Source organism: Silvanigrella aquatica, assembly GCF_001907975.1.
GTDB lineage: Bacteria > Bdellovibrionota_B > Oligoflexia > Silvanigrellales > Silvanigrellaceae > Silvanigrella > Silvanigrella aquatica.
Window position 1 is genome coordinate 3,157,480 of sequence record NZ_CP017834.1, and the last position, 115,343, is coordinate 3,272,822.

General features: G+C 32.4%; 98 protein-coding genes and 1 rRNA gene (1 of these 99 running past the window's edge). 41 read left to right on the forward strand and 58 right to left on the reverse strand.

The features are described from left to right. Window positions 1-73 precede the first annotated feature (73 nt). Window positions 74-1,604: ribosomal RNA gene (locus AXG55_RS13495) — 16S ribosomal RNA — on the reverse strand. Window positions 1,605-2,243: 639 nt separating this feature from the next. On the opposite strand from AXG55_RS13495, the gene guaB reads away from it, so the two are divergent. The 5 genes from guaB to ahcY all read left to right on the forward strand — a co-directional run bounded on the left by guaB (window position 2,244) and on the right by ahcY (window position 8,818). Further along, complete coding sequence (gene guaB / locus AXG55_RS13500; RefSeq protein WP_148698623.1) at window positions 2,244-3,779, forward strand: IMP dehydrogenase; 1,536 nt, start codon at window positions 2,244-2,246, stop codon at window positions 3,777-3,779. Window positions 3,780-3,843: 64 nt separating this feature from the next. Then, complete coding sequence (guaA, locus tag AXG55_RS13505) at window positions 3,844-5,409, forward strand: glutamine-hydrolyzing GMP synthase (RefSeq protein WP_148698624.1); 1,566 nt, start codon at window positions 3,844-3,846, stop codon at window positions 5,407-5,409. Then, window positions 5,400-6,269 (forward strand): glycosyltransferase family 2 protein, encoded by an 870-nt coding sequence (locus AXG55_RS13510; protein WP_148698625.1) that lies wholly within the window; start codon window positions 5,400-5,402, stop codon window positions 6,267-6,269. The genes guaA and AXG55_RS13510 overlap by 10 nt, the downstream gene beginning before the upstream one ends. 20 nt (window positions 6,270-6,289) lie before the next feature. Beyond that, on the forward strand, window positions 6,290-7,333 hold the full coding sequence (locus AXG55_RS13515; protein ID WP_148698626.1) for a glycosyltransferase family 9 protein: 1,044 nt from the start codon (window positions 6,290-6,292) through the stop codon (window positions 7,331-7,333). Window positions 7,334-7,525: 192 nt separating this feature from the next. Then, window positions 7,526-8,818: an adenosylhomocysteinase gene (gene ahcY, locus AXG55_RS13520; RefSeq protein ID WP_148698627.1), complete on the forward strand. Its 1,293-nt coding sequence runs from the start codon at window positions 7,526-7,528 to the stop codon at window positions 8,816-8,818. 39 nt (window positions 8,819-8,857) lie between these two features. Here ahcY and AXG55_RS13525 read toward each other — a convergent pair whose 3' ends face one another. The 4 genes from AXG55_RS13525 to AXG55_RS13540 form a co-directional block, all read right to left on the reverse strand. Continuing rightward, window positions 8,858-9,736, reverse strand: a complete 879-nt coding sequence (locus AXG55_RS13525; RefSeq protein ID WP_148698628.1) for a hypothetical protein — start codon at window positions 9,734-9,736, stop codon at window positions 8,858-8,860. Window positions 9,737-9,830: 94 nt separating this feature from the next. Then, on the reverse strand, window positions 9,831-10,733 hold the full coding sequence (locus AXG55_RS13530; protein WP_148698629.1) for a DMT family transporter: 903 nt from the start codon (window positions 10,731-10,733) through the stop codon (window positions 9,831-9,833). Between the two features lie 9 nt (window positions 10,734-10,742). Next, the gene (gene sfsA, locus AXG55_RS13535; RefSeq protein ID WP_148698630.1) at window positions 10,743-11,516 is read right to left on the reverse strand and encodes a DNA/RNA nuclease SfsA; all 774 of its coding nucleotides are present in this window, start codon (window positions 11,514-11,516) and stop codon (window positions 10,743-10,745) included. Window position 11,517: 1 nt separating this feature from the next. Beyond that, window positions 11,518-12,417 carry an Hsp33 family molecular chaperone HslO gene (locus AXG55_RS13540; RefSeq protein WP_148698631.1) on the reverse strand — a complete coding sequence of 300 codons (900 nt, stop codon included), beginning with the start codon at window positions 12,415-12,417 and terminating at the stop codon, window positions 11,518-11,520. 182 nt (window positions 12,418-12,599) lie between these two features. Here AXG55_RS13540 and galE point away from each other — a divergent pair, with 182 nt between their 5' ends. Beyond that, a complete protein-coding gene (galE, locus tag AXG55_RS13545) occupies window positions 12,600-13,601 on the forward strand; it encodes a UDP-glucose 4-epimerase GalE (RefSeq protein WP_148698632.1) in 1,002 nt (333 codons plus the stop codon). Between the two features lie 134 nt (window positions 13,602-13,735). Further along, window positions 13,736-14,818: a leucine-rich repeat domain-containing protein gene (locus AXG55_RS13550; RefSeq protein WP_148698633.1), complete on the forward strand. Its 1,083-nt coding sequence runs from the start codon at window positions 13,736-13,738 to the stop codon at window positions 14,816-14,818. A gap of 53 nt (window positions 14,819-14,871) precedes the next feature. Here the strand turns inward: AXG55_RS13550 and AXG55_RS13555 are convergent, their stop codons facing one another. After that, the gene (locus AXG55_RS13555; protein ID WP_148698634.1) at window positions 14,872-15,402 is read right to left on the reverse strand and encodes an ATP-binding cassette domain-containing protein; all 531 of its coding nucleotides are present in this window, start codon (window positions 15,400-15,402) and stop codon (window positions 14,872-14,874) included. A gap of 540 nt (window positions 15,403-15,942) precedes the next feature. Then, window positions 15,943-16,650, reverse strand: coding sequence for an Eco47II family restriction endonuclease (locus tag AXG55_RS13560; RefSeq protein WP_148698635.1), 708 nt, complete (start codon window positions 16,648-16,650; stop codon window positions 15,943-15,945). Between the two features lie 142 nt (window positions 16,651-16,792). Here AXG55_RS13560 and dcm point away from each other — a divergent pair, with 142 nt between their 5' ends. Continuing rightward, window positions 16,793-18,091, forward strand: a complete 1,299-nt coding sequence (gene dcm, locus AXG55_RS13565; RefSeq protein WP_148698636.1) for a DNA (cytosine-5-)-methyltransferase — start codon at window positions 16,793-16,795, stop codon at window positions 18,089-18,091. A 32-nt stretch (window positions 18,092-18,123) separates the two neighbouring features. On the opposite strand, the gene AXG55_RS13570 is transcribed toward dcm, so the two are convergent. Continuing rightward, complete coding sequence (locus AXG55_RS13570; protein ID WP_148698637.1) at window positions 18,124-18,519, reverse strand: acyl-CoA thioesterase; 396 nt, start codon at window positions 18,517-18,519, stop codon at window positions 18,124-18,126. Window positions 18,520-18,737: 218 nt separating this feature from the next. On the opposite strand from AXG55_RS13570, the gene menD reads away from it, so the two are divergent. After that, window positions 18,738-20,342: a 2-succinyl-5-enolpyruvyl-6-hydroxy-3-cyclohexene-1-carboxylic-acid synthase gene (menD, locus tag AXG55_RS13575; RefSeq protein ID WP_148698638.1), complete on the forward strand. Its 1,605-nt coding sequence runs from the start codon at window positions 18,738-18,740 to the stop codon at window positions 20,340-20,342. A gap of 37 nt (window positions 20,343-20,379) precedes the next feature. Here menD and AXG55_RS13580 read toward each other — a convergent pair whose 3' ends face one another. The 5 genes from AXG55_RS13580 to AXG55_RS13595 form a co-directional block, all read right to left on the reverse strand. After that, a complete protein-coding gene (locus AXG55_RS13580; protein WP_148698639.1) occupies window positions 20,380-21,291 on the reverse strand; it encodes a DMT family transporter in 912 nt (303 codons plus the stop codon). A 65-nt stretch (window positions 21,292-21,356) separates the two neighbouring features. After that, window positions 21,357-26,891 (reverse strand): non-ribosomal peptide synthetase, encoded by a 5,535-nt coding sequence (locus tag AXG55_RS13585; RefSeq protein ID WP_237244017.1) that lies wholly within the window; start codon window positions 26,889-26,891, stop codon window positions 21,357-21,359. Continuing rightward, window positions 26,873-27,031, reverse strand: coding sequence for a hypothetical protein (locus tag AXG55_RS14905; protein ID WP_233231236.1), 159 nt, complete (start codon window positions 27,029-27,031; stop codon window positions 26,873-26,875). Before AXG55_RS14905 ends, AXG55_RS13585 begins: the two co-directional genes overlap by 19 nt. Window positions 27,032-27,453: 422 nt before the next feature. After that, window positions 27,454-28,893: a hypothetical protein gene (locus AXG55_RS13590; RefSeq protein ID WP_233231237.1), complete on the reverse strand. Its 1,440-nt coding sequence runs from the start codon at window positions 28,891-28,893 to the stop codon at window positions 27,454-27,456. Beyond that, complete coding sequence (locus AXG55_RS13595) at window positions 28,817-29,455, reverse strand: nucleotide exchange factor GrpE (protein WP_148698642.1); 639 nt, start codon at window positions 29,453-29,455, stop codon at window positions 28,817-28,819. Before AXG55_RS13595 ends, AXG55_RS13590 begins: the two co-directional genes overlap by 77 nt. Window positions 29,456-29,635: 180 nt before the next feature. Here AXG55_RS13595 and serS point away from each other — a divergent pair, with 180 nt between their 5' ends. From serS to AXG55_RS13615, 4 genes are all read left to right on the forward strand, one after another. Continuing rightward, window positions 29,636-30,904: a serine--tRNA ligase gene (gene serS / locus AXG55_RS13600; RefSeq protein WP_148698643.1), complete on the forward strand. Its 1,269-nt coding sequence runs from the start codon at window positions 29,636-29,638 to the stop codon at window positions 30,902-30,904. A gap of 34 nt (window positions 30,905-30,938) precedes the next feature. Next, window positions 30,939-31,193: a hypothetical protein gene (locus AXG55_RS13605; protein ID WP_148698644.1), complete on the forward strand. Its 255-nt coding sequence runs from the start codon at window positions 30,939-30,941 to the stop codon at window positions 31,191-31,193. 116 nt (window positions 31,194-31,309) lie between these two features. Next, the gene (locus tag AXG55_RS13610; protein WP_148698645.1) at window positions 31,310-32,317 is read left to right on the forward strand and encodes an ABC transporter substrate-binding protein; all 1,008 of its coding nucleotides are present in this window, start codon (window positions 31,310-31,312) and stop codon (window positions 32,315-32,317) included. A gap of 155 nt (window positions 32,318-32,472) precedes the next feature. Further along, window positions 32,473-33,024 carry a hypothetical protein gene (locus AXG55_RS13615; protein ID WP_148698646.1) on the forward strand — a complete coding sequence of 184 codons (552 nt, stop codon included), beginning with the start codon at window positions 32,473-32,475 and terminating at the stop codon, window positions 33,022-33,024. Here AXG55_RS13615 and AXG55_RS13620 read toward each other — a convergent pair. The 3 genes from AXG55_RS13620 to AXG55_RS13630 form a co-directional block, all read right to left on the reverse strand. Next, window positions 33,021-33,845 carry a 4'-phosphopantetheinyl transferase family protein gene (locus tag AXG55_RS13620; RefSeq protein ID WP_233231238.1) on the reverse strand — a complete coding sequence of 275 codons (825 nt, stop codon included), beginning with the start codon at window positions 33,843-33,845 and terminating at the stop codon, window positions 33,021-33,023. The two genes, AXG55_RS13615 and AXG55_RS13620, sit on opposite strands and share 4 nt — an antisense overlap. Before the next feature lie 38 nt (window positions 33,846-33,883). Next, window positions 33,884-35,404, reverse strand: coding sequence for a histidine ammonia-lyase (hutH, locus tag AXG55_RS13625; protein WP_148698648.1), 1,521 nt, complete (start codon window positions 35,402-35,404; stop codon window positions 33,884-33,886). A gap of 156 nt (window positions 35,405-35,560) precedes the next feature. Next, the gene (locus AXG55_RS13630; protein ID WP_148698649.1) at window positions 35,561-37,912 is read right to left on the reverse strand and encodes an aminotransferase class V-fold PLP-dependent enzyme; all 2,352 of its coding nucleotides are present in this window, start codon (window positions 37,910-37,912) and stop codon (window positions 35,561-35,563) included. A gap of 345 nt (window positions 37,913-38,257) precedes the next feature. Between AXG55_RS13630 and msrB the strand changes: the two genes are divergently transcribed. Both msrB and AXG55_RS13640 read left to right on the forward strand, forming a co-directional pair. Next, window positions 38,258-38,734 (forward strand): peptide-methionine (R)-S-oxide reductase MsrB, encoded by a 477-nt coding sequence (gene msrB / locus AXG55_RS13635; protein ID WP_233231239.1) that lies wholly within the window; start codon window positions 38,258-38,260, stop codon window positions 38,732-38,734. 224 nt (window positions 38,735-38,958) lie between these two features. Continuing rightward, on the forward strand, window positions 38,959-40,122 hold the full coding sequence (locus AXG55_RS13640) for an RNA-guided endonuclease InsQ/TnpB family protein (protein ID WP_148698650.1): 1,164 nt from the start codon (window positions 38,959-38,961) through the stop codon (window positions 40,120-40,122). A gap of 127 nt (window positions 40,123-40,249) precedes the next feature. On the opposite strand, the gene groL is transcribed toward AXG55_RS13640, so the two are convergent. The 8 genes from groL to trmB form a co-directional block, all read right to left on the reverse strand. Continuing rightward, window positions 40,250-41,887 carry a chaperonin GroEL gene (gene groL / locus AXG55_RS13645; protein ID WP_148698651.1) on the reverse strand — a complete coding sequence of 546 codons (1,638 nt, stop codon included), beginning with the start codon at window positions 41,885-41,887 and terminating at the stop codon, window positions 40,250-40,252. Between the two features lie 43 nt (window positions 41,888-41,930). Then, window positions 41,931-42,218, reverse strand: coding sequence for a co-chaperone GroES (gene groES, locus AXG55_RS13650; RefSeq protein WP_148698652.1), 288 nt, complete (start codon window positions 42,216-42,218; stop codon window positions 41,931-41,933). Between the two features lie 582 nt (window positions 42,219-42,800). After that, window positions 42,801-43,298, reverse strand: a complete 498-nt coding sequence (locus AXG55_RS13655; protein ID WP_148698653.1) for a deoxycytidylate deaminase — start codon at window positions 43,296-43,298, stop codon at window positions 42,801-42,803. Further along, the gene (locus AXG55_RS13660; protein WP_148698654.1) at window positions 43,295-44,911 is read right to left on the reverse strand and encodes an acyl-CoA mutase large subunit family protein; all 1,617 of its coding nucleotides are present in this window, start codon (window positions 44,909-44,911) and stop codon (window positions 43,295-43,297) included. The genes AXG55_RS13655 and AXG55_RS13660 overlap by 4 nt, the downstream gene beginning before the upstream one ends. 41 nt (window positions 44,912-44,952) lie before the next feature. Then, window positions 44,953-45,735, reverse strand: coding sequence for a hypothetical protein (locus AXG55_RS13665; RefSeq protein ID WP_148698655.1), 783 nt, complete (start codon window positions 45,733-45,735; stop codon window positions 44,953-44,955). A gap of 92 nt (window positions 45,736-45,827) precedes the next feature. Beyond that, window positions 45,828-46,955: a tRNA epoxyqueuosine(34) reductase QueG gene (gene queG, locus AXG55_RS13670; protein WP_148698656.1), complete on the reverse strand. Its 1,128-nt coding sequence runs from the start codon at window positions 46,953-46,955 to the stop codon at window positions 45,828-45,830. Then, entirely contained in the window at window positions 46,952-47,872 is a 921-nt protein-coding gene (locus tag AXG55_RS13675; protein ID WP_148698657.1) for a cation diffusion facilitator family transporter, read from the reverse strand. The genes queG and AXG55_RS13675 overlap by 4 nt, the downstream gene beginning before the upstream one ends. Window positions 47,873-47,886: 14 nt before the next feature. Next, the gene (gene trmB / locus AXG55_RS13680) at window positions 47,887-48,588 is read right to left on the reverse strand and encodes a tRNA (guanosine(46)-N7)-methyltransferase TrmB (protein WP_148698658.1); all 702 of its coding nucleotides are present in this window, start codon (window positions 48,586-48,588) and stop codon (window positions 47,887-47,889) included. Between the two features lie 182 nt (window positions 48,589-48,770). On the opposite strand from trmB, the gene AXG55_RS13685 reads away from it, so the two are divergent. Next, the gene (locus AXG55_RS13685) at window positions 48,771-49,643 is read left to right on the forward strand and encodes an OmpA family protein (protein ID WP_237244019.1); all 873 of its coding nucleotides are present in this window, start codon (window positions 48,771-48,773) and stop codon (window positions 49,641-49,643) included. 13 nt (window positions 49,644-49,656) lie between these two features. On the opposite strand, the gene AXG55_RS13690 is transcribed toward AXG55_RS13685, so the two are convergent. Then, window positions 49,657-50,547, reverse strand: a complete 891-nt coding sequence (locus AXG55_RS13690; RefSeq protein WP_148698660.1) for a hypothetical protein — start codon at window positions 50,545-50,547, stop codon at window positions 49,657-49,659. A gap of 135 nt (window positions 50,548-50,682) precedes the next feature. Here AXG55_RS13690 and AXG55_RS13695 point away from each other — a divergent pair, with 135 nt between their 5' ends. From AXG55_RS13695 to AXG55_RS13715, 5 genes are all read left to right on the forward strand, one after another. After that, window positions 50,683-51,444 (forward strand): ABC transporter ATP-binding protein, encoded by a 762-nt coding sequence (locus tag AXG55_RS13695; RefSeq protein ID WP_148698661.1) that lies wholly within the window; start codon window positions 50,683-50,685, stop codon window positions 51,442-51,444. 54 nt (window positions 51,445-51,498) lie between these two features. Beyond that, entirely contained in the window at window positions 51,499-54,303 is a 2,805-nt protein-coding gene (locus tag AXG55_RS13700; RefSeq protein WP_148698662.1) for an excinuclease ABC subunit UvrA, read from the forward strand. A 63-nt stretch (window positions 54,304-54,366) separates the two neighbouring features. Continuing rightward, on the forward strand, window positions 54,367-55,308 hold the full coding sequence (gene asd, locus AXG55_RS13705) for an archaetidylserine decarboxylase (RefSeq protein ID WP_233231241.1): 942 nt from the start codon (window positions 54,367-54,369) through the stop codon (window positions 55,306-55,308). Then, a complete protein-coding gene (locus tag AXG55_RS13710) occupies window positions 55,301-56,296 on the forward strand; it encodes a GNAT family N-acetyltransferase (protein ID WP_148698664.1) in 996 nt (331 codons plus the stop codon). Before asd ends, AXG55_RS13710 begins: the two co-directional genes overlap by 8 nt. Before the next feature lie 47 nt (window positions 56,297-56,343). Beyond that, window positions 56,344-56,811 carry an acyl-CoA thioesterase gene (locus AXG55_RS13715; RefSeq protein ID WP_148698665.1) on the forward strand — a complete coding sequence of 156 codons (468 nt, stop codon included), beginning with the start codon at window positions 56,344-56,346 and terminating at the stop codon, window positions 56,809-56,811. A gap of 4 nt (window positions 56,812-56,815) precedes the next feature. Here AXG55_RS13715 and AXG55_RS13720 read toward each other — a convergent pair whose 3' ends face one another. The 6 genes from AXG55_RS13720 to AXG55_RS13745 all read right to left on the reverse strand — a co-directional run bounded on the left by AXG55_RS13720 (window position 56,816) and on the right by AXG55_RS13745 (window position 64,579). Then, window positions 56,816-57,904 (reverse strand): hypothetical protein, encoded by a 1,089-nt coding sequence (locus AXG55_RS13720; RefSeq protein ID WP_148698666.1) that lies wholly within the window; start codon window positions 57,902-57,904, stop codon window positions 56,816-56,818. A 282-nt stretch (window positions 57,905-58,186) separates the two neighbouring features. Next, entirely contained in the window at window positions 58,187-58,783 is a 597-nt protein-coding gene (locus AXG55_RS13725) for a hypothetical protein (RefSeq protein ID WP_148698667.1), read from the reverse strand. 36 nt (window positions 58,784-58,819) lie between these two features. Further along, entirely contained in the window at window positions 58,820-60,754 is a 1,935-nt protein-coding gene (locus tag AXG55_RS13730) for a S8 family serine peptidase (RefSeq protein WP_148698668.1), read from the reverse strand. Between the two features lie 106 nt (window positions 60,755-60,860). Next, a complete protein-coding gene (locus AXG55_RS13735) occupies window positions 60,861-61,616 on the reverse strand; it encodes a hypothetical protein (RefSeq protein WP_148698669.1) in 756 nt (251 codons plus the stop codon). A 17-nt stretch (window positions 61,617-61,633) separates the two neighbouring features. Further along, the gene (locus AXG55_RS13740) at window positions 61,634-63,625 is read right to left on the reverse strand and encodes a S8 family serine peptidase (RefSeq protein WP_148698670.1); all 1,992 of its coding nucleotides are present in this window, start codon (window positions 63,623-63,625) and stop codon (window positions 61,634-61,636) included. Window positions 63,626-63,958: 333 nt separating this feature from the next. Next, complete coding sequence (locus tag AXG55_RS13745) at window positions 63,959-64,579, reverse strand: 5-formyltetrahydrofolate cyclo-ligase (protein WP_148698671.1); 621 nt, start codon at window positions 64,577-64,579, stop codon at window positions 63,959-63,961. Between the two features lie 73 nt (window positions 64,580-64,652). Here AXG55_RS13745 and AXG55_RS13750 point away from each other — a divergent pair, with 73 nt between their 5' ends. The 8 genes from AXG55_RS13750 (at window position 64,653) to AXG55_RS13785 (ending at window position 71,940) form a co-directional block, all read left to right on the forward strand. Then, window positions 64,653-64,913 (forward strand): hypothetical protein, encoded by a 261-nt coding sequence (locus tag AXG55_RS13750; protein WP_148698672.1) that lies wholly within the window; start codon window positions 64,653-64,655, stop codon window positions 64,911-64,913. Window positions 64,914-64,921: 8 nt separating this feature from the next. Beyond that, on the forward strand, window positions 64,922-66,187 hold the full coding sequence (locus tag AXG55_RS13755) for a DNA methyltransferase (RefSeq protein ID WP_148698673.1): 1,266 nt from the start codon (window positions 64,922-64,924) through the stop codon (window positions 66,185-66,187). 76 nt (window positions 66,188-66,263) lie between these two features. After that, the gene (locus AXG55_RS13760) at window positions 66,264-66,608 is read left to right on the forward strand and encodes a hypothetical protein (RefSeq protein ID WP_148698674.1); all 345 of its coding nucleotides are present in this window, start codon (window positions 66,264-66,266) and stop codon (window positions 66,606-66,608) included. 9 nt (window positions 66,609-66,617) lie between these two features. Continuing rightward, window positions 66,618-67,433 carry a MotA/TolQ/ExbB proton channel family protein gene (locus AXG55_RS13765; protein WP_148698675.1) on the forward strand — a complete coding sequence of 272 codons (816 nt, stop codon included), beginning with the start codon at window positions 66,618-66,620 and terminating at the stop codon, window positions 67,431-67,433. Continuing rightward, the gene (locus tag AXG55_RS13770; RefSeq protein WP_148698676.1) at window positions 67,375-67,953 is read left to right on the forward strand and encodes a hypothetical protein; all 579 of its coding nucleotides are present in this window, start codon (window positions 67,375-67,377) and stop codon (window positions 67,951-67,953) included. The genes AXG55_RS13765 and AXG55_RS13770 overlap by 59 nt, the downstream gene beginning before the upstream one ends. An 8-nt stretch (window positions 67,954-67,961) precedes the next feature. Beyond that, on the forward strand, window positions 67,962-68,504 hold the full coding sequence (locus tag AXG55_RS13775; RefSeq protein ID WP_148698677.1) for a hypothetical protein: 543 nt from the start codon (window positions 67,962-67,964) through the stop codon (window positions 68,502-68,504). Between the two features lie 5 nt (window positions 68,505-68,509). Next, window positions 68,510-70,273: an AgmX/PglI C-terminal domain-containing protein gene (locus AXG55_RS13780; RefSeq protein ID WP_233231242.1), complete on the forward strand. Its 1,764-nt coding sequence runs from the start codon at window positions 68,510-68,512 to the stop codon at window positions 70,271-70,273. A gap of 11 nt (window positions 70,274-70,284) precedes the next feature. Continuing rightward, the gene (locus AXG55_RS13785) at window positions 70,285-71,940 is read left to right on the forward strand and encodes a ribonuclease J (protein ID WP_148698679.1); all 1,656 of its coding nucleotides are present in this window, start codon (window positions 70,285-70,287) and stop codon (window positions 71,938-71,940) included. A 56-nt stretch (window positions 71,941-71,996) separates the two neighbouring features. On the opposite strand, the gene AXG55_RS13790 is transcribed toward AXG55_RS13785, so the two are convergent. After that, entirely contained in the window at window positions 71,997-73,343 is a 1,347-nt protein-coding gene (locus AXG55_RS13790; protein WP_148698680.1) for an anaerobic C4-dicarboxylate transporter, read from the reverse strand. Between the two features lie 310 nt (window positions 73,344-73,653). Here AXG55_RS13790 and AXG55_RS13795 point away from each other — a divergent pair, with 310 nt between their 5' ends. Then, a complete protein-coding gene (locus tag AXG55_RS13795) occupies window positions 73,654-74,331 on the forward strand; it encodes a hypothetical protein (RefSeq protein WP_148698681.1) in 678 nt (225 codons plus the stop codon). A 133-nt stretch (window positions 74,332-74,464) separates the two neighbouring features. On the opposite strand, the gene AXG55_RS13800 is transcribed toward AXG55_RS13795, so the two are convergent. Then, a complete protein-coding gene (locus AXG55_RS13800; protein ID WP_148698682.1) occupies window positions 74,465-75,499 on the reverse strand; it encodes a 3-oxoacyl-ACP synthase III family protein in 1,035 nt (344 codons plus the stop codon). A 183-nt stretch (window positions 75,500-75,682) separates the two neighbouring features. Between AXG55_RS13800 and AXG55_RS13805 the strand changes: the two genes are divergently transcribed. Further along, complete coding sequence (locus AXG55_RS13805) at window positions 75,683-77,473, forward strand: DNA repair protein RecN (protein ID WP_148698683.1); 1,791 nt, start codon at window positions 75,683-75,685, stop codon at window positions 77,471-77,473. A gap of 5 nt (window positions 77,474-77,478) precedes the next feature. On the opposite strand, the gene AXG55_RS13810 is transcribed toward AXG55_RS13805, so the two are convergent. The 6 genes from AXG55_RS13810 to menB are packed head-to-tail and all read right to left on the reverse strand — an operon-like array spanning window position 77,479 to window position 83,534. Further along, window positions 77,479-78,723, reverse strand: coding sequence for an MFS transporter (locus AXG55_RS13810; RefSeq protein WP_148698684.1), 1,245 nt, complete (start codon window positions 78,721-78,723; stop codon window positions 77,479-77,481). A gap of 14 nt (window positions 78,724-78,737) precedes the next feature. Continuing rightward, window positions 78,738-79,928 carry an AMP-binding protein gene (locus AXG55_RS13815; protein ID WP_148698685.1) on the reverse strand — a complete coding sequence of 397 codons (1,191 nt, stop codon included), beginning with the start codon at window positions 79,926-79,928 and terminating at the stop codon, window positions 78,738-78,740. Beyond that, window positions 79,925-80,965: an enolase-like domain-containing protein gene (locus AXG55_RS13820; RefSeq protein ID WP_148698686.1), complete on the reverse strand. Its 1,041-nt coding sequence runs from the start codon at window positions 80,963-80,965 to the stop codon at window positions 79,925-79,927. Before AXG55_RS13820 ends, AXG55_RS13815 begins: the two co-directional genes overlap by 4 nt. Then, a complete protein-coding gene (locus AXG55_RS13825) occupies window positions 80,952-81,779 on the reverse strand; it encodes an NRDE family protein (protein ID WP_272866905.1) in 828 nt (275 codons plus the stop codon). The genes AXG55_RS13820 and AXG55_RS13825 overlap by 14 nt, the downstream gene beginning before the upstream one ends. Window positions 81,780-81,785: 6 nt before the next feature. Beyond that, window positions 81,786-82,679 carry a 1,4-dihydroxy-2-naphthoate polyprenyltransferase gene (locus tag AXG55_RS13830; RefSeq protein ID WP_233231243.1) on the reverse strand — a complete coding sequence of 298 codons (894 nt, stop codon included), beginning with the start codon at window positions 82,677-82,679 and terminating at the stop codon, window positions 81,786-81,788. A 30-nt stretch (window positions 82,680-82,709) separates the two neighbouring features. Continuing rightward, window positions 82,710-83,534 carry a 1,4-dihydroxy-2-naphthoyl-CoA synthase gene (gene menB, locus AXG55_RS13835; protein WP_148698689.1) on the reverse strand — a complete coding sequence of 275 codons (825 nt, stop codon included), beginning with the start codon at window positions 83,532-83,534 and terminating at the stop codon, window positions 82,710-82,712. Between the two features lie 471 nt (window positions 83,535-84,005). Here menB and AXG55_RS13840 point away from each other — a divergent pair, with 471 nt between their 5' ends. After that, window positions 84,006-84,581 carry a hypothetical protein gene (locus tag AXG55_RS13840; protein ID WP_148698690.1) on the forward strand — a complete coding sequence of 192 codons (576 nt, stop codon included), beginning with the start codon at window positions 84,006-84,008 and terminating at the stop codon, window positions 84,579-84,581. Window positions 84,582-84,821: 240 nt separating this feature from the next. On the opposite strand, the gene gcvPB is transcribed toward AXG55_RS13840, so the two are convergent. From gcvPB to AXG55_RS13865, 5 genes are all read right to left on the reverse strand, one after another. After that, window positions 84,822-86,297, reverse strand: coding sequence for an aminomethyl-transferring glycine dehydrogenase subunit GcvPB (gene gcvPB / locus AXG55_RS13845; protein WP_148698691.1), 1,476 nt, complete (start codon window positions 86,295-86,297; stop codon window positions 84,822-84,824). Window positions 86,298-86,308: 11 nt separating this feature from the next. Next, entirely contained in the window at window positions 86,309-87,670 is a 1,362-nt protein-coding gene (gcvPA, locus tag AXG55_RS13850; protein ID WP_148698692.1) for an aminomethyl-transferring glycine dehydrogenase subunit GcvPA, read from the reverse strand. 64 nt (window positions 87,671-87,734) lie between these two features. Continuing rightward, window positions 87,735-88,115, reverse strand: coding sequence for a glycine cleavage system protein GcvH (gene gcvH / locus AXG55_RS13855; RefSeq protein WP_148698693.1), 381 nt, complete (start codon window positions 88,113-88,115; stop codon window positions 87,735-87,737). A gap of 32 nt (window positions 88,116-88,147) precedes the next feature. Beyond that, a complete protein-coding gene (gcvT, locus tag AXG55_RS13860; RefSeq protein ID WP_148698694.1) occupies window positions 88,148-89,272 on the reverse strand; it encodes a glycine cleavage system aminomethyltransferase GcvT in 1,125 nt (374 codons plus the stop codon). A gap of 149 nt (window positions 89,273-89,421) precedes the next feature. Beyond that, window positions 89,422-89,985, reverse strand: a complete 564-nt coding sequence (locus AXG55_RS13865) for an inorganic diphosphatase (protein WP_148698695.1) — start codon at window positions 89,983-89,985, stop codon at window positions 89,422-89,424. 158 nt (window positions 89,986-90,143) lie between these two features. On the opposite strand from AXG55_RS13865, the gene AXG55_RS13870 reads away from it, so the two are divergent. The 4 genes from AXG55_RS13870 (at window position 90,144) to AXG55_RS13885 (ending at window position 94,076) form a co-directional block, all read left to right on the forward strand. Then, on the forward strand, window positions 90,144-90,527 hold the full coding sequence (locus AXG55_RS13870) for a translation initiation factor (protein ID WP_148698696.1): 384 nt from the start codon (window positions 90,144-90,146) through the stop codon (window positions 90,525-90,527). Window positions 90,528-91,052: 525 nt separating this feature from the next. Further along, complete coding sequence (locus tag AXG55_RS13875; protein ID WP_148698697.1) at window positions 91,053-92,042, forward strand: ribonuclease domain-containing protein; 990 nt, start codon at window positions 91,053-91,055, stop codon at window positions 92,040-92,042. A 193-nt stretch (window positions 92,043-92,235) separates the two neighbouring features. Beyond that, window positions 92,236-92,895: a hypothetical protein gene (locus AXG55_RS13880; RefSeq protein ID WP_148698698.1), complete on the forward strand. Its 660-nt coding sequence runs from the start codon at window positions 92,236-92,238 to the stop codon at window positions 92,893-92,895. Window positions 92,896-93,113: 218 nt separating this feature from the next. Next, window positions 93,114-94,076, forward strand: a complete 963-nt coding sequence (locus tag AXG55_RS13885; protein ID WP_233231244.1) for an alpha/beta fold hydrolase — start codon at window positions 93,114-93,116, stop codon at window positions 94,074-94,076. 23 nt (window positions 94,077-94,099) lie between these two features. On the opposite strand, the gene AXG55_RS15205 is transcribed toward AXG55_RS13885, so the two are convergent. Continuing rightward, a complete protein-coding gene (locus tag AXG55_RS15205) occupies window positions 94,100-94,447 on the reverse strand; it encodes a transposase (protein WP_233231245.1) in 348 nt (115 codons plus the stop codon). After that, window positions 94,435-94,728: a helix-turn-helix domain-containing protein gene (locus AXG55_RS13895; protein ID WP_233231246.1), complete on the reverse strand. Its 294-nt coding sequence runs from the start codon at window positions 94,726-94,728 to the stop codon at window positions 94,435-94,437. The genes AXG55_RS15205 and AXG55_RS13895 overlap by 13 nt, the downstream gene beginning before the upstream one ends. Window positions 94,729-95,067: 339 nt before the next feature. On the opposite strand from AXG55_RS13895, the gene AXG55_RS13900 reads away from it, so the two are divergent. From AXG55_RS13900 to AXG55_RS13920, 5 genes are all read left to right on the forward strand, one after another. Beyond that, window positions 95,068-96,606, forward strand: a complete 1,539-nt coding sequence (locus tag AXG55_RS13900) for a class I SAM-dependent DNA methyltransferase (protein ID WP_148698701.1) — start codon at window positions 95,068-95,070, stop codon at window positions 96,604-96,606. Continuing rightward, the gene (locus AXG55_RS13905; protein ID WP_148698702.1) at window positions 96,603-97,847 is read left to right on the forward strand and encodes a restriction endonuclease subunit S; all 1,245 of its coding nucleotides are present in this window, start codon (window positions 96,603-96,605) and stop codon (window positions 97,845-97,847) included. The genes AXG55_RS13900 and AXG55_RS13905 overlap by 4 nt, the downstream gene beginning before the upstream one ends. Further along, a complete protein-coding gene (locus AXG55_RS13910; protein WP_148698703.1) occupies window positions 97,844-101,224 on the forward strand; it encodes a DEAD/DEAH box helicase family protein in 3,381 nt (1,126 codons plus the stop codon). The genes AXG55_RS13905 and AXG55_RS13910 overlap by 4 nt, the downstream gene beginning before the upstream one ends. A gap of 13 nt (window positions 101,225-101,237) precedes the next feature. Beyond that, window positions 101,238-102,194 carry a COG2958 family protein gene (locus AXG55_RS13915; protein WP_148698704.1) on the forward strand — a complete coding sequence of 319 codons (957 nt, stop codon included), beginning with the start codon at window positions 101,238-101,240 and terminating at the stop codon, window positions 102,192-102,194. A gap of 997 nt (window positions 102,195-103,191) precedes the next feature. Continuing rightward, entirely contained in the window at window positions 103,192-103,605 is a 414-nt protein-coding gene (locus AXG55_RS13920) for a DUF4442 domain-containing protein (RefSeq protein WP_148698873.1), read from the forward strand. A gap of 50 nt (window positions 103,606-103,655) precedes the next feature. On the opposite strand, the gene sucD is transcribed toward AXG55_RS13920, so the two are convergent. The 12 genes from sucD to AXG55_RS13980 all read right to left on the reverse strand — a co-directional run. After that, a complete protein-coding gene (gene sucD / locus AXG55_RS13925) occupies window positions 103,656-104,537 on the reverse strand; it encodes a succinate--CoA ligase subunit alpha (RefSeq protein ID WP_148698705.1) in 882 nt (293 codons plus the stop codon). A gap of 24 nt (window positions 104,538-104,561) precedes the next feature. Next, on the reverse strand, window positions 104,562-105,740 hold the full coding sequence (gene sucC, locus AXG55_RS13930; protein WP_148698706.1) for an ADP-forming succinate--CoA ligase subunit beta: 1,179 nt from the start codon (window positions 105,738-105,740) through the stop codon (window positions 104,562-104,564). A 159-nt stretch (window positions 105,741-105,899) separates the two neighbouring features. Next, window positions 105,900-106,205, reverse strand: a complete 306-nt coding sequence (locus tag AXG55_RS13935) for a DUF3135 domain-containing protein (protein WP_233231248.1) — start codon at window positions 106,203-106,205, stop codon at window positions 105,900-105,902. A 216-nt stretch (window positions 106,206-106,421) separates the two neighbouring features. Continuing rightward, window positions 106,422-107,492, reverse strand: a complete 1,071-nt coding sequence (locus AXG55_RS13940) for a chorismate-binding protein (protein WP_148698708.1) — start codon at window positions 107,490-107,492, stop codon at window positions 106,422-106,424. Window positions 107,493-107,507: 15 nt separating this feature from the next. Next, window positions 107,508-108,488, reverse strand: coding sequence for an RluA family pseudouridine synthase (locus tag AXG55_RS13945; RefSeq protein ID WP_148698709.1), 981 nt, complete (start codon window positions 108,486-108,488; stop codon window positions 107,508-107,510). Between the two features lie 30 nt (window positions 108,489-108,518). Then, on the reverse strand, window positions 108,519-109,268 hold the full coding sequence (locus AXG55_RS13950) for a helix-turn-helix domain-containing protein (protein ID WP_148698710.1): 750 nt from the start codon (window positions 109,266-109,268) through the stop codon (window positions 108,519-108,521). Window positions 109,269-109,272: 4 nt separating this feature from the next. Then, window positions 109,273-110,460, reverse strand: coding sequence for a nucleotide-binding protein (locus AXG55_RS13955; RefSeq protein WP_148698711.1), 1,188 nt, complete (start codon window positions 110,458-110,460; stop codon window positions 109,273-109,275). Between the two features lie 165 nt (window positions 110,461-110,625). Then, on the reverse strand, window positions 110,626-111,087 hold the full coding sequence (locus tag AXG55_RS13960; protein WP_148698712.1) for a cytochrome C oxidase subunit IV family protein: 462 nt from the start codon (window positions 111,085-111,087) through the stop codon (window positions 110,626-110,628). Between the two features lie 17 nt (window positions 111,088-111,104). Then, window positions 111,105-111,770, reverse strand: a complete 666-nt coding sequence (locus AXG55_RS13965) for a cytochrome c oxidase subunit 3 family protein (RefSeq protein ID WP_148698713.1) — start codon at window positions 111,768-111,770, stop codon at window positions 111,105-111,107. Window positions 111,771-111,772: 2 nt separating this feature from the next. Then, entirely contained in the window at window positions 111,773-113,425 is a 1,653-nt protein-coding gene (locus AXG55_RS13970) for a cytochrome c oxidase subunit I (RefSeq protein ID WP_148698874.1), read from the reverse strand. Between the two features lie 71 nt (window positions 113,426-113,496). Continuing rightward, on the reverse strand, window positions 113,497-114,486 hold the full coding sequence (coxB, locus tag AXG55_RS13975; protein WP_148698714.1) for a cytochrome c oxidase subunit II: 990 nt from the start codon (window positions 114,484-114,486) through the stop codon (window positions 113,497-113,499). Between the two features lie 12 nt (window positions 114,487-114,498). After that, window positions 114,499-115,343 carry the 3' portion of an SCO family protein gene (locus tag AXG55_RS13980; protein WP_148698715.1) on the reverse strand. 16 nt of this gene lie beyond the right edge of the window, so the window shows 845 of its 861 coding nt (coding positions 17-861); the start codon falls outside the window, past its right edge — the gene reads right to left on this strand; its stop codon occupies window positions 114,499-114,501.

A 115,343-nucleotide genomic window follows, 5' to 3' on the forward strand; every position in this document is an offset into this window, starting at 1 on the left:
AAGATTACAAAAACAGAGTGCGGTTCCCTTGACCTAGAATAGAGTCTCTTTACAGAGAACTCGAAATTCCTAGAAAGGAGGTGATCCAGCCGCAGGTTCCCCTACGGCTACCTTGTTACGACTTAACCCCAATCATCGCACAAGCCTTGGCAGGCTGCCCCCTTACGGTTAGCCCACCTGCTTCTGGCTTATGCAACTTTCGTGGTTTGACGGGCGGTGTGTACAAGGCCCGGGAACGTATTCACCGCAGCCTGATGATCTGCGATTACTAGAGATTCCAACTTCATGTGGTCGAGTTGCAGACCACAATCCGAACTGAGACCATGTTTTTGCGTTTGGCTCCACCTCTCGGCTTTGCTTCGCTTTGTCTTGGCCATTGTAGTACGTGTGTAGCCCTGGATGTAAGGGCCATGAGGACTTGACGTCATCCCCACCTTCCTCCGGTTTATCACCGGCAGTACCCCTATAGTTGCCAACTTAATGATGCCAAATAAGGGAAAGGGTTGCGCTCGTTGCGGGACTTAACCCAACATCTCACGACACGAGCTGACGACAGCCATGCAGCACCTGTATCCGTGTGTATTGCTACTATTACGCATCTCTGCGCTTTTCACGGTATGTCAAACCCAGGTAAGGTTCTTCGCGTTGCTTCGAATTAAACCACATACTCCACCTCTTGTGCGGGCCCCCGTCAATTCCTTTGAGTTTTAGTCTTGCGACCGTACTCCCCAGGCGGATAACTTAGCGCGTGGGCTACGGTACTGGAGGGGTCAACTCCCCCAACACCTAGTTATCATCGTTTACGGCGTGGACTACCAGGGTATCTAATCCTGTTTGCTCCCCACGCTTTCGTTCCTCAGCGTCAGTATTCGGCCAGGTGGTCGCCTTCGCCTCCGGTGTTCCTGCTGATCTCTACGGATGTCACTCCTACACCAGCAATTCCACCACCCTCTCCGAAACTCAAGAAACACAGTCTCAAATGCACGTCCCAGGTTAAGCCTGGGGATTTCACACTTGACTTGCATTCCCGCCTACGAACCCTTTACGCCCAGTAATTCCGAACAACGCTCGCACCCTTCGTATTACCGCGGCTGCTGGCACGAAGTTTGCCGGTGCTTCTTCTTTTGGTACCATCAAAGAACTGCTTTATTAAAACAACTCCCCTTCTTCCCAACCGAAAGAGCTTTACAACCCGAAGGCCTTCATCACTCACGCGGCGTTGCTGCGTCAGGGTTTCCCCCATTGCGCAATATTCCCCACTGCTGCCTCCCGTAGGAGTCTGGGCCGTGTCTCAGTCCCAGTGTGGCTGATCGTCCTCTCAGACCAGCTATCCATCTTCGCCTTGGTGGGCTGTTACCCCGCCAACTAGCTAATGGAACATGGGCTCATCTTTCGGCTGCCGGCCCGAAGGTCCCGGCATTTCCAGCATCGCTGCTGCTTACGCGGTCTTAGCTACAGTTTCCCGTAGTTATCCCCCTCCAAAAGGCAGATTCCCATGCATTACTCACCCGTGCGCCACTAAGGTATTGCTACCTCCGTTCGACTTGCATGTGTTAGGCACGCCGCCAGCGTTCGTTCTGAGCCAGGATCAAACTCTTAGCTCTAATTTACTTACGTTGAACTATTTCTAGTCCCACGATTTTTTTACTATCTTGACGGTTCTTTTACGGAACCTTAACAACCTCTTCTTAAAAACTTTTACATTCCTAATCCAACGTTGCTCGGGAACCGCACTCTGTTTTTGCTTTCTTCTCTTGTCAAATTACTTCTCTTTGCTGGGCTCTTCACTCACTCTTTCGAGTGGGAGTTTGCTAGCAGCGAGAACATCTAGCTACACAACGCCGTTTGACTTGTCAAATCTTTCTTAGAAAAAATTTTCAAAACTTCTTTTATTTCTGTAAATATTTGTTTTTATTGAACTTAAATTTGAGCTATTCCCTTGGAACTTCATTTCCCTCTCTCATTTCTCTTTTTCACTTGAGACGATCATTTTTTTCTGTATTTTTAAATCTTTGCCAACATCACTTATCTGAACCTCAAAATAAGATATTGATAATATAAAGTAAAATTCTTATTTGAAAACTTCACCAGATCAGCATCCCAAAATTTTTCCAACTTCTGACCAGGAAAACAATTTTTTTGAACAGCATTTTATTTACTAGATTCACATAATTTTATTTGATAAAGCATCGGCACTAGTTTTGATACCCGTTTGAACTATCAAAAAAATAATGGAGTACAAGATGGCCAATGAAATCAACAAGAGAAACTCTCTATTTTCTCGAAAGGTCGTCTCTGACGCCTTAACCTTTGATGACGTACTATTACTGCCGAGCTATTCTGAAACTTTGCCACACGAAGTTAATGTAAGCTCATATCTCTCAAAGAATTTAAAACTCAACAGTCCTATTATATCTGCCGCGATGGATACTGTAACGGAACACGAGCTTGCCGCTTGCATGGCAAGACTGGGTGGCTTGGGAATTATTCACAAGAATCTTGTTCCTGAGGCTCAAGCTGAAGAAGTGAAATTGGTAAAACGCTCCGAAAGTGGTGTTGTTGCAAATCCTATTACAATTTCTCCCGCAGACACCATTAAGCACGCAAAAATGGTCATGGAAAAACACAAAATATCAGGATTGCCTGTTGTCTCTAACGAAAAACTCGTGGGACTTGTAACAGGGCGCGACATTCGCTTTGAATCTATTGATTCAAAACAAATTAAAGAAATCATGACAGAAAGAAGCAAGCTTATTGTCATGACCAAAAAGAGCAAAGATACCCCTTTTGACACAGAACTCTTTGAAAATGTTAAAGGTTTATTACAAAAGCACCGCATAAAAAAACTACCCGTGGTTGATACTCATGATCACCTCGTTGGCTTAATTACAAGAAGAGACATTGAGAATGCAATTAAACACCCTTTTGCAAGCAAAGACGCTTCGGGAAGACTTCTTGTAGGAGCTGCTGTAGGAGTTACACCATTTGATATAGAACATCGTATCCCTACATTAGTGGAAGCAGGCATTGACGTATTGGTAATCGATACAGCTCACGGCCACAGCAAGGGTGTTATCTCAACTGTAGCTGCCGTAAAAAAACAATACGGTAATAAAGTTACAATTGTAGCAGGGAATATTGCTACAGGAGCGGCCGCAAAAGCTCTTGCCAATGCGGGCGCTGATTGCGTTAAAGTTGGAATTGGTCCCGGTTCCATATGCACAACACGTATTGTAGCTGGTATAGGGGTTCCACAAATAAGCGCAATTATGAGCGTGGCCGAAGCACTTGCAGGAACAAATGTAAAAATCATTGCTGATGGCGGAATTAAATACAGTGGCGACATTGTTAAAGCGCTCGCCGCAGGCGCTCATACCGTAATGCTCGGTGGACTTTTTGCAGGGACAGAAGAATCTCCAGGAGAAAGAATCAGTTTCCAAGGAAAAGTTTATAAACGCTACAGAGGAATGGGTTCCCTAGGAGCAATGAAGCAGGGTTCAAAAGATCGTTATTTCCAAGGCACGCAAAGCGACAACAATAAGTTGGTACCCGAAGGAATTGAGGGGCAAGTTCCCTACAGAGGTCCTTTAAGCGAAGTTGTGCACCAACTCGTAGGAGGTATTCGAGCAGGAATGGGATACACAGGTGCAAAGGATGTTCAGGAGCTGCACGAAAATGCAGAGTTTGTAAAAATTACTTCTGCAGGCTTAAGAGAAAGCCACGTTCATGATGTGAATATTACGGAAGAAGCGCCTAACTACAGTTTAAATCGAGGATAAATCCTACAAAATAGCTTGTTATAAAAAACAAGCTATTTTTAAATCCAAAATTCAAGGAAACACCATGATACTTGTCATAGATTTCGGATCACAATTTACGCAACTGGTTGCAAGAAGAGTTAGAGAGTTATCCATTTATTCAGAAATTGTTCCTTTTAAAAATGCAACAGAAAGAATAGAAGAGCTTAAAAGACAAAATATTTTATCTGGAATTGTTTTTTCTGGTGGCCCCCATAGTGTTTATGAAAATAATTCACCTAAAATCGATCTTGACTTGGAAAAAATTGGAGTTCCTGTTTTAGGCGTATGTTATGGTTTACAGTTAATAAATTATATGCTTGGTGGAAAAGTAGCACCATCAAAAAATAGAGAATATGGATTTGAAAAAATAATTGTAGAAAAAAATATATCCTCTTTAAATCCATTATTTAAAATAAAAGACATTGAAGAAAATATAGTTTGGATGAGTCATGGTGATGAAATTCAAGAATTATCATCTAAGTTAACAGTTGATTCTGTAACTAGAAATAATGTGATTTCTTCATTTCATCATAAAGAACTTCCTATTTTTGGCGTGCAATTTCATCCCGAAGTAGAGCACTCAAAATATGGAAGAGAAATCATAAAACAATTTGTTGAAGAGATTTGCCAAGACAAAAAAGAATGGGATAGCTCTCTTCAAATAGAAAGAGCAGTTGAATTAATTAAAAATCAAGTAGAAAAAGAAGGCAAAGACACGCAGGTGATTTGTGCTTTGAGCGGTGGTGTTGATTCCTGCGTGGCCGCCGTGCTCACTCAAAAAGCAGTTGGCGATAAATTACTCTGTTTATTTATTAATAACGGATTGCTTCGTAAAAATGAATATGAAGATGTTCTTGCTAGATTTAAGAAAGATTTGAATTTAAATGTCAAAGGCGTAGACGCATCTGAGTTATTTTTATCTCGATTAAAAGGCGTTAGCGATCCTGAAACAAAAAGAAAAATTATCGGAAATACATTTATTGACGTGTTTGAGTCAGAAACAAAAGATTTACCAAATGCTAAATTTTTGGTTCAAGGAACTCTTTATCCTGACGTCATAGAATCTATTTCTATTCACGGAACCAGCGTTACCATTAAGACACACCACAATGTAGGTGGCTTGCCTGAAAAAATGAAATTCAAATTAATAGAGCCTCTAAGAGAGCTCTTTAAAGATGAAGTCAGAAGACTGGGAGCTGAAATGGGCATACCTCAAGACATGCTTGCCAGACATCCTTTTCCAGGACCAGGTCTTGGTATTCGCGTTTTAGGTGAAGTTACGAAAGAACGTTTACAAATTGCCCGTGAAGCAGATGCTATCTTCATCGAAGAATTAAAAAAACAAAATCTCTACAATACGACTTGGCAAGCTTTCGTGGTACTCTTACCCGTAAGTTCTGTGGGTGTTATGGGAGACGGGCGCACATATGAAAGCGTGGCTGCCATTCGCTGCGTCAGCGCAACAGACGGCATGACGGCAGACTGGAGTAAACTTCCTTACGAATTTTTGGCACATGTTTCTTCAAGAATTATTAACGAAGTTAAAGGTATTAACAGAGTTGTTTATGATATAAGCACAAAACCACCAGCGACTATCGAATGGGAATAACAGAAATATACAACGAATATCAAAAAATGAGAAGTTATCACATTTCAAATTTTGTTCCAGATATTGAACAACTTACTGCTGTCATATTAACAAAAAATGAAGAGAAAAACATAGCAAATTGCCTCTCTTCATTATCTTTTGTTGAAGAAATTATTATTGTAGATTCGGGAAGTACCGATAAAACTCTCGAAATCGCACGCAAATTTAAAAACGTAGAAATCATTGAGACAGAATGGTATGGCTTTGTAGAAAATAAAAAAATCGGAATCAATCGAGCGGCGCACGATTGGATTTTATGGATTGATGCCGATGAAGTTGTGCCTGAAGGACTCGCTAATGAATGGAAAACACGCATTCATCAGGGTACTTTTCATGAAACAGGAGCCATCGATTTTCCCAGAAAAACATTTTTTTTGGGACATTGGGTAAAGCACTCAGGTTGGTATCCAGGAAGAATAATAAGATTTTTCCATAAAAAAAGAGCCGATCTCAATAATAATATTTTGCATGAAGGTGTGGTTCCTAGAAGAGGTTATGTTGTAGAGCATTTTCATACCGATTTATTACACTACTCTTATACATCTTTATATCAATATTTTGATAAAATGAATAAATACGGCCTTGCTGGCGCAAAAGAAATTGAGAGAAAAAGAAAATTTGCCTTCTTTCCTCAAATTATTTTCCAACCCATTTGGACTTTTTTTAAATTCTATATTTTAAAAAAGGGCTTTCTAGACGGACGTATTGGCCTCATCGTTTGCATGGGTGCTGCCTTTTCTAATTTCATCAAATATGCAAACTATTTTTTCTTAAAAAAATATGGTTATACCGATTTAAATGAAAAAAATAAAATCTCCTGATCCTTTAGGAAATTCATTTCATGGAAGAATTAACATTCAAAAAAATTCTAATTAGTAGAACAGACAATATTGGAGATGTTATTTTAACATTGCCAATGGCGGGAGTTCTAAAAAACAAATATCCAAATTCAAAAATATTTTTTTTGGGTAAAAAATATACTAAATCTGTTATTGAAGCATGCTCTCATATTGATAAGTTTTATGATTGGGATGAAATAAAAAATTCTGAAAATAAAACACAAATTTTCACAGATATGGGTTGCGATGTTATAATACATGTCTTTCCAAATAAAGAAATTGCTACAGCAGCAAAACGAGCTAAAATAAAAATTAGAATTGGAACAAACCGCAGATTATTTCATTGGATTTATTGTAACAACAATGTAAATTTAACTCGAAAAAATTCTTCCTTACATGAATCTCAACTTAATTTAAAGCTTTTAAACCGTTTAAATATTCGCGATGATTTTAAATTATCAGAAATTTATCAATTCTATGGATTTCATAATCTTCCTAAATTACCAGAAAAATTTATTAGCTTAATTGACCCCGATAAATTTAATATTATTTTACATCCTAAATCTAAAGGCAGTGCGCGCGAATGGGGAATTGAAAATTTTGTTACATTAGCAAATTCACTGCCAAAAGAAAAATTCAAAGTGTTTTTTTCTGGTGGACAAGAAGAGTCTCAATATATTAAAGAAAAAATTATTCCAAAATGCCCTGACTGCCATGACATTTCAGGATTATTTTCATTAAATGAATTTATATTGTTTATAAACTCTTGTGATGGATTTATCGCAAACAGCACAGGCCCCTTGCATATTGCTTCCGCATTAGGCAAGCATACCATTGGACTCTATCCTCCTCTCCCTTCCATGTCACCACATCGCTGGGCACCTATAGGAAAAAATGTCCAATTTTTCCTTGGTAAAAACACAAATTCAAATAAATACTGCAGCTCCCCATGTAATATAAATGAAAGATGTTCTTGTATGGAAAATATAAATCCAAATACACTCTTGGAATGTATTGAAAAATGGAATAAAAATTCAGACGGTTGAAAATCTCATTTTAATTTCGTATTCTTTGAATGTAAAAATCTTTGGCATAAAAACCAAAGCTGTGGTTAATAATTTAATTTATTAAAAAATAAATCCGAGTAAATATTATAGTTAATATTCACTCAATTCATTTTAAATGTAGATTAGTATTTGTTTTAAATTCATTTCTATTATAAATAACGGAGACTTTTTATGGATTACAAAATAAAAGACATATCACTTGCAGATTTAGGCAGAAAGCAAATTGAACTTGCAGAAAAAGAAATGCCCGGCCTAATGACCCTACGCGCAAGATATGGAAACACAAAACCATTGAAAGGATCCCGTATTGCCGGCAGTTTGCATATGACAGTAGAAACAGCTGTGCTTATTGAAACATTAATTGAACTCGGCGCCGATGTACGTTGGTCAAGTTGCAATATATTTTCAACTGTAGATGCTGCAGCCGCTGCTATGGCTACAAAAGGCATTCCTGTATTTGCATGGAAAGGCGAAACAGAAGAGGAATATATTTGGTGCATTGAGCAAACGCTTAAATTCCCAAATGGACAAGGTCCAAATATGCTTCTCGATGATGGTGGTGATTTAACTTCATTAGTGCATAAAAAATTCTCACATTTATTAAAAGATATTAAAGGTGTTTCAGAAGAAACAACAACAGGCGTTCACCATTTACATCAAATGCTTAAAAAAGGTGAATTAAAAATGCCTGCTATAAATGTAAACGACAGCGTCACAAAAAGTAAATTTGATAATTTATATGGCTGCCGTGAATCCCTTCCTGATGGAATCAAAAGAGCGACAGACATTATGATTGCCGGCAAAACAGTTGTCGTTGCAGGATATGGCGATGTTGGAAAAGGCTGTGCACACTCAATGAAATTCCACGGAGCGCGTGTCCTTATTACAGAAATAGATCCCATTAATGCACTCCAAGCAGCAATGGAAGGTTATCAAGTTGTTTCCATGGATGATGCTGTTAAAACAGGTCATATATTTGTTACAACAACGGGCTGCTGCGATATCATAACGGCAGACCATATGTCTCAAATGAGAGATCAAGCTATTGTTTGCAACATTGGACATTTTGATGTTGAAATTGATGTTGCAGGATTAAAATCCATTAAAGGAATGAAACATATTAATATCAAACCTCAGGTTGATAAATACCGTTTTCCAGATGGTCATGAAATTATTTTATTAGCAGAAGGTCGGCTTGTAAATTTAGGTTGTGCTACAGGGCATCCCGCATTTGTTATGAGCACAAGTTTTACAAATCAAGTTTTAGCCCAAATTGAACTCTGGCAAAATAACAGTCAATATAAAATCGGCGTCTATACATTACCTAAAAAACTTGATGAAGAAGTTGCTCGTTTGCACTTAGAAAAACTTGGTGTAAAATTAACTAAGTTAACAAATAAACAAGCTGAATATTTAAATATTAATGTTGATGGTCCTTATAAACCAGAAAACTACAGGTACTAATTCCTGTAGTTTTTAAATAATTCAATTCATTACCTTAAATTAATCTTTACTCAATGAATCAAAAGTATAACCTAAACTTAAAATCAATTCAGTCATCCATAGAGTTTGCTGCGCCGTTCCCATATAAACTGGGACATTATATAAACGAGCATAAGCTTCTTTTACAGCAAATTCTAAATAAATAGGATTCCAAACAATATAGCGCAATCCCCCTTCAACACCAACAGTCCATCCATTTAACTGCCACCAGCCACTCTTTGTACCAATATAGTTTCCAAGTTTTTTAGTTCCTACATTATTATCATTCCCCATAATTCTATTTTCGGCATGAGGTAACATGATACCTGCGCCCACTTTAATCAATCCAGCCATACTAAAAGTTTGGTTTAATTCTCCAAATAGAGGCAATCTTTTTACAATATTTATCATAATATGATTGGCGCCATTATGTAAATTATAATGAAAATAATCATTGCTTAAAGTTTGATAAGAGTCGACATAGCTCCCATTTATGATTCCTGTAACTCTGGCACTTTGATCCAAATTGGATGAATATTTTGTATGATCATAATTCAATTCTAAGGCAATCGATCTCTCTTTATCAATAAAATGACCTAGACGAATGCTATACTCAGGATCGGTAAGATCTTTATTGAAAAGCCCCGTATTCCACATAGGAAAATCTTCTGCTACAACATTATGAATCGTAAAATCGTTACCTAAAGCGGGTTGCGAAACGTGAATATCGCTAGGTTTCCAATAATCTTTATTATATCCCCATGAAATATACCATTCACCCTCCCAAAATCCGTGTTCTTGTTTTGAATTCAGAAGAGTATTATTTTTGCTACTTTCATTATTTTCAGCATAAAGTAACAGAGGATTTAGTAAAATGATTAGGAATATCCAAATTTTCATAATAAAATATCCACAAAAAATGTTTAATAACTTTTTTTCATTATTTTAATTATAAAGGGAATTACATTTTTTTGAAATAAGTGAGTTCTATTTTTTAAGGATCGCTAGATTTCTTAGCTGAAACGAGAAAAATAGCAATTAATATAAAAATAATGGAAATACACTCCGTGAGCTTAATATGTTCACCAAATATGACATAGCCCCAAAACAATCCTGCCAAGGCAACAATACATCCTACTAGGCTATAAAATACGGGGCCTGCCACTCTAAGAAGCTCAAAGAACAGAATATATCCCATACTGGATAAAATTATTTCGATTATAATAAAAAGATCAGGAGTGCTCAAAGGGAAGGTAATGGGATGAAAATTATTTGTTAAAAATATAAAAGGAGCTGTTATAATTGAAGCGGCAATAAGCATGCCACTCGACAATGCAATAGAGGATGTTCCTTGGGGTCTCAATTTTACCATAAAAACAGTACATGAAGCTAATAATATAGGAGTTAACAAAGCAAATAACATCCACTGATATTCACTAAATTGAGAAAGCTTTGGTAAAAACAAAATAAATAATCCCAAAAAACCTAAAATAATTCCTGCGCACCTTGTCCAAGCAAATTTTTCAATTAGAAAAATAATAGTTAAAGCATATGTAATAATAGGAGATGTATTGACTATTAATCCTAGTATTCCTGATGGAATATGAGTTGCCGAAAAATACATAGTTAAATTTGGAAGGGCAATTCCTAATAATCCACAGATAAAATAAAAAAAGAGATGCTTTTTATTAAAAGGGGGAATTGATTTCGTCTGAATGTAAGTTAACAGAAATACCAAAACAGCAGGGCCAAAACTTTGCCAAAATGAATAACCCAAAGGAGTTATTCCACTTTCCATAGCAAACTTTGCAATTGAAAAACTCGTGCCCCATGTAAAACCTAAAGACAATAATAAAATAACAGGATAAAATGCTTTTTTTTGAAATAAAGAAATCATTTTGAGTCCTTAATTTAATATATAAAATTTCCTCAAAGAAAATCCTTGCAATGTTATACTCGGAATGATCAGAGCTATCCGAACACCTTCCTTTTTAGCTCTTTCAAAAAGAGCATGGTATTCCGCATCAATTTCGTTTGCAATACGAAAACTATCTTTTAATAGTTTTTCAGAAACTTCACTTCCACGCATTAAAACAAAAAAGAGCCAAGCATCATCACCCTTATTTTTTGCATTTATAAGCTCAATTAAATGCTTTTGACCTCTTTCTGTTACGGCGTCTGGAAAAGCCCAAGTATTATGATTTATTTTCATGCTGACACTTTTAACTTCAACCCAACATTTTTTATTATTATCAATGGCGCTTAAGCAAAAATCAAAACGAGTTTCTTTTGTAAAAACAGCTTCTCTCTTAATAAAATTCCAAGGAGAAAATTGTTGATAAGGAAATTCAGCATTTATAAAAAATTCACTCTCTTTTTTACCAATAGTTTGTAAAAAAAGTTGTTCAATAAATTGGTTTGCTCTAGAAGTATTTAAACAGGCTAAGCCATCTTCAAGCTCAAGAAGCTCAAGTGAAAATCTGAGTTTTCTTTCTGGATTTTGAGAATCTAAAATATACGCGGGCGCATCAGGTAAAATACAGCTTTTCATACTACCACTATTTGCACAGTGTACAGTTAATATATTTTCACTTTGAATTTTAACATCAACAAAGAAACGCTTATATCTTTTTATAAAATAAGATTTCAACAATTCAATATTATATTTTAATAAAAGCATACTAATTCATTTCAGAAGAATTGGCATTGGTATGATTTCGACTTGCATAAATTTGAGTTATTTTATTCATAGGAATAATATAACTGGTATTGCAATAATGGCACTTCATTTCTAAATCTTCTGATTTATTAATAATATCTGTTAATTCATCAATAGGTAAAGAAACCAAAACACTTTCGACTCGCTCTTGTGAACAAGTACAAACAAATTTTGGATTGATACTTTTTACTCCTTTTGTTTCATCAGGAATAAGTTTTTTTGCCAAAATATCAGCATCATTATTTTGTAAATAAAGATCTTTCATAGAAGGTAAAGCAGCAATGTGATCTTTTAATCTTTCAGAAATCTCCTCAGGAATTTCAGGTAATTCTTGATAAATAACTCCAAATGCATTTAATTTGCCATCACTTTCATTAACCCAACTGCTTAACTTTAAAAAAGTATTCATTTGATAACTTGATAACAAATGTTCATTTAAAGCTTCTTCAATAGACCCGGTTTTTGCAACTGAATGCCCTTCAAAGAGTGAGCTTTTATTTCTTTGTGAACGCATTGAACGGATATGAAGCTCTGGAATTAAAATTTTCCCAGAATCAATATCTTTCACAAGAGTCGAACTTTCATTACACTCAATATATCCTCGCGTTTCTGCCTGAAAGGAAGTTTCGGTTCCAATAGTAAAATCGCTGCCACAGTGAATGCGCAAATTGATTCTTTCTTCATAGTCTAGAATGGAAGATAACAAGACACTGCCTAGGAGGGCATCAGAAAGAAGCAAGGCTCTATTTGTATTTAACTTATGAAGATTTTTAGCTTCTTCAACAAGATTGCTCAAATGTAACATACGGTAACAATAGTATACTTTTGTATCTACCCCAAAAAATAAATAGTCCTGAAACATTCAAATATCCCTCCATAAATCCAATAAAAGCGCTACAATACTCTTTTATTATGAACTTCCTTATAACACTTTATAGAAGATTTCGAGAAAATATTGAAAAACGAGGCATTTTCACTAAAATCTGTTTTAGCGACTTCCCTCAATCAGGGAATTACTAAATTAATATAAATATTGGGGAAAATATGAAAGTTCTGGTAACGGGCGGCGCAGGTTATATTGGAAGCACAGTCTGCTCTGCTCTAGAAGATGTGGGGTATACCCCTATCATTTTAGATTCTTTAGTTACAGGAAAAAAAGAATTTGTACAGGGAAAAAGATTTTATCAGGCTGATATTGCAGATAAAGTCGTATTAAAAGAAATATTTAAAGAGCATCCCGAAATTCAACATGCAATCCATTGTGCCGCACTTATTATAGTTCCAGAAAGTGTTGAAAAACCTTATGAGTATTACAAAGAAAATGTAGCTAAATCGAATGAACTCTTTAAAAATCTATTGGAATTAGGCTGTAAAAATATTGTGTTTAGCAGCTCTGCTGCTATTTACGATAAAACAGATGACTTTATTGTAACAGAAAAATCCTCTCTAAAACCAAATAGTCCCTATTCTAAAACAAAACTCATGATGGAAATGATACTTGAGGATTATTGCCATGCTTATTCAGGAATGAAAGCGATATCTTTAAGATATTTTAATCCCATTGGAGCCGACCCCAAAATGCGCTCAGGAAGTCATGCTCAAAATGCAACACATGTGGTAGCTAAACTTGTTGAGACGGCTCTGGGAAAAAATTCCGAATTTTGTATTACAGGAGTGAATTGGCCAACGCGGGATGGCAGTGGCATTCGTGACTACATTCACGTCTGGGATTTAGCCCAAGCTCACGTCAAAGCAATTGAAAATTTTAATCATGTTTTTGAGCAACAAAGTAGCTCTTATAGCGTTTTAAACATTGGGACAGGAACGGGAGTCACAGTAAAAGAACTGCTAGCTGCGTTCGAATCCGTTTATGGTAAAATATTACCCAAAAAAGAATCAGATCCAAGACCTGGCGATGTGGCAGGAGCTTATGCCAACGCAGATTCCGCTTTAAAATTAATAAATTGGAAAGCAAATCTCACAATTGAAAATGCCATTTATGATGCTTTAAAGTGGGCAGAAATTCAAAAAAATCTTTTTAAATAATTTTTCATTTTATTTATTTTAACTATTTTTAAAAACAAAATAATTTGATATTTAATGAAAGCTAAGTTATTTTAACTATTATTGTAATAATTAAAATAAATAGCTATTCATATCTAGAAAAAAAGGAATTTTTCATGATAAAATTTAATATCAAACATTTGTATTTCATTTCTCTTTCATTACTCGGCGTTGAAAATATTTACGCTCATCCCCAAGAAGAAATTTCGAAAAATACTAGTACGTTAAAAGCTGTGCAAGCTATAATAGATCTTCCGAATGGGGGTTTAGTTTATTTACTTCCTGGACAAGAATCCGCCTTTGTTCCCAAGATAGAATATAATGATTCCTATTCTGGAGTTTATACAGGCGAAATTGAGAAATTTGATAAATTCTATCTTACTTTATTGGATGATTATGGTAATGCAATAGATGACGAAAGAGTTTTAAATGAAGTAAGACTTATTAATTTAAATACTTGGATAAATGGCTCTGAATTGGGTCAAACTGAAACTTGCAGAAATATTAAACTAGAAGTTGAAAATAACAAATTAAAAATTATTAATTTACCAAATATTCTTGTAAGTTTAACAACATGTGACTTTCTAATTTCTACGAAAAATCCTCGTGTTCTAAATATCAATAAGAACTCTAAAAGGACAAAATTAAAATTTAATTATCCATTTAAAATTTGGGCAAATAATGATAATAATAATAATAATGCTGCAGTAAAAATGGCAAAAAAATTAGATGCATTAAATTTAGATCTTCCTGAAATAGAATTATTTGGATCTTATCTTTACGATGAAGTTGATTTTTCATCTATATACAATATAAATTTATTTCCAAAACTTGAAAATATTACCATAAAAGGATTTAGATTTAGGGACAAATCTCTTCAATTTTCAATGCTACCAAATAGCTCAATGTTGAAAAAAATTGTTTTTACAGAAAATATTATTACTAAATTACCTTCTTTTGCGTTTGAAAATTTTAGCACGATTGAAAATCTATCTATGTATAAAAACAAAATTGAAGTTATTCAAGATGATGCTTTTTTGGGTTTAAAAAACCTGTCTGAATTAGATTTGGCTAACAATCAATTAACCCAAATTAATTCGAGAACTTTTCTACACTTAAAATCATTAAAAAAATTAGATTTGACTAACAATCAAATTCAGGATATTCCAAAAACAACTGCTGAAGTTATTTTAAATTAAATTTCAAATTTTAAACATCACTAGAATTTATTAAAAAAATTTTAATGAGTTTTTTATACTGAAAATTTATGACGAATTTCTATCACAACATTTTCCATTGAAATATTACTAATAATACTATCCAATTTTTCAGTGTTTTTTTGATTTAAATTGGCATCCCATTCATCAAGAAGAAAAATTTTAGAATTTTGAGATAAGGCGTACATAAATTGACTTAGCTTCTGCTCGCCTGTAGATCCCAATTTATGGCTCTCAATAAAACAAGAATCTGGTAATATGAGAATGCAATCATCATAACTTCCTTTTAAAAACTTCAATAAGGAAGTTTTACCGGATCCATTTTCACCTGTTATTAAATAACTCCCTTTTTTAAAATTATGAAACTCTAACATAAATGAATTTATAGAAACTAGATTTTTGTGATTTTCTTCAATCTTATAAATAGTTATTTTATCCTTATTTATAGATTTTATTAAATTTAATTCATATAAGTTTTCAACAAAATTTTCTAAATTTATGAGCTTTCCTTTCATTAATGATAATTTATTATGATGAACTGCTGCGTCATGTATATTCTGCAACATTTGCAACGCTCTTGGAAGAGTTGCTATTGAAGCTCCCATGGCCACTAAATTATTTAAAATAGAATAAACATGAAAAATAAATTTATAAAATGAATAACAGGAGTTAATTCTCCTTGCATGGCATGAATGCCGGCTTGTGCAATGGAATATGTGGATAAAGCGACTAGAACTTGCTGAGTTATAATAAAAAAAATAGAAAATAATTTTAAAATATAACTATTGATGAAATAAAAAAATGTCTTAATTTCATTGAGAATATGTCATAAAATTTTATATCTTATTTTCCAGTTCGATTTTTTTAAACTCTTAAACTAAGGTTGCAATAAATTTCTCATATAGAATCTTTAATTATTGATATGATCTTAATTACATACAAAAAAAATTTTGAAAAGACAAGACTCTCGATAAAATAAATAAATTTATCTTCATAAACAAAATTATAAAATCCATTCAAAATAAATCTCACGCAATTCGGAATTTCCATTTTTGTTTTTTTAATGTTGCCTTTATTTTCAAATAAATTTAATTAATTAGAATATTTTAATTACTATTAAAAGAGTATGCACTATTAAAAATATGATTAAGTTGATTTCGAGTGTTAATTGATATATTTTTGCCTAAAATTTCGGAAATTTTAGGAATTGCTTCGTATAATTTTTTAAGTGCATAAGGATCACCAGTAACAAGTTCATAAAATCTTTGTCCACTGATTTTTCTTATTTTAGGATTACCCATTTTTCTTACACTTAAAATATTGTCTGAGGGTACAAATTCTTCATCGTAGCCATCTTTTTTATTTGGAATAATTTCAACATAATATGCAGTATAGCCAATATATTTAGTATTAAGAAGCTTTTCAAAATTTTCATAGAGACTCTTTTTTTGATCCCCTTTAGTGGTATTATGCTTATTTTTAACCTCAGCAATTATTTTTCTTTCTCTGCATTCAAGATCAATGACTTTGCCATTTTTTAAATTTTCCCATCCTGGAATACTACCCAAAACGTTTTGATGAAATTCACCAACCATATTCTGCATTGTCTTTTGAATTTGTCTTGTTTTTTCTTTTCTAACCCACTCATCAAAATCAAAATTGAATGTAAGGCATTCAAAAATAGCACTAAAAGGATCCAATACATTTTTTTTCATATTTTCATCAATTTCTCTTTTCTTTTTAATAGAATTTTGAGTAATTTCATTGATTAAAAATAGAAGCTGATCATTTGATATATAATTGAGCAAATCCATATGCCACTCCAAAAGTATTCATAATATTAAAAACCAAAGCTATCCTACCTAAATAAATTATAGATCAATCAAATTCTTGCATATCAGTTTGAAATAAAATACCATTGATCAATGTTGTGTAATGTTTATTTAGGAGTATTTCTTGAAAGAATTCTTCAAAATCTCTGAAGTAGCTAATATTCTATCTGTTTCAAAAGCAACTTTAAGAAGATGGGATAGTAAGGGAAAATTAATTTCCAGAAGACATCCTATTAATAACTATCGAATTTATCATAGAAATGACTTAAAAAAATTAGAAAATTTCGGATTTATTTTTGAATCTCATAAGGAAACCAATGTGGCTCTTGTTAAACCTTTAAAAATATATACATCCATTGAATTATTTGCAGGAGCAGGAGGACTTGCTCTAGGATTGGAAAAATCAGGACTCCATTGTGTTTTATTAAACGAAATTGATAAATGGGCTTGCAAAACTCTAAAGTCAAATAGACCCCACTGGAATGTCATAGAAAAAGATATTAAGGAATTAGATTTTACAAGTTTTAAAGGCAAAGTTGATATCGTAACAGGTGGATTTCCTTGTCAAGCTTTTAGCTATGCGGGCAAACAACTTGGCTTTGAGGATGCCCGTGGTACTTTGTTTTTTGAATTTGCGCGTTGCGTTAAAGAAACAAAGCCTGCCATTTGTGTTGGAGAAAACGTCCGAGGATTAGTACAACATGATGGAGGAAAAACTTTAAAAGGTATGATATCCGTATTAGAAGATATTGGTTATAAAGTATTACCACCACAGATTTTAAAAGCAATTCATCACCGTGTTCCTCAAAAAAGAGAGAGACTTCTCATAGTTGGAATTCGTAAAGATTTAGATATCCCATTTGAATTTCCTACTCCTCAAAAAGAAATTTACACGCTTAAAGATGCCTTAAAAAAAGGGCGTTTATATCCCTGCCCTGTTCCCTCATCTAGAGGTCAAATATATCCAAAACGGAAAAAAGAAATATTACAACTTGTTCCACCAGGAGGTTATTGGCGCGACTTGCCAGTTAAAATTCAAAAAGAATATATGCAAGGAAGTTTTTACTTAGGAGGTGGAAAAACAGGAATGGCAAGACGAATTAGCTGGGATGAACCTTGCCTAACATTAACATGTTCACCCGCTCAAAAACAAACAGAACGCTGCCATCCTGACGAAACCCGACCTTTTACTGTTCGAGAATATGCCCGCATTCAAACATTTCCTGATGATTGGCAATTCGAAGGATCAATAAGTCAACAATACAAACAAATTGGCAATGCCGTTCCTGTACATTTAGCTGAAGAAATTGGCTTATCCTTGGTAAAGGCATTAAATAATTTTTATAATCCGAAAATTTTTAATTTATTTGGTGAAGAAATAATTCAAAAAATAAATAATAAAAATTACCATGCCTCATTATAAAAATGATCTCTAATTTATTTTTAAAAAATATTCTAATTTTTCATTTCCAACAAACTTAATAGCTCTTTAGGAATACGACAAACTCTATTTTTTTCGGCATCAAATGTAACCATTTTGACTTTTGCTTCGGCATGAATATCATCGTTTATTGATGATTTAAAAATATATTTTAATTCAAAACTAGCTGCTTCCTTATTTTCAATATATTGCTCTAATATAATTGAATTTGGGTAACGATATTGTTTTTTGAATAGAATATTGCATTCATGCAATATCAATTGAATAGGACTTTCTAAAGCAAATTCCCAAAAATATTTTGCGCGCGCTTCGGTCATAAAATCAAAAAATTTTGAATTGTTCAGATGATTATAGGCATCCAAATCCGTCCATTTGATATCTATCACAATTTTATTTAGCAAATTATTCATAGATCCTCCCTTTTTATAAATTAATATTTAACGTAAAAAAAAGTAAAAGTCAATCTCAGCAAAAAAATTGATCATGAATTAAAAAATCAAATTAAGCATACTCATAACAAACTATATTATTCAAAAATCTTATATTTTAATATGTACAATCCAGCAAAAATTTATTAGAGTGTCCTTTTTCTTAAGGACTTGTTTAGACCTCGTTTTAAGGACTCCATATGAACAGAGAATATTCACTCAAAATTATAACAGAACTCTTAAAATATGGTGTTCAAGAATTTTATGTCTGCGCTGGAGCACGAGATATTCCATTAATAGAAACCGTTCACAATATTCAAAGCAAAAAACAGATCGTTTTTTCACATTTTGAAGAGCGATCGGCCGCATTTTATGCCCTGGGCCGCATCAAATCCTTAAACAAACCTGTCGCCGTCATTACAACATCGGGAACGGCTGTGGCCGAACTTTTACCCGCAGCGATGGAAGCTTATTACTCAGGTTTACCTTTAATTCTTATCACGGCAGACAGGCCTAAATCATACAGAGGGACAGGTGCCCCTCAAGCAGCAGAGCAAAATCAAATTTTTGGTGTTTATGTTGAGAAATGTTTTGATTTAGATGCTGGCGATGAATTTCATTTGCAAAATATTTCTTTTAAAAAACCCATTCATGTTAATGTATGTTTTGATATTCCTTTACAAAGTGGATTATTACAGCAAATTAATTTAAATAACTTCGAATTTGAAAATGTATCTTTAAATGAAAATCATAAAGACCACTCTTATGAGTTAAATACTTTAAAAAAATTCATTGATAACAGCAAAAATTTAATTACCCTTGTCTCTCAATTAGATTTAAATAACAATAAATCTCTCATCTCTTTTTTAAATAAATTAAATGTACCTGTTTATTTAGAATCCCTGTCTAATATTCGTGAAAATGAAGATTTAAACCACTTAAAAATCAAATGCCCTGATAAACTTTGGGAGAACGCTAAAAAAAGTAATTTTCAAATTGACTCTATTTTAAAAATTGGTGGAACTCCTACTCATCGCATTTGGAGAGAACTAGACGAATCATTTAAAAATATTAATGTATTGTCCATTAATGTCAACGGATTTTCAGGTATACCTCACGCAAAGAATATAAAATTATCTTCCGATTTCATTCTTGAAAATTTTAATTTTGATTTTGCAAAAAATCGTAGCCAGAATTGTAGTGATTTTTTAAAATCAGACCATGTATGCTATGAAAAATTATTAGAATTAATTCATAAATACCACCTTGCAGAGCAGTCTATTCATTTTCATTTATCAAATTTAATCAAAGAAAATTCTCATGTCTATTTAGGCAACAGCTTACCTATTCGCTATTGGGATTTAGCAGCAAACTACAATTCTAAAAATTTAAAAATGAATGCATCACGAGGAGTAAATGGCATTGATGGCCAAATTTCAACATTTTTAGGTTTTGCAAATGAACTTTCTACTGAAAACTGGGGCATTTTTGGCGATTTAACAGCTTTATATGACATGGTTGGATATTGGATGCTAAAACAAAGAACAAATTTAAATGCCAATATTGTTATTATTAATAACGGTGGTGGCAAAATTTTTAACACTGTTTTAAAAGATGATATTGCCTTATTATGCCAAAATAATCATAATTTAAAATTTGAGCACTTAGCAAAATTCTGGAACATGGAATATGAACTATATTTTGATGCCCGAAATATAAAAAATACACCTGGCATTAAAATCATTGAAATTATTCCAGATCAAAATCAGACTGAATCTTTTTTAAAAGAATTTCATTTAATATAGAGTTTGATTATGCTTCATTACAAATTGTAAAATATAGTCAGTTTTTTTTATAATAAAATAAATTCTTTACTAGTTTATTATTGGATAGCCTAGCAAAGTTTTCAGAAATCAAAAATATACTTAAAATAATAAATGACATTCCTAAAAATGTATAAAATGAAATTTCATGTTTAAAAAATATCAAATCAAAAACCGCAGTAACCGGAGGAACACAATATAACAAACTGGTGACATGAGAAGCTTTTCCTAATTTCAGAAGTGCAAAAAATAAGAAAAAAGCGCCTATAGACATTACAACGGAAACCCAAAAAAGAGCAGTCATAAATGAATAAGTCCATGTGACATGGTAATCTTCAAGAAATAAGCAACATATGAGTATTAATATTGCGCTGGCAGCATAGTGAATAAACATTTTAGTATCAAGCGGAATATTATTACAATATTTTTTTTGAAGTACAGTTCCATAAGTGATACCAATCAAGGACATAATTGCACAAATAATTCCATATATATTAATATTTCCAATAAAAATTATGTTAAAAACAGTTAAAAATAAACCTATAAATCCCAGAAATAATCCTATTTTATGTTTTATATCAATTCCTTCACGCATTAAAAGAGGGGTCAAAAGAGGCTGTATACCTAATATAATTGCTAATATTCCAGGAGATACTTTTTGATCTAAAGCTATAAAGAAAAATCCTAGATAAACACCTTGAATTAAAATTCCAGTAATAGTTATCTGTAGTAGCTCAATTTTTGATAATATTATTTTTTTTCCTTTGAATAATAATACCCCCCCCATAATTGCACTTGCAATAAAAAAGCGCATTGTTAAAAAAAGCATTGGAGAACAATTTTGTAAACCCGTTTCGACAAAAATATAGCCACTGCTCCATAAAAGAACAAAGAATACAGGTATAAATAAAGTAAATAATAATTTTTTCATAATTTTCTTTCTATTTTATTTAAAATAATTAATAAAAATATGATTTTAAAATTTATAATTTCAAATTACAATTCATTAATTATTTTAAAAATATTTTTACATATTTTATCAATGTTTGGATATTGAATAATAGTGCTATGATTTGCATCCATAGTATACGTGCGGACTTTACCTGAAGAATATAAACCCCAGCCCCAGTCATTCTTGAGGCAATATTGATGATTCCTCATTTGTTCACTTACGATTTGCTTAGCTTTAAATTGCACTATATCAATTTCACATTTCATAGGTTTATACCGAGAAAGCATTAAAATATTACTCTTAAAAAGATTAAATAGCATTTTTTTCATATTATCTTCTAATAAAACATAATTTTCACCATAATCATCCTTAAACCAATTATATAATATTTCATCAGTAGGTAATTTATTTATTATAGGTGATGGTGAATCAATCATAATTACAGGTCTGATTTTTATTCCCTTTTCAAGTAACTGTTTTGACATTTCAAAACTCACAACACCACCAAATGACCATCCACCTAACCATAAATTGCCATTAGGATATTTTTCTAAAATAATTTCTGTATAATATTTAGCTAATGATTCTAATTTTTCGAATGACATTAAATTTTCATTCATATAATTCGGATGCTGGATCCCATAAAAGCGACGATCTTTATCAAGGTATTTTATCAGCTCTGTATAGCATAAAATACCTCCTCCAGAGGGATGTATAAAAATAATGGGGGATTTTACCCCTTCATTCTGCAAAAGAAGGAGAGGAGATATGAATCCGTTCATTGATTTTAATATTTCATCTGCTATTTCACAAATAGAACCTCTTTGAAAAATAGTTGATAAAGATAAATTAAATCTAAATTCCTTTTTAATCTGATGAATTAATTGAAATGATAGAAATGAATTTCCACCAATTTCAAAAAAGTTATCATTACAACTGATTTCATTTAAGTTTAATAATTTTTTCCAAATTAAAAGTAATTTCTCTTCAATTATATTTTTTGGACTAATAAATTTATTGACATTATTATGATTTAGTATCAAGTTATTTAACATCTCATTTGTATTTACCTTTCCATTAGATGTTAATGGAAAAAGATCAATCTGATAAATTTGATTTGGAATCATGTATAATGGAAGTTTTTTTAGCAAATATGATTTAATTTTTTCATGATCAATTTTTATTCCTGAAGTAAAAAATGAAATAATTTTCTTGTTTTCAATTTTTTCTCCAATAACAGTTATAAAAACCTGATTGATATCTTCAATTTCCTTGAAAGCAGCTTCAATATCTCCTAACTCAATACGATATCCCTGGATTTTAACTTGTAAATCATTTCGTCCTAAAAATTCAATATTTCCATCGGGATAAAGCCTTCCTAAATCGCCAGTACAATATAAAGTTTTATTTAATTTAGAATGATAAATAAAACTTTCAGTAGTTTTTTTCTCATCATTAAAATATCCTTGAGCCAAACCTAATCCGCCAATATAGATTTTTCCAGTTGCATAAATAGGTCGAAAATCTAAATTTTCATCTAATATGTACATATTTTGGTTGGAAAGAGGTTTACCATAAGGAATACTTGTCCATGAAGGATTAACTGTATCAATTTCATAATAATTTGACCAAATTGATGCTTCTGTAGCACCACCCAGACTTGTCACATTAGCATTGAAATATTTTTTAATTTGAGCTGGTAATGATAAAGGAATCCAATCTCCACTTAAAAGAACATGTCTTAATTTTGAATTTGGATTATATCCTCTTATGGAAACTTCTTCTATAAATATTTGCATTACTGCTGGAGCAGAGTTCCACAATGTTATATTTTGATTATATATAATATTTACCCATTGACTCGGATTATTTAATTCCGTTTCTCCTGGTATATATATTGAACCGCCGGCATTTAGCAAACCAAAGACATCATAAATAGATAAGTCAAATGAAAAGGATGAGATGGCAAAAATAATATCATTTTCTGAAATATTATATTTTCTATTTATATCATTTATTGTATTCATAGCTGCTTTATGACTAATTTGTACTCCCTTAGGAATTCCAGTAGAACCAGATGTAAAAATAATATAAGCAAGATCAGACGATAAATTTATTTGATTACTATAATTAATATTTTCGAAGTTACAAATTTCACTGACAACAATTTGAGGAATATTTAAGTCAAAATTCAAAATCTTATTAACTAGTACAGATTTACATTGACACATTTCTAATATTTGCTTTATTCTTTTTTCAGGTAATTTAACATCTAATGGAATAAATGTGGCGCCTAGTCCAAGCACAGAGAGTGAAGCAACAATTTGCTCCCACCCTTTCTCCATTATTATGCATATGAAATCATTTTTACAAACCTGATATTTATTTAATTTAGACTTTAGCATTTCTGCAGTCGCAAATACTTGATTATACGTCAACGAAATTTTTTGAGTTATGATTGCTATTTTATTTGGATTTTTTATAGCATTCTTAATAGCGCCTAAATGCAATAGCTCTTCTTTTTGATGAAAGTAATTATTATCATTTATTTTTCTAATTATTTCTAAATCATCTTTAGGAATAATTTCAAATTCTATTATCTCATCATTACATATATTTTTTAAAAGATTTTCATAACTTGTAAACATTTTATTAATTATACTATCTTGAAAACATCCGTCTCTTGAATCCCATATGCAGCATAAACTTCCATCCACATCTTCATAAACTTGATGATCTAACATAACCTGTGGTGTTTCTAAGTGACTATGGCTAACATTTTTTCCATACCAACTAAATATATTTTTTTTATTTTTAAATTCATTTTGTATTAAATTTAATCCGCAGGCAAAAACTACAGGCATAGAAGCAGAACTTAATGTTCCTTTATAACGATTTATTTCATTTAACATTTTTATACCGTTAAACTCATGATACTCTAAATCTCTTAATAATTGTTTTTGTATTTTTATTGCATTTTCAGATAAATTTATTGAATTAGAGTATTCAATTTCTAAAAGAATAGTATTGCTAAAATTTCCTACAATTTTATTTATATCATCATGTATTTGTGGTCTATTAAAAAACATTAAATTCAATGCAAAATGGTTTGCATTACTCCATGTTTTTAAAATCTTAGCATACGAAGCAATGAGCATAGATGCAGGTGTAACACCACTCTGTGCTGCAATATTTCGAAATTTCTCCCATTCACAGGGCGATAAAAAAAATTGTCTTCGCATAAAAACAGACTCGTTTCTATGCACTAAATTTTTCAATGGTAATTTTGGAGCTTCAGGAAAATTTTCTATTCTATTTAGCCAATATTTTTTAGCTAACTCATATGAAGAACTTGGTTTAGAAAGTGCAACTAAAGCATCACGATAGGAAATTTCAGGCAATTTTAATGAAAAATTATCGTGCAAATAATAATCAGAAAGTTCATTAAAGATAATTTCTAATCCAGCTCCATCGGCAATAATTAAATCAAATAAAAAGTGTACAATATATTTATTGTTAAAAATTTTTGTAACACTTACATCAAAAAGAATATCTTTATTTTTCTTAAAAAATGAGATCTTATCTTTTCTAATATTTTCAATTTCACCAGAATTTATTATAATTTTATAGAAATTACTATTTTCTAAATATTGTTGAGTTCCATCATCATTTAGTACTATTCTCAAATTATTATGCCTATTTATTACACTATTAATTGCATTTTCAAATTTAATTATATTTAAATTATCAATCTCATTCTCGATATAAAGATGAGCTCTTATTCCACCCAACTCAAAATCATTTCCTCTTCCAATTAAATATGCTTTTTGCATTTCTGTCAAATTAAATGGCATATAATGCTTATTTTTATTCGATATTATTTCATTCAATAAATCATTTAAAATAGGTCTATCTTTAATTAATTTAGATTGTAATTCAACCGTATTATATTCATATATTTCTGCTAAATTTATTTCACGTCTTATTTTTTGCCTTATATTTTGAACCAAGGCCATTGCCTGAAGAGAATGACCACCCAATAAAAAAAAGGAAATATTTATTCCTAATTCTTTTTGATTTAATATTTCACACCAAATTTTGTATATTTGATTTTCTAGCTCATTTCTAGGATATTGAAGATTATGATTATTTTGAGACGCCTCTAATAGTGGTTTAGGAAAACTTTTAATATCTAATTTTCCATTAGGACTTAAAGGAAATTCATTTAAAAATACAAAAAAGCTAGGCACCATATAATCTGGTAAAGTTAAACTCAATGAATTTTTTATATTAAGAATAAGTTCATTTGATTTTACATCAGATATTAGATAAGCAACTAAATATTTTTGATTGATAAAATCTTCCCTTGCTATTACTGCTACATTTTTTATTTCTTTACATTTTAAAATTTCACTTTCAATCTCTCCAATTTCAATTCTAAATCCACGCAGTTTAATTTGATTATCAATTCTTCCAATATATTCAATAGCACCATCACTTAAAAATCTGCATAAATCTCCAGTTCGATAAATTTTCTCACTATGTAAAAATGGATTAGAAATAAATTTTTCTTGGGTTAATTCTATTTTATGGAGGTATCCTCTTGCGAGACAGATTCCACCAATAAACAACTCCCCAATTTCATTAATATCTACTGGTTGTAGTTTCTCATTCAAAATATATAGGTAAATATTTGCGATTGGATAGCCAATGGGAACAATATTTCTTTCATCATTTTTTTTACAATCCCAATATGTAACATCAATTGCTGCTTCTGTAGGACCATATAGATTATAAAGCATACAATTATCAAATTGTTCAAAAAATTTGTTTTGTAAATGGTAACTTAAGGCTTCTCCACTTGTAAAAACTCTTTTAAGAGAAGAACATTTTGATGCTATCTTTGCATCTAAAAATAAATTCAACATAGATGGAACAAAATGAATTGTTGTAACCTTTTCTTTTTCTATTAAATTAGCTAGTTCATACGTATCTTTATGAATTTCTGGATAAGCCATAATTAATGTTGCACCCGTGAATAGTGGCCAAAAGAACTCCCAAACAGAGACATCAAAACCAAAGGGAGTCTTTTGAATAACGAGATCATCTTCTGTTAAATTATAATAGCTTTGCATCCATAATATTCTATTAACAATGCCTTTATGAGTATTACATACACCCTTAGGATTTCCAGTTGTACCCGAAGTATAAATGACATAGCAAAGACTGTTGAATTGATTAATAATAGGAAGATTATTTTTACTATAAGGATCCAATAGATTATGATCTGAAATAAATATTTTATTTACTAAGACATCTAAAAAATTGTTATTTAATTCTTTTTCAGTAATTAATAACTCTGCTTTTGAATCATTTATAATATATTTTATTCTTTCAATAGGATAGTTTGGATCTATAGGAACATATGCACCTCCTGATTTTAATATTGCCAAGATTCCAATAACAAGTTCTATTGAACGATTCATAGAAATTGCGACTAGTTTATCTTCTTTAATTCCAAGATTTTTTAAATATGATGCTAATTGATTTGCCTTTTGATTTAGCTGAGAGTAAGTAATTTTTTTTTTTCACCAAATTTGACGGCAATTTTATTTGGATTTTTAAGACATTGCTCTTCAAATATTTCATGCATTCTTTTATGATTTGAAATATATAAAATTTCTTTATTAATATTAGATACAAAATTTAATTTTTCCATTAATTTCTCCAAGTTTATTTTAATTTATATTATGAATATACTAAAAACAAATAGTATCTCAAATTAATATATAACTAAATTTTAGCATCACCTCAAGTATGTGATATATATTTTCAAATAATAATTAGATAAATGATTACCATAATTTTAAAATTTGCGGATATTTTTTACTATAAATAACTCTAAATAAATACATTTTATCACATAAATAATATTATTATATTATAATAAATTTTACTATTTAAATATAAAATAAAATACTTAGAATATATTACCAAATAATTAATTTTTCTTATTATAGCAGACCATAATATCAACTAAAAAATATTGGATATCTATTAATTTGTATTGATTAAGATATTTAGGGGAAGAGATAATAAAAAGATACAAAAGTATAGCAGCAAATTAAATTCATTTAATTTTTATCTTAACCCACCAAATCCTTCATAAATGGAAACACCATCAATTTTCCAATTTCCTTCACGAATGATTTTTTCTAATTGAGCACTTTGTGAGCCATTGGCAAGATACTGCATATTTCTTAATAAAATAAAAATATCAAATACCTTAGATTCAAGACCCAATTGATTTAATTTTCCCTCTAAAATATTTTCGAATAAATTTTTAAATTTTCCATTATTAGAAATAAATTTTAAGGAATCCATGGATTTTAAATCTTTACTATAAGAAATTTTTTCCGAATTTTGATTTAAAAAAAACACCGGTATTGAAAAAATTTTCGCTAAATACGTCAGATCATTTTGATATTTAAACCCTTCCATAACAAGAATAGTATGAACATGTTTTTCAAAAATGAGTTTTTCGGCAGCCTGAGATAAACTTCCTTCATTTGTATTGGCTTCCATAATATCAATGAAATAAGACACTCCTTGCGCTGCCGGAGATGATAAAAATGCAGAGATTGAACGTAAAACATTTTGATTGTATTTTTGTCTATCAGGTTTATTTGCTAAAATGAGACCCACTCTCATTTCTTTAGGATCATCATGATTTAATTTAATGAGCCTCGATCTAAGCTGCGAATTAACAATAAATAAACCTGAATTTAATATGATGCTATCCTCATTTTTAAGTAGGTTTTTTTCTAAAATGTCGAGAGCTTGCTGATTATCACCTTCTTTCATTTTTAATAAAAATACATTTTCCACATAATTTTCTGGAAAACCTGAATTCACATTGCTTTCAAAATTTAAAATAGAGAGTCTTTCCTCAATATCAGAAATCGTTATATTTTTATTAGCATATTTATTAATTTCAACTTCCTGCATATTTTCTTTTTTCATTATACTCAATAAATTAGTAATCTCAGAGCGCTCAAATTCTTTGTTAAAAGAATAACGTGCAGCTTCAGCAGAAAGAGCGTAAAATCTGGCTAAATAAACAGGTTGTAAATGAGGAGAGGTTAAACTTTTGGATAAAGAAACAGCTTTACCATAATTTTTTGTAATAGCATATATTTGTAATAATCCATAAGTACAAATAGAATGAACTGATGAAGGTAAAACATTTTCAGCTAAGGAATCTTCTAAATAATGTTGTGATAAATTGATTTCATTCAGATTATTATTTAAAAGTGCGAGACGGCATTTTGAAAAAGATATTTCTTTTTTTGAGGAATATTCATTTTCAATCACGTTTTTATATAGACTTATTGCTTTGTCGTATTGTTTTTCATAAAAAAAACCCTCTGCTTTTTCAAATACAGAGAGTTGCGCATGAGCATAAATTGTCAATAATGTACTGCAAAATAATAAACCCGCAATTTTAGTCAGGCGCGCCGACGCGCACCATAGCTGTTCTAAGAATGCGATCCCCAATTTTGTAGCCCGCCATAAACTCATCAATAACAGTTTCTTGAGTATAAGAAGCATCGACCACTTTTGCGATAGCATTGTGATAAGACGGGTTAAAAGGCGCGTCTTTACCTGGTAATCTTTCAATTCCATGTTTTTTAACAGTATCTTGGAATACTTTTGAAACAAGTTGAACACCCTCGACAATTCCAGCAACTTTTTTACCTTCTTCAGTTTCAAAGTTTATCTGTGAATTTTCAATAGCAAGCATTGCCTTATCGAAGGCATCGATGACAGGAAGGAGATCTTTGGCAAACTCTTGAATGGCATAAATGCGTGTATCTGCTTTTTCCTTTTCCATTCTTTTGCGTGTATTTTCAAAGTCGGCAGCAATACGAAGCATACGATCGTGAGTTTCTAACAATTTAGCTTGCGCGGTTGCACATTCCGCTTCCAACGCCACTATTTTTGCACCCTCTTCACTCAAAGAAGAAGCCCCTTGCACTTCAGAACTCTCTTTATTTTGATTAGAAGAATTATCTTGCTTTTCAGATGAAGACGCACTTGTGGTGCCTTCTGTTGAATATTTCGCTTTATTGTTCAAAAACATATTATAAACCCTCGCGTTTCAGTTCGATCACAATCTCGATCCGTATGAATGTAAGCATTGAAAGCGGGTGGTCAACAATAAATTTTTTGATTATGTGCATTTGGTACTTGAAAAGTCTTCTCCTCTTTATAAGAATGACGTGCGTTTAAGCTCTTGATCCAGGAAAGGCGTAAATATCCCATGCTTGATCCCAAATTTATCCGAGATAACCTAGAAGCCATTGCAATTGCTGCAAAAAACAAACGTTTTGAGTTCGATCCTAAGCTATTTGCGGATCTTTATGAAAAACGTTCCAAATGTATAAAAGAAACAGAAGAGCTTAGAAATAAGCGCAACGAGGGCTCTGACGCGGTTAAGAAGGCAAAATCTAAAGAAGAGCGTGAGCTTCTCGTCTCGCAAATGAGACAAATGGGGCCCCTTCTTGAGGAAGCGGAAAAAAATCTGCGCGAAGTGGAAAAAGAATTTGAAAAACTTTTGCTGACAGTGCCGAGCATTGCTTCTGCGGACACCCCCCTGGGCGCGTCCGATGCAGACAATGTTGAAATAAAAAAAGTTGGAGAATTGCCCCGTTTTGAGTTTGTTCCAAAAGATCACATTGAGCTCTCCAAAAATCTTGGCATCATAGATTTTGAACGTGGCGCCGCCATTGCGGGAAGCCGTAGCTATTTCCTCATGGGTGCTGGAGCGGAATTGGAAAGAGCGATTCACTCACTTGCCCTCGATTTACTAAAGTCGAGAGGTTATAAGCAAATGAGTGTTCCTGTTTTGGTTCGTACCAGCGCTATGGAGGGAACCGGTTATTTGCCAGGCGGTGCTGACCAGGCTTATTACGTTGAAAAAGATGACATGTGGCTTGTGGGAACCTCAGAAGTTCCTTTAGCAAGTTATTACCAAAATGAAATTTTAGACACAGCACAATTGCCAGCAAAAGTATGCGCTTGGTCAACATGCTTCAGACGTGAAGCGGGAGCTGCCGGAAAAGACACGAAGGGGTTATACCGCGTCCATCAATTTCAAAAAATTGAGCAGGTTGTAATATGTGAACCTAATGTTGAAAAGAGCGACATTCTTCATGCTGAATTACTAAAAAATGCAGAAGATCTCTTACAACTTTTAGAATTACCTTATCGCGTTGTTCAAGTTTGTACCGGTGACTTGGGACAAGGCCAGGTCAAAAAGAACGATATTGAAGCATGGATGCCAAGCCGTAATAGCTACGGAGAAACTCACAGTTGCTCTAGTTTTTATGATTATCAAGCGAGAAGATTAAAAATTAGAACTCGTGATGAAAATGGCAAAATGCAATTTTGTTATACATTAAATAATACGGCCGTTGCCACACCGCGTGTTTTAATACCATTAATTGAAAACCACCAAACAAAAGACGGACGCATTCGCATTCCAAAAGCATTGCAAAAATATATGGGCGGTGCAGAGTATATTGGTTAAATATACTCTATATATTTAACCAAAAGGATTTTATATGATTGCATGTGTCTGGGATTATTATGGATCCGATGCTTCAGGAACTGCTTTACATTTCGAAAAACATTTAAAAGAATTTATTCAAGTTAAACATATTCAAAATTTAAAAACGGGTACCCAAATAAACGGAAACACACAATCCTTTGTTTGGTGCGCTGGCAAAAAAGAAGAACTCACTGTTGTTATTGAGGTACTCAAACCAAAGCATTATATTCCTGAAAATAATTTTAAAGAATTTGGAATTACTCTTTAAAGTTAAATACAATAAGCAATTTTTTGACTCTTCAAACTTATCAGTTGATTATTACATTTTATTTACAATATAATATTTTTATTAGGTTCATTTACTTTATTACTTTTGAGGTTAACATGATTAAAAAATATTATATACCCTTTTTTAAATTAATATTATTAATATTCGGATTAATTTCAATAAACTCATTTGCTGGCAATAAAGACATTATTATTGTTGAAAGCTATAGCAAGGAATATAAATGGGATGCAGATTATGCTAAAGAAATAAGAAATGCCTTTGGAAGAAAGTATAATCTCACTTTTTTTGAGATGGATACTAAAAGGCTTCCAAAAGATCAGCACGAAAAAATGGGTTTAAAGGCTTGGGATTTAATTCAAAAAGTTAAACCAACAATGGTTTTTATAGGTGATGATGCGGCATTAAAATATGTTGGCCCAAAACTAGAACAAAATAAAATTCGCACTGTATATTTGGGAATTAATAATAATCCACGAGTTTATTTTGATAAAGAGCCTAAATATATCACAGGAGTTCTTGAAAGGCCGCTCATTAGACGATCTGCAATTTTTATTAAAGATATAATTCCTCAATCGAAAAAAATATTAGTATTATTTGATAGTGATATTACCTCAAAAATTGTGCATGAAGATTTCTTTTCTGGTAAACCATCTATAAATTTTTCTGGAATTAATTATGACATTTATTTATTTGACAAATTTGCTGACTGGCAAAGAAAAATTATAGATGCTCCTCATAAAGGATATGAGGCAATTATAGTAGGACTTTATGCAAATATGGTCGATGAGAATAAGAAAAATGTGGATTCGGTAAAAGTTGTACAATGGTCTGCAGCCAATTCAAAATTACCCATATTCTCATTTTGGGATTTTACAGTTGGCAAAGGAAAAGCATTGGGAGGTTTAGTCATGACGGGAGCAAGCCAAGGAAAAGCTTTAGTTGAAATGGCGCAAAAACTTCTTAATAATCCAACAATGAATCCAAGTTCCTTATATCCAATTTATTTGCAAGAAGGAAAATTTGTTTTTAGTAAGTACGAAATGAAACGTCATAAAATCAAACTTCCAGCAGACATTGAAAAAGAAGCTATTTATACAGAATAAAAATAACTTCAAAATATTTAGAAATAGACTCCCATAATTTAAAATATATTAACATAATAATTTGTAATATAAAATTTGACAAATTAGATTTTATATTTTATCCCATACAAATAATATTTATTATAAATCCACAGCAAAAAAAATAATAGGTCTGTATGAAAAAAATCTTCTCCATGGCAGTCATTATATTCATAATTTTTACAGTGACTCATTATATACTTAATTATACGTGCTCTGGTTTTACAGGAAGCTTGATACTTGATAATTCAATAAAAAAATGCGTTACACATTATGGCTTAGTAAAACTAAAAAACGTGAAAATTAACAAAAACACTTATGTTTCAGGAAAAATAATTGCTGAAAACGTGATGCTCAATGATATTCATATTAATGGAGATATTTATTTATCACATAATAGTATTGTTATCGGAAACACAAATATCAATGGTTCACTTATCACTTCATCTTCAAAATTTGAAAATCCCATTTATATCACTACTGATAAAATTGAGCTTAACGAAGGAAGCACAACTAAAGATATTTACATTAGAAAACATTCTTTCATAAAAAGAGAGGAATTTGTTTATATTGATAGTTCTACTGTTAATGGAAATATTACATTTGAAGGAAATCTAGGAAGGGTTATTCTTATAAACGGAAGTATAATAACAGGGAAAATATTTGGAGGTGAAATTATAACAAATTAACATATACTCACATTATTCCAATCCCACTCGTAAAATAATGATTTAAAATTCTTTTTTCGAATAGCAAAAATGGAGGAATAATCATTTTGAATGTAAAACCTTCGGATACTCCAAGAATCAGGATGATTTTCATATTTGCAATCTTTTAAACTTATAATTTTAGGGTTTTCATTTGGATTGATACCAACAGTGATATTATTTGGTAAATATGATAATCCAATTCCAATACCTTTTAAAATAGCCTCTTTACAAGACCACACATGATAAAATGAGGAATTTTTTTCATTTTCTGATAAGCTATTCCAGCTTGTAAATTCACAATCTGAAAAAATGTAACTACCAAGAGAATTTTTATCTAATGAATTATCATATTTTTCAATATCAATTCCTACTAAATCTTCACATGAAAAAGCAAGTACAATATATTCACCAGCATGTGAAACATTAAAATTTAGAGATATATTATTTATTTCATGCGATAAAAACGGCTTAAAGTATTTATTATATTTAAAATGAATATTATGTGGAGGTAATTTTAAATATAGTGATATTAATTTTTTAAGTACAAAACGAGTTGATAGAGATCTTATTTTATCTGATATTTTAAAATACTTCAAAGATTTATTTATTTCATCTAAAGTTAATACTTTCTTAAAATTACCATTAAAGAAATCGTTACTTAATAAATAATTAGAAATATTTTTATTTTCTAAATATTTAAACATGTCATATGGAATTTTTATCTTCCAAATATGAACCTCATCTTTTTGAATTTCATTATTTTTTTCAAAATTTTTCCACTCAGTCACTTCTTTCATCATAATCATTATCTTCTTCACTAGATTAAAAATCTATATAATTATAAAATATTAAAAGAATTTTTTAGTAAATATTGTTTTACTAATTCAATGTCATCTGCAAAATAGCGATCTTTTTCATAAAAAGGAACTCTATTTCGAATATCTGTATACACACTTTTTAATTGATTTGGAATATTTTTATGTGGCTGTAAGTCAAATGCTTGCGCTGCAGCTAACATTTCAATAGCAATTACATAAGCTGAATTTTCTGCCATTTCATTTAAACGAAAAGCGGCATGAGTTGCCATACTCACATGATCTTCCTGATTTGCCGATGTGGGAATACTATCTACAGAGCAAGGAAATGAACGCGATTTATTTTCACTAACTAAAGCTGCTGCGGTGACTTGCGCAATCATAAATCCAGAATTCAAACCACTATTATTTACTAAAAATGAAGGCAAGCCGCTTGAATTTGAATCAACCATTAGAGAAATTCTTCTCTCTGATAAGGAAGATATTTCTGTACAAACCATTGCTAAAATATCTGCAGCAAAGGCAACAGGTTCTGCATGAAAATTTCCCCCAGAAAGAAACTCTCCTGTTTCTGAAATAGCAATAGGATTATTCGTAACAGCATTGGCTTCAGTCTCTAAAGTTTTTGCAACATGATTTATCTGATCAAGACACGCACCCATCACTTGGGGTTGGCATCTTAAGGAATAAGGATCTTGCACTTTTGAGTTAGAACTCTTTTCTTTTTTACTGTAATTGTCACTCAATAATCCTCTTATTTTCTCAGCAACAATCATTTGTCCTTTATGTCCTCTCAATTCATGAATACGAGGATCAAAAGGTTCGTAATTACCATTTAAAGCTTCTAATGCTAAAGTACCAGACACCAAAGCAGACTCAAAAACACTTTGAATTTTAAACAATCCTTTTAAAGCAAGAGCAGTAGAAACCTGAGTGCCATTTAATAAAGACAAACCTTCTAAAGGTAAAAGATCAAAACTTTCAATGTGACACTCTTTTAATGCTTCCTGTGCCTGAATTTTATTTCCTTTATATTGCACATAACCCACACCAATTAAAGGCGCTACAAGATGGGCTAATGGTGCTAAATCCCCAGAGGCTCCCACAGATCCTTTTATAGGAACGCATGGAAAATAACCATTATTAATCAATTTCAATAAGGCATCTAACAATTCATATCTAACACCTGAATATCCCATAGATAAACTAGCAATTTTAATAACTGAAATTAAAGAAACAGTTCTTTCGTCTAAAAAATCGCCAACTCCTGTACAATGTGATTTCACTAAATTATGTTGGAGTGTTGATAAATCTTTTTCATTAATGCGCGTACTAGCTAATTTTCCAAATCCTGTATTAACGCCATAGACTGCTCTAGGATTTTTTTCAGTAATTAAATTATTTACATTTTTAACAGAATTATCTAAATTAATTTTTGCTTCTTCTGATAAAAATAATTTATTATATTGACCATCATATATCATCTTCAATTGATTTAATGTAAGATGACCTGGTTTGATAAAAAAATCATTATTATGTTGCATAATAATACCTCATTAATTGTATGGGTGTAAATATTAAATTAAATATCAATTACCTATTCATAATAACATAATATAATTTAATTTAAAATCAATCTATGTTTAATATTTTTTTATAGTTAATAATAAAATAATGGGTATCTATAATATATTTATTTTTTAATATGTATTTTCAAAATTTTTTAATGATGAAAAAGCAACTCCACCATCAATACTTAATACAGATGAAAACCCTAATCTCCTGAAATTTTTTGCAATGATTAATGATCTTCTACCAGTCGAACATAATAATATTATTTTCTTTGAGGAATATTTTTCATTTCCTTGTAATAATTCACACATCAAATTTGTTATTTTAGACATGGGGATATTTATAGGCTGCTGATTTAAATTCAAGCTTGCCCAATCTTTAAATGCGAGAGATTCAGCCCTTTCTCTAATATCAATAACAATATATTCCTTATCATTTATTTTATCTGGATTTAGCAGAGGAAGAGAGTCGGATTTTTCATTATAATTCACAGAAATCAATCCGCAGACAATATTATCTGTCTTATCATCTAAAGATAAATTTGAATCTATTTTTTTCTTTTCATTATTAAAATAATTAAATGTCATTTTATCATCTGATATCAATGATGATTTTAATAAACAATTATTATTTTTTTCAACACCCCAACTTGTTGCTAAATTATTGTTATAATCATGCGCAGAACAAAGCATGGTTTGGGGAGATAAATTTTTATTCAACAAATGCAGTGAGTGAAAAAATTGTTCAATGCAACTCATTTCAAAATCGGTGCGACCTAAGCCACCAGGCAATATAGTATCCCCAACAAAAGCAAAGAGAGGATACTTAAGTTTATTTTTATCGAATACTAAATAACAAACACTATCTAAAGTATGACCTGGTGTATTTAATTTCTTAATTTCCCATTGATTTGAATTAAATTTTAATATATTTCCGTTTTCAGGCCAGCCAAGGACATCCAATCCATTATCATTTAAATTCAGTTTTGTAAATAGAATTTTTCTTACTGAGTCATGATCTGCATGCGAATGAGTATCTAAAATAGCTTGTACATACAAATTTTTGCAATGAATTAAATTCAATATTCTATCTAAATTTTTTTCTGTAGGATCAATCACAATACAGGATTTTGTAAAACAATCTATTAGTATCCAGGTGTTTGCAAATTCTGAGTTTAACTGAATTATACCATGAAGATCATCTTGTGTCATAAAGTTTTCATCTAAATTATTTTCAATGCTGCAAGATAAATTTAGACATGAATTTTTAAAAGCTTTTCCTGCATTTAATATAGCTTGAGATCCTTTTATAATTTCTTCTTTCGATGTGGCAAAACTAAAAGATAAACGCACTCCTGATGCCAATCGCCATTCTGGAAAATTCATCGCCTCTAAAACATGACTATAATTTACAGACTTTGAATTACATGCAGAACCACCACTCATGCTTATTCCGGCGCAGTCAAAAACATTCATCAATTCTTTTGAAGTTAGACCATATACAGAAAAATTAATTGTTGTCGGAACAGAATGGTTTAAATCTGTATTAAAAACTATGCTGGGAAATGCTAATTGCAGAGCATCAAGTAAAATATTTCGAAATTCTAATAATTCATTATGATTTCTAATCGATTCAACTTTATTTCCCCTTTTTCGATCTTTCAGAAGCTCTAAAATAACTCCGATAGCTGCAATACCAGGAAGATTTTCAGTGCCAGAACGCACCCCCTTTTCTTGACCTCCACCTACAATTAAAGGGCACTGCGGTGCTTTTTCTCTTAAATATAAAAAACCAATTCCTTTAGGAGCATGAATTTTATGGCCACTAAATACAGCATAATCGACACTTAAATTATCAAAATTAAGATCAATTTTTCCTAGCGCTTGTACGCAATCAACCAACCAATAAATATGATGTTGTTGAGAACGAATTAGATTTTCAATAGCATTTAATTTTGTAATAACACCCGTTTCATTATTAACAGCCATAGTGCATAAAAAAATAGTATCTTTTACATGCATTTCAATTTCATTTAAAAGAATATGTCCTTTTTCATCTACTCCAATTGGAATAATTTCAATGTCTAAATCAAGCACAAAGCACCAATGTGAAATAGCGTTAGGAATTGCTTTATGCTCTGTTGCTGAAATTAATATCTTCCTTTCTTTTATATTAATACCTTGTTTTTTTTGTTCTGAAATCCATTTTAAAACAGAAAGTACAGATATTTGTATTGCCTCAGTAGCACCACTGGTAAAATATATTTCAGAAGGATGAGCATGAATTACTTCGCTCGCCGAAACACGTGATCTTTCCAAAATAATTTTAGCCTGCGCCCCCACCATATGAGTGCTGCTCGGATTTCCATAAACTTTTTCCATTGTTCTTAAGACGGCCTGACTTGCTTCTTTTAAAATAGGAGTTGTTGCATTACAATCAAAATAAATGCGATTATTTGTTTCATTTGATGCAAATATCATTTTAAAGCCTCAAGGTTTATATTTCATATAAGTTCATTTAGTCTAAACAAAGTACCAGATACAATTTTAATTATCCATATAAATTATAAAATATATTTATTTAATTATTTTTTTTTATTCTGAATTCATAAAAACCAATCATATAATATTTAAAATTTACATTATATTAAAAATTATGTTATTTTTTATTTATTAAGAAAGTTTGTCAATTTTTTGATATTATTTTTTTAAATTAAATCATGATAAAATATAAGATTGCAACTACTGGGAGGTTAATATACTGTGATAGATTATAAAAGGATTTTCCTTTCCCTCGCTGCATTTTTTATAATGGTAGGTTATGCTATGGCGGATAAAACTGATGATAAGTATGAAAAAATTAACAAAGATGAAAAATTAAAAAAATTAACCCCTCTGCAGTATAATGTTACACAAAAAGAAGGGACTGAGCCCCCCTTCCAAAACGCTTTTTGGAATAATAAGGAAGAAGGTATTTACGTTGACATTGTCTCAGGCGAACCCCTTTTTAGCTCTACCGATAAATTTGATTCGGGCACCGGATGGCCTAGCTTTACAAAACCTATCGATAATAAATATTTAAAAGAATCAAAAGATAACAAACTTGCTTTCGAAGAACGTACCGAAGTCCATTCGAATTACGCCCATACCCATTTAGGACATCTCTTTGATGATGGTCCTGCACCCACACATAAGAGATATTGCATTAACTCAGCTGCACTTCGCTTTATCCCCGCTACTGATTTGGAAAAAGAAGGTTATGGACAATATTCCTATTTATTTAAAAAGAATGATAAAAAGTAGGATTTCGAAATGAAACTCTTTATTCACACCGAGCGTAAGACCTCGTTCTTCAGAGCGAGGATATAAGCGAGCTGAAAAGACCGCAGCACCAAACGGTGCAAGATTTAAGTGAAAGCCTGACGAGGCATGCAAAAAGACGATAGGAATTTTTGTTTGTAGTAAGATGGCTTTACTTGTAACTTTGTTTCATTTATAATTCTTTTTTAAGCTTAAGGAGTTTAAGCTTGCTGATAACAATATATCACTACAGAATTAAAGATTCAGGGAAGGCAAATAGAGTGCTTTCTAAGATGTCTCGTTCTGTAAATATGGTATGGAATTTTTGCAAACAAACTCAACAAGAAGCTCTTAAAAATAAATCCGTTAAGTTAATTGAAGATAAAAAATCTGGTGAAAAAGCTTCTATCCCTTATTTTTTAACCAAATTTGAGATGAATAATCTAGTAAGTGGAAGCTCAAAAGAGCTAGAGTTGCATTCACAAACAGTGCAATTTGTATCTGAAGAATACATCACACGTAGAAAACAATTTAAAACACTATTGCGTTGGCGTGGCAAAAAATCTTTAGGATGGGTGCCATTTAAATCATCTGCAATTAAAATTCATAATGGAAAAATATCCTATAATAAGAATGAATTTTCTTTTTGGAATTCAAGAGAACTACCTGAAGATGCAAAAATAAAAACAGGCTCATTTTGCCAAGATAAAAGTGGGCATTGGTATTTAAATGTTGCTTTTGAAAGTCAGCAAATAGGAATTAAAAGAGAAGATCATAAAAAAATTGGTATCGATATTGGAATTAAAACTCTAGCCACTTGTTCAAATGGTGAAAAGATTGAAAGGCCAAATTTAAGAAAAAATGCTTTAGCAAAAATGCGGTATTTAAAAAGATGCCAAAAGTTTGCACAAAGAAAACAATCCAAAAGTAAAAAATATCATTCTCTTCCAAAAGCAAAACAAGAAAGAAAACTGCATGTAAAAGTAGCCAATATAAGACAAGACTATTTGCATAAAGAATCTACAAAAATTGTTAAAAAATGTTCTCTTATTGTTGTAGGTGATGTTCCTTGTAAATTCATGAATCGTAATAAAAAGCTATCAGGAATATCACTCGATTCAGGAATAGGGATGTTTAAAAATATGTTGAAGTACAAAGCCGTTAGAGCTGCTTCAATATACAAAGAAATTTCAGAAAGAGATTCAACTCGGACGTGCTCAAAGTGCAGTGAAATACTACCACGGATCGGTCTTGGAGTAAGGACATGGACTTGTGAAAAGTGCAATACGATCCATGATCGTGATGTAAATGCGAGTATAAACATACTCAACGCATACAAGAACATGTTCCCTATCGGACATGATAGGCCGACTCGTACGAAGAAAAATTAGTTTTTCTTTTGTATCTAGGGAATCCCCTTCATTCATGGGAAGGGAGGATGTCAATCATAAAAAAACACTCTCTCACAAAGAAAAACTCTGTGAAAGAGTATTTTTAAATATAATTTCTCAAAAGAAATTACATCATTCCGGGGTATCCGCCGCCTGCAGGAGCTGCCGAAGCTTTATCGTCTTTTGGACGTTCTGCAATCATGCATTCTGTCGTTAAGAGTAAAGAAGCAACTGATGCTGCGTTTTGCAATGCCGAACGAGTTACTTTAGTTGGGTCGATAATACCAACGGCAACCATGTCTTCATAGCGCTCTTCTTTCGCATTAAAGCCAAAGTTTGCTGTTGAATTTTCGCGAACTTTATTAAGAACAACAGAAGGTTCTTGGCCGCCATTCGCAACAATTTGACGTAGAGGTTCTTCGGTAGCGCGATAGATGATATCAACACCAAAGCGCTCGTCATTTGTAGACTTCGCACGAAGAGCTTCAAGAACTTTTTGTGCACGGATAAGAGCAACACCGCCCCCTGGCACAATACCTTCTTCAACTGCCGCGCGTGTCGCATGAAGTGCATCTTCAACGCGCGCTTTCTTTTCTTTCATTTCGGATTCTGTTGCTGCGCCTACACGGATAACGGCAACGCCACCAGAAATTTTAGCAAGGCGTTCTTGGAGTTTCTCGCGATCGTAATCAGAAGTTGTGTCTTCCATTTGTTTATTGATTTGTTTAATACGAGCTTCGATATCTGCTTTTTGGCCGTGACCATCAATAATTGTTGTATTGTCTTTGTCACAACGGATGCGTTTTGCAACGCCGAGTTGCTCAAGAGTTGTGGACTCAAGTTTCAAACCTAATTCTTCGGAAATAACTGTCGCACCCGTTAAAATAGCGATGTCTTCAAGCATCGCTTTACGGCGATCGCCGAAGCCAGGAGCTTTTACAGCAACAATCTTGAGGTTTGCGCGAAGACGGTTGAGAACAAGGGCAGCGAGAGCTTCCCCTTCAACATCTTCTGCAATTATGAGAAGTGGTTTGCTTGAACGAACAACTTTCTCAAGAATAGGAACAAGATCTTTCAATGAAGAAAGTTTCTTATCAAAGATGAGAACATAAGCATCTTCGTAATTTACTTCCATTCTTTCCGCTTCATTTACGAAATAGTTGGATAGGTAACCACGATCAAATTGCATACCTTTAACAACGTCGAGGGTTGTTTCCATACCCTTCGCTTCTTCAATTTGAATAACGCCTTGTTTGCCCACTTCTTTCATTGCTTCTGCAATGATATTACCAATTGTCGTATCGGAGTTTGCAGAAATTGTACCCACTTGCGCAATTTCATTGTGACTTCCAATAGGTTTGCTAATTTTTTTGAGTTCCGCTGTAATTTCAGTCACAGCTTTATCAATACCGCGCTTTAAATCCATTGGGTTGTGTCCAGCCGCAACCAACTTCACGCCTTCGCGGTAAATTGCTTGAGCAAGTACAGTTGCCGTTGTAGTTCCGTCTCCGGCAACGTCAGAGGTTTTAGAAGCAACTTCCTTAACCATTTGCGCGCCCATATTTTCAAATTTATCTTCAAGTTCAATTTCTTTAGCTACGGTCACACCGTCTTTAGTTACGCTGGGAGAACCGAATGATTTGTCGATAGCAACATTACGGCCTCTCGGTCCCATAGTGACTTTGACAGCGTCTGCCAGAGTATTCACACCAACAAGAATTTTTTTACGAGCATCTTCACCAAAATTAATCATTTTAGCTGACATAGGGATCTCCTCAATTTCATTTGCTTAAAAAAGTAGATATCAATTAACCAATTACGCCAAGAATGTCATCTTCACGCAAAATAAGGTGCTCTTCGCCATCAACCTTGATTTCAGTCCCGCTATACTTGCTAAAAAGAACGCGCTCACCAACTTTAATATCGATAGCGCGAACTTGGCCATCAGCAAGAACCTTGCCATTGCCTACAGCAACGACAGTTGCTTCCACGGGTTTCTCTTTGGCATTGTCTGGAATAAGAATGCCGCCAGCAGTTTTAGTTTCTTCTGCTACACGCTTAACCAAAATACGATCTGAAAGTGGACGAATCTTCATAATGAACCTCCAAAAAGAGTGGAAATACCCACAAATAAAAAGCTAATATTTCAGGGACAAAAGACTGCCCCGGCACCTAAGGAAAGTAACCGTGCATTGAAAGCTGTCAAGGAATTTTTTTTTCTCGATGGGAAGAATTTGAAATATTATAAAAATTTATATCTTTTTTGGAGTTACTGTAATATTCTTTAATAAGATTATCTTATTAAAATCATTTAGGGTTCCTGAGAAGCTAATGCGCTTGCAACACCAATCGTCCGAATAGCAAAATCACTGGGACTTACTTTTGAGACGGAATAGACAAAACCACTGTCATTGATAACAATGGCGGTTAATACATCTTTTTTATTTATATAAGCTGCAATAAGACGCCCGTTGGCAACTGAATTTTTAAAAGGGAGAATGGCTTTATCGGAAGAGCTTACATAATACCCATAAACAGTTTGTCTGTAATAAATATGAAAATATAGTTAAATACAGCAATTGTTTAACCATAAATAAATTCGCCAAATTTCATATTATACCTCCAAACTCATCCCTTCTTACATCAAAGAAATAATATTGGCAATATTTAAATTAAAATCAGCTTGATTGGTGAACATCTATACCACATGAACGCATAAAGTTAATAACAAATTCATAATCTTCATTTTTATAAGCTGTTTTAAATACCACCTTTTTTACACCGGCTGTGATAATCGCTTTAGCGCAATCACGACAGGGGCTATAAGTACAATATAATGCCGAATTTCTGAGATCTTGCCTCGATGCCGCAATGGCATTTATTTCCGCATGCACCATAAATGGATATTTATCTGGTCTTAAATTAGGTAACGTCGTATCATCACAACCAGGAGGAAATCCATTGTATCCTGTTGCTAATATTCTCTTATTTTCATCAATAATAACAACACCAACTTGAGTTTCTCCATCGTGTGATCTTTTTGCAACAGCTTCTGCTATTCCAATAAAATATTTATCCCACGGAGGTCTTTCAATTATTTTCCTATTATTATAATTTACATTAATTACTTTAAAAGATTTTCTATCTTCTTTTAAATTAGAAACATGTTCATTCATAAAATAATATTTTCCTTATACTCTCCAAATACATCTCGCATGGCGTTACAAATTTCACCAATACTCGCACAAGATTTCACAGCGCGAATAATATATGGCATTAAATTATCTGTTCCTTGTGCCGCTATTTTCAATTGCTGCAAGCTTTCATCAACTGCTTTTTGAGCTCTTGTTTCTTTAATTTTTTTTAATCTTTTTATTTGATTTTTTTCAACTAAAGCATCAATTTTTGTAAGTTCAGAGTGATCTTTTTCATCGACTGTAAACTTATTTACTCCTACAATAATTCGATTTTGATTTTCAATATCTTGTTGATATTTATAAGCTGATTTTTGAATGGAAGCCTGAACAAATCCTTCTTCGATCGCTTTTACCATTCCCCCAATAGAGTCTATTTTTGAAATAATATCGAGTGCTTCTTTTTCAATGCGATCGGTTAGTGCTTCTACATAATAGCTCCCTGCAAGAGGATCTACAGTTTCAGCAACACCGCTTTCATAAGCAATAACTTGTTGTGTACGAATGGCAATGCGTGCCGATTCTTCTGTAGGCAATGCAAGTGCTTCATCTTTGCTATTTGTATGTAAACTTTGTGTTCCACCAAAAACGGCGGCTAATGCCTGAATCGTAACACGAATAATATTATTATCGGGCTGTTGCGCTGTTAAAGTAGAACCTGCAGTCTGCGTATGAAAACGTAACATAAGACTTTTTGGATTTTTAGCACCAAATCTTTCTTTCATAATTTTTGCCCACATCCGTCTTGCCGCTCTAAACTTTCCCACTTCTTCTAAAAGATCGGTAAAACTATTGAAAAAGAAGGATAAGCGAGGAGCAAATTCATCCACGTCTAAACCCGTTTGTATTGCTGCTTCAACATAAGCAATGCCATTGGCAAGAGTAAATCCAACTTCTTCAGAAGCGGTACTTCCTGCTTCACGAATGTGATAACCGCTTATAGAAATCGTATTCCATAAAGGAACAGATTCTTTGCAATAAGAAAAAATGTCTGTAATTATGCGCATCGATTGCTTAGGTGGATAAATATAAGTACCACGCGCAATATATTCTTTTAAAATATCATTTTGAATCGTACCACGTAATTTATCGCTGGATATTCCTTGTTTTTCTGCAACACAAATATAGAGAGCCAATAAGACGGCTGAGGAAGCATTAATCGTCATAGAAGTGGAAATTTTATCTAAAGGAATTCCTTCTAATAAAACCTCCATATCGGCAAGGGTATCGATAGCAACACCCACTTTTCCCACTTCTCCTTCGGCTTCAGGGCTATCGGAATCATAACCAATTTGCGTTGGCAAATCGAAAGCCACGCTTAACCCTGTTTGCCCTTGACTCAACAAATATTTATAGCGTTTGTTACTTTCTTCTGCTGTAGCAAATCCAGCATACTGCCGCATTGTCCAAAGACTACTGCGATACATTTTTGCGTGAACACCACGGGTATAAGGAAACTCACCTGGAAATCCAATATTTTTTAAATAATGCTGATTGTCTCTCGCATTTTCAGGATAATAAATTTCTTCAATTAAGGAATTAGATGCTGTGGTAAATTCAGATTTGCGTTGAGGATCTTTTTTAAGAGTTGTCATTGAAAAACCTCATCGAGTATTATATTTATTTATCGAACTCGTTATGTTTTCTTTTGATTTACAATTCTACCTGGAAATTTATCCCAAAATTGTTCGTTAAAAATACTATTAATTAAATCATCCCAACTAGGATAATATTTTTTTTCCTTTGGATTTTGTAATGAGGCGTAACCATCTCTTCCCCAAATTAATTTTCCGTTGTTTGTATCTACAAGTAAAACAGAAAAACCACCATTTATACTATAAATATCAACGTCAAGATTGGATTCAATATCATTAATAACAACAATTAAGGCGGTATCTGCATTTAATACTTTAGCTGCTAGAGTATTTAAATTTTCGATCCATAATTTATCAGGAGAAACGCAATGAATATAAAATTCCAGGAAATTTTTTCTTGCTAAACAAGAAGATGTAATAAGTGTGCGCGTCGAAGTTTCATTAGATTTAAATCGATTAGCAATAATTTTCATACTTTCATTTAAATTATCTAAAAGAGAGGGCTTTGTATTTCCAATTATATTTGATACAGCTGCAAATGAATGCCCATTAATATTAGGTTGTTTATTAAATGATTGAATGACTTTCTCTTGAATTTTAGAAATAATTTGATGGGTATTTACAATAGCCGGATCGATGGATGAAGACTTCGAAGGATCAGGCAACATAAAAACAGGAATGGCTATGACAGATGCCGGATTTACGGCTTCATAACCTTCTTGAATGCCTGAAGGTGTCCATTTTGCTGTTTGGCAGGATGAAAATAAGAATACAGACATTATACTGCAAAGAATATTAAAATTTATAAGGCGCCTAATCCGCATTTTATTTTTCCTTTTAATTTACTCTTTATATTAAAACTCAACATAAAGAGCAACTATCAAATATCTATTTAAGCTTAATTAAATTTAAACGCTCACGCTTTTTGCAGAACTCTCAGTTGCATAACCGTTTTCAAAATAAGTTCATACTCTGAGGCGCATAATTTGTCCAAGATCGCTGGCAATGAAGAATCAGAAACCGAATGCAAATGGTATAAGGCATTGCGAACCAGTCCTTGATATTTAGCCCTAGTTGCTGCCGTTCCACCAAACCATTTTTCATATTGATCTGTATCCATGAGTGCCATGTCTTTAGCGGTGATGATTTGAAAAGGATTATGATAATTCGAAAATTCTTTTAATATTTTAAAATCACTTGTCACAAGATTATAAGGACACACCTCTTGGCAAATGTCACAACCATAAATTGTATTTGCAAAGTGGGGAATAAATTCATTGTCTACAATATCTCTATGCTCAATGGAAAGGTAAGAAAGGCATCGATTGGCATCTAAAAAATAAGGTTTTTTAAAAGCTTGGGTAGGGCAAGCATCAAGACATTTTGTGCAGTCACCGCAATCTAGATTAAGTATGGCGTTCTTATTTTCTAAATTTAAATCGCAAATATCCTGAATTGAAGCATCTGTGAGGAGAGTCGCAATAAAAAAAAAGCTCCCCATACCCGGACGAATTAGCATGGTATTTTTACCAATAAAACCTAATGCGGCTTCGCGTGCGTAGGCTCTATCAAAAAAGGGAATGGAATCGACAACAGCACGAAATTGAAACGGATTGCCAATTTGCTTTTGAAGTTTTGTCGCAATTAAATTTAACTGTTTCTTTAATACTTTATGATAATCTTTGCCATATACATATTTTGAAATTAACTTTTTAGCTAGTATCGATTCTGAATTATGATTTAATTGAATATTATTATGCGCATTTTCTTTTTTTTTATTTCGAACTCTATGACCAGCTGCGTAAGGAAACAAGAAGATAAGAGCATTTTTAACATTCGGTAAAATAAGGGAAGGATCTTTTCTAGCTTCTATATTATTTTCTAAAAATGTCATCTTCGCATGAGCATTTTCAGAAAGCCATTTTTGAAATGCAGGTATATCTTTTTCTAAAATAAGGGAATGATTTTTTTCAAAAGAAAACACTCCTGCGGACAAAATACCATTTTGATTTAATAAATCTAAAATTTCTTTTTTTAATTTCATAATTTTAATCTTACACTACTGGGATCAGCGTGTACAATGACATCTCCTTCAAACTCTAGGGCGAGAGCTTCTTCTATTTTTTCAATAATAACATGAACTTCTTGAAAAGATAAATCGTCTGGCAAAGTAACATGAAAATCAAAGAAGTATTTATGTCCACTTTTACGACCTCGAAAACGATGAATATCTTGAATTCGATTGTCCGTGTTTTTTACTTTTAACTGAGCCTGCAATTTTATTTCTTCTGAAATATCATGATCCATAAGTTCATTAATACTTGTTTTAATGAGTCCAAAAGATCCATAAATAATATATAAAGAAAATCCAAAAGCGATAATAGGATCGAGAATGGGATCTCCCAGTAAAATCACTATTAAAATAGCAATTCCACTTGCAATATTAGTAGTTAAATCAACTTTGTAATGCTCTGAATCAGCTAACAACGCCGGACTTTTTAATAATGTTCCCTTAGATTTTAACATTTTTGTAACTAAAAAACTGACAAATGCTGCGAATATAAAAAAAACAACTTGTCGCCAATCGGAATGATAATCTAATTCTATTTTACCTTTATAACTATCGTATATTTGTCGCACACTAGAAACGATAATACCTATGGCGCCACCAATAATTAAACATCCCTGACCTAAAGCAGCAATGCTTTCAACCCGGCCATGTCCGTAGGGATGGTTGTTGTCGGGATCGAGTCTGGAAAATTTGACAATCTTGCGATTTACAAGGCTGACAATCATATCCATGGTGCTATCCCACGCCGAAAGAGCTACAACTAAGGAACCGGTGAATAAAAAAAGAGAAAGCTTTCCAATAGCTAATCCCGCAGCACAGAGAGCGGCGATCAAGGCCGCTCTCTGTGCCATTTTGGAATTTACAGAATCACTTTCTAAGATTTTCTGCATGGCATCACAACTTTCTATTTTTTAAGATAGACCCGCTGATAAAAAGGAACTCCCTTTTCTGTAAACAGCTTTTGAAAAGCCGTTTCATAAGGCCCTCCTAGAAAATTCCGAGGTTGAGTCAAAGGCTCACCTTCTTGCACATCATCTGCTTTAAAACCGCAATCTAACACAATTTTATTGGTTTCTAAATAATAGGGCTCATGATCTGTTTTGAACCAAAAAAAGCCATTGGGAGCCAGCTTTTGATAAAGTCCTTCAATAAATTCTTTTTTAAGCAACCGATTTTTTTCATGACGATCTTTTGGCCAAGGGTCAGGAAAGAAAACACAAACGCCGTGTAAAGCATTTTCAGGAAGAATATCATTGATAAGAGCTTTTCCGTCACATATGGCGATTTTTCCATTATCGACAGCTAGTCTTTTAAGCTTACGTGCCGCTTTGACAACTCGTTTGTATGTAATGTCGATACCTAAAATATTGAATTGTGGATTTTGCAAAGCGAATTCAATTACATTTTTGCCCATATAGCACCCTATTTCAAGAACAATAGGTTTCTCTTTATTCTTAAAAAGATTTAAATAGTTTGCTTTTAATTCTTCTTGGGTAAGTAGATACTCTGAAAGAGAAAGGGCTTCTTTGAGATAGGGGTTTTCATGTCTATCAGGAGCCTTCTCGCCTTTTCGTAAATTATCAATAATAGTTCCAACTTTTCTCATTTATAAAATTCTTTCCCATCATTACTCTAATTTGACAAATCAAATTCTTGCCCAGCGCACCCTCCGCAGGTTGCCGAAAAGGCAAGAAGGAATCAAGTTATATTTTAAGTTATAGGATATACATGAAACTTAACATTCTTAAAAAAAGAATAATAAGGAGACATTTATTCTCTTTGGCACTAATGTTAATTTTAAATTATTCAAAACCAATTTATAGTTATAAATTTCCTGACACATTACCCTATTCACCCTATCCTTATTCCATATTAAGTTATTATTTTCACAAATCCTTTCCCGAACAGGAATGCACTCCAAATGGTATGCAAACACAGACTTTAAAAATTGATTATTCGCAAAAAACGCAAACTAAAAATGAATTTAGAGTAGGGTGGCATTTTAATTCAGAAATGGAAATCCCATCTCATTTAATGCCCTCCGTAGGAGGAGAAGTTCAAATTGCAAGGTGTTTACCTCCAGGAAGATGGGTTTTCTTAGGAAAAGGTAATGTTGAAAGAATGAATGGAAATATGATTGAAGCCCTCATTACAGGAATGGAATACAAAGGAACATCACCTGGAAAAATTCCACAAGATGTTGTCGAAACAGGAAATATGTACTGGCGTCCTATGGCGGGAGATAGCATTTTTCCTTTGCAAAAATATGTTAATAAAAAAATATCGATCACTCCAAAATTTGAAATTTCTTCACAAGAATTATTTGTCAGTCAAGATTTAAATCAATTTTCATATGAAATTTCTAAACAAGGGGAAGATCTCTTAAAAGAAAAATTTGACTATTTTAAACATAAAAATGGCAGATTACTTGTTGAAGGATTTATTTTAGCAGCAGGAAACAGTGATGATTTACGTATTGAAAGTTTAATGAGAGCGCAAACAATTGCAAAATATCTTTCTAATACTTTTAACATTGACTCAAATCAAATTATTGCAATTGGATATGGAAATGACTGGCTTGAAAAAGGCATGCAGCCCGTAAAAAACTGGCCTAATAAAAATATTACAAATGGAATTATTTTAAAAATTCTACCAGATTAGATTTCACTTTAAATTAACGCATTTTTGCTAAAACATCATCGCTTTTTATTTTACCTACCTGGGGTATTCCAATAGCTTGTTTGATATTGAGCTCTTTAACACCACCAAGCATATCTGCTTTTTTTTGAATGGTAATATTGAAATCATCAATTTTATAGAGTTTGCAATTCTCTAAAAAGAAAAAACTAGCATGAAATGCTACTACTTTTCTTTCTAAATTAGCACATAAATTCTTTAGAGGTGGTAAATTTTCTTTTATGTAGGTTTCAGAAACTTTCATACTTGTTTCCTGATCATTTTTATTGACAACCATTTCTTGACCTGTAGGAAATATGCTTAATTCACGAGGTTTAATAGAAAATACAGGTTTACTTTTGGTTTTAAAAAAAGAAATATCGCTATATTTTTTAAATAATCTTTTTTTGCAAGCGTCAATATAATAAAAACTATAAGCATCTGCAGTAACAATATTTTTATTAAACTTCATGCATAAATCTTTTAAATTTTCAATTTCATCAGCATTATAATCTGTATAATATTCATCGAAAGTATAATTTTTGCCCATTTCCATCATAGAGTAAACTTTATCTGAGAGAGATATAAGTGATTTTTTTTGTATTTGAATTAAACTATTTGTAATTTCAGGATCCTTGATTGGCATTAATTTACACTTTTTCACATAAAAAACAAGATCGATATAAGTTACAACTTTGTTTTTTAATAAATCGCAAGCCTGTGTCCGATTTTCTATTTGATTCATAAGGTATTCATTATTATTTAAATGAACCAAAGATTTTTTTTCTTGATTTTCATCTGCATAAACTTTTGTATCAATAAAAAAAATAAAAAACATTATTACAACATTAAAAACTATAAATAAAAATTTATTAAACATATTTTTCACAATTTTCTCATAAAAATTCATCAAAACAAGATATCTCTCATCTAAAAACACTCTACCAAATTTAAAACAAAAATATTGCAATATTTTTTATTTTAACTTAAAATATCACTTTGCGTGCGAATAACAGGAGGTTAAGTGCAAGCTTCAAATATCGTTTCATTGCATGACATCCAAGTCGCCTTTATAAAAAACAAACCCGTTCTCCAAAACTTAAATTTGGAAATAGAAAAAGGAACTTCTTTAACCATTCTTGGGCCAGGCGGATCTGGTAAAAGCACACTTCTTAAGGTTATATTAGGAATCATCAAACCGCAATCAGGTTCAGTGAACGTTCTGAACAAAGAAGTCAATCGATTAAAAGACGCTCAACGCGCAGACCTCTTTAAAAAAATGGGGATGGCTTTCCAGCAAGGAGCCCTTTTTGACTTTATGACCGTAAGAGAAAATTTACTTTTTGCAATGGAAAATATGACTGCATTTTCTAAGGAAGACAGAGAAAAAAAAGTTCTGTCCTTTTTAGATCAAGTTTTACTTTCACATTCTCTAGACAAAATCCCAAGTGAATTATCAGGCGGCATGAGAAGAAGAGTGGGCTTTATTCGTGCTCTTATTACCAACCCCGAACTCGCTCTTCTTGATGAACCTACAGCAGGACTAGATCCTGTGACTACAACAATTGTCATTGATATGATTCATAAAATTGGCGAAAGTGTGGGAACCACCATGGTGAGTGTGACATCAAATATCGATGTGGCATTTCGTTTTTCAAAAAATGTTGCCATATTAAAAGATGGAAAAATAATAGGCAAAGGCACAAAAGAAGATTTGCTAAATTTAAATGACCCTTGGATTACAAAATTTTTAACAATTAGACATAATAGTTTTGAAGATGTTTAATAAAATGTTTTATTAAACATCTTCAAAAAATAAAATAAAAAAAAAGAAAGTAACATGAATACCGATTCAGAATATCTTACATGTACTGGCGTCCGTACTCATAATCTTAAAAATATAAATACTAAAATTCCTTTAAAAAAATGGATTACAATTACAGGAGTGTCTGGTAGTGGTAAAAGCAGTTTTGCTTTTGACACCATTTATTCTGAATCCCAAAGACGGTTTTTAGAAACCCTTGGCACTTATGAACGCCAATTTTTACAAGGATTACCACAAGGTGATTTTGAAAGTATTGAGAATATTCCAGCAGCTATTGCATTAAAACAATCAAATCGTACGGGAGATCCGCGAAGCGTGATTGCAACATCCTCCGATGTTGCTGAACCTCTGAGGACTTTATTTATATCACTTATGGAACCTTCTTGCACAGCCTGCGGTTCGCCTGTAACAATGAATTTAGCGCAGGAGTTAATTGATTTTTTAAACGCACCTGACAAAAAAACATTAACAGAAACTTATCTTGTTTCTGTTCCGTATTTTATCCAAAATAAAAAGTTTGCAGAAGATCTCATTGTTGAAGGATATTCAAGAATTGCAATAGAAAATAACATTTTAAATATTGAAGAATTAATAAAAAAATATAATGACAAATCTTATCCCCATCAAGTTGAAATTGTTCTCGACAGAATAAATTGTTCCATGGAAAAATCAGAAATTGAGAATCGTGTAGAAACCATTTGGTCTCAAGTTAAGTTTTCACCTAAATTTTCATTTATTAATATTAGCAAACTTGAAAATTCAAATAGTATTTCATTAGATAAACAAAAATTTCACGTACAAGCCTATTGCCAAAAATGCGAACAACAAACCCATATTATTCAAGCAAATGATTTAGATTGGCAATCCGTATTAGGAGCATGTAGAAAATGTAATGGTCTAGGCAATATCCCCGTTCTCGATGAAAATAAAATTATTCCTAATCCTAAATTATCATTAGCTGAAGGCGCTATTAAACCATGGACATCGGAAACATTTTCTTGGATGAGCGAAGAACTTATTCGTTCCTGCAAAAAGAAACATTATTCTATTAACGAGCCTTATCATAAATTAAACAAAGAAACCATTGATTTTATTTGGAATGGTAATCAAGAAAATAATAAAAAATCAAAAAATGATTACGTTACATTAAATGAATTTTTTAATATTCTTGAACAAGAAAAGTATAAAAGCACTTCAAGAATCATGCTTGCAAAATATAGAAAATATGTTCTATGTCCAGAATGTCAAGGAGCTCGCATAGGAAAATCCGGTCAAAATGCAATATGTTTCGATAAAACGTATTCACAATTATTTGAATCTGAAATTTCATCAACATTAAATTGGCTCGAAAGCCTAAGAAATGAAAAAAAATTTCAAAAAAAACTCTCCGCTATTTCGGAAATATATAACGAAGCTCATAAAAAAATTTCTCTTTTAAACCAGCTTGGCCTCGGATCTGCTCATTTGTTTAGAAGATGTAAAACGTTATCAGGGGGAGAGTATCAAAGAGTTTTATTAACCCGGGTAATTGGCAATGGCCTTACCGATGCTCTTTATGTACTTGATGAACCTAGTGTGGGCTTAGGAAAAAATGAAATTTCAACTTTAATTCAATGTATTAAAGAATTAAGAGATTTAGGTAACACAATAATTATGGTTGAGCATGATAAAGATCTTATCATGGCATCGGATGAAATATTAGAATTAGGCCCTGGTGGAGGCGAAGAAGGGGGACATTTATTACCAATTAAAAATAATATTCCCAATTCTTTAATCACAAAATTTAATCAAGATAATTTACAATTTAAAAAGCAAATTATAATATCTCAAGAGCAACTTAAAAATGAAAAAATAATTTCAATTCAAAAATTTTCAGCACTCAATTGTAAAAATTTAAATTTCGAAGTTTTATTAAACAGAATTAATGTGATTACAGGATCAAGTGGCGCAGGAAAGACAACACTAATCCGTTTTGGTCTAGAGGCGGCACTTGATAAATTAAAAGATTACAATTTGACAAAAAATGGCGATGCTGATTTCGATGCAAGTATTGGAACCTGGGAAAAAATTACGGTTCCCAAAGATTTTTTTGAAACATCGCACATTGTCAGTGTGGAACAAAAAGCACTTCACAGAACAGCAACAAGCGTCCCCGCAACCATCCTAGGATTAATGGATATATTAAGGAAAAATTTTGCCGCCACAAAAGAAGCTAAATTTGCTGGTTTTAATTTATCTGACTTTTCCTTTAATGGAGCGGGAAGCTGTGAAAATTGCAATGGTCGGGGAATCATACAAGAGGATCTTTTTTTCCTAGGCGAAGTGGAAAAAATATGTCCCGATTGTAAGGGAACTCGTTATCGTAACGAAATTCTAGATATTAAATGGAATGGTAAAAATATTCATGAGTGGCTTTCAACAAGTTTACAAGATTGCAAAGTGAGACTTGGAAGAGAAGCGGGCTTTGGTAAGGTGATTTCACTCTGCTGTCAACTTGGTTTAGGGCATATTCCTCTGGGCATGATGACAACATCTATGTCGGGAGGAGAAGCACAAAGACTAAGAATATGTGCTGCACTTGCAAAATCTGATAAAAAATTATTTTGTATTCTTGATGAACCGACACGCGGCTTATCTGAAAAAGATGTGGGTAATCTTTTTGAAACATTGCTCAATCTAAGTTACGAAGGACATACTTTTGTCATTGTAGAACATCATGAACTTTTCCAACAGCATGCTCATTATTTAATCCATCTTGGGCCAGGAAGCGGTTCTCAAGGTGGAAAAATTGTCGAAAAAATATTAACAGTTGCCAAATGACAATGACAGTGACTATGATACACACTGTCATTTATGAGATCATCACTCAGGGATAAATTAAAAATGTTGAGATCAATTTTAGGAAATACAACAAAACAAATTGAAGTTATAAAAAGAATGAGTGGCGAAAAATTCATCGAAAAAATTTATGGTGAAGACGCTATGAAAATTTTTTATGGCAGTGCTGCTGGTGCTGCATTTACAGAAAAATTCCTCACAAATAAATGGATAAGTAACATTTATGGTGCTTACAATGATTCAGGAGCAAGCAAACATAAAATTGAAGAATTTGTAAAATCAATGGGAATAAATGTTTCTGAATCTGAAAAAGATATATCTGAATATCATTCTTTTAACGATTTTTTTGCTAGAAAATTACACCCTCGTGCTCGTCCGGTAAATAGATTAGCTCCCGGAATAAACTCTCCCGGCGACGGCCGTTTACTCGTTTTTCCTAATATTAATGACTCTATTATTACCTATTTAAAGTGGGCGCCCATTAAACTTACAGATCTTTTTAATGGCAACGAAAGCTTAGCGGAGCGTTATAAAAATGGATCATGTGGAATTTTAAGACTGTGCCCATCGGATTATCACCGTTTTCATTTTCCCGTTTCCGGAAAAGCAGGAATAACCAAATCTGTTCCAGGGCTTCTTCACTCTGTAAATCCTTACGCTCTAGAACAAAAAATTCCTGTTTATTGCTTAAATAAAAGAACTCTTTGTGAACTTGATTCGGACAATTTTGGCAAAGTTTTATTAATGGAAGTAGGCGCATTATTTGTTGGTACCATTGTGCAAACTTATCGCCCCGCCATGCAAGTCGAAAAAGGGGACGAAAAAGGTTACTTTAAATTTGGCGGTAGTACTTGTATTTTCTTTTTTGAGCGTGGAATAATGAAGTTCGATGAAGATCTCATCAAAGCATCTGAAGAAGGTTTTGAGACATTAGTACAAGTGGGCGAAAAAATTGGTACCTTAATTGAAGGAAAAGTTGATGCATGATGCCGAAGTGCAACAGCAAATCATCCGTGATAAAGACTTTTCGTTCGCTGATCTTGAAATTCTAACCAATCTTTGTTTCCAAACAAATCAATATTTAAAAAATTTTCCGCAAGTTTTTCAGGAAGAAAATCGAGAGCATCTTTTTTTACTACGTTTGAAAAATAAAATAGCATCGTTTTGCTCTATTTATCCTTTTTCATTCCATGTCAATGGGACACGTTTGAGCGCCTATTGCATTGGCAGTGTCTGCACTCATCCTAAATATCGTAATTTAGGTCTTGCTCAAAAAGCAGTGACCATGGCAGAAATGAAGGCAATTGAAAATGCTGCAGACTTTATTTTTTTATTTGCTGATAAAAATAAACTTTATGCAAACTTAAATTTTATTCCTACAGGAAAAACATTTTTAGCACAAATAGGGACAAATATATCAAATCAAATAGCACTTAATAATTGCAAATCTATCATGGAACAACTCGAAAAATTTAAAAGTATTTTTGATAACAATCCTATTCAAATTTTGTTTAAAAAAAATTTACTTGAATTAACCGATTTTGAAAAAACTAGAATTTGGCAATTTATTATTTTAAATAGACCACCCTGTGAATCTGTATTATCTTATCTTGATTTTTGTAATATACTAGCAATAAAAAATATGAATATATTTTATGCTACAAATAACAATCAAATTTTTTCATTATGCTTTTATAATAAGGGAGATGATTTCCAAAACGTCATCCACTCATCTTATTATACCAATAGAAATTATTTATTTATATTAATTAAAGAAATTCTTTCTATAAATAAAGGCAAAGATATTATTTTTTTTCCTGGCGCACTCTCGCATGAGTTTGAAGATGTTTTTGATTTTATTTCAATCCCTTCCATGTCAATAAAAACTCTTAATGAAAAAAAAATTCCTATCCAAATACTACAAAATTTCTGTATCAAAAATTTAATATTCGTCAATAGTTTGCAAGGCACATAAAATGTTATGATTAAGTAAATAAAAGTTACTTAACAAAGGAAGTTGTTATGCAAAATACTGCGGATAGCGAGCATTCTATCGAAATGACCGTTCTGATGACGCCTGATATGGCCAATTTTTCAGGAAAAGTTCATGGGGGACATATTTTAAAAGTGCTCGATCAAGTCGCCTACGTTTGCGCCTCGCGCTATTCAGGCCATTATGTCGTTACTTTATCTGTTGATCAGGTTTTTTTTAGACATCCCATTCACGTAGGTGAAATCGTTACATTTTCAGCAACAATCAATCATACAGGGCGATCATCCATGGAAGTGGGAATCCGCGTTGTCGCTGAAGACACACGTACGCGTGTCACAAACCACGTTCTTTCTAGTTACTTCACCATGGTGGCATTAGACGAAAATTCGAAATCTGTAACTATTCCACACCTGCAAATTGTTTCTGATAAACAAAAAGAAAGAAGCGAAGCTGCCTTAAAGCGCAAAGAGCTTCGCGATCAGATTTGGAAAAAATAAAACATTAATTTGATTTTTTCTTTTCATCTTTCATTTCAATTGTGATTGTATAAATTTGATAGCTACTTAAATTTAAATCTGAATTTTCGTTTTGAAATATAACATAAGCTTTTGTCACTTGCTTTGATTCTAATTTATGAGGTAGTTTTGCAAGTTTTTGCAATTGCGCTCCTGAAATAGCAATGCTGTCCACAGTATTAAATACATTATCAGTATTTTTAAATAAGGCATGAACTTTTTGATATGAAATAGGACTCTCTAAATCTTCATTTGGTGCAATAACATATTTGTTTCCTAGAGTTTTATTTTTCGTAAATAAAATTTTTCCAGAATATAAAACAACACGACTGGAAACATCGTATATTATTTTCAGTTTCTCTGAAGGATTTATGCTATAATCAGGAGCAGGAATTTGTTTCAAATTTAGCTTTATTTCATTTTCAGAATAAATTTCATGTTTATCAATTTTTACAAGATCTAATCCAGCTATTTCATTTGAGTCAAATATTTTCATTTCAGATAAGACAATTGTAATTGTAGGATCTCGACTAAAATCAACAGGATCTATTTTAGCATCTGCATATATAAATTCATTTAAGTTTTTATCTTTTTTCTGTAAATCAGTGAATACTCCCTCTATTTTAAAGGAAGATTTAATGCTATCTAGATCAGAAAAATTTTCTACTAATAAATGGCCTTTAATTTCCTTATTATTCTCATTAATATATTTATATTCAAAGGTATTTCCATTTTCTTCAAAACTAAATCCTGTTATTGATAATTTACAATCTTTATTATCTATATTATCTTTATCAACTTTCATTAATATCAAACTAGATGTATCTTTCGAATGAAACCATTCCTCACCTTCTAATTTACCAGCACAATTCGAATAGATTCCCATTAATTTAAATTTATTAGTTGGGAGTTGAAAATCTTTCGTAGGAAGTACAGACACATTTGCTTTTAAAAAGGTATTACTTCTTTCAGTATGTTTATTTGGAGGAGATGAAGAATTTCCTCCACAACTCGTTATAATAGGCAAAGCTAATAAAGATAAAAATGACAAACTAACAACATAAGAGTATTTCATTTAAAGCCTCAATGAATTTAAATTTTAATATAGAGTTTTTATTTTTAAGTTTTCTCTTTTGCGCAAAAAAACCGGCTTTGTCTGCCGCTGCCTTCATAGATCAAAAAAAACACAGTATCAAGAAAAATTTAGATAATCTGTATTTAATTTATTTATAATTGTTATTTTATAAAATATTAAAATATATTAAATAATTTCATATAATTAAAAAGTTATACAGATATCTTCTGTTATATTAACTTTCCAAAAAAATCTATACCTGTTTTAGTTAAAGCAAATCAATCAAAGAGGCTCTTTAAAGTTTTCAATAACTTCAACAGTAGTATCTTCTACATTATTATTTTTTTGAATTTTATTTAGAGTGTCTTGAATTTTAAAGCCATTCGGAATCTTAATAAGGTAATAACCTAACTTTGGATAGCTCTTCACAATCTCAAAGGAAGAGTCATTAAATAAAGAATTATTTTTCATCTTGACAATTATGATTCCACTAAGGATCCCAAAGCTTTCGGAGTTTTCATTTAGTACGATTTGATTTCCTTTTGAAGGAGATTCCTTCTTTCCATGCCCATCTGCATTATAAATTGTAAATGATTTGTTACTCATGACAATATTTGATTTATTACCTTGGCTTGGTACTTCTTTTTCATTTTTTTTATTAAATTCTGCTTTTAATTCGGGATAAACAGTATATGTCACTCCACCCTGAATAAAACTTTCTCCACGAGAAAAATTCTTGGCTACATCTTTTTCATTAAATTGCTTTGAATTTGTTTCTTCAGAGATTTTTGTAAGTTTTTCTGAAGCCTGCACCTTCAAAGAAATTAAACCTATAAAAACAATAATTGATAAAGATAAAATCACATTTTTTAAATTCATATCGACTCCTAAATAATTTCAAATTTATATTTATATTTACTTATGTCCAGATATTTTTAATTTCCAACCTTTGAAAGTCGCATCTTCTTTATGTAAACCCGTATTTATAACTTTTAATTTCCATTCTCCAGCACTATTTTCTCCATAAAATGCGTTTGATTGCATTGGCATATCAACTATATTTCCATTTCCTGAAAAAGCATTTCCCGCATGCCAAATAATACTTTTTGTTCCACTGGGGGAGGTCAATTCAAGCGCGACATCTCCTACATATTTGCTTTCAATTGTGACTTTAATTTGAACTGATTCTATAGATAATGATTCTGACTTAGGAATGCGAACTGAGTTTACCAATCCCTTAATATCGCCTGATTTTACAACTAAATTCATAGCACTAAAGTATTTTGGAAACCAGTATTGATCCACATAATTTCCTAAATCCACATCGTAATTTTTAGCTAAAGAAACAGCTTCTCCTACATTAACCAAACCAAAACCATACCAGTTTGAAAAATGAAAACCAGCAGCATTATCCAACCAACCTTGTTCTGCTTGGTAAGATTCACCATTGGGCAGTTGCATATAGACTCCAGCGAAATCGGGATCTATTTTTGTTGCTGTTTTAGCAAGAATATATTTCACATCTCTCCATGTTAAATCTGGATTTGCTTCTAATATAAGAGCAATACTTCCTGAAGTAATAGGAGTTGCTGAAGATGTTCCATTCATAGAGTTTGTATAGTTACCATCTTTATTTTCTTCTATATCACAAGCATTGAATTCATTACGAATCCCTAAAATTTCTTTTTTGTCTAAAAGCTTTGAATATTTACTAACACCATAACGCGTTCCGCTCACATCAGTAGTCACAATGGCGGGCTCACCGATGGTTGCTCTGTAGTCATTCCAATCAATTACATCACCCAACTTGTTGACATGATGTTCTACCCAACTTTTATCAACACCGTATTCCCCACCAGGAGCGCTAATCCACAGAGATGCACCTGTTGTCGAATAACTCGATTTGACACCGTGGGCATTCACAGCACCTACAGTAATGACTTCAGGAAGCGAGTTTTCCAAATTCATATTTGAATTTTGACAGGATACATTGAATTGAATTGCAGATTGGCAAGCCCAGCCACTAAACATGCCGAGACGACTAAATCCATTTCCAGCTGCTTTAACATAAAGAGCGCCTTTTCCATTGCGCAATTGTCTCGTTCCCATTTTAAAGGCGGCAAGAGAAGCACGAACAGAAGCATTATCATCTGGAATTTGTTTCATATTACTAAAACCATAGCTCATGCTAAAAATATCATTTCCATTCGAAGCATCTGATCCCCCTAATGAATCTAAGAAATTTTGGAACGTTTGTGATCCTTGACTAATCACATTATAGGCAGCGAGCTGGGCACGGGGAGCTACCCCCGATCCTCCAAAACCTAAATTACTTCTCATAGCAATAATTCCTGAAACCATAGTACCGTGATCACTGTCATCTTCAGGAATAGGTGAAGGATCGAAAGGACTTAGCAAATTCTTACGAAAATTTAAGGACCAGGTTGAAGACTCATTGGGGCGATTGTCGATATTGGGCTGTAAAGAAGGATGAGCCAATTCCATTCCTGAATCAACGACAGCAACGTGAACTCCTTTTCCACTCAAACAGTTGTCTTTTAATACACGACTGACATTAATGTCGACACCAGGTCTTCCAGGGGTTGTCGCAAATGAAAGTTGACCTAAATTTTTAAGGTGCCATTGATATTTTCCCAGTGGATTATTTTGTTCATCATTTAAATCAGTGCAGTAGGAATCAGAAAGTTCCTCATCCTCTTGTATAGAAACTGTCATCAATTGATTTTCAGATAAATGCTGCTGTGAGATTGTATTTGATTTTCCACAGGATGCTACAAAAGAAACAACAAGAATAGAAACAGAAAATAAAACATTTTTATTTTGAGCCATGTCTGTCTAAAACTCCTTTATTTAAATAACAAAATATGAGCCCTATAGCCTTTAAATAAAAGTCAGGGCGATGCAAAATTAATTTCGAAAATAAACTGAATTTAAATCACATTGCTGATTTAAAGTTTTCTATGACTTCAACTTTTAAAGAGGATGCGTTAGGATCATTGGCATCACTTGTGAGATTTTCAACCATGGGATTTGCTTCTTTTAATTTTGCTAATGACTCATTGATTTTTAAATCGCTTGGAACTTTAATAATATAAAGACCCATATTTTTGTAAGCTCTAACTATAGAAAATGTGTTATCAGGAATTTGCACTGTGCTTTCAGGATTTATTTTTAAAACAGCATTGCCAGTTAATATACCAAACTTTTTTGTCTTATTATTAAAAGCAACTTTATATTCTTTTTTAGCTTTTAAGCTACTTGAGTTTTTTGACGATGAATTATTTATACTCCTTTTTGAAATATTTTTATCTAAATAAATCTCATAAGATCCCTTATCAATAAAAACTTTTTTATCATTGGTATTTATATCGATATAATTTAAATTTTGTTCACTCTTATTATTTGATAATGATTTCTTATCAACTTTTTTATTTTTAAAGTTTATACTCAAATTATCATATACTGTGTATTCTGTTTCATTTTGAGAAAAACTTTGATCTACAGAAAGTATCGCTTTATTTTCTTTAACTTTTTTCTCATCTTCACTTATATTTGTATCATTTAAAGATACAATCGCATAAGCGCTTTGAGCACTAAAAGCCATAACAGAGTATGTACTTATAAGCATTAATGTATTTTTTAATTTCATGGCATTTCCTTCAAAATTTAAAATTTTAAAATCATTTAGCATAGTAAAAATCCATTAATTTATAATGGATTTTTACTTCCCGAAAACTGCAGTCTTAAACCTTTAACTGTCACATTCTTCGCATTTAAACCGCTATTGATTATTTTAAAAGTCCAAACACCGGCACTGTCTTCGCCGTAAAATGCGTTACTTTGTATTGGCATGCGAACTAAGTTACCATTTTTTGAAAAGGCATTGCCTATATTCCAAATAATACTCTTAGTCCCGCTTGGAGAAGTAAGCTCAATTCCAACATCACCTATAAAATCACTATCTATTGAAACTTCAGCGCGAACAGATTCTATGGCCATATTTAATGTTTTTGGAATTGATTTTAAGCTATATTTGTAGCCATTGGCTCCTGGTGCTACTGTAAATTTTGTTGCATATCCATTTTGTGGATACCAAGGTGCTTCACTATAATCGCCTAACTCAACATCATAATTTTTAGCTAACTTAACAGCTTCTGCTAAATTTATTCTACCAAAACCGTACCAGTTTGAAAAATGATATCCTGCGGCATTGGTAATCCAACCATCTTCGGCTTGATAATCTTCATTATTGGCAACTTTAACTTTGACTCCTGTAAAGTCAGGATCTACTTTAGTCGCCGTTTTTGCTAAAATATATTTTACATCGCGCCATGTTAAATCAGGATTTGCTTCTAGAATAATAGCAACACTTCCCGTCGTTACCGGAGTCGCGGAAGAGGTTCCATTCATTGTATTGGTATAATTAAAATCAGCATTTAAATCATTGCCATCTTCATCCGTAGCTGTGCCAGCATTAAATGAATTTCGAATATTAAAAACATCTTGTAAACCTGCTTCATTATCATAGTCAGTTAATTTGCTCATTCCATAACGGGAACCCGTGACATCGGTTGTCACAATAGCCGGTTCACCCAGAGTCGGGCGTAGGGATGTCCAATCAAATGTTTTTCCAAAACGTTGGTACTGTGAATTTACCCACTCTTTATCAAAACCAAATTCCCCCCCTGGGGCGCTTATCCAAAGCGAAGAACCCGTTGTGGAATAACTTGTTTTTTTACCTTTCGCACTTAAGGCTCCGACAGTAATTACTTCTGCTAAAGTATTATCCGTATTCATATTTGAATTCTGGCAAGTGACACCTAATTTAATTGCCATTTCACAAGCTTTTTTAGTCGCAGGATCGTTACCTAATTTATTAAAACCATTTCCAGCTGCTTTAACATAAAGCGCACCTTTACCATCACGCAATTGTCTTGCACCATATCGATATGCCGTTGTTGAGCCTAAGGTAATCGGGTCATCTGCAGGAATTTGGGAAATATTATTATCGCCATAACTCATGTTAAAAACATCGTTCCCTTTTGAAGCATCAGAGCCGCCAAGAGAGTCAACAAAGTTTTGAAATTGTTGAACGCCCGCTTCATCTTGTATAATATTATATCCTGCTAATTTCGCCCGTGGAGCAATACCCGATCCACCAAATCCTAAATTACTTCGCATAGCTATAATGCCACCCACCATTGTTCCATGATCTTCATCATCTTCAGGAATGGGTGAGGGGTCATTTGCTCTCATTAAATTATCTCTAAAATTTAGAGATTGTGCGCGATCATTCTTTTCAATATTGGGTCGTAATGAAGGGTGGATTATTTGGAGACCAGAATCGACAACACCAACGTAAACACCGTTGCCACTCAAGCAATCTTTTTTCAAAACGGAGTCAGCATTGATATCTTCGCCAGCAACTCCCGCATCAGTTGCAAAAGCATTTTGACCCGTGTTTTTCAGGTGCCATTGATACTTACCAAGAGGGTTTCTCTTTGTATCCGATAAGTCTGTGCAAAACTTTTTGCTATTTATGTCTGATTTAGTGCTCACAGATTCAGAAAATACTTCTTTATTTAAGTAAACAGATTCTTTCATTAAACTCGATTTTTCATTTTTCCCACAAGATGATAAAAAAGATACAACAAAAATAGACGCAGAAATAAGCGCCACATAACCATGATTTGTCCCCATAAAAACACTCCGTTTTCTTGAGTAATTAAACAATTTTTCATTCTTGATTGACTGAACAGCCAAAGTACAAAAAAGTTTTTTTCTTGTCAAATAAATTATGGGTATGTTTTAAAATAAAATTATATAAAATTTTGGTAATCTTTTAAATAAAAAATGATATTATAATTAATTCCTTTATTATGAACGAATACAGGTAATTTAAAAACATAATTAATTCTTTTTAAATTACAGGAAACATTTAAAAAATTCTTTTGAATGATAAAATTTAAAAATAAGAAATTTATTTTATAAAAAAATTTATATAAATTATAAATAAGTATATTTTTTAAAATTTTACCACACAACCAGATCGACTTTGTGATCATTTTTATCAAAAGGAATATTATCAAAAATAAAATCTTCAGAAGGCAAACAAAATACAGAAGTTATCTGCTTATTCATTTTATTAAAAAATCTATCATAGTAACCGCCTCCATACCCAAGACGATACCCCTCTTTGGAAGCCGCAAGACCCGGCACAAAACAAATCATAGGAGGCATATCATAAGTATACTCAAAACAATTTTCATCATGTCTTTCTAAAATATCGTATTTATTTTTAAATAATCCTTCTTTGCCATCGCCATATTCAAACCATAATAAATTACCGTTTTGAGATATTTTAGGAAAAAGCCATTTTTCACCGGCAAAACAAGCGATATCTAATTCATTTTTAATTGGAAAATAACATGATATTAAAATTTTTTTTTGATCTTGCTTCATTTTTAAATGAGAAACCGTCACATTAAGTAATTCAAGAGCTCTAAAAAATTGACGCGCTCCCCAATCTTGAGGTTTGGCGAGTTGCGAGATTTTATTTCTTTCTTCAATCAGAAATTTCCTTAAGATCTTCTTTTGTTCTGCAATTGGCATGTTTAATTGATTTTCCATAAGGACATGGTTTAATTTTCTCATTTCTACCTTGTCGCCTCCTTTTAATTAGAATAACCTATATTTCGTTTGTTAACCTCTTTTAAGGAGAAATGCCATGGCATTGTCAGAAACCCTTGTAAAAATGTCACCTGTGAAAGGTGAATATTACCTTGTAGAACGTGAAAAAATTGATTACCTCTACCGCAATGCTGGGCACAGTGATGAAGACGAAGTTCCTAATTTTATCACTATTGATGGCAAAGAATGCCTTTTTACCGAAAATTTCATTGAAAAAGATGGAAAAGAATATGAAATTGTTATGGTAGCAAATGGATTTTCTTGGGAAGACATCATTATTTATGATGAAGATGAATAACTTAAAAGATGGTGGCTACTCTTTCTTTTAATGGCAAAGAACTTGCAGCAAGCCTGGCATATTCTTCTCCCCGATTCCATTATTTTGAAGCGGGGGCAAATATTCTTTTGTCTTCTGAAATCCTTAAAAAGGAAAATGTTTTAATCAGAGATGACAATCTTGAAGCATTAAAATATATATCACAATTAAATTTTAAATTTAATATCATATATATCGACCCTCCTTATAATACAGGTTCAAAATTCACTTATAACGATCTATTTAAAAATTTTGATGGAATTTCTTCGGTAGACTCATGGCTTTGTATGATGTGGCCACGCCTCATTTTAGCCCACAAAATTCTCAAAGATGATGGCGTGATGTTTATTTCTATTGATGATCGCGAAAATTCAAATCTTACTGTCATGATGCGCGAAATTTTTGGAAAAGAAAATCATATTGGTACTTTAAAATGGAGAAAAAAAAATAAACCCTCTTTTTTAGATAAGCATATTGGTTCTGTTATTGAATATGTATTGATATTTTCAAAAAATAATAATAAACTCTTAAAACTTATTGCCGAAAAAACAACTGAATTAAGCAGACCTGTTTTAAATGCTTCAAATGCAATTTCAAAACGCGTTTTGAAATCGAATACACAAGCAAAATGCTGTGATGGAATTTATAAAAAGGGTATTTATAAAAATAGAACTCTAGAATTTGAAATTGAAAATGATGCGATTATTAAAAATGGTCTACTTTTGAACAATGTTATTGTAAATGGAAAGTTTCGTGTCTCTCAATCCATACTTGATGAAACCGTTTTTATCACAAAATCTTTCGGCCTACGAAGAAGTGTAAAAGATGATGAACAAAAATTTCGTCATGCTACTGATGATGCCACTGTAGATTTTGAAAGCAACGAGGACGCAGAAACTCAGCTTAAAAAAATTTTTAATGGTGAAAAAATCTTTGATTTTCCCAAACCTGTAGGACTTCTGAAAAAAATTCTACAAATGTACCAGCAAAGAAATAATGGAAATATACATTGTCTTGATTTTTTTGCTGGCAGTGCAACCTTTGCCCAAGCAATTTATGAACTGAATTTAGAAAGAAATTTAAACTACACATTTTGCTGCATTCAAAGCGAAGAAAAAATAAATAAAAAATCAATTTATAATAAAATTGAAAGCATTGCAGATATTGCCCAACAAAGAATTAAATACGTTGAAGATAAATATAAAATTTTTCCCAGGTGCAAATTTTTCATACCGATAAGTCAAAATGATGAATAATAAAACTTGAATTAATCAACTAAAAATTACATTATTTCATAGTATAAGAATTAATAATATTATAAAAGGATTTTAAATGCTCTTTTTTGCAAATAAAATTAAAAAATATTATCTTGTTTTTTTAATTTTATTTTCACTTTTATCTAATAAATTAGCCAACTCAGAAGCAGATAAAATTGGCAAAAAAATGATTATTACTCAAACTGAAAAAGAAACTAATAAAGATCCCATTCACATTGAAGGAGAGGCCGAGCCAGCAAGTTTAGCTGACATTCCTTTACCTGAATTTGACTATGATTTTGATTCCTTTGATCTTGGCTATGAGCCTAAAAAAGAACTTATCAGCTTACTAGAAAGACCAGAAGAACTCACAGGAATGAGGGAAAAAGATTTTGCCCAAGAGTTTCAATTTGAGAAGTAAGGGAAAAATATGCTAAATGATATTTTTATCATGTATCGCAATGGTGAGGTAATTCCTTTTATCATATTAGCCATTGTTTCTGTTGGATACATTATTATATTTGAGAAATTTATATTACTTCAATTTGTTTATCGTATTAATTTTGAAAAATTTAATTCCACCATAAAAAAAATGCTCGCCGCAAATGACATGGAAAGAGCTCGCAATTTTACCAAAGCAACTTCGCGCACCTCTGTTCCCATGCTGACACTAAAAGCCATTGATGCCTATGAAAATGACCCCATGCGCGTAAGATCTGTTGTCTCCGAAGAGAGTCTGCGGTTTTTTCCTCGTGTAAGAAGACGTATTAACCAACTTCCCAATTTAGCAGCCGCATGTGTTTTACTTGGAGCTATAGCGACAGTTCAAGGAATTTGGAGATCTTTTAGGATGGTTGAAGGACTTGAGCTTGGTATTAAAAGTTTTGCTTTCACCACGGGACTATCACACGCCCTGTTACCTTTAGCAATTGCTTTGGTAGCAGCCGTACTACTTATGTTACCTTTTGGAATTTTAGATGCCATTGCATGGAGATTAGAAGCCGAAATGGAACACAGCTTATGTGTTATCTTAAACATTTTATCTCCTGAAATGCAGCCTATGTTTACAGGAGGGAGCGGAGGAAGCTCGCAATCCGACTCCGCTGATGGACATTCAGGGGGTGGCGGTGGTGGCTCCGGATTAGATGACGATGGTATGGATAGAGTCGAATCGAAAGGAAGACGCAATGATGTTTCAGACACCGGTGGTCTACAAGAGGTTCCTGACGAAGAAGAAATTATCTAGTTTTGCCTGGACTCACTGGGGATTTGCACTCATTACAACAATTGGTATTGGGTTTCTTTTTACTATTATTGAAATCATAAAAATGCACGACCGCCCAGTAGTCTTTTTTAATTTGCGAACAGTTAATTCTGAGAATACAAAAATATCGAAAATAAAAAATGAAACTTATTTAAATAATAATTCTCCTGTTTTTGTTTTTGAAAAAGAGCATATCCTATTTGGCCCCTTAAGAGGCGTTGTTGCTCCTCGGCCTTATAATGACGTGATGGTGCTTGATATCGATAAAAATTGGAAAGAAGAATTTAAAATAAAGATTGACTATTATGATAATAGAAAAATTTTATTTCCCGCAAAAGTCTTTGGAGTTATTTTCCAGAATGACTATACTTATGAAAAAAATGTTGAAAAATTAATGGACATATTTGATATTATAAACACACAAAATAAAATAATCCAAAAAAATAAAAATGAAAGAATATTTCCTTCAGTTGTACTTATTGATCCTATTAAGTTAAAATGAGGATTGAGATGTTTACTTTTGCTACTAAAAAATTTGGCGTTTGGAAGGAAGAAAGAGCATCTAACGTGATACGTTATGAGATTAATTCACGCCAAATTATTTTTGCATTAGGAATGGCTGCTTTCATGAGTTGGATTTCTTTTATTATCGCAATAAAAGTAAGAGAAGAATTTTATATGATTGAATCCGCACCTCACTCCTATATGAAATTGAATAGCTTAAAAATTTTAGATACTGAATTTTTCTTTAATGAAAGAAAATCTGCCATTACAATCTTTATAACACTAGATAAAAATAATAATATTAAAATTGTATTTGATAGCGGAAAAAGCTTTATTATACCATTTCAAGCAGCTGAATTTTTAGATTACTTTGAAGAAAGAAGACAAAATATCATGCTGACTTCCATGCTTATGCGAATAGAAGATAGATCGATTTCAAGAATTAAAATTTGGCCAGATAAAAATATAAATTTTAAAAATATAAGGTATATTATTAAAATTTTTTCACAATTTGGTTACGATGATTTTGACATAGCAGTTGAAAGGTAGCCATGATGGCGAGCTATAAAAAAAATACAAATAAAAAAATTTTAAACCCAAATTCGTTTTTGTTTATACAAGTATTTCAATCTGGTGCTTTACAAATAGAAAAAAAACTTAAAATAAACACTTTTTTGTCAAAAAAAATAAAAATGGGTGGAAATCCAGAATGCGAACTGTTTATTCCCTTTAGCAGAGGAATTCTAGAATTACCTTTTTTAAAAGTAGGGAGGAGCAAAGTCGAAATCATTCTCGATCCCAGACTTGAAGGATTTATGAGTACAGGTAACAAATATGGAACATTTAAAGAATTCACATCACCTCGTGGTGCTCTATTGCAATTGTCGACTATTGAAGAGCCCATGATTGTTCCTTTAGACTATGGCTCACGTGGAAAAATCCAATTTAATGGATTTGATATTGCATTTAAAATTGAAAAAGAACTTCCTAAACCTAAGCCAATTAAAGTACAAAAAATTGAAAAAAATATTTTTCAATTACCCGAATATGATATTCCAATAGAAAGAAATGTAATTCCCATCAGCTTAATTGCAACAGGATTAACATTTATTCCGGTTTTATTTTGGCTTCTCAATGCTCCTATGGAACCATTGACTGGTTTAATTAATTTACCAAGTGAAGTTGCCGTTCGATTTATTGCTCCAGAAAACATTCGACTCTTACCTTTTGTTTTTAAGAATAAATATGACCCCAATGAAAATGAAAAACTATCAATATTTTGGATTCATGAATTGCAAAAAAGATGGGAGTTTGCTGAAAGAGGAAAAGCAACTCAATCCATTATCCCTTTTTTAAATAATGCCCATAATTATATTGATCCTGCAGCTAAATTAGAAGATTGGGAAAAAAAGATATATAAAAATTATCAAGAATTAGAAGACTATCGCGTCTCATTTCTCGCTGCACGCTATTTTTCATTTTTAAAACCATACCCTGCCATATCCGGAGTTGTTTCTGGTCTAGAGGGTGGATCTCAGTTTGTTACTTTAAAAAAACGATTAAAACAATTAGATGATACTGACAATGCTATTTTAGAATATATGGAAGAAGAACATCTCATCTTAAAAGATTTTTATGAAACTCAACATCGCGCTCGCAAACCAGGCATTGTGGATCCTCCTGCAACGGGGCAAGTGTTAGGGCCACAACCAGATAAATCTTTTAATATTGAATTTAAAAATTATAAAGAAGCAGAAAGAAGTGCTAAATTTGCAGAAGATTCTTACTATCGTCAATCATTCTTAAAAAATATTTCCTTACCAAGTAAAGCAGAAAAAAAGAAATTGACATCATTTTCAAACTCAGTCATATGGATTTCGGGTGACGATCTTATTATGCCATCTGATTTTAGACGTTCTAATAAAAAGAAAGCTGATGAAACAGATTTCTTTAATATGATGCAAAATGCATATTATTCCGTCGGAATTTTTAAAATCCCCCCATTGCCACCACCCAAAGCTATCATTGATAATAAAATGGTTGACTTTGTTATCTTTAATAAAAAAGAAGAAATTCGCTCGTGTTATAATTCTGCTCTTAGAAAGATGCCGGGATTAGAAGGAAACTTAACATTAAGCTGGAAAATTACGCTCAATGGAAAAGCAGAAGATATCGTCATTGTTGATTCAAGCGTGAAAGATAAAAATCTGATAGCGTGTCTTGAATCGCGCGTTATGGTTTGGAACTTTCCCAAACCAAAAAATGGATTTGTCGTTGTCACATATCCCTTTGAATTCGTAGTAACTAAAAAAAAGTGATTGGAAAATAAATGGAATCTTCTTCACTTAAGATCATCCCACTCGGCGGTTGCGGAGAAATTGGGATGAACATGACAATTCTTTGTGTCATGGATAGATATTTTTTTATCGACGCAGGTGCCCTATTCCCTGATGCGTCTCTACTCGGAGTCGATCTCATTCTTCCCGACACTTCATATATTGATGAAAATCATATTCAACCCGATGCCTGGCTGATCACGCACGGACATGAAGATCACATTGGTGCATTATCTTATTTATTTAAAAAATATCCAGCACCTATTTATGGAACAGAATTTACGATTGAATTAATTAAATCAAAATTTGAGGAAGCAGATATATTTGATGCTATTTTTAATACTTGGGGATTTTTTGAACCCATTTATTTTAGAAATATGAAAGTAACAGTCTTTCCTGTCAATCATAGCATTGCTGATGCATCGGGTTTATTTTTTGAGACAAAACTCGGAAATATTCTGCATATGGGCGATTTTAGAATTGATTATTCGCCTCCTGAAAAAAGCATGACTCATAAAAATGTTGAAAAAGCGATTGGTAACAAATCTGTTACTTTAATGATGAGCGATAGTACCAACTCTTTTCAAATAGGAACCGATATGAGTGAAGCGGATGTTTCACCTCATATTATCGATTATCTTGAAAAAGAAAAGGGAATTGTGATTATTGCCACTTTTGCAAGTAATATTTGGCGATTGCAGAGTGTCCTTGAAGCTGCTTATTTAACAGGAAGAAAAATTGTTTTATTTGGCAGATCCTTACTTAAAAACACAGAAATAGCCAGTCGACTGGGTTTATTAAATTTTTCACAAAATATTTTTATTGAAATGCAAGACATATCTAAATATCCCAGACATGAAATTTGTATTCTTTGTACGGGAAGCCAAGGAGAATCATTTGCTGGACTTCATCGTCTCGCTTGGAATAATGTTTCAGAATTTAAAGTTGATTCTGAAGATACCATTATTTTTTCATCGCGTATTATTCCAGGAAATGAAAAACCCATTGAAAATCTAATCACACAATTTACAAGAATAGGTTGCCAAGTCATCACAGGCAGAGAAAATAAATCAATACATGTGAGTGGTCATGGGTACCAGGAAGATCTTATCACCTGCATTAATGTCGCCAAACCTATTTCATTTTTACCCGTCCACGGCACATACCGTCATTTAAAAAAGCACAGAGAAATTGCCATTTCATGCGGAATTGCTCCTGAAAATTCTTTTTTAGCAGAAAACGGAGATGTCGTTGTTGTCGGTCCTCAAATTAGGGGAGTTGTCGATACTGTTGTTTCGGGAAGAGATTATGTTTGTCCTGGAGGAATTTTTTCACAATCCAGTCAAATTTATAAAGAAAGAGTGGCGCTTATACATGGAGGTGTTGTTGCCATTTCCCTTGTGTTTGAGAGCAATGGTTATGATATTATTTCGGAAGCATCAGTTTCTTTAAAAGGTGTTCCTTTAGATCCAAAAGAACTTACCAAAAAAATTCCCCTCATTTTTAAAAGTGTTTATGAAGCTGTCATAAAAAGAAGAAATTTTAGCGAAGAACTACTGAAAGAAGAACTGAGAATTGCTGTGCGTAAGTATATTGAAAAAAGATTAAATTTTAAATCAAATATTTTAATTTTATTCCAAAGAATTTAATACTGTAAAATATAGATATGGATGAAATATCCATGGTAAATTTTAATTTATTTAAATTAAAAGGCAATTTTTACTAATAAATATCCTACGAAACAACTTGTACTCACGCCAATAAATCCTGGTAAAATAAAGCTATGATTTATAATATATTTACCAATTCGTGTTGTTCCAGAACGATCGAATCCAATACAAGCAAGATCGCTTGGGTATGTTGGTAATAAATAATACCCGTAAGCAGCAGGCATAAACGCTACTATAAGTTTAGGATCAACTCCCAAGCTTATACCTAAAGGAACAATAGCGGTGATGGCTGCTGCTTGACTATTTACCATTGTAGAAACAAATAAGAGAACTATGGCATATGTCCAAGGATAAATTTTAACAATATCCATCAAACTATTTTCTAATAATATAAAATGTGCATCAAAAAAAGTATCTGCCATCCAAGCAACACCAAAAACGCATAATACCGCAGCCATTCCTGCTTTAAAAATGGCACCACTGGGAACTTCCTGAGCTTTAACTTTACAAATAATTAGCATAATTGATGCTGATACCAACATGATCATTTGAATAATTAAATTCATCGATAAAATTTGCGTTTTTCCATCTATAATAAAATGCGGACGTAAATTTTCAAAGGCTCCAAAAATTACAACAACAATTGTTGTTGCTATAAATATCCATGTTGCCCAGTAAGATTCTTTTGGAAATTTTTTATTTATCAGACTGCCTTGCGAATCTCCATAAATATAATTTTTTTGTTCCGGATCTTTTAATTTTTGTTGAAATTCTTTGTCTTTATTTAAGTCTTTGCCACGACGCAAACTCCAAAATGAGGCAACAAGAACGCCAATAAATGAAGAGGGAATAGCCACTTTTAATAAATCAATTAAACCTACAGAAATCCCAATGCCATGAGATTCTGCTAAAATCGAAACCATAGAAACAACGGCCACAGACATTGGAGAGGCGCACACTCCTATTTGTGATGCCACCGATGCAACAGCCATGGGACGCTCGGGTCGGATATTTTTTTTAATGGCAATATCATAAATTATGGGAAACATAGTATAAACGACATGACCTGTGCCACAAATAACGGTTAAAGTCCAAGTTGTTAAGGGAGCCAATATTGTTATATAAGAAGGATTTTTACGTAACAATTTTTCGGCAAATTTCATCATCACATTTAAACCACCTGCCGTTTGTAAAACAGAGGCACATGAAATCACAGCGATGATCGTGAGCATAACACCCACAGGAGGATCTCCTGGCTTCAAGCCAAATACAAATGTGAGAATAAAAAGCCCGACGCCACTTATGACACCAAGACTTATACCTCCTAAACGACTTCCTATTAAGAGACATCCTAAAATGACTAAAAACTGCATAAAAATCATATTAAAATTGCTCTCCTTTAAATATTATTAACTTAACATCATTTGCTCAAAAAAGAACCGTATTATAAAATGTATATTCATTTTCTATATTTACTTTGTTTTGAAACTTTTAAAGTCAAAAACGAATTCAATTATCTCACAAATAGTATTTAAAATATACTATGAAAATAAATATTATAAAAGTATTTTAAAATTCAAAAAAAATAATATACAATTACTTTTTATATTTTAATTATTTTTGTTTAATTAAATGTATAAAATGGAAAATAAATTGCGATTTTCTAATTTTAGAATAATTTTTGGAGTTATTATGAATCATAATAAATTTGATTTTAGTCTACTTAATGATAAATATTTTTTTGAAACTGCTCAGTGTTTAAAATATGTCCTCACTTATAGTGAACCTATGGGAAAATACTTAATAACCAATGAAGAAGAAAACACATCCTTTGTTGATGAACTTTTAATTCATGCAGCCAAACAGAATTTATCGTGGGTTGCTATTGATAGTGCAACACAAAAAGTTGTTGCTGCTCGCATTATGTCTGATGCTTCTTATCAATTAAACTTCCATCCCGAAACAGAAAAAGTAAAAATAATCTTTAATTTACTTGATTCCATATATTTAAATCATGAAAATGAATTCAATGTATTGCCAAAGACAACTTTACATACTAAACTTACCGCTGTTCTTCCTGAATATCAAAGGCAAGGATTACTAAAATCACTTTATAAAATTTCATCTCACCATGCAAAAAAACAAGGATTTAAATATTGCATTGGAGAAGCAACAAATAAACATAATTTAAATTTTTTAAAGAAAGAAACGAAATGCGAAATTTTGAATCGTATAGAATATAAAAAATTTAACTATCAGGGCACATGTCCATTCGCAAATATGGAAGAACACATTGAGTGCTGCCTGTATAAATATCCACTACAATTTTATCCGGAAGACTATTTTTTCTATTTAGACAAACACTCTTAATCCATAATAATTCATTGAACTATTTGCTACTGTTATTTATTTAATTTATTTTCAGAAAAATACTTGGGATATTAAGAAAAAATATATCATAAAGCAAAAAAATAATGATATATTTTTTCTTAATATCTCCATTTTACAAACGAATTAAACTACCACCCCAAGTAAATCCAGCACCAAAAGCTACAGTTAAAATAAGGTCTCCCCTTTTAATGCGACCTTGTTCAAGAGCTTCATTTATGCAAATGGGAATTGTAGCCGAGGTTGTATTTCCATATTTCTGGATATTATTAAAGACTTTATCAGGAGAAAGCTCCATTTTCTCTCTCACCATTTCACTAATGCGCAGGTTTGCTTGATGAGGTATAAGGCATGCAATATCATTTGCGGTAATTTTGTGTTTTTTCATTAACGTTTCGGCTACTTCACACATTCTGTTCACGGCATGCTTAAATACGGCGCGGCCTTCCATTTTAGGGTGCCAATCACCAGTGGCATGAGTTTCTTCTGTTAAAAATCCTCGGGTCGCCGTTCCTGGCGAGCGAATAAGTAACAATTCAGCACCAACTCCATCACTTCCGAGAATGGTGTCAATCACGCCTGAGCTTTGATTATCAACACGTGGCATTTCGGACTCAGAACACTCCTGAGCTTCACAAACAACGGCAGCAGCACCATCACCAAATAAAACAGCCACATTTCTTCCGTTGGTATTTAATTCAAGAAGTTTGCTTTGCACATCAGAAAAAACTAATAAAATTCTTTTATATTGACCGCTTTGAATCATTGCCTGAGCCATTTGTGTCGCATACACAAATGCGCTACACTGCACACGAATATCAATGGCAGGAATGGTTGGGAAACCTAACTTATGCTGCACAATAGGTGCAATTCCTGGAAAATAAAAGTCAGGAGAGAGAGTCGAAGCAATGATATAATCAAAATCTTGCGGACTAAGTTTAGATTCCGTTAATACTTTTTTAACGGCCTCTATAGCAAGATCAGAAGTTGAGGTAGGTTCTTCCACAAAACGTCGTTCTTTAATTCCCGAACGCTCAGTGATCCAGGTATCGTTTGTATCCATAAGTTTGCTAAGATCGTCGTTTGTCACTCTTCCTGGGGGAAGATAACGCGAAAAATGGGTCATAACTGTCTTATAATATTTTGCCATGCTTATACTCTCCTCTAGCAACCATGACTTTAGAAAGTCTAGGACTCCCTACCTCAAGTAGCATATCATGGCAAATTTTATTGATTATGCAAGATTTTTGCTCATAATATAACGCGTCCATACAGTAAAGACAATGACATGTTCTCACTGTATAATAAGCATCATAATTTTGAAGGATAATAGATGTTAAAACAGCTTAATATTCAAAACCTTGCCATTGCTGAAAACATTTCTGTGCAATTTCAAAAAGGACTCAACGTCATAACAGGAGAAACGGGAGCGGGAAAATCACTTCTTGTCGATGCTCTCTGCTTATTAAGAGGATGTCGTGTTGACACAACGCTCATTCGAACAGGACACGAAAGCGCCCAAGTAACAGGGGTATTTATTCCTCTCCACAATTCCTCACAAATTTATAATTTACTTGAAGAATTAGGAATCCCACTTTATTGTGATGATCCTAATGAAATTGTTATTAAAAGATTTATTCAACGAAATGGCAAACATCGAGCTACTATTAACGAAAATTTGGTCAGTTCAAAAATTTTGCAATTAATCTCGGGTGAATTGATCGATATTAGCAGTCAATTTGAAAATCAAAGACTATTAGATAATGAAACCCATACTTCATTTCTGGATGAGTTTTCTGGAAATCAATACACATTTAAAAAATTTTCTCATTATTTCAATCAGGCTCATGAACTTCTTAAGCAATTAAAAAATTTATTAGTTGAGCAAGATTTAATTAGAAGGGAAAAAAATTTATATGAATTTGAACTTTCACAAATTGATACTGCACAAATTTCAAAAGTTGAATTTAAACAGATTGAGGAAAAAATTTCATTAGGAAACAAAGCAAATATATCAAAAAGAATTTGTTCAGAAATCAACATGAATTTATGCAATAGTGATATTAACTGTTTAGACCTACTTAAATACAGTAGAAAAAACATTGAAAAACTTGTAAAAATATCGGGACATTCCGATGTCATAAAAAACCTTGAGCAAATTGATGGTATTATTGCACTTCTCGAAGAGCTTAATAATAGCATAGAGTTAACTTCAAACAAATTTGACATTGACGAGACAGAACTCAACCAAGCGACAAAAAGAATTGAAGAATATAATAAACTCCTCATCAAATTTGGCCCCACAATTGACGACATAGAATGTTACAAAACAAAATGTGAAGAATTTCTTTCAAAAGCTGAAGGCATTGAAAATGAGATGAAAAATGTGGCTCAAAAATGTGAACTAGTCATGGAACATTGTATTTTATTATCACAAGAATTGAAGAAATCACGCCAAGAGAAGTTAAATTTTATTTCTCAATCTGTACAAAAAGAAATGTCTGAACTCGGTATGCCAAAAGCGAAATTTATTTGTGAGTTAAAGGAAAATCAAAATAATTTAGACATTGCTAAAATTACAGGACTCAATCAAATTCCGATTTCTCAAAAAACATTAAAATTATTTTATTCTATCGCAAAATCAGGATCTGAAAAAGCTCAATTTCTTTTGAGTACGAATTTAGGAATGGAAGCTCAACCTATAGAAAAAATAGCCAGTGGAGGAGAATTATCAAGAATCATGCTTGCTATTAAAAATGTATTATTTGGTGAGGAAGCCATGAGTGTTTTTGTATTTGATGAAATTGATACGGGCATAAGTGGTAATATTGCTGCAAAAGTAGGAAGAAAACTTTCTGAATTTTGCAAAAGCTCAGATGGTGAAATAACCCGTCAAGCTTTGTGCATAACGCATCTGGCACAAGTCGCATGTTATGCTCAAAATCATTTTATTGTTTCAAAAGAAGTTAAAGACAATAAAACGGTCACGAAAATTGTTCAAGCAGATTATGAAGAAAAATTAAATGAAATAGCAATATTGCTTTCTGGGGAAGAAATAAGTCTAGAAAGTATTGCACAAGCTAAAGTACTTGTAAGCGAAGCTCAAAAAGAATTACTTATATAAAAAAACTAAAATCTTTTTAAATCATTATTATCTGAAAATTTTCCCTCATAAAAATCTAATGAAGAAGAATTTGTTTCTTTTAAAAATAAAAGACAAAATGTGGCTACTAAAAAAAATAGAGATGCAGCAACAGTTAAACCAATCCAAATTGCACTAAATTGCATTGAAATCCAAGGAATAAATGAATTCATAAAAACGAGTGAACATCGCGCAAAATTAGAAATAACAGAAGAAGCGATAGCTCTTTGGTTGGTACCAAAACTCTCCACTGCAAAAACCATAAATAAACCAAGGTAACCGCTAATAAATCCGATTAAAAATAAAATAAAATAATAAAATTCAATTGTAATATAATGCCCTAATGAAAATAAACTGACAGTTATTGTCATCAGTAATAGCGCTATAAAAATTCCTTTTTTTCGACTTGAAATTAATTGCGATAAAAATGGGAAAAAGTAAGAACCGATAAAAGAACCAACAAAAAATATGCCCAAAGAAAATCCTTGACTTATTCCATCCTTTATACCAATTGATTTTGCAATTTCAGGAGCAAAATTTACAAAAAATGCCATAAACCAAAAGGGAATAAGAATGGCAATAAGAGCAATTAATTTTAGAAAAGATTTTTTATTTAAAATTAATAATTTTAAACTACCCCTAGTAATATGCTTTTTATTTTTTATGTCACGAAAGATACGTGAGTCAATCAATGAAAAACGTAGCAACAGCAACAATAAACCTGCAATACCGCCGACAACAAAAATTACCTGCCAAGGAAATAAGCTTCCGATTAAAGCAGCTAAAATTCCACCTAAAACGCCAAAAGAATAAATAATTCCTGAAGTCATACCTCGTTTTGAAGCTGGCAATAATTCGCTAATCAAAGTAATTGACGCCGCAAACTCACCCGCTAGTCCCACACCAGATAGAAATCTCATAGCAGCAAATAACGGAACAGTGGTTACAAAAGCATTTGCAATAATAGCAATAGAATAAAGCATAATACCTGCACGAACAGCTGACATTCGCCCATATTTATCCGCCCAAATTCCGCTTAAAATACCACCTACCACAAGACCTATAGCTTGCGCATTAAACATTAATGAGCTCACTTGCATAAAATCATCTTTGCTCACACCTAAGGACTGCAAAGCAGGAATACGAACTGCAGCAAATATAGTGAGATCAAAAAAATCTATCATATATCCAATTGCTAAAACGATAATTATAAATTTAGGATTATTTCGCATTTTTATTTTCCAAACTATGAATTGCAAATAAAATTTATATTTGAAAGCAATTGTGTTCTTTTTAATTTACCGAGATTAGTTCTTGGAATGTGATCAACATAATATACTTCTTTGATTTTTTCAAAAGGAAAACATCTTTTATTAAACTCTGATAGAACTCTATTTTTGAAATTTTCATTATTTTTACTTTTATTATTTAAAACAAGGCAAATTTTATTTTCCAAACGAAAATCAGATTTAGAAATAATTGCCATATCTTCACATAAAGACAGATCAGATTTAACATCAGTTAAAATATTATCTAACCTATTTAAAGAAACACTTTCACCAGATATTTTTACAACGTCGTCACTTCTACCAATTATTTGTAAGTAGGAATTATTTATGTTTCCTACATCCGAAGTCAAAATATATTTTTGTTCATCAAAAGAATCTTCTGGAAAATTATTTTTACAATCAAAAAAAGTAAATTCGCCATTTTCTAGAAAAATATATCCTGTTAAAAGTGAATCCCCCGAAATACAAATTTTTCCATTTTCCATTGTTCGAATATAGATATGATCTAAAATTTTTAATTCAGGCAAAGAATTATAATTCCATAAAAATCCTCTTTCAGCTGTAGCAACTTGCGAACAGCATTCCGTCATTCCATAGCTTGGTAGCAAAGGCCAGCCTAAAAATTTTGCTTTTTCATATAAAGTATAAGAAAGAGAACCACCGCCGACCACAACGGCTTTTAAGGAAGCCGGACACAAGCAATTATTTTGTACTAAATCAAAAACTTGTGTGGGAACTAAGGAAGTGATGGTAACTTTATTTAATTCAATTTCTTTCTTGAAATGAAATGGATTCCATTTCATATTCTCAGAATATAAATTAATTAATTTGGCACCACTTAAATAGGATCTTGAAAAAGTTGATAAACCACCTATGTGAAAGTGAGGCAATGGATTTAAAATGACATCATTTGCATTACAATTTAAATGTTTATTAACAGATTCAGAAGAAATTAAAATTGCCGATTTTTTTAAAGCAACTAATTTGATATCAGCAGGATTGATTGCTGTAGAACCCGAAGTAGCAAGTAATATATGCGATTGTAAATTAAATTTATTTATAACTTTAGGAAAATCAATATTTAAATAAGAGAGTGTCCTTGGATTCAAAAAAAGATACGATTGTTCTGATTGCCAATTGATATTCATAACAATCTCCTCCAAACTTCATTTTTCAGTAAACCATCAAAACCAAACCCTGTTCCTTCAAAAGAAGGAATAAGTTTTGTATCATGAATTTCAAAAGTCTCTGAATAAATATTTTTCTCATAAAGATTGTGCGTTAAAAAACCGCAATGAGACTGATTTATATTAGCTATATTATTTTTATAAAATAAAGCGGCCTCATATAGAGCAGTTAATTGTCCAAAAGGATGGTCCATATAACTTGTAAAAAGCACAGGTAAATTTTTACCTTTCAAATTAAAAATATCATTTATTTTTTGTAGAGCAGGTTTTATAATTATAAAATCTACTATATTATTATTCTTATTAAAATCACCATAAAACCTGTCTAATGCCATATTCAAATATGGAAATTTATTTTTTATTTCTACCCATTGGTTTATGTTAAAAGGAATTGGATCTTCAATAAAGTGAATGACGTCTAAACAATCCTTAATATTTTCTAAAAAATGATTTATCTGATTTAAATTTAAAGTAGAATTAAAATCCAAACGCAATTTGATATTATTATTCTTCAGCTGTGGTGTTATTTTTTTTATTTGGATATATTCTTCGGCTAATGACATTCCACATTTTAATTTTATAAACGAAAATCCAAGCTGATTTAAATTTTCAATATATTTCTCGTTTAAGCTAAATAAATTCACACAAGTATAGTGATTTTTTGGCAAAATAATATCTTGAAAAATGTTGCATTTTAAAGCTCGATATTGAGCATCTATGTATGCAAAAAAAAGACTTTTTTCGAGATGGGAATTATAGATGCCTCTTGCTAAATTTTCAATTTGCTTTGATAAGGGGATGTCTCCTAATGTCTCCCAAGAAAAACAATCTGAATATCCAAACCCTACATCCCTAAATGCAAATTTTAATAAAGCTCCTTCTTTATCTTGAGCTCCGTTTTCTTTTGCATTTAGAGCATAGATAGGTTTTAAATTATATTTTGCATATTCAATATTCTCAATATTTAATTTTAAACTATTTATATTAAGCAATTTCATGATATTTTAAAACAATCTTTTTTTCATTATCCACTTCAGATTTGATACTGTAATTTTGCTCATAAAGAAATCTTGATTTATTGGCTTCTATTCCAAAAAATAAGGTCGATCGCGTGCCGTATTTTTCTCCCTGAATAAAAAGTGATGATAACACCATTTCCCATTCTGCAGGAACCCCTGTATTGGGCAAAGTTGACATAGGATATTTATTTGGATTTGTCATCTGTTTTTTAAAAAAATTCCAATAAAAATCTGCACTTTTTTCGGAAGAGGGCGATAAAAAAGAATCAAAAATATTTTTAGTGAAAGTGACTTTGGGCCAATTAGAATCTATTTTACCGTTACTTAATCCATAAATTTTTTTTTCATGAGCCCCATAGTGATGCAATATTTTGAACTCTCCATCCTTACTATGAAAATAATAAATTGAACTTGAATCTGAAAAAATAATATTAAATAAATTATACTCAGGAGAAATCTCATTTAATATTTTTAAATATTCTTTGGCTGATAAAGATGAATTTAAATAGTTTAAAATAATTTCTCCACGAGATTTCACACCATTTTTAATCGATAAAGGATCTCTAATGTTAGTTAGAATTGCCCATTTACCCATATAATGATTTTCACAGGCAAACCATGTTCCTTTTTGTTCTTCATCACGAGGGGCAATAATGGAATTACCATAATAATTAAAATTTTGATTCCAACCTTGCAGAGGAGAACTTCTACGTTTTTTCACTTCATCGCGATTTGAAATAAGAATAACCGGTATGTTTTTCATATAATTTATTATTAAAAATAAAGTACACAATCTGAATTATCCTATTATAAATCCAATGCCCATTAAGATACCAAAAATAATTTGCACCAATGCTGACATTCCTAAATATTTATTAAATATTTTTGAAGGCTCTTGAAATAGAATGCCATTTATTACCAAAATTGCAATTGGCAACGACAAAAAAGACAACAGAGCCGCTGCCCTATGTCCTTCATAAATCCAAAATATATTAAGCAAATAAGTCATTGAAAATAAAGATACTATTTCAAACCGTGCAAATTTTTTACCAAAACGTGCCGCAAGAGTCATTTTTCCAACGGTTTTATCACCCTTAAAATCACGAAAATTATTTATGGAAATTAAAACTGTAGCAAGCAGTCCAATTTGTAACCCAGCAACAAAGGCAGGAAGTGTAAAATATCCTGTATGAATATAAAATACCCCTCCCACAGCAGCCAAACCAAAAAATAAAATAACAAATAATTCGCCCAATCCCACATAAGCTAAGGGATAAGGACCACCGGTATAAAGATAACCACAAATTAATGAAATAATACCAATAGCTAAAATAAAAATTCCGCCTTGAAAAACTAAAGGGAGTCCAAATAAAATCGCAATAAAAAAACTTAAAAATCCGCCAAATATGACTTGTTTCGGAGTCAATAAACCACTTTGCGCGACTCTTTTTGGCCCTATTCTCTTATCATTGTCTGCGCCTTTTTTGAAATCAAGAGCATCATTAACAAAATTTGTTCCAATTTGAATAAATATAGAAGCAAGAAGAGCCAATAAGCTTAAATTCCAATTTACTTTTTCTCCCGAAGGTTTTAACGCAACCATAGCAACAGCTGTTCCGACAAAAATAGGAGTAAAAGCCGCTGTTAATGTTTTAGGTCGAGAAGCTAAAAACCAGGGTATTATTTTATTCATAAAAAAATCCATTAAAAATATCACTGATAATCAAGGAAATCTATCAAACTTATTAAAATCAGGTTTTCGTTTTTCGATAAATGCTTCCTTACCTTCTTTTGCTTCTTCACTTAAATAATAAAGAAGTGTCGCATTGCCTGCAAAGTCGAGCAATCCAATTTGCCCATCACAATCTGCATTTAAAGCGGCTTTTAGACAGCGTAACGCAAGAGGTGAATGCTCTAATATTTCACGACACCATTTTAATGTCTCTGTTTCAAGTTCATCCACAGGAACAACATGATTTACCAGACCCATATCCAATGCTTGTTGAGCACTATATTGTCTACATAAAAACCATATTTCACGTGCTTTTTTCTGTCCAATTATACGTGCAAGATAACTGCTACCAAGACCGCCATCAAAGGAACCTACTTTAGGGCCCGTTTGCCCAAATTTGGCATTATCTCCCGCAATAGTTAAATCACAAACAACGTGAAGAACGTGACCGCCACCGATGGCATATCCTGCTACCATAGCAACAACAGGCTTCGGCATAGAGCGGATAGATTTTTGCACATCTAAAATATTTAAACGCGGCATGCCATCTTGACCAACATAGCCGCCGTGGCCTCTTACTTTTTGATCTCCACCGGAACAAAAAGCTTCTTTACCTTCACCTGTTAAAATAATCACTCCAATTTTTGAATGATCTCTACAGATTTCAAGAGCTTCAAGAAGCTCTTTTACTGTTTCTGGTCTAAAAGCATTTCTGACGTGTGGCCTATTAATTGTTATTTTTGCAATACCATCTTCCGTTCTCTCTAACTTAATATCAACAAATTCTTTCATACTATGCCAAATATTTGAATTCATGAGACATCTCCTTGCTGAATCTTTGTTCTACAGATCAAAATCCTTTTAGCTTAATACTGCGCTTAAGCACAACAATTCAAGCAGTTTATTGATAAAGAAAATTTTAAACCCTCGCTACAGAATGTGGAGTAAGCTTAATAAAATTGCTTACCATTAACTTTGAATTATTTATAATACTATTAACATTTGTATTTAAATAAATAAAACGCATTTGTATTTTAAAAATAAAATGTTTTTAGTTAAATATATCATTATCATTTTGATCTATATTAATATTAATATAGTTCTTATTAGAAAATAATTCATGGTTGACAATGCGTATTCAAATCTGTACATAGAAACATAAAGTTGCATTAAGCCAACTTCACGTTTCTATTCATAATTTATTTACAAAAATATTGCTTTAAATACATTAGAAAATTTTATTATCAAAATATTTATTTTTAAATCTGAAAATAAAAGGTAAAAATCATGCCAATCGAAGATAATTCAATAAAAATATTAATTGACTCATTTCCAAAAACATTTTACTATTTGCAATCTATTTTGCATATTAATAAAATAGATATTATTTTCGAATTTTATGAAAGCCATGAATTTAATAATTACCTTGAAAATATAAAATCTCCTGAAGGCATAACCATTGAAGAATCATTTTATTTATTTATAAAAAATATTAATTACTTAAATAATAGTATTATTAAATACTGTTTAATACACGAAATAAACGCAATTATTTTTAAAATGATTAACATTTGTGAAAGCACACATCTTAAAATTAAAATTATTAAATTCAATCATCTCTTCAATAACTATTGGACAATAATAAATTACCCCAAAAATTGTAACTATTTTTTTCAATTTAAAAAAAATTTAAATATGAATCAATCAAGCATTAAATTACTTTATGCTTCTACAAATAAAAAATATACTTGTGCAAAAATCAACAACAATATTGAAAATTATCTAGATAAATATTTTAATGAAAGAGAAATCATAGACTCTACAATGGAAAACATTTTAAAAAATATCGGTTTTATTTTATAATTTTGGCTATGAAATTTCTAAAATTCCAAGAATTTCTTGCTCTCCGATTTTATTATTTTCTCCTAGTTTTTGATGATTTGTAGATTCCATAACATTAGTTGCCATTCTTTTCAACTCATTTTTTGCAATTTTATATTCAGAAAGCCTTGTTTTACAGAGCCCTCATAAGGGTATCAAATTCAGGATTGGATTCAATTCCTTCAAATTCAAAAACTTCTTTATGATTTAAGGATTTTTTAGTTAATCCTTAAATTTATATGTCAATTTTAACTCTCTTGCCGCCTTTGTTTCATCTACTTTTTCCCTAAAAACTCTTTTGGGATAAATAACAGAAGAATCACCATTTGATAATATTTCCTTCAATGATGCTACAAAACGATCAAGCTCACTTTTGCTTTCCGTCTCTGTGGGCTCAATCATCAAAGCATTTTTCACACAAAGAGGAAAATACACTGTAGGCGGATGAATGCCGTAGTCAATTAATGCTTTTGCAATTTTAGAAGTGTCCCATCCTTTATCTTTTAAATTTTTATCGTTAAAAACCACTTCGTGCAAATGATTTCCATCTACGGGAATATGTAAAACATCTTTTAATTGTGATTTGATATAATTTGCATTTAAAATAGCATTTTCACTCACCTGACGTAATCCAGTATCACCTAAAGCTTTAATGTAGCACCACGCACGAATAAACATTCCGTAATTTCCATAAAAAGCTTTTACGCGTCCAATGGATTTAGAAAAAGAATAATTTAATGAATAATTTCCATTGCTATTTTCAACACGAGGGATAGGTAAGTAAGGTAACAATTTCTCACTTACAGCAATTGGTCCACTTCCGGGACCACCACCTCCATGCGGGGTTGTAAATGTTTTGTGCAAGTTAAATTGAATGACATCGGCTCCATAATCTCCTGGACGACTTAAGCCGAGAACCGCATTCATGTTGGCGCCATCTATATATAAAAGTGAATCATTATCATGTAATAATTTAGCAATTTGCAAAATATTTTTTTCAAAAAATCCTAGCGTATTTGGATTTGTCAACATCATACCTGCCACATCATCATTCAAAACCGCTTTAACAGAATCTAAAGTAACATAACCATCAGAGCCCGTTGCTACTTGAACAATATTAAACCCGGCTAAGGCCGCACTTGCCGGATTTGTACCATGAGAAGTATCTGCGGTGATAATTGTTTTTCTATTTTTCCCTTTATTCCTATGATATGCAGAAATTAATAACAATCCTGTAAATTCCCCTTGCGCTCCTGCGCTGGGCTGTAACGAAACACCAGGCATTCCTGTAATATTTTTTAAATCTTCTTGCAGCTCGTACATAATTTGCAAATGAGCCTGAGACCATTCTAGAGGATCGTAAGGATGCAATTCACAAATTTCAGAACTGCGCGCCACTTCTTCATTTAATCGGGGATTGTGTTTCATAGTACAAGAGCCTAAGGGATAAATACCCAAATCAATCGCACAATTCCAAGTAGAAAGTCTTGTAAAATGGCGTACAACTTCTGGCTCTGATAGCTCAGGAAGCCGTGCTTTATTTTTTCTTAAATTATTTTGAAATAATTTTTGTATATTTATTGCAGGGACATCAAGTTTAGGTAACCCAATACCGCATGCTCCCGTATGTGAACGTTCAAACAAAAGATCTTCTTCTAAAACAACAGTATTGCCAGTATTTTTATTTAAAAATTCCATTGTGTATTACCTCATCCAAATCTTTTTAAAAGATCACATAAAATATCGATATCTTCACGAGATTTTTTTTCAGTAATTGCAATTAATAGACCATTTTTATCTTCAGAAAAAAATCTTTGTAAAGAAACACCAGGTGCCACATTATTTTCAATACATTTTTTTATAAATTCTTGCGAAGAAATATTTAAATCTAAAACAAATTCATTAAATGATTGTGATTTTTGATATCTTAATTTTGCTTTACCTAATTTCGTAAGTTCAGATTTGGCATACTCTGTTTTGGCAATATTTTGCTCGGCGAGCTCTACAAAACCATTTTTTCCTACCAAGGAAAGCCAAATTGTAGACCATAGAGCACATAAGTTTTGATTTGTACAAATATTTGATGTGGCTTTTTCTCTTCTTATATGCTGCTCTCGTGTGCTTAATGTTAAGGTATAACTTCTTTTTCCCTTGGCATCAATTGTTTCACCACAAAGTCTGCCGGGCATTTGTCTTACATTTTCCAATCGTGTTGTAAAAAGACCTAAATAAGGGCCTCCAAAGCTTTGTGGCAGACCAAAACTTTGTCCTTCTCCCGTCGCAATATCAGCTTCATATTCTCCAGGAGTTTGCAGCAATGCTAAGCTTAAGGGTTCTGTTACATTAGCAGAAAATAAAGTGCCTTTTGAATGTGCTAAATGAGAGAATTCTTGCATATCTTCTATGCAACCAAAAAAATTCGGGCTTTGTACAATGAGCAAAGCCACATCCTCACTTAATAATGACTTCGTCGCCGTTAAGGATGTTTTACCATCGTCTGTTCTAGGAATTACAGTTACTTCTATACCTAAATTTGTTAAATAAGTTTTTAAAACTTCAATATATTCGGGATGCACTCCCGATGAAACTAATATTCTTTTTCTATTTGTTTTAATGCGCATGGCCATTAAAGCGGATTCTGCCATACTTGTTGAACCATCATAGTGAGAGGCATTGGAAATTTCCATGCTAAATATTTCTGCGATCATACTTTGAAATTCAAATAAAGATTGCAACGTTCCTTGTGAAAATTCTGGCTGATAGGGTGTATATGAAGTTAAAAACTCACCTCGTAAAGTCAATTGATTTACAGCCGCTGGACAAAAATGATCATAAACACCGGCGCCTAAAAAACTTAAAGCCGATTTTTTGTTTCTTGAATTTTTAATTATATTTGCAATTTTTCTTTTAATTTCAATTTCAGATAATCCATCACCAATAGAGAGATGTTTTTTTAATCTGACTTCTTCGGGAATACCAATAAGAAGATCTTCTATATTATTCGCACCACATGCTGCTAATATTTCTTTTTTATTTTGCTCAGTGGTTGGAAGTAAACGATGTGCAGACATTTTTATTTCCCTCTTAAAAAAAAGGGCGGGTTTTTAAAAGCCCGCCTCTAACTTGCATTTATTTTTATACACCTTCTGAAATATATTTTTCATATTCCGAGGCAGACAGTAATCCCGAAGGAACTTGATCAATTTCTACTTTGATCAACCAACCATTTTGATAAGCATCTTGTGAAAGATTTTCTGGAGCATCGACAATGGCTGTATTGATTTCAACAACTTTACAAGTGGCAGGAGCATAAAGCTCACTCACTGTTTTGGTAGATTCAATGGTACCAAAAGCATCGTTTGCGTTGAAGTTTGTTCCTACTTTAGGCAACTCTAAAAAAACGACATCCCCAAGCTGATCTATTGCAAACTTTGTCACACCAATGGATGCTTTTTTCCCATCAATTTTTATCCATTCATGCTCTTTAGTGTATTTTAATTCATTTGGATAAGACATATTTTTCTCCTTCTAAACATATAACAAATACTTTATCCCTGCACACTACCATGAACAAAAAAAGGCTTTTTGACAACTGTTGCTAATTTTTTTTCTCCACGAATTTCTATCCAAATTTCTGAACCCAACTTAGCATTTTCTGATGAAACATATGCCATTCCAATATTTTTAGACAATGTAGGGGAGGGACTGCCGCTTGAAATGAAGCCAATTTCATTCCCATTCTCTTTTGCAGAAAATACTTTATAACCATGGCGACCAATTGCTTTGTCCTGCATTTCAAATGCAATAAGTCGTTTTTTTAATCCTTCTTCTTTTTGTCTTAGTAAAATGTCTTTTCCAATAAATGAATTTTTATCGAATTTTGTAATCCATGACAAACCACATTCAAGAGCCGTTGTCGTATTATCCATATCATTTCCATACAACAAATAGCCGCATTCCAATCGCAAAGTATCACGTGCACCCAATCCACAAGGTTTCACACCATAATCTTGGCCAATTTGAAGCAAGCCTTTCCAAATTTTGGAAGCAACTGATGCGGGAAAGTACAATTCATAACCCAGCTCTCCTGTGTAACCTGTACGCGCAATAATAGCTGGTGTGCCTAATACTTTTCCTTCGGTAAAATGATAATATGCCAAATCAGTTATTTTAACATCAACAACTTTTGCAATAAGTTCACGGCTTTTAGGTCCTTGTATGGCAATTTGCGCATAATCATCACTCATATTTTCAAGAATAACGCCTTGTTTTGGACAGTGTTCTTTAAGCCAAGCAAAATCTTTTTCAATATTATTCGCATTGACACAGAGAAAAAAGGAATCAAAACCTCTTCTATATATAATAATATCGTCGACAACAGTTCCATTATCGTAACAAAAGGCATTATATTGCGCTTGTCCTATATTTATTTTTGCCACATCATTAATGGTCATCATTTGTAAAAATTCAAGAGCACCACGCCCCGTGACATTAAATTCACCCATATGACTGACATCAAATAAACCTACTGAGTTTCTTACACATTTATGTTCATCTACAACCCCAGAATATTGGACGGGCATATTCCAACCCGCAAAGGGAACCATTCTTGCACCCAATGACACATGCTCTTCATAAAGGGGGGTCATTTTTAATTTTTCAGTTGTAGACATAGGCTCTCTCCCTAATATTTAAAGATTTTTATGCAGCAAGGCTCATAATCCTTTTCTTGAAATCAGGAGTCAACCACACAAGAATAAAAAAAATCCTTCTCAATTATTTTTATAAAATGAGAAGGATTTTGAGAAAGATATAAATAAATTTATTTCTTTAACATTTCTTTATTGCGATTGTAGAAATCGATACTTTCTTTAATGATTTTTTCTGCTTCGTCTTTTCCAAACCATCCGACAATTTCTACTTTTTTATTTTCAAGAAGCTTGTATGTTCTAAAAAATTGCTCAATTTCTTTAATATAATGAGGGTTTGAAACCTCAACTTCTTTAAGGTCATTAATATGCTTAAATTGAGGATCAGCCGCATGCACAGCAAGGATTTTGTCATCAGCATCTCCCCCATCAACCATTTTCATACAACCAATGACTTTGACATCCATCATGCTTAAAGGATGAACAGGTTCCTGACCTATAACCATAACATCAAGGGGATCACCGTCGTCGCAGTAAGTTTGAGGGATAAAGCCATAATTTATTGGATAAAACATAGGACTTGAAAGCACACGATCAAGAAAAAGCAGACCCGAATTGGAGTCTATTTCATACTTATTTTTAGATCCGCGCGGGATTTCAATAATTGCAGTCACAATAGATGGGGCTTTTTCACCCACGCTCACAGAATGCCAAGGGTGCCATGGATTTACTGACATAATACACTCCAAAAAATAAGGAAGAAGCTCATAGCCTTCCCTATAATTTCTATAATAAGGAAGGACATAGATGACGGTATGTTGTACATGCAGTTTGCTGATTTGTGAAGAAAAAAAGCCGCCATACAAATTAGCAACTGACTCGATATGGAGAAATCATGTCAGAAAAGAAAAAGTCAAAACCTATAAAGCTAGAATGGCAAGGAGGACTTGCCTCCCTTCACGAGGAAGCTCCCATTGCCCTGAGAGGAGCTGACACACCTGCTTCTTCTCCCCCTCAAAAATTACCAATTGGTGAAATCCAAGGAAAAGTGAGTATTCGAAAAGAGAGCAAAGGGCGCGCAGGGAAACCCGTTGCGATACTTTTTAATTTTGCTGATGACCTTGCAAAAAATCCTGAAAATTTAAAAACTTTATGTTCAAAATTAAAAACCACGTTAGCTTGTGGCGGGACTGTTGAAAATGGAGAAATCATTTTAATCTTGCGAAACTTTGAAAAGTTAAAGGAAATTCTTTTAAAATTAAATCTTATTGCAAAGTAATATCATTTACACTTCTTCCGACCCTCATTTCAAAATCCCTCATTTATAAATAAATCAACAATAATAAATCCTTATATAAAAATAAAATATCCCTAAATATTAACATTTGATTAAAATACAATGACGAATTAATGAAAAAAATAAAACCGAACTATGAACATTAAAATTTTATTAATAATTCATTAAAAACCCTTAATAAAGCTTATTTTAATTGACTAAAATTTAATAATAAAGTATTTAAATTTTATTCCAATAAATTTATGGAATTTAAATATCCAATTCATGGACGATGGATAAGGTTATTAAACAATAATATCCTTGCTATATTATCATGATATATAACAAGATATTTATTCATAATAATTAAATTTTTATGCTTTTTATCGGAAATTAAATCACATCACTAATAATAAGTTACAAACATAAAATCGAACGATTGTAATTTATTATTTAGAAAAAATAAAATATTAAAAAAATATCATCACAAATAATTATTAATAAATAAAAAATCATAGGTAAAATGATATGAAAAATATTACAAAATTTTCATTAGTATTTATTTCTCTAATTGCTCATCAACTTTCATTTGCGGGATCTTACTTATTTTGCGCTAATGAAAATGGTGATTCTAAATGGGCAAACCCCAATCAAAATAACAATGACTCCTGGGCACCACCTGATGAAAACGGTTTTTGGCTAAAAGGAAGTTTATATATTGTAAATGCGCCAAAGCAACTTCATAGCGCGTTATCTATTGACTTATCCGAATCTAAATCACGTAACAAAAGAGCAAGTGCAAACGATTTTAATCAAAGACCTCATACAATTAACGATAATGACCATTCAAGATCTGTTCAAGTTTGTCGTAAATTAATTACTACGTGCCAAAGCTCATTTGGCAACGAATATAAATTTGTTGGTGCCGCATCACATTCTTTAGCAGCAACGGATTGGGGATATATTGCTGCCGATAATATTGTGTGTCCCAATTGGGATTATAAAGAAGGTCTCTCTCTGCTTGCAGAAGAAGGATCAAGCATTGGAGCCTTTCTCGGCGATCTCGTAATTGATACCGTTGCCAGCGGACCTTTCCCAGAAAAAGGCGTAGGTATTGTATCAAAGCCCAATACAGCAAAAGGAATTAAAGTTCCTTCTGTAAAACCAAGTGGAACAAAAGAAAATCCGAAACCCTCATTTAATAGAAAAAATGTTGTTGATGCAGACGGATTTACTTTAGTTCAAAGTAAGCCAGACATCCCTTATAGAGCATATGAACACTCTGATAATATTAATTTTTCATCAACTAATATAAAAAAATATAAAAATCACAGTAAAGCTCTGCCTGAAGGGGGAAATTATTATGAGATTGACATTCCTTTCGAAGGCCAAAATGGGCGCGACGCAAAACGTGTTGTCGTTGACAGAAATACAGGCAAAAGATGGTACACAAAAGATCATTATGACTCATTCATAGAAATGAACTCTATACCCAACTACAAATTAACAAAAAATTAGGTTTTAAACTTGAAAGTCTCAAAATATTTAATTAAATTTTGATAATTTATATTAAATTAAACTTATTAATTAAAATTTTGATTTTTTCATAAAATTTAATATATTATTTTCGGCTCACTTTTTCTGCGAGTAAAAGTGAGCTCTTATTTATCCCATTTTGTTAACTTTACATCATGACTCTGGAGAAATGTCTGTGAAAATCATATCAACAGTAAAAATATCCTTGCTTTCTATTTGTGCATCAATGACTTTTCAAACAAGCCATGCAGGTATTTATAATCACTATAGTTCTTTATATAAGAATAATGATTCATTACATACTAACAAGGGAGGCTCCTATCTCTTTTGCGTCAATCCTAAAAAGAATTTTGCTACAAAATGGGCAAAACCTTCAGACAAAAATTGGAACGTCAACGGCTCCTTATCGTACCCTAATAAAAATATTTTTAATCAAGGAGGAATTTGGATCCCTGGTAGTGAAAAATCAAATAACCACTCACAATATTATCTTATTGCTCAAAAAGAATTTGCGAATAAAGAAAAAGCCGATGAGTTTTGCCAAGCTCTCATAAAAAAATGTCAATCCGATGTGAAAAATTTTAATCAAATACATTCCATTATCGACGACAGTCACGAATATACCCAAATTGGCGCGTCGAGTTATGCAATACCAACCAGTGAATGGGGAATTATTCTAACAAAATATGAAAATTCTTCATCAGAAATTGTGAACCAATCATGTTCAAATTGGCGCCATAAAAAAGGTGAGAAAATAGAATTTCCAAGCAGACCTATTGCCGAACTTATGGCTGAAACATCTCTTTTATATAGCACCTTACCATTTTATTATTAATTGGTAAGCTACTCTGAATTAAATGATATAAATCAAAAACTACACATTTTTTATTAAAATTAAATAAATTATCTAAAATTAATGTTGCGTAATTAAAAATAAATTAATATAAGTATTTTTTATCAATTATTAGAGAATATTAATTGATATATCTAGTTTAATTTTAATAAAAAAAACACAAGGATTGTGCTTAAAAAAACCGCAGGAGGCGACTCATTTTGCAAACAACTGAAATTCAATTAAATGATCTTTATGTTGCTTTTCATAAACCAGAAAACTGGAATGGCAATACACTTTTTTATGTACATGGAGGCCCAGGCAGTCATTGCAAAGATTTTGAAGAAGGTATTCATTATTTTAAATGCTTTAAAAATTCGAATTTAGGCTTCATCACTTATGATCAACGCGGCTCAGGAAGATCATCATGCACATCCAATAATATGCCTCACCTGACTCACAGAAAAAACATTGAAGATTTAAATTTTCTTATTAATTCAACATATGAAATATTTTCATTGAAAAAAACACCCGTATTGTTTGGCCATAGTTATGGTGCGCGCCTGGTCTATGACTTATTATGGAATTATTCTGATATTAAATTAGACTTTATTCTTTGCGGAACAAGTCTTCATCCTAATGACTCCTTAAATACCTCACTTGCTCTCGATATGCTTGTCCTAAGACAAAACTATCCTAAAGAATTTCAAATAGCAGTTGATGTTTTATCGCAATACGAAGGGGAACCCTACGAATTATCTCCAAAAATAAGAACACTTTTTCCCGATCTTATAAAACGTCAACAAGAAAGACAAAAATATTATTGGATCAATGAAAAAGCCATGCATTGGTGGAATGAAACAACTCAAAAACATAATGTAAAAGATAACGATGAAGCCTATTTTCAAATTGTTTCCTCATTTAAAAATGAAATTTTTAATAATAACTCATTTGATCCTTGTAGATTAAGCCAAAATGGAATTTCTATTATTGGATTTCACGATTACTTAATGAATGGGAGCACTCATCATAAACTTATTGACGATAAAAAAATAATAAAATTTCGTTCATCAGCACATTATCCCCATTTTGAACAACCTGAATTGTTTATTGAAAAAGTAACAGATTTCATCAATAGAACTCATAACAATGCACTTGAAACTCATTACCGCAATATCATTTAACCTAATTTCTTATGAAATATACCTCAGGCAACTAGAAGTTGAGATTCTTTGAATTCCTGAAAATTTAACTGCATTAATGAAATAAGATCATCTCTAGTTTCATTATCAAAATTTGTTTTATGCAAGCTATTTTTAATTGCCTCTTTAAATAAAAAAAAACTCATGTGATACTTTGAGTTTAAACATTTTTTCTTCACATATTTCCAATATCTTTCAATTATATTCAAATTTGGAGAGTACGGAGGAAGAAATATAAATTCGATTCCAAGTCGTGATGCACGATTCCTAACAAGTTTACAATGCTGGTACCCTGCGTTATCCAAAACAATACTTATCTTTTCTGAACCACATTGATATCTTATTTTGTGCAATATTTTGCAATCATTTCTCGAAAATTGTAAAGTTCACTTTTTCTTTTTACAATTTTTTTTTCAAGTAAACCTTCAATTCCGTTCTTCCTAAATTCATGAAAATAAGAACAAATTGTATTTTCACAAGAACCTAATATTTTTGAAATTTCTTTAATTGGTATGCTATGTGCATGCAAAATGAGCGCTTCTGCTTTTTTCTGAACTAATGGTCTGGGATCTGTAAATCGAACTTTTTTAAGTAAATCAACAACGCCATCAGCAAAGTAAACAGAAAGAGTCATTACGCCCTCCATCAATCGGAAGGGCTATATACGGCTTCTTTTGATTTTTGTCAAAAAATTAATAAATTCTCACTTCTACTGCTGCGGAAGTATATCTTGATGTTAGAGAAGCAAATCCTGCAAGTGGAACTCCCGTTCAAATTTGGGATTGTGTTGAACAATCGCAACAAAAATGGTGGGAATGTTAATTGTTACTTTAATTCACTTTTAAAGGTTGATTTATTTTTCAGCAAAATAGTTTTTTCGAAAATTGCTTCATTCTCCTATAGAAATATTTTTTTAATAAGAATAGAAAGGAAGTCATATACATAACACCTACGATTACAGTTAGGATAGAAGATGCTTACAGGTGAATTAAGAAATCAAATCGACAAAATCTGGGACTCCTTTTGGACTGGTGGAATTTCAAACCCACTAGAGGTTCTTGAACAAATTACATATTTACTCTTCTTACGACGCCTTGATGATCTTCAAACACTTGAAGAGAACAAAGCGACCCGCTTAAAAAAATCCATGGAAAAACAAATTTTCCCCAATGGAAAAGATCAAAAAGGTCGAAACTACCAAGATTTGCGTTGGTCGCGTTTTAAAAACCAATCTCCCGCAGAAATGTTTACGGTGATTAGCGAACATGTATTTCCTTTTCTTCGAAATTTGGGTGGCGATGGTTCTACGTATTCAGGTCATATGAAGGACGCTCGTTTTACGATACCAACACCTGCATTGCTTGCAAAAGTTGTTGATTTACTCGATCAAGTTCCTATGGAAGATAGAGATACCAAAGGCGATTTGTATGAATATATGCTCGGTAAAATTGCGACAGCAGGTCAAAATGGACAATTTCGTACTCCAAGACACATCATTCGTTTGATGGTTGAAATGATGAAACCAAATCCCAAAGATGTGATTTGCGATCCTGCTAGTGGCACATGCGGTTTTTTAGTGGCAGCCAGTGAATATTTACGCGAAAAACACCCTGAAATACTAAGAGATGCAAAACTAAAAGATCACTTTCATCACAAAGCTTTTCATGGTTTTGATTTTGATAGCACCATGTTGCGTATTGGTAGCATGAATATGCTTTTGCACGGTGTAGAAAACCCCGATGTTTTGTATCGTGATTCTCTGTCACAAGATCATTCCGATGAAGAAGAAAAATACACGTTACTTCTTGCAAATCCTCCCTTTGCTGGTTCTCTTGATAATGAAAATGTCGCTAAAAATTTACAACAAGTGGTGAAAACCAAAAAAACCGAATTGTTATTTCTTGCCCTTATTTTACAGCTTTTAAAACCAGGAGGACGTGCTGCTGTCATTGTTCCCGATGGAGTTTTATTTGGCTCCAGTAAAGCACATAAAGAGTTACGAAAAATGATTGTGGAAGAACAAAAACTCGATGCTGTTGTTTCTTTACCTGGCGGTGTTTTTAAACCTTATGCCGGTGTTTCAACCGCAATTTTATTTTTTACAAAAACAAATTCTGGTGGAACTGACTCGGTTTGGTTTTACGATGTTAAAGCGGACGGTTGGAGTTTAGATGACAAACGTACTCCTTTATTAAGTGAAGATAAACTTGGTGCCACATTACAAGTTAAATTAAATAGTGATGAATTAAATAAAAATAATTTACCCGATGTGCTTAATCGTTTTGAAAAAAGAAATACAGAAGAACGAAAACGCAAACGTACCGAACAAAGTTTTTGTGTTCCTAAAAAAGATATTGTCGCTCAAGACTACGATTTAAGCTTAAACCGATACAAAGAAGTTGTGCATGAGGAAGTAGAACATCGTGCTCCTTTAGAAATTCTTGCAGACCTTGCGAAATTAGAAACCGAAATTCAGCGAGGGATGAAAGAGTTAGAAGGGATGTTGGGATGAAATATGTAAAATTAACTGAAGTATGTAAATTATTGTCTGGCTTTGCTTGGAGCGCATCTAAGTTTAATTCCAATAATTGTGGCGTACCCATAATAAGAATTCAAAACGTTGATTCAAAAAATGAAAAGGAATTCTTATATTGGGATCATGAATATAATGAAAAATTTGTCATTAATTCTGGAGATCTACTTCTTACTTTATCAGGTAGCTTTAGAGTTGTTGAATGGAGCGGGCCAAGAGCTCTTTTAAACCAACGTATAGTTAAATTAATTCCAAACGAAAATAAAATTTCAAGATCTTGGTTATTACATTCACTAAAAAGCAAACTTCTTCAGATAGAGCACATGGGTAAACACGCGCTTGTAAATAATGTTTCTCTAGAAGATCTTCAAAAATTGGCACTTTATCTCCCTCCTCTCCCAGAACAAAAAAGAATTGCAGACATTCTTGATCGCGCTGACGAACTTCGCACAAAACGCCGCCAAGCTATTGAGCATCTGAATGAACTTAAACAATCTATTTTTTTGGATATGTTTGGGGATCCTGTTGAAAATGATCGAAAATGGGAAACAAAAAAAATATCTGATTTTGTTTTAGGTTTTGAAAGTGGAAAAAGTATAGTTGCTGATGATAATGAAGATAGCAGCTCCAAATACCGTGTATTAAAAGTTAGTTCGGTGACAAAACTTCAATTCGCACCTGATGAAAGTAAACCGTTACCTCCAAATTATACGCCTCCACCAGCACATATTGTACATAATGGAGATCTTTTATTCAGTAGAGCAAATACTTCTGAATTAATTGGTGCAACTGCATATGTATATTCAACTCCAAATAACTTAACTTTATCTGATAAATTATGGAGATTTATTTGGTACTCATCAATAAAAGCAGATCCTTTTTATGTTTGTCATCTCTTTCAACAACCAAAATTTCGTTTTGAAATTGCAAGGCGAGCCACTGGTACTAGTGGATCAATGAAAAACATAACTCAAGATAAGGTTCTTTCTATGCTCGTCGGCCATCCAAAAATTAACTTACAAACTAAATTTGGAAAGTTAATTTATGAAATTGAAAAAACAAGATTAAAACAAATTAATCATTTAAAATTAATTGACGATCTCTTCTCCTCCCTCCAAGACCGCGCCTTTAAAGGCGAACTTAGTAAAAACGATTCCTTAGAAAGTATTTTAAAAAACCATGCAAAAAAACAAAACAAACAACCAGAGAGCCAATTATGAGCAACTTTTCTTTTCTTCAAGCAGATTGGGAGTTCCTATACGAAGCAGCAAATAAAGCAGAAAATTCGATACATCATGATCCACGAACGTCTTGTTTTTATACTAGACGTTGTCTTGAGCTTGCTGTTTCTTGGTTATATAAGTTCGATAATTCTTTAAGCATGCCCTACCAAGATAATTTAAGTTCCCTTATCCATGAAAAAACATTTAAAGACCTTGTTGGCGAAGCATTATTTCAAAAAATGCGGATCATTACAAAACTAGGTAACAACGCTGTTCATAGCAGTAGAGAAGTAACAACCAGAGACGCGATATTAACTGTAAAAGAATTATTTCACATATGTTATTGGCTAGCGCGGGGGTATAATAAATATCAAAAACTACCTGAATCATTAATGTATAATGATTCTTTAGTCCCCCAAACGATTCTCGTTCCGAAAAAAACAATTGAACAATTAAAAACATACGAAACCGAATATCAAGAACAAAAAGAAAAAAATTCAAAATTAATAAATGATAAAACAAATTTAGATTCTGAAATTGAAAAATTAAGAGCAGAAATAGCAGAAATTAAAAAGCTAAATTCGGCAAGAATAGATACCCATGATTATTCCGAAGAACAAACGCGAGATTATTTTATTGATCTCTTATTAAAAGAATCAGGTTGGTCTTTAGGTAATGAAAAAGATCGAGAATATAAAGTAACAGGCATGCCAAGCAATTCAGGCGTTGGGTATGTTGACTATGTTTTGTGGGGGGATGATGGCAAACCACTTGGCGTTGTCGAAGCTAAACGTACTAAAAAAGATCCACAAATAGGGAAAGAACAAGCAAAACTGTATGCCGACTGCTTAGAAAAAGAACATGGTGTGCGTCCCGTTATTTTTTACACAAATGGCTACGATCATTATTTGTGGGATGATTTAAATTATCCTCCAAGAAAAGTTCAGGGTTTTTATACAAAACAAGAACTGCAACTCTTAATCCAGAGACGTAACACAAAAAAATCTATAGTTGATGCAGAAATAAATGATGAAATTGCAGGCCGTTATTATCAATACCGTGCCATAAAAAAAATATGCGAATCTTTTGAAAAAGAAAAAAATCGCAAAGCTTTGGTTGTCATGGCCACAGGAACAGGTAAAACGAGAACTGTTATTGCTCTGTGCGATGTTCTTATGCAAAGTAATTGGGTAAAACGAGTTTTGTTTTTAGCGGATAGAGTTTCGCTTGTAAAACAAGCTTTAAATGCGTTTAAAAAATTTCTGCCAAATTCTTCGCCTGTTAATTTAATTGAAGACCATGCAGGACAAGGGCGTGTGTGTGTTTCAACTTATCAGACTATGATGGGATTAATTAACGAAACAAATGAAGAAAAAAGAATTTTTACCCCAGGTTATTTTGATTTAATTATTGTAGATGAAGCACACCGTTCCGTATATCAAAAATACAAACATATTTTTAGTTACTTTGATTCGTTGCTTGTGGGGCTTACCGCTACTCCAAGAAGTGAAATAGATAGAAACACTTACGATCTTTTTGATCTCCAAGAAAATGTTCCAACAGATGCCTATGAATTATCTATTGCTATAGAAGAAAAATATTTAGTTCCGCCTATTCCTACTTCTGTTCCTACATGGTTTTTACGAGAAGGAATTAAATACAATGAACTTTCAGATCAAGAAAAACAGCAATGGGATGAAATAGAATGGAGTGAAGAAGCAGATGAAATAAGACCACAAACCATTGATGCTAGTGCTCTCAATAACTGGCTCTTTAACGTGAATACCGTAGATAAAGTTTTAGAATATTTAATGACGCGAGGTATTTGTGTAAATGGAGGCGATCGAATTGGAAAAACAATTATATTTGCAAAAAACCAAGCACACGCAAATTTTATTGCGGAGCGTTTTGATGCAAATTATCCACATTTTAAAGGTTCATTTGCCAAAATTATTACCCATAGTACAGCCTATGCACAAAATATTTTGGAAGACTTTTCGATAAAAGAGAAAGAGCCGCATATAGCCATTTCTGTAGATATGCTTGATACAGGGATAGATGTTCCAGAAGTTGTGAATCTTGTCTTTTTTAAAATGGTCAGATCAAAAACCAAGTTTTGGCAAATGATAGGTCGTGGTACACGCTTATGTCCTGATTTATTTGCTCCAGGCAAAGATAAAGAAAATTTTTATATTTTCGATTATTGTCAAAACTTAGAATTTTTTGGACAAAATCCAGAACTAAAAGAACCTTCCGTTCAAAAGTCTATTTCACATCGTTTATTTACTACAAGGCTTGAATATATTCAAAGTTTAAATAATGATGCCAATTACATTGGAATTATTGATGACACAAAAAAGGAACTGCACAAAGAAATAGCGGCAATGAATGTAGAGAATTTTGTAGTCAGGCACTATAGAAAAAGTGTTGAAAAATTTGCTAATTTTGATTCTTGGAAAGAATTATCTGAAGATGATTATGAAGCCCTGTCTGACGAAGTTGCTGGGCTACCATGTGAATTAGAGGCAGAGCCTCAAGAATTAAAAAGATTTGATATTTTAATGTACCAAATGCAAATATCTATATTAAACGATCAATCAGAATATCAAAAATATTCTGAAAAATTAATTTCAATTTGTAATTTACTTCAAGAAAAATCGAATATACCTAGCGTAGCTAAACATATGGATCTTATAATAGACATTCAAAATGAAGAATGGTGGCAAGATATCAACATTCCTATACTTGAAAATACAAGAAAAAATCTTAGAAATTTAGTTGTCTTTATTGAAAAATCTCAAAGAAGAATTGTTTATACCAATTTTGAGGACATAATTGATGAAGGTACAATTGTTCCTATTCCAATTTCAGGGGAAAATAGTAACTTTTCTGCTGAGGGAAATTTAGAAAACTTTAAAATAAAAGCACAATTATTTTTAAAAAAACATTTAAATCATATTTCAATTCATAAAATTAAAATGAATGTTCCTTTAACAAAAAAAGATCTTTTAGAAATTGAAAAAATATTTATTGAAAACAATATTGGAAACGAAGAGTCTATTCATCTAATTTCACAACAATCGGATGGCCTTGGTGTATTTATTCGAAGCCTTGTAGGATTAGATAAAGAAGCAGCTAAAAAAGCTTTTTCCTTATTCTTAAATGGTAAAACATTAAGTAGCAGTCAAATTAATTTTATAAATTTAATTATTGATCATTTAACTTCTAAAGGTAACATGGATCCTAAATTACTTTATGAATCACCATTTACAGATCTAAGTAATAAAGGACCTGAAGGAATTTTTAATATAAAAGAAATAGATCATATATGTGAAATTTTATCTATGATTCATAAAAATGCAAAAGTTGCTTAAGTAGGAAAATACTATGACTCAGGAAGAAACTTATGCGGGACTAAAATTAACCCAAAAAACTTATGACTTTTTAAAACAGCACTCAGACAATAAATATACTGCAAATGAAATTGCTGCGTGGATTTTTAAAAATTATCCAAAAGAATGTCTAGAAAAACAAAATAGATCGACAGCTCAAATCATGCCTTTAAATAATGACAATGCAATTGTTAAGCAAATTACGGCCGAGATTGCAGCTAAACGGCCACGCTTACAAAATCAGCATCCTCAAATTAAGACAACCGAAGGTCGGCCAAAAAAATATTACTATACGGAACAAAGCGATGCTGTTGAAATTATAAAAGCAGAAGAAAATTCATTTAAAAGTGAAGAAACTCAAAATGAAAATCAATTAAGTGAAAAAGATCTTTACCCTATTTTATCAGAATATTTGTGGTCAGAACTAGAGATATATAGCAAAATAATTAATGAAAAATGTTCAAAAAATTCTCGAGGACCAAATGGGAACAAGTGGCTTTACCCCGATGTTGTTGGCATGCAAGACTTAACACAAGGCTGGCTTCGTGAAGTTAAGGACTGTGTCAAAGTTTATTCGGATAAAGAAACAAAATTATGGTCTTTTGAAGTTAAAATTCTTTTGAACCGATCAAATGTTCGTGAATCTTTTTTTCAGACAGTGAGTAATTCTTCTTGGGCTAATTTTAGTTATTTAGTTGCTTCAGAAATAGAAGAAAAAACCCTATCAGAACTAAGAATGTTATCCAGTTTACATGGGATTGGATTGATTAAGCTTGATATAGAAATTCCTTCGGAAAGCCAAATTTTAATTCCAGCTAAAGAGCGATCTGATGTCGATTGGAGCAGTGCAAATAGAATAGCCGACGAAAATAGTGATTTTTTAGAATATATAAAGTTAATTAAGCAAGCATATCAAACTGGAGAAGTAAGAAGAAAAGATTGGGATCATTGAAAAGTTTAAATATATATCTTGCCGATAAGGCGTATATAGATAAAAAAACAAAGCACATTTTATAAATGATTGTCTCAGAATTGCATACCTCGATTAAACTTTCAAAATCAAAAAAGAGCTTTCTTTTGATTTTGAAAGTTTAATATTGGAGCCTAACAAAAACTAACAATTTTTAAATTCCGCAAAAATTGTAGCAAATACCACAATGATTAGCAGCATTGCAAATACTAAAGTTGTTTATAATTTAAAATGGCCATTTTTTACAATATATCCTTCTAATCAGCACTTAGCAAAAATAACATTTTTTTGGACTAATAAAAATGAGGGATATACAGATAAATTTGGTATAGTATATGACCTTAGTTGTATTTATTGTAATAATTTTGTAAATTTATTATGCAGGAACACCAAAGTTTATTTATGAATCAAATGAGGAGCTTTTCCAAATAAAAGAACTTTATGAAATATTAAATATACATAAAATAAATATTAATATTATTTTTTATAATATGTTACATTTTACTAAAAAAAATAAAAAATCCATTAGAATTAATATCAAAAAATCTTATTCCAATGATTTCAACTCACATATAAAAAAAATAAAATAGTATTAATTAGTTAAAATTAAACAGCACAAATGAAATTGAAGCTATCCATAAAAAATTAATTGAAATTTTATAAAAATTAAATTTAAGTATTAAAAATTCAAATTTTAACACAGTCTAAAGTTAATGAAGAGGAAGATTATAGTAATATTGATGAAATCTTTCAATATTCAATCACTTATCTCAACCAAGCTCAACCAAAAGTTGATCACATTATAGCTGATATTTTAAAAATTGGTTCTGATTTAAGTAACATAAAATTTGACATAGTTTTCATAAATTAATTATGATATAACTTCTATGCAGTTTAATTTATAATTAAAAAGGAACCTATTGTGGACTTACTGGAAATTCTCAAATCAAAGCTTCCTGCGGAATACTTATTTAAAACTATGAGTTTATGGCCACCATATTTAGGAGCGGGAATAAAAATAACCAATATTAGCAAAGACTTTCTTATGCTCGATGTGGCTATGAATTTAAAATGGTACAATAGAAATTTCGTAGGCACCCATTTTGGAGGCTCCTTATTTTCAATGACCGACCCTTTTTATATGCTTATGCTCATAAAAAGTCTAGGTTCTGAATATATTATTTGGGATAAAGCTTCTAAAATTGAATTTATTAAACCTGGTAAAGGAACAGTTAAAGCTCATTTTGAATTTACACAAGATGAAATTGATGAAATTAGACAGCATGCTGAAAGTAAAAAGAAGTATTTATTTAATAAAGAAGTTTTTATTTTTGATGAACAAGGTGATATTATTGCAAAAGTAGAAAAAACTTTATATGTAAAAAAGATATAAAGTTTCAATAAGACATAATAAAAAAAAGGCAGAATTTCTGCCTTTTTAAATTACTTACCTAATGCTTTTTTCAAAGTGATTCCCATATCTGCAGGGCTCATAGCCACATGCAATCCACAGGATTTCATAGCTTCAATTTTTTCTTCTGCAGTTCCTTTTCCGCCGCTGATAATTGCGCCCGCATGCCCCATACGTTTGCCTTTTGGAGCTGTTTGACCAGCAATAAAGCCTACCACAGGTTTTTTCATGTTTCTTTTAATCCATTCAGCAGCTTCAATTTCCAAATTACCACCAATTTCACCAATCATAATAACAGCATCGGTGTCTGGATCTTGTTGGAACATCTCTAGAACTTCAATAAAACTTGTACCATTAATAGGATCGCCACCAATGCCCACGCATGTGGATTGACCAATTCCTAAAGCGGAAGTTTGCCCCACAGCTTCATAAGTTAACGTTCCAGACTTACTGATAATCCCAACACGGCCTGGCAAGTGGATATGTCCTGGCATAATTCCGATTTTGCACTTGTCACCAGGAGTGATCACACCAGGACAGTTTGGTCCAATTAAACGCGTACGACCACCTGCGTTGTTAAGTGCTTTTCTCACTCTCAACATATCGAGTACAGGAATGCCTTCTGTGATGGCAACAATCAATTCAATACCCGCATCAATGGCTTCTAAAATAGAATCTGCTGCAAAAGGAGGGGGTACAAAAATCATGGATGCATTGGCACCTGTTTTATGCATAGCTTCTGCAACAGTATTGAATACAGGTCTATCTAAAACAGTAGAGCCGCCTTTTCCAGGCACCACACCGCCAACCAACTGAGTTCCATACTCTGCACATTTTTCAGAGTGAAATTTTCCTGCGCTTCCTGAAATACCTTGGCAAATAAGTTTAGTTTGTTTCCCAACGAGAATTGACATATTTTTAATCCTTTTAATCTTTTGTTACTTTACAGCATTGACAATTTTTTGCGCACCATCACCCATGGATGAAGCACTTAAAATATTTAATCCAGATTCACTAAGAATTTTTTTACCAAGTTCTACGTTGGTACCTTCAAGGCGAACGACAAGAGGAACTTTTAATCCGAGTTCTTTAGCTGCGGCAACAATACCGTTTGCAATAACATCGCATTTCATAATCCCACCAAAAATATTTACAAATATTCCTTTTACAGCATTATCACGAAGAATAATACGGAATGCTTGTGTTACGGTTTCTTGACTTGCTCCACCGCCCACATCTAAAAAGTTGGCAGGTTGTCCACCTGTTTGTTTAATTATGTCCATAGTTGCCATAGCAAGACCAGCACCATTTACTAGACAACCGATGTTACCCTCTAACGAAACATAACTTAATCCATATTTAGATGCTTCTAATTCTCTAGCATCATCTTCTTCATAATCGCGAAGATCTGCAATATTTGGATGCCGAAACAGAGCATTTTCATCAAAACTCATTTTGCAATCAAGGATTGCTAATGTTCCTTTTTTAGTCAGAACAAGTGGATTTATTTCAACCATAGAGCAATCATATTCTAAAAATGCTTGGTATAAACCTTTTAAAGTTTTTGCAAAATCTTTGGCAAGAGGAGTTCCTAAACCAAATCCTAATGCGAGACTTAATTTACGTATTGTAAAATCGTGTAAGCCCACAGTGGGATCGATATCTGCGGTGATGATTTTTTCAGGATGTTTTTCAGCAACTTCTTCAATATCCATGCCACCTTCTGTTGATGCCATAATACCAATAGAAGCCGTTTCACGATTGACTACGAGTGCAAAATAATACTCTTTATCAATATCACAACCTTCAGCAACAAGTAATTTATTTACTTTTTTTCCTTGTGGTCCCGTTTGATTAGTGACAAGAGTCATTCCCAACATTTTTTCCGCAGCTGCATAAGCTTCATCTGGAGTTTTTACAAGCTTCACACCACCCGCTTTTCCACGACCACCGGAATGAACTTGTGCTTTTATAACAGCGACTCTTCCCTCTTTTCCACAAGATAAACTGCGCGCTGCCCATTCTGCTTCTGTTGCAGTGTATGCCAGCTTCCCTAGGGGAATACTTAAACCAAAACGGGAAAGGAGTTCCTTTGCCTGATACTCATGAATATTCATGAAACTCTCCAAAATTAAAAAGACCATTTAATGAAACGGGCACCAAGCCCCACTTGTTCCTAAAGACAATTGTCTCAACAGTGAGCGACTTTACATTTATTTTTAAGGGAGATAAAGGGGGGCGAATTCAAGTAAATTGAATAAATTCGAGGAAAGTTTTTAGGAGTTGTTTATTTTATTTTCAGCAAATTCTTTTAATGATTTTGAAAAACTTGTTAAAGTACTAGATAAGGAGCGAGATTGTTTATGAAGTTCTCTCATCTGCTCTTTCATAAGATTGCTCAATATAGATAATTTATTATTTTGATTTCCTGCTTTTTTAAGCTCAGCATCAATATATTCTTGAAACATATATGCTTCTTCTCTTTTCTCTTCAGGCAGAGTTTGAAAATAATCATTTCTTTTTTGCAATGCTTTCAATAAGTCAGGCGAGTGAAGCTCTACATACCTATTTTCTTTGTCCAAAAAAATCTCCTTCAGCGGCGCATACCGTAAGTGTACGCAATTCTATAGTGCTATAAAAAAACGCTGATTTCTAGTGTTTTTTTGAAAAATACAATGCTTTTATGTGATTAGATAAAAAATATTTATTTACAAAAAGCACGTAAATATTTAATTTTTTTGATTATTTATTTTTTAATTATCACGTATTGTTATAAGAATTATTAAAATTCTTATAAATCAAAGACCTAAACTATATTTGATAGCATCCATTTTTGACTCAATTTCTTGCCACTCTAAATTGATATCACTTTCTAAAATAACCCCTCCGCCTGCACATATTTTAACAATATTGTCTTGCCACTGCATGCCCCTAATCGTGCAAATACATATGGAATTATTTTCATCTAATATAATTCCAAAAGGAGCAGCATAATACCCTCTATTTAATATTTCCTCTTTTGTTTGTGGTAACCAGTTGCCTTGACTGTTTTTAGGCAAAGATCCTACGGCAGCCGTTGGATGAATTTCTTTTAAAAATTTTTCAAACTGAAAAGGAAAATTCTCTTTAAGTTTAACTAAAATATCCGTTTTTAAATGTATCAATTTAGGCAATTCTAAAATTTTAGTTTCTCCAATAGAAACCATTCCAAATTGAGAAAGAGAGTGTTTCAAACCTTCAATGACTAACAAATGTTCTTTTTGCATTTTTTGATTATTTACAAAGGCTTCTTTATTTACATTTTTTGCATTTGGAACTGTTCCTGCAAGTGCAATCGTTTGAACATAACAATCATTCTGTATAAATAATAGCTCAGGTGTTGAACCAATAAAACCATTAAATTGATTCCAATATCCGTAAATATAAGTTGAATTTTGATTTTTATTTTCAAGTAAACTTTTAATTAAATAGACTTTATTTTTTGTTGATATTAAAGATTGCCCATTCAAAGAAGAATAAGGGACACCTTTTTTTAAATAGCCAGTATCAATAGCATTTTTTATTGATTCAAACTGATTAATATAATTTTTTTTACTTAATTCATTCCATGATATTTGAGGTTTTTCAGAGAACTCTTTTGAAATTAATTTAAGCATTTCAGAATAGCTTATTTCAAAAAATACTTCTCCTTTAAAATACGGTGAAGAATGATTCATATAAAAATCATTTAAATAAAAATAAGGCGGATTTAAAATACATTCATTATTTTTAAAATCACTTTGATGAGTCATTACATAAATTTTATTCTCGGAAGGAATACCAATAAAGCATCCACAATTCCAAAAATTTTTTATCAAATTATCATTCATTAATTAAAACCTTTTTTATTGCAAAAGATTTAAAATATTTTGAAAATCATCAGGATAAGGAGCATCAAACCCCATATGCTCACCTGTAAGAGGATGCTTGAAACCAAGATGAACTGCGTGTAACATTTGTCGTATTGCATTTTTGCTAATTAAAGCTAATAATTCTTTATTAGCTTTAATTGTTTGTGGAGTTTTTGCATAAAGAGCATCACCAATAATACCGTGGTTTATAGAGCTCATTTGTACACGAATTTGATGTGTTCTACCTGTATATAATTGACAAGAAACTAATGAAATTAAATTCTGACAAATATTCTTTATTGTTGCGTAATTCAAAATTGCTTTTTTACCTACACCCATTTCCTGAACAGAATATTTGAGCCGATTTTTAGGATCGCGGCCATGCCAAGTTTCAATTTTACCCTCTTTGGGATTTAATTCTCCATACACGATAGCATGATAAATTCGTATTTGTGAATGATCCGCAAATTGCTTAGATAATTGAGTTAATGCTAATTGTGATTTTGCTACAACCATCACACCGCTCGTATCGCGATCAAGTCTATGAACAATTCCTGCTCGAGAAGGAGCTCCCAACGAAGGGAGCGTAGCACCACAATACCCTAAAATCGCATTTACAAGAGTTCCCGAATGAACGCCCGCCCCAGGATGAACAACCATTCCTGCAGGTTTATGAATAACTATTAAATGCGCGTCCTCATATAATATATTTAATGGAATATTTTCGCCAATAGGATTCGGGTTAATTTCTGTTAAAAAAGAGGTATTTAATTCAATAATTTGATTTTTTTTTAAACGAAATGAAGACTTTTGAAATTTTTGATCTACTTTTACTTTATTGTTTTCAATGAGTTTGGAAGCAAAAGAACGGCTTGGAATCAAATCAAACATGCGGGTGATGAAAATATCGAGACGCTCGTTTTCAAATTCTTCTGGAACATTCAACTGAATAATTTCACTCATTTCGTTTGCCATCCCGCAATGTTTTGCCTTGGGCTGACAAAACTAACTATTTTTAATCAACCTTTTTTGGGCTCTATAAACATCCATTAATGCTTCAACAAGATCCTTTCTGTCAAGCCCTAAATAATTTAAATAAGAATTAAAAAATCCTTTAGCATAAACTTCTGCAGGTAATTTATCAAAACAATCATTTTCAATAGCGTCTAAATATAATCTACTCACTTTAATTTTATTTGACATTTCTTCAATACTGACATGCATTTTATCTCTAAGAATTTTTAGCAATCCTCCCGATATTTTTTCATTTTCAGAAATATATTTTTCGAGTTCTTTTATTTTATCAGGTTTTTTTGCCATTAAAGCTGTAACCCTTTTTGAATTTGGGGTTTTCATATTCATAATACTATCTATTGGACGTTTGATATTTTCTTTTATAATTGTAGGTTTTGGTTGTTCTTTAAAAGCTTCTTTTTCTTGATAAAAATATACAATATTGGTTTCTTTTTTTGGTTTATTACGCGATTTATTAGAATTAAATTTAGGTAAAAAAGAAGAAGAGATCACAACTTCTTCAGAATCACGTGCAGGATCTTCGTCTAAATAGGTTATTAACTCCTGAAATGCTTTTTCAATTTCTTCATATGTAATATGATAAGCATTACCAAGAGTCATTTGCTCATCAAGATTTTTTCTCGTATTTCGATAAGCAATTTCAATTTTATTTAGTGACATTTCACCGTCACTAAGACCAAGCACTTCAAAAGGATTTTTTCTTTTACTTAATGTGTTCATATTTTCAACCAGCTTTTTCTATATTATCCTTTTTATCATCCTGAATGAACATTTTAGTTATTTTATCTGTAATTTGATTGATATTTACCGCAATCGCAGATAAGGGATAGTCCAAAATAAGTGGCCTTCTCACTCTTACCGACTTCCATACGGCATCGTCATATCTTGTTGATCCTAGAAATTGAGAGGAAAATCCAAAGTAACGACTGCAAATCACAGACATGGACTCTCCCAAATCTCTATCTTCTTTCGTACGCACTTGATTCATAATGATACCAATATTTGTGGCTTCAATCATTTCTTTTATCAATTTTCCGACTTCTCTATTTTTTTGAGAAAAGGAAACCAACTGTGAAAAAGGGGTTTCTGAACTTCGGGGGCTTGAGATTCTTTGTAAAAGCTCATTTTCAAGTGCCTCATCTATTTCAAATCCCTTGCATATACTTTGAATTTTCCTATATAAAACGCTTTTCATAAATACATAAGCATTCTCAATACTCGTCGGCTCAGGAGCAACGACTAAAATACCTCCATGGGAAAAAATAAAAAAATCGAGAGTGTGGATGTGCGTTCCCGCACCTAAATCTAAAAAAACATAATCCGCATCAAGTTCTTGAAGCTTGGATATTAATTTTATTTTTTGTGAACTTTGCGGTTTAATTTGCTGCCAAAACTCCTGCCCCCCGCCATATAAAGTAAGATTAGGAAGACAACAGGGGATACCCGTTTCTTCTAACGTCGAAACATTGCCATGAATGAAATCAGAAATCCCTGAACGTGGCGTGGGAACACCTAAGCACGTATGTAAATTGGCAGCCCCTAAATCAAGATCAACAACAGAAACTTTATAACCAAGAGTAGCTAATCTCACACAAATATTTGCAGATAAAAAACTCTTACCAATGCCGCCTTTACCGCCTCCTATAGAAATTATTTGAGGAGAATGCGAAGTGCTCTTAGAATCAGTTAATTCTTTTTTCGAGGGCTGTGTATGACTATGTAAATCCGCTTTTTCAGATTGATTTAATGGTGCAAAACTTTCAGATTCATTTATATTTGGGATATAAGAATCATTAAAGTTGTTTTCTGTAATCTTTTTATTTTGGTTATTATAATAAGCTTTAATAATTCTTTCTGTAAAATCAGATGATTCTTTTGTATTAAAAATCCCCTTTGCAACAGTCTTTAACATGCCATGCCACCTTGAATAAAGTTCGGAATTTTCTATATTATCGGATATTTATTTAATTGCTGTGAGAAATTTTTTGCAGTGCTATTATTTCATTGTCAATTTAATTTGGTATTTTGTAAAATGAGTATTTTTGGGAAAGCAAGATTCTATTAATTGAGTAAGTTTCTACTTTTTTTCTTGCTCATTATCAAACTTCGGACCCGCAGGAGAATAATTTCCGTTTTGATCGACTCCTCTTAAAACTCGAATTCCTTCATCTTTATGAAAGTAATCTCTTCCTCTCAACTCTAATAAGGTAATCGTAAAGAAAAGAAGCATAAATAAAATAGCGGAGCCAAAAACAAAAGAGTAAAATTTATCTTCATGAATTAATTCCATGAAAAAAACGGCCACTAAAACCATTTGAATCATAGCAACAATAAGTAACAATAATGTAACCCAAAATCCAGGAAGGGGTAATCTGGATATGCCAATATTTATGAAAATCATAACAAGCAAGGCCGCAAACACAGCAAAATATAACTTAATAGAGAGTAGCTCATGCCCTTTTTTATGATTTTCAGAATTCGCAGATGACGAATTTTCAGAGCTCTTATTTTTAATTGATTTAAGTAAACGCTTAAACATAATTCACACTCCTTCTGTTACTTTGAAAGATATAATAATGGAAATACAAAGATCCACACAATATCCACAAGGTGCCAGAACAAACTCGTATTCTCTAACGCAACATAATTTTCAGAATTAAACTCCCCTTTTACTATGCGCACAAGCATCCACAACATAAGCCCCAATCCCACGACAATGTGCATAGCATGCATACCCGTCATGACGTAGTAAAGACCGAAAAAAACGTGTGCCATAGGATTTTGGATAGGAGCTTCTGCTATAGGATGGAAGTATTTTCCAGGAAAATATCCTTCATGAAAGTGCATTCCCCATTCTGCTCCCTTAATCGCAAGGAAGACAAAACCACATACCATTGTCGCAAGTAAAAATTTAGCTGCGGCGCTACGATTATTGGAACGCGTCGAACGCACGCAAAGACTCATTGTAAGAGAGCTGACAAGAAGAATAATGCTGTTAATAGTACCCAATCGCCAATCCATGGAAGATTGACCCAAGGCAACAGCCTCGGGATACATGAATTTAACATAGCCAAAAGCACAAAAAAGTCCTGAGAAGAACAATAACTCCTGAGCCATAAATACCCACATACCGAGTTTACCGGCCGAGGTTTGCTGCTCCATTGTTTTAAAATGATGTGCTTGATACTTTGGATGAGAAGCACCGTGGTCTTGATGACTCATAATTAATGTTCTCCTGCCTTAGCTGGTTTGACAAGCTCATCAAACTCATAGGGACCATGTGACGAAATAGGCTGTTTTTCAAAGTTATGTTCGATAGGGACAACAGCAGTATCTGTCCAATCGATAGATTTCGCTCTCCAAGGATTTGATCTGGTTTCTTTTTCACCATAAAAAATGGAGTGAAGCCATGTAAAGAGAACAATGAAAAGTCCAATGGCCAATACGAAAGAACCAATGGAAGAAAGAAGATGAAAATTATAATACTCGGGTAAATAATCGTAATAACGACGTGGCATACCACGAGTTCCCATAACAAACTGAGGGAAAAATGTAAGGTTAAATCCAATAAATACAACAACAGAACTGATAATGCCCCAAGTCTCGCTGTATTTTTTACCCGTCATTTTAGGCCACCAATGAAAAACAGCACCAATCCAAGCAATAATTGTTCCACCCATCATCACATAGTGAAAGTGCGCCACAACAAAGTAGGTGTTATGCAAATGGACATCGGTAGAAAGTGCGCCTAAAAATATTCCTGTTAATCCACCAATTAAAAATAAAAATAAGAAAACAAATGTATAACACATCGGTGTTGTAAAGGAGATAGAACCTTTATACAGAGTTGCTACCCAACTAAAAACTTTAATAGCCGTAGGTACAGCAACACCATAAGTTAATAAAGAGAAAAAGACAGAAGCTAATGCTGATTGACCGCTTGTAAACATATGATGTCCCCAAACAAAAAAGCCAATAACAGCAATACCAATACTTGAAATAGCAACAGCTTTGTATCCAAAAATACTCTTACGTGAGTGCGCTGTGATCATTTCGCTAACCAGTCCAAATGCAGGCAAAATCATAATATACACAGCAGGGTGCGAATAAAACCAGAAAAAGTTTTGAAATAAAATAGGATCTCCGCCTAAAGTAGAATCAAAAATTCCAATTCCTAATAAACGTTCAATTGCAACTAATATTAAAGTAACACCTACAACGGGAGTTGCTAAAACCTGAATGACACTCGTTGCGTAAATTGCCCAAACAAAAAGAGGCATGCGTACCCATGTCATTCCAGGCGCTCGCATTTTATGAACAGTTACAATGAAGTTAACACCCGTTAAAATGGAAGCAAAACCTAAAATAAACGCACCAAAAACTGCGGCAATAACTGAAGTCGAAGTTTGAGTACTGTAGGGAGTGTAAAATGTCCAACCTGTATCTAATCCCCCAAATGCCACGGTATAAACAAGAAATAATGCGCCCACAATATACAAGTGATAACTAATTAAATTTAATTTCGGAAAGGCAACATCTTTTGCACCTATCATTAAAGGTAACAAAAAGTTTCCAAGAGTCGCAGGAATTGAGGGAATAATGACAAGGAAAACCATAATTGCGCCATGAAAAGTAAACGCTTCATTATAATGATCTGCGCTAATCATGTATGAAGTAGCGGTCGCATCGGGAATACGCACTTGCATAAGCTCAGCACGTAATAACAATGCAAATAATCCGGCAACTAAGAAAAACACTCCAATTGAGACAAAATACATTATTCCAATACGTTTGTGATCTACAGTAAATAACCAGGACATGAATCCTTTTTTTGCATTTAAATAATTCGATCCCGCATCGTGATGAGAAGTCAGCATATCTGCAAATAATACTGGCTTAACATGATCTCGTTTTTCCATAAGAAAAGCTCCTAAAAATCCAAATAATCTTATTCTTTAAGCGATTTTATATATTCAGCAAGAGCACTCAGCTCTTTATCGTTCAACTGCCCTTGATATGAAGGCATTATCAGGGCGTAACCAGGGACGCCGCGATAATTCGGTTCCAGAATTGATTTACGAATATAATTGTCATCAAATTTAATTGTTTCTTCTTTGTTACTTGGCGGTATTAGGATTTTATGATCTGTGCCATATGCTCCGTACAAAGGAGGACCGACCAATCGTGTTCTTTCTTTTGTTACGCTATGGCAAGATGCGCACGCGCCTTTTCCTTCAAATATTTTCTTACCTAATTGTGCAGGTGTGAGGCCGGCACCTTGAGCCGCAATCATTTGTTTTTGATATTCTTCTTCGGATACAACTCTAACGTAACGAACCATTTGTGAGTGTTTTGTACCACAATATTGAGTACATAAAATGGGATAATTACCTTCTTTTTCTGCTTTAAACCAAAGTTTAGTATACATAGTCGGAAGAACATCACGATTTATTCTGAAATCGGGAACGTAAAACCCGTGAATAACATCTGCCGATGACATTGTTAAAAGCACGGCTTTATTTACAGGAACAAAAAGATCTGATGTTTCTGCACCCGTTTTGACATCTAAAAATGACCAGTCCCATTTACGGCCTGTCACACGGACTTCCATGGCATCCTGTGGTGGTTGGTTTAAGGAAACCCAATCACGAAAGCCCCAAATAAAAATCACAATAAATAAAATTCCTGGAATAACACTCCAAATAATTTCTAATTTGGTATTCCCATGAATATCTGGAGTTTTTTCGCCTTCTTTCTTTTTTCTATACTTCCAGGCGAAATACACCATAAAGCCAACAACAACTATAAAAAAGAAAACAGAAAGATAATATATAAAATAAAACAAAGCATCCTGACCACCTGTCAAAGGTGAAGCATTTTGCGGCAACCAGAATGATCCTTGCCACGATGTACTCTCTGGCATTGCTGTTGCTGACACGTTCCTTACTCCCTAATTAACCTTCTTGCGCTTCTCGCGCCAAAAAAAGTAACCTAAAATTAAAATTAATAATAAAACAGTTATTGATGCGGCTATTCTCAGCATTCCCATTGCAAATGCGTCATATTTTCCTGTTGTGGAATTATAGTGAAAACAAGTTAATAAAACTTGATCTGCTGCAGATCCAATTTTATTTTTTGATGCGTCCATTAAAGCAAATTTCACATCCCTTGATTTATACGAAATTCCGTAAAGATAACTTGATATTTTTGCATCAGGAGTAATAAAAAAAATTGCAGCAGCATGCGCAAATTCTTTACTCGCAGGATCATAGCGATAATAAAAACCAATTTGATCGGTAAGTTTTTTTATATTTTCTTCATTGCCAATATAAAACTTCCAGTCACCCTGCTCTTGATTTGTTAACTTAATATATTCTTGCTGTCTTTGTTTTGCAATATCAGGTGTGTCCGTAGGATCAAAGCTTACCGTAACGGCACGAAAATCTTTGCCAATAGGCCAATTCATTTCGTGAAGTGACTTAGCAAAATTTATAAGTTGAATAGAACAGAGAGTAGTACAACGATAATAATTCAAGGTAAGAATAACGGGTTTACCATTTGCAAGCATGTCGGAAATTTTAGTTACTTTTCCATCTTGATCGGTAAAGGTAAGATTAAGATCTAAAGTATCTCCTAATTTTTCTTTTATGCTAACACCCTGCATAACCTGAGGAACTTCGTTCAAAGGCATTGCGGTTGATAACGCTCTTTTTTGAGCAGGCATTGCCATTCTTTCATCAAAAGCATGAACCACATTTATTAAAAATGTAGAGCCTAATGCAATAATGATGAAAA

What these genes read in the sequence shown, in the direction of transcription:
- guaB (WP_148698623.1), top strand. Translation starts at nt 2,244, where the DNA reads ATGGCCAATGAAATCAACAAGAGAAACTCTCTATTTTCTCGAAAGGTC.
- guaA (WP_148698624.1), top strand. Translation starts at nt 3,844, where the DNA reads ATGATACTTGTCATAGATTTCGGATCACAATTTACGCAACTGGTTGCA.
- AXG55_RS13510 (WP_148698625.1), top strand. Translation starts at nt 5,400, where the DNA reads ATGGGAATAACAGAAATATACAACGAATATCAAAAAATGAGAAGTTAT.
- AXG55_RS13515 (WP_148698626.1), top strand. Translation starts at nt 6,290, where the DNA reads ATGGAAGAATTAACATTCAAAAAAATTCTAATTAGTAGAACAGACAAT.
- ahcY (WP_148698627.1), top strand. Translation starts at nt 7,526, where the DNA reads ATGGATTACAAAATAAAAGACATATCACTTGCAGATTTAGGCAGAAAG.
- AXG55_RS13525 (WP_148698628.1), bottom strand. Translation starts at nt 9,736, where the DNA reads ATGAAAATTTGGATATTCCTAATCATTTTACTAAATCCTCTGTTACTT.
- AXG55_RS13530 (WP_148698629.1), bottom strand. Translation starts at nt 10,733, where the DNA reads ATGATTTCTTTATTTCAAAAAAAAGCATTTTATCCTGTTATTTTATTA.
- sfsA (WP_148698630.1), bottom strand. Translation starts at nt 11,516, where the DNA reads ATGCTTTTATTAAAATATAATATTGAATTGTTGAAATCTTATTTTATA.
- AXG55_RS13540 (WP_148698631.1), bottom strand. Translation starts at nt 12,417, where the DNA reads ATGTTTCAGGACTATTTATTTTTTGGGGTAGATACAAAAGTATACTAT.
- galE (WP_148698632.1), top strand. Translation starts at nt 12,600, where the DNA reads ATGAAAGTTCTGGTAACGGGCGGCGCAGGTTATATTGGAAGCACAGTC.
- AXG55_RS13550 (WP_148698633.1), top strand. Translation starts at nt 13,736, where the DNA reads ATGATAAAATTTAATATCAAACATTTGTATTTCATTTCTCTTTCATTA.
- AXG55_RS13555 (WP_148698634.1), bottom strand. Translation starts at nt 15,402, where the DNA reads ATGTTGCAGAATATACATGACGCAGCAGTTCATCATAATAAATTATCA.
- AXG55_RS13560 (WP_148698635.1), bottom strand. Translation starts at nt 16,650, where the DNA reads ATGGATTTGCTCAATTATATATCAAATGATCAGCTTCTATTTTTAATC.
- AXG55_RS13570 (WP_148698637.1), bottom strand. Translation starts at nt 18,519, where the DNA reads ATGAATAATTTGCTAAATAAAATTGTGATAGATATCAAATGGACGGAT.
- menD (WP_148698638.1), top strand. Translation starts at nt 18,738, where the DNA reads ATGAACAGAGAATATTCACTCAAAATTATAACAGAACTCTTAAAATAT.
- AXG55_RS13580 (WP_148698639.1), bottom strand. Translation starts at nt 21,291, where the DNA reads ATGAAAAAATTATTATTTACTTTATTTATACCTGTATTCTTTGTTCTT.
- AXG55_RS14905 (WP_233231236.1), bottom strand. Translation starts at nt 27,031, where the DNA reads ATGGAAAAATTAAATTTTGTATCTAATATTAATAAAGAAATTTTATAT.
- AXG55_RS13590 (WP_233231237.1), bottom strand. Translation starts at nt 28,893, where the DNA reads ATGAGTTTATGGCGGGCTACAAAATTGGGGATCGCATTCTTAGAACAG.
- AXG55_RS13595 (WP_148698642.1), bottom strand. Translation starts at nt 29,455, where the DNA reads ATGTTTTTGAACAATAAAGCGAAATATTCAACAGAAGGCACCACAAGT.
- serS (WP_148698643.1), top strand. Translation starts at nt 29,636, where the DNA reads ATGCTTGATCCCAAATTTATCCGAGATAACCTAGAAGCCATTGCAATT.
- AXG55_RS13605 (WP_148698644.1), top strand. Translation starts at nt 30,939, where the DNA reads ATGATTGCATGTGTCTGGGATTATTATGGATCCGATGCTTCAGGAACT.
- AXG55_RS13610 (WP_148698645.1), top strand. Translation starts at nt 31,310, where the DNA reads ATGATTAAAAAATATTATATACCCTTTTTTAAATTAATATTATTAATA.
- AXG55_RS13615 (WP_148698646.1), top strand. Translation starts at nt 32,473, where the DNA reads ATGAAAAAAATCTTCTCCATGGCAGTCATTATATTCATAATTTTTACA.
- AXG55_RS13620 (WP_233231238.1), bottom strand. Translation starts at nt 33,845, where the DNA reads ATGATGAAAGAAGTGACTGAGTGGAAAAATTTTGAAAAAAATAATGAA.
- hutH (WP_148698648.1), bottom strand. Translation starts at nt 35,404, where the DNA reads ATGCAACATAATAATGATTTTTTTATCAAACCAGGTCATCTTACATTA.
- AXG55_RS13630 (WP_148698649.1), bottom strand. Translation starts at nt 37,912, where the DNA reads ATGATATTTGCATCAAATGAAACAAATAATCGCATTTATTTTGATTGT.
- msrB (WP_233231239.1), top strand. Translation starts at nt 38,258, where the DNA reads ATGGCGGATAAAACTGATGATAAGTATGAAAAAATTAACAAAGATGAA.
- groL (WP_148698651.1), bottom strand. Translation starts at nt 41,887, where the DNA reads ATGTCAGCTAAAATGATTAATTTTGGTGAAGATGCTCGTAAAAAAATT.
- groES (WP_148698652.1), bottom strand. Translation starts at nt 42,218, where the DNA reads ATGAAGATTCGTCCACTTTCAGATCGTATTTTGGTTAAGCGTGTAGCA.
- AXG55_RS13655 (WP_148698653.1), bottom strand. Translation starts at nt 43,298, where the DNA reads ATGAATGAACATGTTTCTAATTTAAAAGAAGATAGAAAATCTTTTAAA.
- AXG55_RS13660 (WP_148698654.1), bottom strand. Translation starts at nt 44,911, where the DNA reads ATGACAACTCTTAAAAAAGATCCTCAACGCAAATCTGAATTTACCACA.
- AXG55_RS13665 (WP_148698655.1), bottom strand. Translation starts at nt 45,735, where the DNA reads ATGCGGATTAGGCGCCTTATAAATTTTAATATTCTTTGCAGTATAATG.
- queG (WP_148698656.1), bottom strand. Translation starts at nt 46,955, where the DNA reads ATGAAATTAAAAAAAGAAATTTTAGATTTATTAAATCAAAATGGTATT.
- AXG55_RS13675 (WP_148698657.1), bottom strand. Translation starts at nt 47,872, where the DNA reads ATGCAGAAAATCTTAGAAAGTGATTCTGTAAATTCCAAAATGGCACAG.
- trmB (WP_148698658.1), bottom strand. Translation starts at nt 48,588, where the DNA reads ATGAGAAAAGTTGGAACTATTATTGATAATTTACGAAAAGGCGAGAAG.
- AXG55_RS13685 (WP_237244019.1), top strand. Translation starts at nt 48,771, where the DNA reads ATGTTAATTTTAAATTATTCAAAACCAATTTATAGTTATAAATTTCCT.
- AXG55_RS13700 (WP_148698662.1), top strand. Translation starts at nt 51,499, where the DNA reads ATGAATACCGATTCAGAATATCTTACATGTACTGGCGTCCGTACTCAT.
- asd (WP_233231241.1), top strand. Translation starts at nt 54,367, where the DNA reads ATGTTGAGATCAATTTTAGGAAATACAACAAAACAAATTGAAGTTATA.
- AXG55_RS13710 (WP_148698664.1), top strand. Translation starts at nt 55,301, where the DNA reads ATGCATGATGCCGAAGTGCAACAGCAAATCATCCGTGATAAAGACTTT.
- AXG55_RS13715 (WP_148698665.1), top strand. Translation starts at nt 56,344, where the DNA reads ATGCAAAATACTGCGGATAGCGAGCATTCTATCGAAATGACCGTTCTG.
- AXG55_RS13720 (WP_148698666.1), bottom strand. Translation starts at nt 57,904, where the DNA reads ATGAAATACTCTTATGTTGTTAGTTTGTCATTTTTATCTTTATTAGCT.
- AXG55_RS13725 (WP_148698667.1), bottom strand. Translation starts at nt 58,783, where the DNA reads ATGAATTTAAAAAATGTGATTTTATCTTTATCAATTATTGTTTTTATA.
- AXG55_RS13730 (WP_148698668.1), bottom strand. Translation starts at nt 60,754, where the DNA reads ATGGCTCAAAATAAAAATGTTTTATTTTCTGTTTCTATTCTTGTTGTT.
- AXG55_RS13735 (WP_148698669.1), bottom strand. Translation starts at nt 61,616, where the DNA reads ATGCTAAATGATTTTAAAATTTTAAATTTTGAAGGAAATGCCATGAAA.
- AXG55_RS13740 (WP_148698670.1), bottom strand. Translation starts at nt 63,625, where the DNA reads ATGGGGACAAATCATGGTTATGTGGCGCTTATTTCTGCGTCTATTTTT.
- AXG55_RS13745 (WP_148698671.1), bottom strand. Translation starts at nt 64,579, where the DNA reads ATGAGAAAATTAAACCATGTCCTTATGGAAAATCAATTAAACATGCCA.
- AXG55_RS13750 (WP_148698672.1), top strand. Translation starts at nt 64,653, where the DNA reads ATGGCATTGTCAGAAACCCTTGTAAAAATGTCACCTGTGAAAGGTGAA.
- AXG55_RS13755 (WP_148698673.1), top strand. Translation starts at nt 64,922, where the DNA reads ATGGTGGCTACTCTTTCTTTTAATGGCAAAGAACTTGCAGCAAGCCTG.
- AXG55_RS13760 (WP_148698674.1), top strand. Translation starts at nt 66,264, where the DNA reads ATGCTCTTTTTTGCAAATAAAATTAAAAAATATTATCTTGTTTTTTTA.
- AXG55_RS13765 (WP_148698675.1), top strand. Translation starts at nt 66,618, where the DNA reads ATGCTAAATGATATTTTTATCATGTATCGCAATGGTGAGGTAATTCCT.
- AXG55_RS13770 (WP_148698676.1), top strand. Translation starts at nt 67,375, where the DNA reads ATGATGTTTCAGACACCGGTGGTCTACAAGAGGTTCCTGACGAAGAAG.
- AXG55_RS13775 (WP_148698677.1), top strand. Translation starts at nt 67,962, where the DNA reads ATGTTTACTTTTGCTACTAAAAAATTTGGCGTTTGGAAGGAAGAAAGA.
- AXG55_RS13780 (WP_233231242.1), top strand. Translation starts at nt 68,510, where the DNA reads ATGGCGAGCTATAAAAAAAATACAAATAAAAAAATTTTAAACCCAAAT.
- AXG55_RS13785 (WP_148698679.1), top strand. Translation starts at nt 70,285, where the DNA reads ATGGAATCTTCTTCACTTAAGATCATCCCACTCGGCGGTTGCGGAGAA.
- AXG55_RS13790 (WP_148698680.1), bottom strand. Translation starts at nt 73,343, where the DNA reads ATGATTTTTATGCAGTTTTTAGTCATTTTAGGATGTCTCTTAATAGGA.
- AXG55_RS13795 (WP_148698681.1), top strand. Translation starts at nt 73,654, where the DNA reads ATGAATCATAATAAATTTGATTTTAGTCTACTTAATGATAAATATTTT.
- AXG55_RS13800 (WP_148698682.1), bottom strand. Translation starts at nt 75,499, where the DNA reads ATGGCAAAATATTATAAGACAGTTATGACCCATTTTTCGCGTTATCTT.
- AXG55_RS13805 (WP_148698683.1), top strand. Translation starts at nt 75,683, where the DNA reads ATGTTAAAACAGCTTAATATTCAAAACCTTGCCATTGCTGAAAACATT.
- AXG55_RS13810 (WP_148698684.1), bottom strand. Translation starts at nt 78,723, where the DNA reads ATGCGAAATAATCCTAAATTTATAATTATCGTTTTAGCAATTGGATAT.
- AXG55_RS13815 (WP_148698685.1), bottom strand. Translation starts at nt 79,928, where the DNA reads ATGAATATCAATTGGCAATCAGAACAATCGTATCTTTTTTTGAATCCA.
- AXG55_RS13820 (WP_148698686.1), bottom strand. Translation starts at nt 80,965, where the DNA reads ATGAAATTGCTTAATATAAATAGTTTAAAATTAAATATTGAGAATATT.
- AXG55_RS13830 (WP_233231243.1), bottom strand. Translation starts at nt 82,679, where the DNA reads ATGAATAAAATAATACCCTGGTTTTTAGCTTCTCGACCTAAAACATTA.
- menB (WP_148698689.1), bottom strand. Translation starts at nt 83,534, where the DNA reads ATGAATTCAAATATTTGGCATAGTATGAAAGAATTTGTTGATATTAAG.
- AXG55_RS13840 (WP_148698690.1), top strand. Translation starts at nt 84,006, where the DNA reads ATGCCAATCGAAGATAATTCAATAAAAATATTAATTGACTCATTTCCA.
- gcvPB (WP_148698691.1), bottom strand. Translation starts at nt 86,297, where the DNA reads ATGGAATTTTTAAATAAAAATACTGGCAATACTGTTGTTTTAGAAGAA.
- gcvPA (WP_148698692.1), bottom strand. Translation starts at nt 87,670, where the DNA reads ATGTCTGCACATCGTTTACTTCCAACCACTGAGCAAAATAAAAAAGAA.
- gcvH (WP_148698693.1), bottom strand. Translation starts at nt 88,115, where the DNA reads ATGTCTTATCCAAATGAATTAAAATACACTAAAGAGCATGAATGGATA.
- gcvT (WP_148698694.1), bottom strand. Translation starts at nt 89,272, where the DNA reads ATGTCTACAACTGAAAAATTAAAAATGACCCCCCTTTATGAAGAGCAT.
- AXG55_RS13865 (WP_148698695.1), bottom strand. Translation starts at nt 89,985, where the DNA reads ATGTCAGTAAATCCATGGCACCCTTGGCATTCTGTGAGCGTGGGTGAA.
- AXG55_RS13870 (WP_148698696.1), top strand. Translation starts at nt 90,144, where the DNA reads ATGTCAGAAAAGAAAAAGTCAAAACCTATAAAGCTAGAATGGCAAGGA.
- AXG55_RS13875 (WP_148698697.1), top strand. Translation starts at nt 91,053, where the DNA reads ATGAAAAATATTACAAAATTTTCATTAGTATTTATTTCTCTAATTGCT.
- AXG55_RS13895 (WP_233231246.1), bottom strand. Translation starts at nt 94,728, where the DNA reads ATGACTCTTTCTGTTTACTTTGCTGATGGCGTTGTTGATTTACTTAAA.
- AXG55_RS13900 (WP_148698701.1), top strand. Translation starts at nt 95,068, where the DNA reads ATGCTTACAGGTGAATTAAGAAATCAAATCGACAAAATCTGGGACTCC.
- AXG55_RS13905 (WP_148698702.1), top strand. Translation starts at nt 96,603, where the DNA reads ATGAAATATGTAAAATTAACTGAAGTATGTAAATTATTGTCTGGCTTT.
- AXG55_RS13910 (WP_148698703.1), top strand. Translation starts at nt 97,844, where the DNA reads ATGAGCAACTTTTCTTTTCTTCAAGCAGATTGGGAGTTCCTATACGAA.
- AXG55_RS13915 (WP_148698704.1), top strand. Translation starts at nt 101,238, where the DNA reads ATGACTCAGGAAGAAACTTATGCGGGACTAAAATTAACCCAAAAAACT.
- AXG55_RS13920 (WP_148698873.1), top strand. Translation starts at nt 103,192, where the DNA reads ATGAGTTTATGGCCACCATATTTAGGAGCGGGAATAAAAATAACCAAT.
- sucD (WP_148698705.1), bottom strand. Translation starts at nt 104,537, where the DNA reads ATGTCAATTCTCGTTGGGAAACAAACTAAACTTATTTGCCAAGGTATT.
- sucC (WP_148698706.1), bottom strand. Translation starts at nt 105,740, where the DNA reads ATGAATATTCATGAGTATCAGGCAAAGGAACTCCTTTCCCGTTTTGGT.
- AXG55_RS13940 (WP_148698708.1), bottom strand. Translation starts at nt 107,492, where the DNA reads ATGAATGATAATTTGATAAAAAATTTTTGGAATTGTGGATGCTTTATT.
- AXG55_RS13945 (WP_148698709.1), bottom strand. Translation starts at nt 108,488, where the DNA reads ATGGCAAACGAAATGAGTGAAATTATTCAGTTGAATGTTCCAGAAGAA.
- AXG55_RS13950 (WP_148698710.1), bottom strand. Translation starts at nt 109,268, where the DNA reads ATGAACACATTAAGTAAAAGAAAAAATCCTTTTGAAGTGCTTGGTCTT.
- AXG55_RS13955 (WP_148698711.1), bottom strand. Translation starts at nt 110,460, where the DNA reads ATGTTAAAGACTGTTGCAAAGGGGATTTTTAATACAAAAGAATCATCT.
- AXG55_RS13960 (WP_148698712.1), bottom strand. Translation starts at nt 111,087, where the DNA reads ATGTTTAAGCGTTTACTTAAATCAATTAAAAATAAGAGCTCTGAAAAT.
- AXG55_RS13965 (WP_148698713.1), bottom strand. Translation starts at nt 111,770, where the DNA reads ATGAGTCATCAAGACCACGGTGCTTCTCATCCAAAGTATCAAGCACAT.
- AXG55_RS13970 (WP_148698874.1), bottom strand. Translation starts at nt 113,425, where the DNA reads ATGCTGACTTCTCATCACGATGCGGGATCGAATTATTTAAATGCAAAA.